This is a genomic window from Acetobacter fallax, assembly GCF_011516735.1.
GTDB lineage: Bacteria > Pseudomonadota > Alphaproteobacteria > Acetobacterales > Acetobacteraceae > Acetobacter > Acetobacter fallax.
In genome coordinates this window covers 56731-171801 of sequence record NZ_WOSX01000003.1, presented here as the reverse complement: position 1 = coordinate 171801, position 115071 = coordinate 56731, and the positions used below count along the sequence as shown (strand labels likewise).

The window sequence follows — 115071 nt, the reverse complement described above, 5'->3', positions numbered from 1 at the left end:
ACGATCGAACTCGCGGGCGATCCTCGCGAGAGCCCTCACCTGCCGTGATGCCAGCGTTCCGTAAGGCACTGCTACACGTAGCATATAGGCATGAAGCTGCAGATACAGTCCGTTCATCAGGCGCAAAGGTTTGAATTCGTCCTCGGTCAGTTCACCTGATACCCGGCGTGCGACCTGATCGCGAAATTGCTCAATTCGTTCACGCAAAAACGTACGATCAACCTGATCGTAAGAGTAAAGCCCGACCTGTCGGTCTGCCGGCATGACATCGTCCCGACCCATCGTATCAGCAGACATGGCGGTTCTCCCCGACGTCATGCATTGCCGCATGATCGCGCGGTGCGAATTCCGGATGGATGGATGGGCCGAATGCCCGGATACGTTCCCGTGCTGTCACGGGAACAATCTCCCCGACATCATTTTCACGCACCTGCACACCATAAACACCCAGCACACCCTGATTCTGCGCTTCTGGTTTTACAATGTTCAAAAGGTTTTCGACTTCACCATTAGGGATCTGTGTGGCGTCGGAAATCAGTTCACACCATGTTCCATCGGCTGCACGCCAGACGACAATTCCGTCAAGCAGCCGGTTTGCAGTGATGACACTCTGGCCATCGGCATCGCGTCTGTTGCTTCTGATGTCCACCACGTCGAAAAAAATCCTCTAAGCAGCTGTGTCGCCATCCAATTACGATCGTAGTCCCGTAATTACAACCCGAAACACTCAAATCACGTTTTGTGAATGTTAAATTGCAGATACCATTTCATGCTGCTGACCAGTTTCAGCTTCTTGCGCTGCCCGTGCCAGTTTCCCGTCACGAAAAAGTCGTGCTTCCTGGATATCAAGCTGCACTCCACAATCGTAAAAAGTCGACGCTGTCGGTTCAGGTTGCAAAATCTCGACAGTCCGGACGCCTAAATTAACGGACAGTCTGATAAGACCATATCGCACACCAATCTGCCGAACAGCCGCGCCATCTTCCCTCATAGCATGGAGACGCACCTCATGCGGCCGAATCATCGCTACTGCTGGTCCATCAGACAGACTCTGCACATCAAACGCCCCGACATGCGCCTGGTTTGGCACAAACTGTCCTGAGGAAATCTGTCCTTCAAAGCGCAGCGACTCTCCCAGAAATTCCATGACAAACGGCGTCGCAGGCTCTTCTTCCAGTGTCTGCGGATCAGCATCCTGAACGATCCTTCCATCCTGCATCACAACAACCCGATCGGCTACGTCCAGCGCCTCTTCCTGGTCGTGTGTCACCAGAATCGTTGTCAGCTTCAGCTGGTCATGCAGCGCCCGTATCCAGGCCCTCACGGTCCGTCGCACCACGGGATCGAGCGCACCAAATGGTTCGTCCAGCAGAAGGAGACCAGGCCTCGTCGCCAGAGCACGCGCAAGAGCCACCCGTTGTCGCTGACCACCGGAAAGGCGTTCAGGATAAGCTTGTCCGAGATCCGGCAACTGGATCAGGGTCAGCAGCTCTGCTACCCGCGCGGTGATGTCTGCCTTTGATGGTCGCTGCCCGCGCGGCAGCACATCAAGTCCGAAAGCAATGTTTTTTGCGACCGTCATGTGACGGAACAGCGCGTAATTCTGAAAGACGAACCCGACATTGCGCTCACGCGGCGCCAGACCCTCAACGGCGCGCCCGTCAATCACTACATGACCGGACTCCGGTGCATCCAGTCCGGCAACAGATCTCAACAACGTCGTCTTGCCTGCGCCCGACGGTCCGACCAGAGCAACAAAACCGCCATCCGGGACATCAAGTGATACACCATCGAGCAGGACTTTACTTTCGGGGCCGGGTGCGCGGCGTACCAGAGTTTCGATCCGTACGCTCATGCGTCATGCTCCCCGGTTGCAACATTATGTGCTCTGCTTTCGAACACTGACCGCAGACTGACAGTTGCCATGGCCATAATGGCCAGCAGGGTGGCCATACTGAAGGCCGCCACCGATTGATAGCCGTTGTAAAGAGTCTCAATATGCAGCGGCATCGTCTCGGTCAGTCCCGGGATATGCCCCGAGACCACCGATACAGCTCCAAATTCGCCCATGGCTCGTGCTGTGGTCAGCAGCACACCGGATAACAATGCCCATCGTGCTTCCGGCAGTGTGACGTGCCACAGAATCTGCCAGAATGAGGCGCCCAGCAGCATCGCCGCGTCTTCTGCATCGCGACCCTGCTGCTCCATGAGCGGTAGCAATGTACGCGTCACATAAGGAAATGTGACGAACAGGGTGGCCAGCAAAATGCCAGCGGGCGCAAACGCGATATGAATGTTCATCCGGTTCAGCGCTTCGCCCCACCAGCCCTGTGTACCGAACAGCAGCAGCCAGACCAGACCTGCTACGACCGGAGAAATACTGATTGGCAGTTCGATCAGCATCAGCAGAATGCCACGCATTGGAAAACGGTATTTCGCAATAAGCCACGCTGCCAGAACACCGAAAGTGCTGTTAATTGCAACTGATGCCACAGTCATCACCAGCGTGAGTCTGATTGCCGCCAGTGCGTCCGGGTCAGTCATGCTGGCAAATGCCGCGTAAGGTCCGTCCCGCAAGGCCTCAATGATCACCAGAACCGGCGGAAGAACCAGCATAATACCCACGATTATATAGGTTGTTATGATCAGAACCCAGCGCGATATGTTGAGATTTTTTTTGTTCAGAACGGGAGCGGTCATGCTGCAGCTCCCGTGATCAGACCACGCGCTACCCGCCGTCGCAGCCATGCCACTCCTGCGAGACACAATGAAGATACCACCAGCAGCACGAATGCGATTGATGTTGCTCCTGGATAGTCGAATTCCTGTAACCGCACGACGATGAGCAGCGGTGCGATTTCACTACGAAAGGGCTGATTGCCAGCAATAAAGATGACAGAACCGTACTCACCGATGCCGCGTGCGAAGGCAAGCCCGAACCCGGTTACGGTCGCAGGCAGCAGCGCCGGCAGCACAACGCGAGTTACAATCTGCCATGGACGTGCCCCCAGAAGACCCGCCGCCTCCTCCAGGTCTGGCGGCAGATCTCTCAGCACCGGTTCTACGCTACGGACGATGAATGGCAGCCCGACAAACATCAGTGCCACCACGATCCCGGTGGCTGTGTAAGCAATACTGATTCCCAGACGGGCGAGGGGGGCTCCAAGCCAGCCTTGAGGACCGTAAAGAGTCGCCAGTGTAATGCCGGTTACAGCTGTGGGAATGGCAAAAGGTAAATCGATCAGTGCATCTGCGACGCGCCGTCCGGGCAGCCGCGCTCGTACCAGCGTCCATGCCAGAATGACCCCCAGGGGGACATCGATCAATGCCGCCAGAAATGCCGAAACAAAACTGACCCGCAGTGCCGCAAACATTCGCGAATCCTGCAGAGCCGCCGTCATAGCCCCGATCCCTTCCTGCCAGGGACGCATGACCAGCGCCGTGAGGGGCAGAGCAACAATCAGGCCGACCCAGAGCAGGGTGGAAACCAGAGCGAAGCGAAAACCCGGCAGAGGATCGATTGCGCGGGCTCGTGTCGTGTTATGCGCGTGTTTCATCTTAGTTATCGGCACTATAAATCTGATCAAAAATGCCGCCCGCTGCGAAATGCGTCTTCTGCACGGATTTCCAGCCGCCGAGGCTCGAAATATCGAATGTTGCTACCGCCGGAAACCTCTCCGTGTTTTCAACGGCGACAGTGGGATCCACAGGCCGAAAGTAATGTGATGCTCCGATCTTCTGAGCCTGCCGCGAATAAAGAAAATTCAGGTAAGCCTGCGCGGCAGCTTCAGTGCCATGAATGTGAATGTTCCGGTCAACCAGCGCTACCGGGGGTTCAGCCAGGATAGTCAGTTTAGGTACCACCACATCGAAGTTATCTGGCCCGAGGTCTTTCGCCGCGAGCAGAGCTTCATTTTCCCAGGCGATCAGAACGTCTCCCATACCACGTTGCACAAAACTGTTTGTCGCCCCCCGGGCGCCGGCGTCGAGTACAGGAACGTGCGAAAACAGGGCTTTCAGATATAATCGAGCCGCAGTCTCGTTTCCTCCGGGTTGTCGCAGTGCCCACCCCCATGCTGCCAGATAGTTCCATCGTGCTCCCCCGGATGTTTTGGGGTTAGGTGTCACCACCTGAATTCCGGGTCGCACGAGGTCCGGCCAGTTCAGAATGGCTTTAGGATTTCCTTTCCGGACAAGGAACACGATCGTGCTCGTAAAGGGTGTGGAATTGTGAGGCAGTCGTTTTTGCCAGTCGGCCGCAAGCAGCCCGTGTTGTGCCAGCATATCGATGTCGCGTGCCAGTCCAAGTGTCACTACATCTGCCGGGGCCCCTTCCAGGACAGAGCGTGCCTGTGCACCCGAGCCACCATTGGAAGTCCGCACAATGATGGCGTCATGGCCCTGGACCCGTCCCCGGTCTTCGGAAAAGGCCGGATTAATTTCATGGTATAATTCCCGCGTAGGATCGTAGGAAACGTTCAGCAATCCTGATGCCGCCCTGGCACGCCGCTGATGCCCGAATGCCGCAAGTCCGGCACAAGCCAGCGTGCCGCCAAGCAGAACACGGCGGGAAACAGTTATCGGCGAATGCAAAGGCATGACCCGGAGTCCTGGCGCAGGATATCACAATTTATTATAGTGATAATAGAAAATCCACAATAAGGTGTGGAGGCAACTACAGCAAGTCTGACAAATCTGGGAAAATTATACAAAATATATTTGTAATATAATGTGCCTCGCTGCCAGACTGCGACCGGGGGGATCCTGACTTCAATGGTGAGGTGGTCCCGGAATTCGGGCAGGAGGTTAGCCTGGGGGCCTCTGACGAAGGACGATCCCGATGACAGGCAAACGGAAGCGATGTTCCCCTGATTTCAAGGCCGGCATGGCGCTTGAGGCCTTGCGTGAGGAACGACGACGGCACAACTGTCGGCGAAGCACGGCATTCACCAGACGATAGTAAGCGACGGGAAGGAAACGGCGCATACGACGGTGCCGCCCCTGGTCATCGGATCTGGTCCTGTCTCCTGCGTGACCTGACAGTCGATCGGGCCCCGGCAGATCTGGTGTACCGATATCACCGGTATTTCGATGCGCTACGGCTTTCTCTGCCTTGTGGCCGTCATGGATCGTTCTCACACAGAGTGCTGGCAGTGCTGGCCTGGCGGCTGTCCAGCGCCATGGACGTCGAATTTCGAATCGAAACGCTGGAGGGGGCACCGGGATGGCACACAAAGCCGAAGATTTTCAACGTGGATCGGGGAGGCCAGTTCACATCGGCCCGGTTTACACATGTGTTGCAGGACCACGAGATACGCCTCTTCATGGGCGGTCGCGGCCGTCGGATGAACAGCGTCTTCATCGAACGGCTATGGTGCCCCCTGAAATATGAGTGCGCCTGTCGGCATGCATTCGAACGGCTCGGAACTGCGAACGGGGTTGACCACATGGATCGGCTATTACAATGCAAGGAGGCTTCATTCGGCATTGAACGGCAGAACACCTGACAGGCGATGGCATTATGCCGGCACCGGTCACACTGGCGGCCTGAAACACATAATCTTCACCCTAAGCTTATTCAGGCTCAATGCCTGTCTGAACACAGGAAACCACCTCATTTTTTAAATATAGAAATATAATATACCTTTAAATTTTTCTGACATACATACGCCTCACAGCATATTGTTCTCCTATGCGCCTGACTCTCCATACTGATTATGCTCTGCGGAGCCTTGTCTATCTTGGCACTGTGCCGGATCGTTTGTGTTCGATCCGCGAGATTGCACACGCCTATGACATCTCGGAAAACCATCTCGTCAAAATCATTCATCGCCTTGGATTGGCAGGATTCGTGAAAACCACGCGGGGTCGTAAAGGGGGGCTTCGCCTTGCACGCGCTCCCGATCAGATACGTCTGGGGGATGTTGTTCGGTCCACTGAGGAGGATATGGCGCTGGTCAGTTGCATGCAGCTTTCGGATGAAACGCCCCTCTGCGCTCTGTGCCGGCTTATGCCAGATTGTCATCTCAAAGGAGTGCTGAACGAAGCGCTTGCGGCGTTCATGGCGGTTATGGATCAGCGCACACTGGCTGACGTTATTCAGGATTTTGAGCGGACAAAGCTTTCTGAAAATCTTATTGCACCGAAGCTCCGGCTGGATTAACCGGGCAGTTGCTGATTCTGGCACTGCGTTATCGAGGTAGCCCGAAGGCAGTTACGAAAATGAGCCTGCGCTGACATCGGCATCATACATCGCATGAAACCCCATCATCCACTGACAAGCGGTACGATTGGATGTACGGATCAGATCATTAAAGTCGTGATCGCTAAATCCACGCTATCAAAGCACAGGATCAAACATCCGGATCCCACATGAAAACCCACTCCAACAGGCCGTCAGAGACTATCCATAAGTGGAAAATGGCATGCTGCCGCATGATCGTTCTGTAGTGGTCGCAATTCCGGAGCCTCAGCTGAGCATCGGGCTTCTGCTTTCGGACATCGTGTATGAAACCGGCATCCCGAAGGTGGTGATATCGGGCTGGGTATATCACCTCTTAAAAGCGTAAGTGAGGTTCCATGGCGGATAACAGGCTCCGGTACAGCGGCGATCAGAGCCGCTGTGTAGGGGTGTGCCGGTTTATGCAATACAGCATCGGTTTCCCCCAGTTCGACAATCGCCCCAAGATACATCACAGCCACGCGTGTCGAAATCTGCCTCACCACCGCCAGATCATGGGCGATGAAGACATAAGTCAGCCCCAGCCGCTCCCGTAAATCCGTAAACAGATTAACAATCTGAGCCTGAACCGAGACGTCCAGCGCCGAGACAGGCTCATCCGCCACTACCAGCTGCGGCGATAATGCCAGAGCCCTGGCAATATTGATCCGCTGTCGCTGGCCGCCGGAAAATTCATGCGGATAACGGGCAAGAGCGGAAGCGGGCAGACTGACCAGTTCCATGAGTTCGGCCAGCCGCGCATCAATTGCCGCCCTGCTGCGTTTTTGACCGTTTTCATCAGGATGTACACGCAGGGGCTCCGCAATCAGATCCCCGATCCGTCGACGCGGATTCAGGGAAGCGTAAGAATCCTGAAATACCATTTGTATCTGTCGCCGTAGCGGCCGCATCGCACGTTCACCAAGTGACGAGATCTCCTGCCCGTCAAAAATGATCGCTCCCGAGGAAAGGTCCGTCAGACGTAGCAGACATCGTCCCAGTGTTGATTTGCCACAACCGGACTCACCAACAAGTCCGAGCACCTCTCCTGGCATCACCTCCAGCGAAACATTGTCCAGTGCCCGCAATGTCTGACCGCGTGGCAGCCTGTATTCCTTGCACAGATCTATAGCCCGTAGCAGCGGCGTACTCATGCTACGTCTGCCACAACACGAGGTGGCAACGGCCGACCTTCAACTGGCAGCACACAGGCGACATCCTGAGAGCCGTAAGAAATCAATGGTGGCAGCATGACGCAGCTTTCATGCGCGTAATGACAGCGTGGGGCGAACGCGCAACCGGACGGACGTTCGAGTGGGGCAGGGGGGGACCCCGCGATTGACGGTAGCCGCGCGGGACGTGGTCCGGTCAGCGGGGGAATGGAGTCCAGCAATGCCGCCGTATAAGGATGTGCCGGTTGCGCGAAAATTGCTTCGCCCGGACCACGTTCCGCCACCCGACCGGAATACAGGACCATGACATTGTCACATGTTTCCGCCACCACGCCCATGTCATGTGTGATCAGCAAAACAGACGATCCGTAATTATGTCGAAGATTGCGGAGAAGATCGAGAATTTGTGCCTGCACTGTTACATCCAGCGCTGTCGTTGGTTCGTCGGCAATCAGCATTACGGGATTGCAGGACAGTGCCATTGCAATCATCGCCCGCTGCCGCAGCCCGCCTGAAAGTTGATGAGGGTATCGGTTCGCTGTTCGCTCAGGATCCGGTACCCCCATGTCACCGAGTAATTGTACCGTGCGGGCACGTGCACCGGTTTTTGAAAGCGCTTCATGAGCACGGATCTGCTCGTCAATCTGCCATCCGATCGTGTAGACCGGGGTAAACGCTGTCATCGGATCCTGAAAGATCATCGCGATGTCACGTCCACGCAGATGACGAAAGGCTTTCTGCGGAAGGCCGACCAGTTCCTGTCCGCGAAATCGTGCGGACCCGGTGATTTTCACGTCCGGCGCGTCGATCAGTCCCATGATTGCCATGGCCGTTACACTCTTGCCTGATCCTGACTCTCCGACAATTCCCAGAATTTCACGGGAACCGACAGAGAATGAGACTTTCTCGACAATTGGAATGTAGCGTCCGCGGGACCGAAAACTGACAGAGAGGTCATGCACCTCCAGAAGTGGAGCCTCAGCGCGCATCACGGACCCTCGGATCAAGAAAGACATAGACCATATCAACAACTGCATTCGCGAGCACCACAAACACCGCCGAATACATCACACTTGCCATGATGAGCGGCAGGTCGAGATTTGACAGAGCCTGGTAGGTTAGCCGCCCTACACCCTGCAGCCCGAACACAACTTCCGTCAGTAAGGCGCCACCACCAATCAGTTGTGCAAAATCGAGCCCAAATAAAGAGACGAACGTGATCATGGAGGTCCGCAGTCCATGCACAAGCAGCACGCGCGCCGGGGACAGCCCTTTCGCGCGGGCCGTGCGCATAAAGTCTTCACCGGAAACCGCTATCAGATCTGCTCGCAGCACCCGGCCATAAATACCGATGAACAGCACGGCAAGAACAATCCAGGGAATAATCAGCGCCCGAAACCAGCCCAGCGGACTCTCTGAAAACGGAATATAACCAAGCCCGGGAACCCACGAAAACAGCCAGGTATCATGATATCGGGCCTGCGTGATCAGATTTGCAACCTGTCCGAGCCAGAAAACCGGAATGGAAATCCCGATCAGGCCAAGAATCATCAGTCCCCGATCGATCAATGTCCCCCGAAATGCGGCAGCAGTCGTGCCCATTACCACTGACATAACGACCCAGATCACAGCACCACCGGTTGCCAGAGAAAGCGTTACCGGGGCAGCCTGCACGATCTCCGGCACAACGAGTTCACCACGATCCACATAGGACGCCAGATCCCGTGTGATGAAGAGCTTTTTCATCATTGTTGCATACTGAACGGGTAAGGGACGATCGAAACCATATTCGTGCCGGACTCTCGCCATCGTTTCGGGAGACGCATTCTTCCCGGCAATACGCGATGTCGGGTCTGCGCCAGGTGTGGCAAAAAACACGAGAAACACCAGCACGGAAATGCCGAACAGGACGAACAGCGTCTGGCCGAGCCGTCTGAAAAGCGCAGCAATCATCACGTTCCCTTCCGGCTGGTTTCGCGCACGTCCAGTGCGTCCCGGAGGCCGTCGCCAAGGATATTAAGGGCCAGCACCACGATCACAATTGCAAGTCCGGGCGCTATAGCAACCATCGGCCGGGTGTAAATCAGTCCTTCACCATCCTGGATGATCGTGCCCCACGATGCAGCCGGGGCCTGGACACCAATGGAAAGAAAAGACAGGGCCGACTCAGCAAGAAGCGCGAGCGCCGTCAGTAACGGCGCCAGAACCACCAGCGTGGTCGAAACATTCGGCAGGATATCAAGCAGAAGGATCCGCCAGCGTGGTACACCCAGACTCTTTGCTGCCGTCACGAATTCCGCGTTTCGCAATGCCATGACCCGTCCGCGGATCGGTCGTGCCGCATATGGCACATAGACCAGAGCAATAATTACGACAGGAATCAGAAGATTATCACTTTCGATCGTAAATGGACCGATCTTCAGACCCTGACTGATGGTCACGATCGAGAGCGAAATCGCGAACAGATAGACCGGGACCGCCCACATGATATCCATCAGGCGAGAAAGGATAATATCGATGATACCGCCAAAAAAGCCGGCGAGAACACCCACCGTTGCCGCCATTGCGATACAAAGCAGTGCCGCCGAAAATGAGATCATCAGAGAATTACGTCCGCCATACAGCAGACGTGCCGCGACATCGCGACCCTGACTGTCCGCTCCGAGCAGATATGCCGAGGCATGCCAGGTCGGTCCCACCGGACTGAGTCCCAGATGAAGCGGATTGTCATTGGGTTGCATGATGTCGACATCATGACCATTCAGAGTGAGTGATCCGGCCACATTGGACGTGAATGGATCAGTATGCGCGATGTCCTGTGCATAAAAGGGCGCCATGACGCATGAGAATGCCATGAGAAGCAGGACCATCAGTGCTGTCATGGCGGAACGATTGCCGATAAGTACACGACCGGCGGCGCGCCAGGGACCAGCAGGTGCTGCAACCGGGGCGGGGAAGGGGACTGATTGTGCCACCATCAGCGTGACCCTCGTTCAGACAGGACCATTCTCACTCCAGGAAGATACAACATCGTAACAGAAAATCGACCATCCGAGACCATCATGCAGCGCAACAGATGCATCATTCAGGCTGGATATACAAAGACGGGGGAGCAATAGCCGAAACAGCGGGGACGTATTGCGTAGCACGGCATTTTTGTGCGGCCGTCGAAGCTTTGACGGAGTCTGTCATCTGCGCTGCCTAAAGCGTTGTTGAGTCGTTGAAAAGTCCGGCGATCTCTTTCTCCGGCTTTCGTGGATGCTTGTGCCAGCAACCTCAACGGAGCTGAAACTGAGAAAAAGCCACTTCGTAAATGGGTGTGACAAAATCACCATGGACGCGTGACGACAGCAGTGTGACCCAGCGAACCTGATCAAGTGGCACGGCCGGTGCCTGCGCCATAAGCGCACGTGATGCTTCTGCCCACAGCGCATTCCCTGCTTTTGGATCCGTTATGGACACAAGGGCCGCGTGATCCATCAGCGCATCAAGTTTATGGTCACAGAAACCGGAGATGTTGATCGAGTTATCTGAGTGTGGCGTGAATGTTGCACAGGAAAACAGGGCCTGCAGATAAGTCGACGCGGCGGGATAGTCCGCATTCCATCCTGTCAGCCCCACCTGGACCCGATGGTCACTGTTCTGGATATAGCTGAACTGAACGGCCTGCGTAATGACCCGTACGGAAACCACATATCCCATCTCCGCGAGTGTGCTTCGCAATTCGTTCGCCTGGGCCACATAGTTTGGCTGTGCGGGTGAAATTATGGTTACATGCTGTCCCTTCGTCCCGCTCTCTTCGACCAGCCGTCTTGCAAGAGCCATATCGGGCGCGCTCCAGGTCGGAGCCGGATTTTCCGGCGCTGCGCCTCGTGTATAGGCGCAGCCCGGTTCGAAACCCGGTGCTCCTGAGGGCAGCATCTGGCACGAAGGGATGGCAACCGTCGGGCCCCCGTTATGGATCACGAGTGCCTTGCGATTCACGGCATAATTAAAAGCACGCCGGACACGCAGGTCGTTGAATGGTGGAATATTCACATTCAGTGCTGCGTAATACAGATTCAGAAAATCAATGATCCGCACCTGACCCGCAAATCGTCCACCGATCTCTGCCAGTCGGTCCAGCGGAGCATTTTCTGCCATCCAGTCAAACTGACCGTTTTCAATGGCTGTGACTTCTGCTTCAGGGTCCAGCCCATATGCATAATGAATCGCGTCAGGATAGCCAGCCGGTTGCGCTTCATGATTCCATTCATGGAACCATGGATTCCGTCTGAGCTCCATTGCCGAATTCGGATCATAAGAGATGATATAATACGGTCCCGTCCCGGGGGGCGCAGAATTCCCGGTATCTTGGGCGGGTGTGTCTGCGGGAACGATTGCCGCGTGCAGAAAAGCCAGTCGGTCAAAAAACTCAGAGTCAGGATGTGTCAGATGAAAGATTACTGTCCCCGATCTGTCGTCAGCTTCCACACCACCAGTCAGTGTACAATGTTCCGGATCATGCAGGCATGCAGCGCCTCCAACGATATGGCTGTAATACGGGCCGGCCGTCGGGCTGTTGACTTTAAAAAGCCGCCGCATCGAAGCGACGACATCATCAGGCGTCAGTAATTTTCCATTTGAGAAGCGAATATCTGAACGCAGATGAAATCTGTAGGTCAGGCCACCATCTTCCGGAACAGGAAGTGAATCGGCGAGATCAGGAACTGCCTGGCGGTCGAGGCTGCCAGGCGTTTTTGCAAATGTGGTCAGTCCGTCATAGACAACAGCTTCAATCTGATAATTCGGATGCAGATAACTGATCTGCGGATCAAGCGTTCCTCCCGAACTCTGTGCTGTCAGACGCAGTGTGCCCCCCACATGAGGGCCTGCCGGAATCCCGGCCCGTGCCACAGCATCATCAGAGGCCGCCAGGACTGGTGTCAGAGTTATACTGAAAATGACACCTGCCAGTAACGCGGCCCGCAAAATCATATCAGTGGCGTGCCAGAAGAGGTTGCAGCCTCGCCTGCATCTCTGCTGCGCTCGCGGAAGAAGGCATCATCCCGGCATAGAGTCCATCAGGATTCATGATTACGATCTGTGGTGACGTCATATAGGCGTAATCCCACTCCTGATCAGGACGTTTCTCGATCGTAGCGTGGTATTCTTTTGTCACGGCGTTGAGTGTGGCAGGAGCACCGGTTCCGGCTATAATTTTTGCCGGAAATTTTAATGAATATTGCCTTAGCTGTTCGGACTGATCCCGTTGTGGATCAAGGCTGACAAAAACCGGCGCCACTCTGTGTCCCGCCGGGTCAACGACGCTGAGAGCCTGACTCAGTTGTGTCAGCATCTTCGTGCTGCTGTCATCAACAGAGTGAACTGCGCCAAACATGACCAGCATCCAGCGTCCGCGGAATGTCATGTCAGTCATTGTGCCATCAGACGAATCCATCAGACGGAAGCGCCCGCCGACTTCATTGCCTTCAGAGTTTACCATCGGCCCCATGGCGTCCGAGATCCGGTAGCCCACGTAAGTCATGACAGCAGCAACAAACACAGTTGTTCCGACGACCGTCACCACTTTCCGGTTCCAGCGTCTGACTTCCGTACGCATTTTCCCGGACCGGTTATCCTGCGCCATCAATGTGCCTCCGCCCAGTTGGCGCCGATGCCCGTTTCAACCACAAGCGGCACCACCAGAGATGCTGCTTCCTCCATAATCCGCTTTACCACCAGAGCCGTCTCCTCAGCCGCCTGCTTTTCTACTTCAAACAGCAATTCATCATGCACCTGCAACAGCATCACAGCGGGCAACCCTGCCTCCGCCAGAACACGCGGCAGCCGGACCATCGCCCGTTTGATGATATCCGCAGCACCACCCTGCAAAGGTGCGTTGATTGCCTGCCGCTCGGCATAGTTCCTTTGCGCAGCGTTCTTCGCTGTAATCCCGGGCACGTAGCAACGCCGGCCCAAAGGTGTCACCACATAGCCGTGCTCTTTGGCTTCGAGCCGGCGAGCATCCATATAATCCCGGATTCCAGGATAGCGTGCGAAATAGGCATCGATATAAGCCCTGGCCTCCCCCGCCGGAATTCCGAGTTGCTTGCCCAGCCCAAATGCCGAGATTCCATAAATGATCCCGAAATTGATCGCCTTGGCCCGGCGGCGCGTCAGCGGGTCCATTCCTTCCAGTGGCACTCCGAATACATCAGAAGCCGTCCGCGCGTGAATGTCCTGTCCCATCTCAAAAGCCTCACGCAGTGCCGACACATCAGCCACGCTTGCCAGAAGGCGCAACTCAATCTGTGAATAGTCAGCCGAAAGCAGAACCTTGCCTTCCGGTGCCACAAAACTCCGGCGGATCTGTGCCCCTTCTTCCGTGCGCACCGGAATATTCTGTAAATTAGGCTCGTTGGAAGATAGCCGCCCTGTCGTGGTAATCGCCATCTGGAACGAGGTATGGACTCGTCCGGTTGCCGGATCCATCTGTGCAACCAGAGCATCTGTGTAGGTGCTTTTCAGCTTCGCCAGTTGCCGCCAGGCAAGAATCCGCTCTGCCAGTTCAGTTCCCTGATCTGCCAGTTCCTGTAATACCGATGAATCTGTACTCCACGCTCCGGTTTTACCGCGCTTGCCTCCCTTCAGACCCATCTCGTCAAAAAGGATTTCACCCAGTTGCTTGGGGGAGCCAACATTGAAGCTCCGTCCGGCAAGATCGTGGATCTGCGCTTCAATGACTGTCATTCGTCCAGAGAAATTTTCAGACAGCCGTCGCAATTCAGTCGCGTCAACCTTGATCCCGACCTGCTCCATATTGGCCAGAACCGCGATAAGCGGACGCTCCATTTCCTCATAGAGTGCCAGGCATTCGTTGACCCGAAGCTGCGGTTGCAGCACCTGCCACAGACGGAGAGTCACATCCGCATCTTCGGCGGCATAGGCTGTAGCCCGGTCCAGAGAGACCTGCCGGAACGGTATCCGGTTTCGCCCCTTGCCCGTCACATCGTCATAGGTGATGGGGACATGGCCCAGATGCAGTTTCGACAACTCGTCCATGCCTTGTCCGTGCAGACCCGCCGACTGCGCGTAGGAAATCAGCATCGTGTCATCGATTGGCGTAATGGTCTCAAGTCCTGCATGACGGAAAACCAGCAGGTCGAACTTCGCGTTCTGAAACACTTTCAGCACGCATGAATCGGCGAATAGTGGCGTGAGCGCGGCGATGGCGGCCTTCACTTCGATCTGTGCCCCGACCTGAGCTTCCAGCGTTCCTTCATGCAGGAGTGGCACGTAACAGGCTCGTCCAGGCGCTACTGCCAGAGAGAGCCCCACCATTCGTGCCCGCAGAGGATCAAGACCATCCGTTTCCGTATCAACTGCACAGACTCCGGCCTGTTCCGCTGCTTCGATCCATGTTGCCAGCGTTGTCAGGTCGGTCACCGTTTCATAAGGGCCATATGGCGCCTTTTCCGGTTCTGCTGCTGATGCGGTGGGTGCGATGGCAGTCGCCGCCGCGCGCATCGAAGCCCGGGCCGTTGCCTGAGTCAGCGGCGAGCCATCGCCAAGTCCGAAGCGATGCCTTATCGAACGGAACCCCATCCGGTCCAGCCAGTCCCCCAGCACGACGACATCCGGGTCGTCCACGGCCAGTTCGGCGACCGGCACAGGAAGGGGAATATCGGTTTTTAATGTAACCAGCTTCAGGGAAATGCGTGCCGCTTCAGCGTGCTCAATCAGCGAATCCCGACGTTTAGATTTTTTCATCTCCGGAGCCGCGTTCAGAACAGCTTCCAGAGACCCAAATTCATTAACAAGCGCAGATGCGGTTTTCGGGCCAATTCCCGGAATTCCCGGCACATTATCCGTCGGGTCCCCCATCAGTGCCTGAACGTCGATCACTCTGTCTGGTCCGACCCCGAATTTTATCTCGACTTCAGCCGGCCCGATGGACCTTTGTCTGATCGGATCCATCATATCTACATGAGGGCCGAGCAGTTGCATCAGATCCTTGTCGGAAGAGACGATCGTGCACTGTCCGCCTGCTTGAGCTACCGATAGCGCATAGCTTGCGATAAGGTCATCGGCCTCGAAGCCTTCCAGTTCAATTCCCGGTACCCCAAACGCCGCTGTTGCTTCCCGGATCAGTCCAAACTGAGGAATCAGATCCTCAGGAATATCCGGTCGGTGAGCCTTGTATTGCGGGTAGATTTGATTGCGAAATGTTACCCGGCCTGCATCAAACACAACGGCGAGATGTGTTCCGACATGCTCCCGCATCAGCCGTGTCAGCATGTTGCAGAACCCGAACACCGCATTAACCGGAACCCCGTCCGGATTAGACATTGGTGGCAGAGCGTGAAACGCCCGGAAAATAAATCCGCTGCCATCCACCAGAACAAGGTGAGGCGCGCTCGCGTCGGCCATGAATGAGTCGCCTTAAAGCTGAAGCCCGGTCCGGCACCATCGCCCGATCCGATATGGATACCGGATAAAACGAAAAGCGAACGGCAAAAACCCCGAACCTGAAATTTGGGGCTGACGGGTGGACTGCACCCCACCCGTCACGAGCATCTCAGATAGCACAGAGCATGGAAAATTGCGCCCTGCAGGTCATTCTGATTTCGTGCGGCACATAATGTGGGCTCTGTCCGCAGGCAGCAGGACAATCGTTCCCGGTCTTCGTTCTTCCGCTCAGGGTGTTCTGCCGACCTCAGTGCGTCGTATCAGGCTCAGCATTCGGATCAAGCACGAACAGCCGCGAACAATAAGGACAAAATGTCTGATGCCCGCCGATCTTTAACCACACGCGCGGATGCCCAAGTGCGCCCAGCCCCCCGTCGCAGAAGATTTTGTGCGTTTGCACGATCACCGTTTCAACGTGACCCAGACGAGGTTTTGGGGTCGTGTTCATCGGCTGGATGAGCATGAGAAAAATCCTGATTCTGAACGCCCGGGCCTGTTGGCCCATAATGCCCGGGATGATACGCAGGAACGCCGTGAGTTCAAACCATCCCCACGCCATTGTGTCCGTCATCCGGATAACTTTCCGAAAATGGGATCACGCTAAGTGCTTCTGGTCTTTTCGGAAGACGCTTCGCCATCTGATCTCTCTGATAATTCCCCTTTTCCTCGCAGCGTGCGCCAGCGAATCTGTCATCCATGTTCCGGCGCGCTATATCGCGGATGCTCGTCTGGTCCCGCCAGACCGAACGCTTATTCTCTCTGACGGTGCACGAATTCCCTTCCGAATCTGGCGCGCAACCGCTCCGCAGCACGGCATTATTCTTGCTCTTCATGGTTTCAACGACAGTCGCGATGCCTGGGAGACGACGGCTCCCGCTCTTGCCGCACGAGGGTTCACGATATGGGCTCCGGATCAGCGGGGTTTTGGTGCAGCCCCAGACAGGGGTGGGTGGCCCGGCGTCGCGCGCATGGTGGCGGATACGGTCGAAGAGCTTACTTTTATCGCACGGCAGCACCCGGACACACGGCTCTATCTCATGGGGGAAAGTATGGGCGGTGCGATCGCAATGCTGACCATGTCCCGCTCTTCTGAACTCAGATCCGGTCTGCCGAAGATTGCCGGAACGATTCTCCTTGCGCCTGCAACCTGGAATCTCGGTGCCGGTGCTGACATCCCTGTGCGCCTTCTCGCCGCTATTGCTCCGAATGGTCGGGTAACAGGGCGTGAATTACCCGTGCATATCACCGCGAGCGATAATATCGCCGCTCTCCGTCGGCTCTATTTCGACCCTCTCACTTTGCACTCAACAAAGCTGATCGCTCTGCGTGGTCTTGTCGGTCTGATGTCAACGGCCGCTCACAGCGCACAAAATTTGCATGGACCGACACTCATTATCTACGGCGACCGTGACCAGCTTGTTCCGGCGGACGTCATGGCTCTGACCTGGCGCCGTTTCCCGAAGACCGTGCGGCGCGATGTCATTCCCGGTGGGCACCACCTCCTGCTGCGTGACAAAGCGCATGGTCGCGTTGTGAATGATATTCTTTCATGGTTCACCGATCCGGACATGCTCCTGCCTTCCGGTGGCGATCTTTCTGCTGCTACCTGGGCAAGTCTGCACGCGGCAAATCCTGCAACCAGTGGACCCACGAGCGCGGAACCCTTTTTCCTGCTGCCATCCCGGATGGATGCTCTCCCGGCTCAATGAGCAGGCTGTGCCGGTTTTTTCGCGTCCTGCCAAAACCACTCTTGGCAACCACACTCCGACTGCGGTAGGAACACTCACACTGGACCCGTAGCTCAGCTGGATAGAGCGTCGCCCTCCGAAGGCGAAGGTCGAAGGTTCGAATCCTTTCGGGTCCGCCATAATAGCAGAAAATGTAAGATTGTTCCGGGGTAAAATGGTAACCCCCGGCAGGTTTAGCCTTCGGGAAGCTCTGCTGTCACTATCGGGACAAGGTTAGCCAGCTTTATGTTCCCCGGTATTGTTTCAATGTGATCTGGCAGTCATTTGAGTCAGATGACTGTCTGAGGCGGTTCTGGCAGGTTGTAAGTTGCCTCTTCCGGGCAGGGAACGCCCAGGTGCCATCAGACAGCGGTATGAATCGCGGGTAGCCTTTCAGCACTTCATTTTTACATTGTAAGAATCACAGGATTGGTAAGCGCATATTATTTGTCCAGAGAATCGGGGCTGGCCCGGGAAGCGACAAGGAGCGAGCGCTGATTCACCCCGAGTATAGATAATACGGAGTATCTGCTGACGGAGTGCCATGTGTGATCTTGCGCTGAAAGGCTGGCAGGCACCGGAATGTGAAGCATTGCGGTTCAGGTAAATTCTAAGTGACACGATGACGAGAATGACTCGCTGTAGCCGTTCCGGCATGTCGGACACGCAGGGCCTGGCGTGGCTCCGGAATATTGGGCACAGGCTGGTTTGTGTGTGCTTTGATGAAACACAGGACGTCCCGGATTCAGAAATCTACGAGGATGTTTTACGGTGAGGACTGCTAAATCAGCTCTATACGCAATATTTGTGGATAGAAAGAGTGTTTTTTAGCGGATATATCGGACTTCTCGATTCTGAAAAAACAGAAATAAATACTGAGGGATACTTCCGTGTTCCGGTTCAGTTCAGTGCGCTGGGCGGAGGGCATGAAACGCGGTCAGAAGTCCCTGTTCTGTTCCCGGCTCCATCTGCGCCATGGTCGGACTGCTATGCGCTGGGCCTGTTTCAGAATGCCTCCGGTGATGACACTGCGGTTATTTACTGGCCGGTTGAATATTTCAGGGCTGCAGGAACGTCGGGTGCATATAGTGTGCCAGAGAACGATACATCGCTGCTTATTCACGATACGTCATCGCTCGTTGTACCAGAGCAAACTATCGGGATAACCAGATCCGGGTGTCTGATTGTATCAAACTTTATTATAAGTATTGATGATAATGGGATTGAAAGCGTTGTTTCGGCTGGAAGCAGCAGTGCGGTATTGCCATCGGATGTACTGACCTCCTCGTCAGATCTTACCGGAAATCCGGTTGAGGTTTCCGGGGTCAGGACAACTATCGGGGCGGCACTGGCGTCTGCCGCCTTGACCGGAACCGGGGGATCGGCTGGCTCGACCACGGTTCCCGTCACGATGACGGCAGCACCGGGCGCACTTTATGCGTTGGTCTTTCCCGCTTCCGGCTCATCGACATTTGACGTCACCCCCAACACTGCGCTGACACTCTCGATCTCCGGCGGCACGCCCGGTCAGGAACAGCGCGTGACGCTGATCATCCGGCAGGCGGCGACGGGATATGCGGTGGCACTGCCTGCCGCTCAGGTCGTCAGCAGTAGCGGTGTAGTCACTGCGGGCGTTATTTACGTTGGCGGGATGCCTGCTGTGGGAACGACATCCGGGCAGGCAACAATCATCACGTTTTATACTGATGATGGTGGAACAACTATCTTTGCAAAAAGTGGATTTTAAGACATGTCCGTTACACCAGTAACTTCCGTCATCAATGCTGCCAGTAAGTCAGCGCTTGCGCCTGGTGATATTGTCCAGCCGGTTCTCACCGTGACAGACCTCGCACTTTCAACGCCTGTTACGAAGCGGCCTGTCGGAGCGTTTGCGCCTGCGGTGAATAATGGCGGATCAAATGAGATTGTCGTCGATCCGCACACGGTCGTGCAGGAGTGGATCGGTTGTGGTTGCGCGATCACCGACAGTGTCGCGTATAATCTGCTCACGTATTTTCCAGCCAAAGCAGATCGTCTCAGGCTCTATGATATGATCTGGGGTTCTGGCGGGATGAATACTATCCGCACCGAAATCGGACCATGCGATTATCGCGCCACTAACTGGGCACCTTATATTGCAGATTCCGTGACTGATGACTGGACGTGCAGCACGTTTGCGATGCCGCACGACGAACAATACAAATTGCTTATCCTGCGCGAAATTTGCGAAGTAAATCCCAACGTTAAAATCATCGGGAGTGCCTGGACTCCACCGCTGATGTGCAAAGAGGCCTACTCAGGCCCGGGATCTGGTGGCACCGGTCCGAGCTGGAACGCTGGCCAGATCAATCCGACCACGCAGGTTTTTAACGCGTATGCACTTTACCTGTGTAAATTCGTGCAGGCATACGCGGCGCACGGTGTCCCTGTGTGGGCGCTCACAATGGGTAACGAAAACAACTTTGGTTCCGGTGCGTGGCCTTCAACATACTGGTCCGCTGCGAACCTTGCGACATTTGCACCCATTTTGAAAATGGCCCTTCTCGAAACCGGACTTGAGACGCTGGTCATGGGCGGGGACGTGTCGTGGGGCTATGCTGACGATCTGACCGGTGCGAACCGCTATGCCGAGACGCTGCAATCAGCGTCAGCATATGTTCAGGACTATGCCTTTCACAATTATGAGGGTAGCGTTTCTGATCAGCTCGGTCTTGTTGTCGGATATACAAATCAGCCCGTTCGTGCGCACATGACTGAATATTGCGCCGACTATCGGTTCACAGCGACATTCCGTGCCCAGATGATGATCCCGGAAATGTTCATCGGAAACGTCCGCGCATGGGGCTGTTCTCTGACGCTCTGGAACATGATTCTGGACGATATCGGCGGCCCGTGGCAGGCGTCTCTGACCGAAGGTAATAGTTTCCACGGCGTTCTTGACTTTAACCGCAGCACACTGGCTGTTACGGAAACGGCAGAATTTTACTATCTGAAGCACATTGCAACGAAATTCCCGCCCGGAACGAAGATTATCCGGAGCACGAATTCTGGTTACGGCATCAATTATGCTGGCATCCAGAATATCGCTGGCCTGACGCCGGATGGCACGATTGTGGTCGCACTATTCAACAATCAGGGCATTGCCGACACATGTGTCGTACGTGATGGCATAACCGGAACGGCTCGTCAGATCTCTCTGCAGCCCTATGATTTCTCCACCATCGAATGGTCTGCAGCAGACGTTGTAGCCATTCCGGGAACGCTTGCTGTTCCCGGCGCTTTCACGAATGTGGCAGCAATATCGAGTGGGGGCTTGCCTGTATTCTCGTGGGGGCTTCCCTCTACCGCGACGTGCGATATTGCCGGTATCCGTGTTACTGCCGGCATATCCGCTACCGACACGTCGATGTCGACTGTCCTGGCTGGAAACGTCACGAGTTTCACGCCACCTGGAACGTCGATCGGGCAGACGATTTATGCGACATTCACACCATTCAGCGTGGGGGGCGATGGACCTGCATCCGCACAGATTTCTGTGAAAGTCACGGCACCTCCTGCTGGTGTCCCGACCGTCTCTGTAGCTGCCACCGTTAATGGCGCAAACATCACCGTCACGCCGGCCCCAACCGGAACAACTGCAGCGTCTTTTGATATCTATGCCGGCGCCTCTGTGAGCACGATGGCTAAAATAGGCAATGTTGCCACAAATGGCTCGAGTGCTGTGATCTATGCTGCGACGGGGCTGACCGCCGGTTCGCTTTACTATGTCGCGGCAACCCCGATCGATGCCGATGGATCTTCCGGAACACAGTCTGAAACGGCGACGGTGACCCCGATCGCAGAGGCTGTCCCCGATGTGCCGACAATCGCGCTAACGCCGGGTGATGCGCAGGTAACAATACAGATCACTCCTCCTGCGAACAATGGCGGGTCCACAGTCACGTCCTTCACGATCTATTCCGGCACCAGCACAACAGCCTTGTCTAAGGTTGGAACGATGGCGGCGAACGGTGCCAGTGCCGTGACCTACGTTCAGTCACCCGAACCGAACGGGACAGCCGTTTACTTCACGGCCAGCGCGACCAATGCTGTCGGCGAAGGTGCTCAGTGCGCCGCAGAGAGCGCGACACCGGGGGCCTCGGCTACCGCACCGGGCGCACCGACAGTCGCTCTTGTCGCCGGCAATGCGCAGATCGTCGTTACGGTCACGTCGCCTGCGAACAATGGCGGGTCCCCGATTGCCGCTTATCCGATCATTGTGAATGACGCCAGCACACCGGTTACCACGCTGACGGCCGCTGGTTCTTACACGCTCACAGGACTAACCAACGGGACTGCTGTATCCGTGAAGGTCGGTGCGACAAATGGTGTTGGTACCACGTATTCGGCTGACCAGTCCGCGACACCGAGCCTCCCCGCTGACCCGGCTCATTATCTGTCCGTCGGAACGAATGACGGCGGTGCGTGGGTGCAGAAAAGCATCGACCTGACGAACGGCGTCATTGATGCTGAAATCTGGCTCGATCTGAAGGGGTATACGAAGGCAGCTATCCCGGCGTTCACGAAAAACACGTTCCTGTTCGGTGATTTCGATCCGAACAACACGAACAGTGCGGCCGCGAACTGCTCCTTTGGTCTCCTGCTTGGGACAGACGGCACGCCTGGGATCAACATTTACGACAAGACGGCCATTAAATTTAACCTGTTCGCTCTCACTGGCACGGCTGGCACGCCGGTCGCGCTCGCGACAGGAAGCATGGGGGGCATCCGATGCGTGCTCAACGCGTCAGGCGGCAGCTTCACAGCTTATGACGGGGCAGTCGTGGCAAACGCTACGGCTCAGTTTTTCCAGAGTACTGACGGCTTGACGTGGGAGGCTATTGGTAATGCTCAGGCTTACTCCGGCAGCGGCCTGCAAACATCTGCTTCCAGCGGATCGTATCCCGTTATTGCGGCTGGCATGATTGGCGGCAGGATTTTCAGAGCGTTTGCTCGGAACGGCAATGGATCGCCAGCTTACGGGCCTGATTTTACGACGGCAACGACAGGCGCCTCGACCGTCACGGATGCCGAAGGTGTGGTGTGGAATGTGGATTTCGGAAATGGTGCGAGCATCATTTGATCGACACAAAATCTCACCTTTCCGGGATGTGGATCGCTGATCCCGTCCTGGTATATCGGCACGGCAGACACGGTGGTATCATTTGCCATCGGGCAGCGCCCTGAAACCACGCCCTGAACTCTCTTGCTGACGCATAGATAGTGTCCCGTAAATAAGCCGTTTCCTCCCAGGGCGGCTTATTTTTATAAGTATTTAGTCACGGGTTTTGTTTGAACCGTGATGGTTCCTTTTCCCATTGTCGGCAAATGAATTCGTATGGAGTGAGACCGTGGCGGTCCTTGAAGCGCCAGGCAAAATTACAGGCTGAGACCATGTCAGCGAGGAGCTGCGGAGACGATCATGCGTTTCGTAACAGAAGTGTTTGACCGTCGCCTCTCTGAAAAAGCGAGTTTCGGCGTCCGGTCGAACGCAATGAAAACGTAGAGACGTTCCATTGCGGTGTGCACTTCAGCGATATCGATGTGAGAGAAACCAGATGGCGTTGTCTCGAAATCGAAAGCGCTTCATTATCAGATTCGATCATCTCCTGACGACGCGACAGATTCATCGTCTTGACGCACGTGACAAAAAATCGCGTTCGGCTACCACACCAGTTGACCGATCCTGATGTGGAACTTCTCTATTTCAGCTTCTGTGTGTCGCTGGCTTTCCTGCTGTTCCGTCTTGTCTGCAAAAACAGCTTCCGGATTGTCCGGAGCCTGTCGCCTCTATGCGCTCACCAGCGTGGGATGGACGCCATATTTCGACGCCAGATCCGCTGTCGTCTGCGTCTCCTTCAATGCAGCCAGCGCAACTCGGGCTTTGAACTCAGGGTTGCCTTCACTTTCATCGTAATCGTCTTCCAAACGGCTGAAAAACGAGCTTAACAACTTGTCCGGATTATGGGGACCATCTCAGTGGTGAAGTGGCGCCATTCTTCGAACAACCGCACGATGCCGGGAGCCGGGCCGGAGGTGGTGGCGGGGCACGGGGGGAGTGTTGCATGAAGCTCTGGTTCTGTGCCGGAGGGTGCCGAAACCTGCTGATGATGTTTTATGACATGTGCGGAACGATTGGTCATGGGGAGCCTGATCAGGGGCGGGTTGTGGTTTGCGGCCTGCTGACTTACCGGCTGGCGGCTCGTGTGTTAGGGTGCGTCCCCTATGCACTGGCTATGCTGTGCGGTCCTGTTTCGGGCTGTGCGGCCATGACATGACGGAAAAACCTTGACCGAGAATCCCGATCTGCCCGCCCCGCCTTCTGACCTCGTTCCGGTTGCGATCGAGGAGGAAATGCGGTCCTCCTATCTTGCGTATGCGATGTCCGTCATCGTTGCGCGTGCGCTGCCTGATGTGCGCGACGGACTGAAGCCGGTGCATCGCCGTATTCTTTATGCGATGCGCGAGAGCGGGTTCACGGCGGACAAGCCTTATCGCAAATCGGCCCGCGCGGTCGGTGATGTCATGGGTAAGTATCACCCGCATGGTGACTCGTCGATCTATGACGCGATGGTCCGCATGGCCCAGCACTGGTCGATGCGGGTCAAGCTGATCGACGGGCAGGGGAATTTCGGATCGGTCGACGGGGATAGCCCGGCGGCGATGCGCTACACCGAAGCGCGTCTGGCGAAGGCGTCTTCCTTCCTGCTGGACGACATTGACCGGGACACGGTCGATTTTCAGCCGAACTACGATGAGAGTGAGAGCGAGCCGAAAGTTCTGCCCGCGGCATTCCCGAATCTGCTGGTCAATGGCGCGACGGGCATTGCTGTTGGTATGGCGACCAACATCCCGACGCATAATCCGGGTGAGGTGATTGACGCCGCGCTGGCGATGATCCGGAATCCGGACATCAGGCTTGAAGAGCTGATGGAGATCATGCCGGGTCCGGATTTCCCGACGGGTGGTATTATTCTAGGGCGGACGGGCATTCGCAGTGCGTTCGCGACCGGGCGTGGTTCGGTGATCATCCGGGCGCGGGCGGAGATCGAAGAGGTTCGCAAGGATCGCAGGGCGATCATCATCACCGAGATTCCATATCAGGTAAACAAGGCGACGCTTCAGGAGAAGATCGCTGAACTGGTCCGTGACAAGACCAGCGATCGGCATATTGAAGGTATTTCTGACATTCGCGACGAGTCCGATCGTTCGGGCATGCGGGTGGTGATCGAACTCAAGCGCGACGCGACGCCGGAGGTGGTGCTGAACCAGCTCTACCGCTTTACGCAGCTTCAGACCTCGTTCGGCGTGAATATGCTGGCGCTGAATGGCGGTCAGCCGAAGCTGATGGGGCTGATGGAGGTTCTGTCGGCGTTTATTGCCTTCCGTGAGGAGGTGATTCTGCGGCGGGCGCGCTTCGATCTGGCGAAGGCCCGGGATCGCGGGCACATCCTGGTCGGTCTGGTGATTGCGGTTGCCAACATTGATGCGGTGATTGCACTGATCCGTGCGGCACCCGATGCGGCGACGGCGCGTGAGTCGCTAATGGCGGCGCAGTGGGATGCGGCTGATGTCGAGCCGTTGCTGGCGCTGATTCATGACGAGGGCAATGTCGTCATTGACGGCAGGGTGCGTCTGACGGAAGCGCAGGCGCGTGGCATTCTGGAACTGCGTCTGCAGCGCCTGACCGGTCTGGAGCGAGAGAAGATCCAGAGTGAGCTGTCCGAGGTTGCGGCGAAGATCAACGAGTTGCTGGAGATTATCCAGAGCCGGCCACGTCGTCTGGAAGTGATGTGCGACGAATTGCTGGCGGCACGGGCGGAGATTGCGTCGCCACGCATGACGGAGATTGCCGATTATGCGGGCGATCAGGACGATGAGAGTCTGATCGAGCCGGGGCTGATGGTGGTAACCATCACGCGGGACGGGTTCATCAAGCGGACGCCGCTGGAGGTGTTCCGGGCGCAGAATCGTGGCGGGCGCGGACGTACGGCGGCGGGACGTCGCGGGGACGATATCGTTGTCCGGTCGTTCAACGCGCACACGCATCAGTGGGTGCTTTTCTTCTCGTCGGGCGGCAAGGCGTATCGTGAGAAGGTCTGGCGTCTGCCGGAGGCGAGCCCGACGGCGAAGGGGCGTGCGCTGGTCAATCTGCTGCCGGATCTGGGCAGCGATTCGATCACAGCGGTTCTGCCGCTGCCTCAGGACGAGGATCTGTGGGAGGCGCTGCATCTGGTCTTTGCGACGGCCAGTGGTGGCGTGCGTCGGAACCGGCTGAGTGATTTCCGCAATATCCGGTCGTCCGGTCTGATTGCAATGAAGCTGGATGAGAATGACAGCCTGATAGGTGTGGCGACGTGTCGTGAGGGACAGGATGTGTTCCTGGCGACGCGGGGCGCGCGCTGCATTCGCTTCCAGATCACGGACGATATTCTGCGCGTGTTTGCCGGGCGTGATTCATCGGGTGTACGTGGCATTCGTCTGGCGGAGGGCGACCGGGTCATTAGCCTGTGTGTTCTGAACCATGTCGATGCGACGGTTGAGGAGCGGGCTCTTTATCTGCGGGCTGCAAACGCGAAACGTCGTGCTGAGAATGCGGCAGAGGATGGTGCTGAGGACGGCGGTTCTGATGCGGAAGAGATTGTTCTGCCTGAGGGGTCGGATCTGTCGCAGGAGCGGTTTGACGCGCTTGAGGCAGCGGAAGAGATTCTTCTGACGGTAAGCGATGCCGGGTTCGGGCGGCGGTCTTCGGCTTATGACTATCGTGTGACCGGACGTGGTGGTCAGGGCATCACCAATATGAACTTCTCAGCCAGTAAGCGGGGGTCTGCAGTGGTGGCGACGCTGCCGGTGCTGGCGGGGACGGATGTGATGCTGGTGACGGATGCCGGACGTTTGATTCGTGTTCCGGTCGATCAGGTGCGAGTCATGTCCCGGCAGGCGAGCGGCGTGACGCTGCTGCGTCTGGACGGAAAAGAGTCGGTCACCAGCGTCTTCCCTGTGCTGGAGGATGATTCGGCTGACGATGATGATGCCGGTCCCGCAGACGCAGATTCTGGTGGGGAAGCCGGTGCGGATAGTGGGAGTGATGATGCCTGAACGGACTCGCCGCATCGGGTTTTACCCCGGGACGTTTGATCCTGTGACCTTCGGGCATATGGACATTATCGAGCGGGCGGCGAGGCTGGTTGACAGGCTGGTGATCGGGGTGGCGGCGAATGCGGGCAAGAATCCGCTGCTGCCGGTCGAGGAGCGGGTTGCGTCGATCATGGAGGAGGTTCCGGGGCTTGTTGAGCGGACGGGCGCCGAAATTGAGGTGATCGCGTTTAATGAGCTTCTGGTTGAAGCGGTTCGCCGGCAGAAGGCGACGCTGATTTTCCGCGGTCTGCGGCTTCTGGTCGATTTCGATTATGAGGCGCAGATGCAGGGGGCGAACCGGAAGCTTGCGCCGGAGATAGAGACGGTTTTTCTGATGGCGTCCGAGCGGACGCAGTTTATTTCCTCGCACATGGTGAGGGAAATTGCCTCTTACGGCGGGGATATCAGCGAGTTTGCACCGGAGGGAGCGCGTCGGCGCGTTGTGGCGCGGCTGGCGAACTGAGCGATCCGGTTTTGTAATTCTGGCTGTGTGACTGTAAGGCTCCTTTCTGTGTCTGCTCGTCAGCTCTGTCCGGCGGGTGGGATGGCCGGTGCTGTTCTCCTGTCGTGAGTGCGGGCGCCGGATCACATAAAGTGATTGGATAATGACATGGCTGATACTGACAGAAACGATCTGCTGAATATGGATCTGGCGTCAGGACGTGTGGTGATTCGCCTGCGTCCGGATCTGGCGCCTCTGGCGGCTGAGCGTCTGCGGACGCTGTCTGCTGAGGGTTTTTATGACAATACGCCGTTTCACCGGGTCATCCCCGGTTTCATGGCGCAGGGTGGCGATCCGACGGGTTCGGGGACGGGTGGCAGCAAGCTTCCGGATCTGAAGGCTGAGTTCACGCGGGCTGCGAAATTTGAGCGTGGTACGATCGGCATGGCCCGGACGATGGATCCGAATAGCGCGAACAGCCAGTTTTTCATCATGTTCGAGCCATCTCCGCATCTTGACGGGCAGTACACTATCGTGGGCGACGTGACTGAGGGCATGGAGCTTGTCGACAAGATAAAGCGCGGCTCAGGCAGCGGCGGAACGGTCCAGGATCCGGACCGGATTGTGAAAATGCGTCCTGCTTCTGTTGAGGCCTGATCATTTTTTGTGACGGTGGCGGTTGACAGGTCCGGCTGCCACCTTTACCCGATGGCCCGCAGTGAGCCGGTAGCTCAGCTGGTAGAGCATTCGACTTTTAATCGAATGGTCGAGGGTTCGAGTCCCTCCCGGCTCACCAAATGATCCTGACGTAAACAGTTTCCGGTCAGGATTTTACTCCCCGATTTAGACAATTGTTAACCACCCTCGCTTAACCTCCGCTGTGTGCTTCAGAGGTGGTTTTCCTGCGGGATGCGCGGGAATGCCGACTGTGGGCCTGAGCGTCGATTCCCGGTTTGTGCCCGGTGACGACGTGTGCAGTTCGGAGTTTGGATGGCGGAAGAATCTGAAACGGACGGGGCGTCTGTGCCTTCTCCCGGGAAGAAAAAAAAGCTGGTGCCCATTGTGGGGGCGGTCGTGGCTGTGCTGGCTCTTGGCGGCGGTGGATGGTTCTACTGGCAGCACAGTGCGAAGGCGGTAAAACCGAAAACGGAGGCGGTTCAGCAGGAGCCGTTCCTGGTTGATATTCCAACGATTATTTCAAATCTCGACAGTGCATCGGGGCGTCCTGTCTTTGTGAAGATCACGGCTAAAATTCAGGCCGTCGGCGCTTATCCATCACAGGTTCAGGCTCATATTCCTGAGATTCAGGACATTTTTCAGACGTATCTGCATGAGAGCACGCAGGCAGACCTGAGCGGCAACGGCATTTACCGGTTGCGGGAGGCGCTGCTGGACCGCATTGCTGTGCAGCTGGCGCCAATTGAGGTAAGGGATCTTCTGTTTACAGAGTTTCTGATCCAATGAGCGGGGTACAGGGCGCGGTGGGCGGCGCGATTCCCCACCCGGCACCGACGGCTTCTCTGCGTGATCGTGATTACGGGCAGACTGTGGGGGATGCCGCGCTCTCTGATACGGATACCGTTGAGGATGAGCGTATTCTGGATCAGGCTGAAATTGATAGTATTCTGGGCAATGCGTTCACGCCTGGCGATCTTGAAGACAGCACGAGTGGTCTGGAGCGGATCATTGGTTCGGGGCTGGTGTCATATGAGCGCCTGCCGATGCTGGAGGTGGTGTTTGACCGCCTCATGCGCATTGTTTCGACGACCCTGCGTAATTTCACGAACGACAATGTTGATGTGTCGATCGATGGTATCAGCTCGATGCGGTTTGGTGACTATCTGAATTCAGCGCCGGCTTCCTGTATTTTCGCGGTGTTTAAGGCGGAAGAGTGGGAAAATTACGGTCTGATGGTCGTTGACTCGGCCCTGACCTACTCAATGGTGGATGTGCTTCTCGGCGGTGCTCGCAATCCGCGACCGATGAATGTCGAGGGGCGATTGCATACGACGATTGAGCGATCGCTGATCGAAAAGATGGTACGACTGGTTCTGGCTGATCTGAGTGTCGGATTTGATCCGATCTGTGCGGTGAATTTCAAATTCGAGCGTCTGGAGATCAGCTCCCGTTTCGCGGCTATTTGCCGTGCGTCCAATGCGGTGTTTCTTGCCCGGATGCGCGTCGAAATGGATGATCGCGGCGGTTATATCGATGTTTTGCTGCCTTATGCCACGCTTGAGCCTGTTCGCGATCTGCTGTTGCAGCAATTCATGGGCGAAAAGTTCGGCAGAGATTCGATCTGGGAGACCCATCTCGCGGAGAAGCTGCGGGACACGGATGTGCAGCTGGAGGCGGTGCTGGGTGAGCAGACGATGCTGCTTTCCGAGATTGTGGATCTGAAGCCGGGCTCGGTCATTGTTCTGGAGCATCAGCTTGAGCAGCCGGTCAGCCTGCGTTGCGGGGAGGTTTCGCTGTTCACAGGTAAGGTTGGACGAAAAAAGGAAAGCATAGCTGTCCGGATCGAGGAAGATCTTCTTGCTTTGCGTCAGCTTATTGACGCCCCCGAGGGATTGTACTCGTAAGGTGGAGATATTTTATGACTAATTTTGAATATGTTATGGAATTTATTCTTTGTATTCTTCTTCTTCTTGGAATTTTTTACAGTATTTATCTTGGTCGTGCACTGTCTGTTCTTCGTCGTGATCGGCGTGAGCTGGCTGATCTGGTATCGAAACTTGATGAAAGTGGGCGGCGGGCCGAAAATGGCGTGGAGAAACTACAGACGGCTGGTGATGTCAGCGGCAGGGCTCTGGGCCGCATGATTGATCAGTCCCGCATGTTGCAGGGCGAACTTGAGGCGCTGTCCGACCGTGCGGATTTGATTGCGGGACGTCTGGAGGGGCTGGTTCGCAAAAGCAGCCGACCAGTGATGGAGGAACACATCGCCTCCGAACTGAGCCGTCAGGGGGAGGGGGAGCTGGAAACTACGCCATTATCTGATCGTGTGACGGCTTCCGGCGTGGCTCATGTGCCGACATCGTCGTTGCCTGTCAGCCCGCAGCTCTCGGGAGTGCAGGGTTCGTCTTCGTCTGGTCCGTCCATGCGGCCATATGAACAGCGTGCCCGCCAGCGTACGGCGGCGGAGCAGGATCTGATCCGCGCCCTGCGGATGGGATGAGGATATGCCGAAAGTATCGTTTCCGCGTATTTTTCAGCTTTCCGCATGCCTGATGGGTGGATTGTTCTGTCTGAAAGTATATCTGCTGACGAGTTCGTTTTTGTTTGCGAATACGCCTGCCGGGGCAGCGGATCTCGCAGCTGGCGCTGCCGCGCTGTCCGGAAAAACGTCAGCCGGTGCCGGCAGCATTCCGCAGGCGCAGGTTGCGCCGCCTGCGGGTCCGGGGCTGAATAACGCGGATGGGAAGGTTGTGAACCCATGCTCCGGCTTATTGACCTGTGTGGGGCAGGTCAGTAAGCCGGAGCTGGATATTGATCGCCGTGCCGACGACGCGCGCCAGGCGCTCCGTAATGACCTTGCTGGCCGGACGCATGAGCTTGATGAGGAATCCCGCAGGCTCGACGATATGAAGCGTACGATTGAAGCCTCGCAGGTCGCGCTGGACGTGCGGATGCAGAAATATTCGCAGGAACAATTGACGATGACGGCTGCGTCGAAGCAGCAGAAGCAACTTAGTGACGCGGATATCGACCGGCTGGTGAAAATTTACGAAGCTATGGCGCCGCGTGATGCGGCTTCTATTTTCAATGTTCTGGATTTTCAGGTTCTGGTGCCGGTGATGACGAAAATGAATCCGCGGAAGGCATCGGCCATTCTGGCGGGGATGTCACCGGATCGCGCGATGATGGCGACCCAGCTTCTTGCTGGTATCCCCCGAAAGGTGGGGGTGGTGCGTGTGGGCTCGAACGGTTAAATCCATTTATCTTTATAAGATATTACTTTCAGAGGCCATCTTGGTTAGGGTTTACGGTGGTGCAGGACAAGGACAGAGTGTGCGGACGAAACTTCCTTTGACATTGTGGGTTGCGACATGTCTTGGCGGTTTGCCTGTTTCTGTCGTCGCTGGCTACGCTCAGCCCGTTTCCGGCAATGCTGAGGTTCCGGCTGTAGCTGGTGCGGCGGGAACAGGTGCTGACACTGTGCAGAGTCGCTATCATCGACGACCGCATGTTACGAAAAAACACGTTTCTGTCAGGAAAGATAAAATATCTGCCAGAGCGGTGCCTTCCGGTGGTTCGTCCGCAAGTCCTGCTGCCGGTCTGGCTGGTGTGGCGACAGGTGCATTGCCTCCCGGCTGGCAACAGAACACGATTGGCATGCCATCGGAGAGTGCAGTAAAGCAAGGTTCCGGGACGTTATCTGCACCGTCTTTGACCGCGTCCCATACAGCGGATTCCCGTGCTCTGGCGCCAAAGGAGGTATCTGCAGGAAGTCCGGCAACGGCGAATACATTCTGGGCGCAGGGAACTGCGGCACCATCGTCCGGCGCGGCAGCAGCAGACCATGCTGTCGGGCAGGTTACTAAAATATTTCTGCCACTTGGTGATCAGGCTGGCATAGCTGCCTTCTGGTCCCGGAATGATTTTATTATCGTTTCTGATCATATGACGCAGATGGATGCGAGTGCACTGAGAGATACGGGGCCCTTTTCATCCGCTGCTGTGCGGACGGTGGGGAACACGACAATTGTGACCTTTCACTTTGATGAGCAGCGCCCGCTTGCACTGAACAGACAGCCTGGCGGTTGGGTTCTGGCACTGTCGCCCGATAACGCCGGGACGGCGCAGATGCGGGTCGTGCCTGAGCAGAAGGATGGCGGTATTCTTTACCCGATGCCACAGGCGGGGCGTATCGTAGAGCTTTCCGATCCATCCTCCGGGGCACGACTTCTTGTCGCGACGTCGTCGGCAGAGGTTGCGGGGCCGCGGCTGCCGCACAGGCATGTGGGGTACGAAATCCGGCCGTCCGTGCAGGGGCTGGTTTTCGCTGTGGAGTCCGATCAGATCGAGGTTCGCAATGGCGATGGCGGCCTTTTTATTGATGCCGTGGGTGAGAGTGCGATTCCCGTTGCTCCTGCGGCGTCCGGGCAGATTGTTGATGACAGGATCGACTGGTCCTGGCTGGGACTGAGATCGCTCCCTCCGGCGGCATTGCGTGAGGATTATCGCAGGCACTGGACGCAGGCTGCGATGTTGCCTCCTGAGGGTCGTAATGAAGCGCGCCTTGCCGCGGCCCGTTCGGCTTTTGCTCTGGGCGATGCGCATAATGCACGGGCGATTCTGGCGACGGCGATTCAGGATGATCCTGAGCTTGCTACACTTCCGAATGTTGCTTTTCTGCAGGCCGCATCTGAGCTTCTGGCGGATAATGTGGCCGGTGCGTCGATGCTTGAGAGTGCCGATACCGGGGTGGACGGGGCGCTGTGGCGCGGGCTTTATATGGAGCGGGCCGGGAAAAATCCTGTGAAGGCCTCTGCTCTTCTGGCGGAGGGTTATCCGCGCCTTGCGGACTATCCCCTGACACTACGTGACAGGTTGCAGCCGGAAGTCGCGGCGTTTATCGCGCAGTACGGATCGGAACAGGACCTGTCCGTTTTGTCGCCTTTGCCGGATGGACCGGCTTATGGCGTGGCAAGGGCTTTCATGCCGCTTCGTGCAGGTGACCGGGTGAAGGCGCTGGCGGCATTTCAGGCGCTGGCGAAGCAGAAGGATCCGGTTCTTTCCGAAGCGGGCAATGAACAGGCGATTACGTTGCGTCTGGCTGCTGGTCAACGGCGGCCGGCAGAAGCAGCGCAGGCTTATGGGCGGCTGTTGCTGGCCGGGCGTCTGGCCGGACGCGAGCCTGAGGTACGTCGGGCGCTTGTTTCTGCGTGGGTGCAGGCAGGGGAATGGGAAAAAGCACTTACAGCCGCAGATGAAGAGATGCGGGTTTTCCCGGACCGTCGTGAGGATATGATGTCTCAGGTACAGGATATTCTGCTGCACCTGGCGGAAATACCTGAGGGGTCTGGTGCGCATCCGACGGATGCCATTGATGCGGTTGCTCTGATTGAGAGTCATGTTGACCAGATCCCGGACGGTGCGACGAAGGGGCGGATACTGGCTGGCCTTGGAGCGAAGTTGTGGGGGCTGGGACTGCCAGGACGAGCCGCTGTTGCGTTTGAGCGTGCGTTGCCGCTTGCAACGACCGATGTGCAGAGGGCGGCCTGGGGTGCCCAGTTGGCGCAGGCTGATATTCAGGCTCAGCGGTTGGGGCAGGCACGTCGGGCGCTGGATGAGACGGCGGTTTCAGGCGCCGGTGAAGATGTTGCATCGCGTCGACGGGTGATCGCGGCGAGCCTGCTGGCTCGCGAAGGGAACAGAGATCAGGCTTTGCAGATGCTGGCACAGGATGAGACGGAGGCGTCGCTTGATCTGCGTGGCCGTCTGCTTGAAGAAGAAAGAAAATGGCCGGATGCGGTGCTTGTCGTCGGGCGACTGGCGACGAAAAACATTCCGGAGCAGGGGGGGCTGTCTGACGCGCAGCAGGATCTGACTGTGCGGCTGGCAACAGATGCGGCACGCGCGAATGACTGGGAGACGCTGGATCGACTGCGTGAATGGATCGGGCGGCGCCGTTTGTCTGTGGAGCGCCAGCGTATTTTTGAGCTGCTTGTGACATCTCCTGAGGCTGATATCAGTAAGCGCGCCAGCGGACAGTGACGCTGGTTGTCGGGAAAGGTTTTGGTGATCTCATAATCCGTTGTTTGGGGGGCTGGTAAGGTTTGTTGATGCTGTTTCGAGGCCTCATGAGGCGAGAAAAAAGCCGGGTTTTGTGAAGAATTGATGATCCCGAGAGTGCATCAGGCATTCCGAAGTGGTCAGGGCAAGAAAAGTCTTGCACCCCGGGATACGAGGCCCTATCAAGCGCTCTCCTGGCCCAAGGGGGCGTTTTCGCCCAACAGGCTGTCTACTGGTTTGGGGGTACGTCAATGAACGCACTTGCTCAACTGGGGATGGTCTCGGAATTCCCGAGCAATAACCAGATTTCTCCCGTTTCCTCTTCTGAGGAAGATCGGAAAGATTACTTTGTCGAACGGGACGGCGAAAAGTTCGCTGGAACGCATCTTCTCGTTGATTTGTGGGAAGCATCCAATCTGGATGATCCTGCGAAGATCGACGCGACGCTTTGCGAGGCAGCAATTGCTGCCGGTGCCACGATTCTTCATAGTCATTTCCACCACTTTACACCGAATGGTGGTGTGTCGGGTGTTGTGGTTCTTGCTGAGAGCCATATTTCCATCCACACATGGCCTGAGCGGTCTTTCGCGGCGGTTGACATTTTTATGTGTGGCGCCTGCGATCCGAACCTCTCCATTCCTGTGATGCAGCGCCTGTTTCAGGCCGGTCGCATTCTGGTTGACGAGCAGCGTCGCGGAAAAGTTTCTTCCTGAACTGGAAATTCTGTCAGGTATGATGGCTGTTTCCGGCCGGGTGATGGTGTCACCCGGCCGGAGGCTTTTCTGCGACTCAGGGTATGACGGCGGGCCGAAGCGATCCGGTTCCGGGCTCTGAATGTGTTATTTTCCTGAAATCTTCACATGACCGGCCGGATTTATCTGGTCATGGTCTGCTCCTCTGACGCTGTGTTGCTTCCTGGTCGGTATGATGCGGCGGACTTCTTTTCCGGAGAGATGAATTATGACCGATACCTGGCTGAACGAGGGGCTGTATGACAGCTGGGGGCAGCGGTTCCGTGTTCGTAAGGAACTTGCTCATACGAAAAGTCCTTTTCAGGATATTGTGATCTTTGAAAGCGACTCTCATGGTCGCGTGCTTATGCTTGATGGCGTGGTGCAGATCACGGAAGCGGACGAATTCGTTTATCAGGAGATGCTGACTCATGTTCCGCTGTTCACTCATGCGGCGCCGAAGAATGTTCTGATCATTGGTGCCGGTGACGGTGGTGTTCTGCGGCGCGTGCTTGAGCATAAGAGTGTCGAGCAGGCCGTGATGGTGGAAATCGATGGCGATGTCATCGAACTGTCAAAAAAGCATTTACCTGGTATTGCTGGCGATGCGTGGACCGATCCCCGTGCGGATGTGATTGTTGGCGATGGCATTGAGTATGTTGCTCATGCGGCGGATCAGTCGTTTGACGTGATTATTGTCGACAGCACGGACCCGATCGGGGTTGGCGAGGTGCTGTTTACGGACTCTTTTTATCAGCATTGCGCGCGTATTCTTGGTCCGGACGGGCTTATTGTGAATCAGTGTGGCGTGCCGTTCATGCAGGCGGATGAATTGCATGAGACAAGTTTGCGGCGTGCTAAGTTCTTCCCGCGTGTGTCGGCGTATGTTGCGGCGGTGCCGACTTATGTGGGTGGTTTCATGACGCTGGGGATTGCCTGCAAGGGCGGTGATCCGACAAAGCAGGATGTGGCGATGGTTCGTGCGCGGGCCGAGCATGCTGGTATTCTGAGTGCGACTCAATACTGGACGCCGGAGATCCATGTCGGGTCGTTTAATCTGCCGCCTTATATTGCGAAGCACCTGCCTGAAAAAAGCTGACGCGACGCGGCTTCGGGCAGTCTGCTTTGCGTTTTCTGGCCAGATCGCCCGTGCAGGTCTGGCTTTTTTGTTTTACATTAGGCTTTTGAGATAGCCTCTTTGACCCATCCGGATCATTTTCAGAGTGTTGCCCTGAGCCTTGATGCTGTCATCCACAGGTCAATATTCACAGCTTCCGGTATAACAGGTTTGCAAAGCTGTGCCTTTGCCGGTCGGCAGGGCGCGGGAGCGGGATCCCGCGAAAGATTTGTTTGACAGCGGAATGACGGGGTGCAAAATCAAAGCCGTCACAGCGGGAGAGTCTGGTCGTAAGATCAGCGCCGAAGGAGCAACCGCCCCGGAATCTCTCAGGCCAACGGACCCTGTGACACTGGTTTCTGGAGAGTGACGCATCAGGCGTCCGCCGACGGGATAGCGATCTCAGGCAAACGGACAGAAGGGGCACGGAACTGATCCTGGCGAGGCCGGGTTGGGGAGTGTGCCGATGTTTGTTTTTCTTATGATTTCTTCAGTCGGAGCGGTGGCATGAGTGATAATCTTCTCCGGACGCCGCTTTTCTCTTTGCATGAAGAGCTTGGTGCCAGGATGGTGCCTTTTGCCGGTTATGCGATGCCGTTGCAGTATCCTGCGGGCATCATGGCTGAGCATTTACAGACGCGCGTGCATGCGGGGCTTTTTGACGTGTCTCATATGGGGCAGGTCGCGGTGCGTCCCGTTGATGGGGAGATGACGCGGGCGGCGCTGGCGCTGGAGCGGATAGTGCCTGTTGATGTGGTCGGGCTGAAGCCGGGTCGCCAGCGTTATGCATTCTTTACGAATGATCAGGGCGGGATTCTGGATGACCTGATGATCGCCAATATGGGCGACTGGTTTCTGGTCATCGTGAATGCGGCGTGCAGGGCGCAGGATATTGCGCTGATGATCGCGGGGCTGAAGCCGGATTGTTCGGTGGAATGGCTTGAAGACAGGGCGTTGCTGGCGTTGCAGGGACCGGAGGCAGAGACGGTGCTGGCGCGGTTTATGCCGAACGTGACCGCCATGAAATTCATGGATGCGCGGCAGAGCACGTTTGACGGTGTACCGGTGTTCATTTCGCGGTCCGGATATACCGGCGAAGACGGGTTTGAGATCAGCGTTCCGTCGGCACAGGCGGAACAGGTGGCTCGGGCGCTGCTGGAGCAGCCGGACGTGATGCCGGTCGGGCTGGGAGCACGGGACAGTCTGCGGCTTGAGGGCGGGATGTGCCTGTATGGCTCGGATCTGGACGAAACGACGACGCCTGTTGAGGGTGCGCTGGAATGGGCTGTGCAGAAAGTGCGGCGCAGAGGCGGCGCGCGTGAGGGTGGTTTTCCGGGCAGCGATGTCGTGCTGGCGCAATTTGAGAATGGTGCGTCGCGGCGGCGGGTTGGCCTGGTGCCGGAAGGGCGTGCGCCGGTTCGGCATGGGGCACCGCTGTTTGCGCAGTCTGAAGGTGGCACGCAGATTGGTGTGGTAACGTCCGGCGCGTTTGGTCCGCAGGCGAAGGCGCCGGTTTCGATGGGATATGTTGAAACGGCTTATGCGCCGGTAGGGACTAAGATTTTTGCGGAACTGCGAGGGAAGCGGGTGCCAGTAACTGTGGCGGTAATGCCGTTTGTGCAGGCGCGTTTTAAACGCTGATCGGGATGGCGTTCAGCGCCCCGGCGCGCGGGTGCGGACGATATGGTTTTTCGGGTGGATGGCCTGCGGGTCCGGAACGGGAAGAGAAAAATGACGCTTTATTTTACGAAAGAGCATGAGTGGTTGCGTGTCGAGGGTGATGTTGCAACGGTCGGGATCACGAAGCACGCGGCGGAAGAACTGGGTGAGATTGTGTTCTTTGAGCTGAACACATCCGCGCCGGAAGTGACGCAAGGGGATTCGGTGGCTGTTGTTGAATCGGTGAAGGCGGCATCTGACGTTTATGCGCCGGTCAGTGGTGTTGTGACGGAAGGGAATCCGAATCTCGCGAATAATCCTGAGCTGATCAGCAATGATCCTGAGGGAGAGGGCTGGATGTTGAAAATGAAGCTGACGGATACGGCACAACTTGGCGAGCTGATGGATGATGCCGCTTATCACGCGCTGATTTCCTGATCTGTTTTCCAGTTGCTTTCGGTTCTGAAACTTCTTTGTCTCTACGGGGAAAGATCGTGACTGCCCAGACACACTGGTCCGGCCTGCAGACTCCTGCTCAGGCTTTTTCTTCCCGCCATATTGGTCCGCGTGAGGCGGAGATTGTCGCCATGCTGGAGGCGCTTGGGCTTGAGAGCGAGGGGGCGCTGCTGGATGAGACGGTGCCGTCTTCAATCCGTTCGGAGACACCGGTGGGGATTGGACCTGGCTGGTCCGAGGTTGAGGTTCTGGCGCGGCTGAAGGCGATGGCAGACCGGAATAAGGTCATGACCTCGCTGATCGGGCAGGGCTATTACGGCACGATTCTGCCGGGAGTGATTCAGCGCAATGTTCTGGAAAACCCTGCGTGGTACACGGCTTATACACCGTATCAGCCGGAAATCAGTCAGGGCCGGCTTGAGGCGCTGCTGAATTTTCAGACACTGGTGACTGAGTTGACGGGGCTGGATATCGCCAATGCGTCGCTTCTGGATGAGGCAACGGCGGCGGCTGAAGCGATGGCGCTGGCGAAGCGGGCGTCGAAAAGCCGGTCGGATGTGTTTTTTGTGGATACGGACACGCACCCGCAGACGCTGGCGGTGCTGAGAACGCGGGCCGAGCCGGTTGGGATTGAGATTGTTGTTGGTGATCCGGCGAAGGATCTCGATGCAGCATCGGTGTTTGGTGCGCTGTTTTCTTATCCGGGCAGTTCGGGGGAGATCCGTGATCCGCGGGCGGCGATTGAGGCGTTGCATGTGGCAGGAGCGATTGCGGTGATGGCGGCCGATCCGCTGGCGCTTGTGGTGCTGGCGTCACCGGGGTCGCTCGGTGCGGATATTGCCATTGGCTCCATGCAGCGTTTTGGCGTGCCGATGGGTTTTGGCGGTCCACATGCGGCTTATATGGCGGTGCGGGATGCGTATAAGCGGAGTATGCCGGGGCGTCTGGTGGGTGTGTCAGTGGACAGTGCCGGGCAGCCAGCTTACCGGCTGGCGTTGCAGACGCGCGAGCAGCACATTCGTCGGGAGAAGGCGACGTCGAATATCTGCACAGCGCAGGTTCTGCTGGCAGTCATTGCCAGCATGTATGCGGTGTATCACGGTCCGGAAGGGCTGACGGCGATCGCGGCAAGAGTAGCCGGGCTGACAGCAGCGCTGGGGTCCGGGCTTCGGAAGCTGGGCGTGACGGTAGTGTCGGACTGTGTGTTCGATACGATAACTGTTCAGGTTTCGGCTGATGTGGCCGCGCATGTGCATGCGCGGGGCGTGGCGGCGGGAATGAATTTCCGTCAGCTCGGCGCGGGTGCGATTGGAATCAGTCTGGATGAGACGACGACGCCTGCTGTGGTTGAAGCGGTGTGGCGGTGTTTTGATCCGGCCTGTTCGTCTGAGGAACTGGCAGCGCTTGTGAAGGGTGAGGCCGGACTTGCCGCAGTGGTTCCGGCGGGACTGCATCGTGAGGGTGCTTTTCTGAAACAGGATGTGTTCAGCGCGCATCGTTCCGAGACGGATATGCTTCGGTATCTGCGGCGCCTGTCTGACAAAGATCTGGCGCTGGACCGGTCGATGATTCCGCTTGGTTCCTGCACGATGAAGCTGAATGCGACCGTGGAGATGGTGCCGATCACCTGGGCGGGGTTCTGCGATCTGCATCCGTTTGCGCCGGCAGATCAGACGGAAGGATATGCGGAGCTGTTCCGCGATCTGGAATCCTGGCTGTGTGCGATCAGCGGTTATGACGCGGTGTCATTGCAGCCCAATTCAGGCGCACAGGGTGAGTATGCGGGATTGCTGGCCATTCGCGGATATCAGCGGGCACGGGGGCAAGGGCAACGTGATGTGTGTCTGATTCCGGCTTCGGCGCACGGGACGAACCCGGCTTCGGCACAGATGGTCGGGATGAAGGTTGTCGTTGTACGCTGCGATGCGAGCGGTAACGTGGATATTGACGACCTGAAGGCGAAGATTGCTGTGCATGCGGACACGCTGGCGGCGATCATGATCACCTATCCATCGACCCATGGTGTGTTTGAGGAGGCAGTTCGCGAGATCTGTTCGCTGGTGCATGAGGCGGGTGGGCAGGTTTATCTGGACGGTGCGAACATGAACGCGCAGGTCGGGATTTCGCGTCCGGGGAAGTATGGCGCGGATGTGAGTCACTTCAATCTGCACAAGACGTTCTGCATTCCACATGGCGGTGGCGGACCGGGCATGGGGCCGATCGGCGTGCGTGGTCATCTGGCGCCGTTCCTGCCAGGGCGGCCGGAGCAGGGTGGGGTGGCTGCGGTTTCAGCAGCGCCATTTGGGTCGGCGTCGATTCTGCCGATTTCCTGGGCTTATATCCGCCTGATGGGTGATGAGGGGCTGGCGCGGGCGACCACGATGGCGATCCTCAACTCGAACTACATTGTCTCGCGTCTGGAGGGGGCGTATCCGATCCTTTATCGTGGCGGAAAGGGACGTGTAGCACATGAGTGCATCGTCGATCTGCGGCCGATTAAGGATGCGACGGGTGTGACGGTGGATGACATCGCCAAGCGCCTGGTGGATTTCGGGTTCCATGCGCCGACGGTGAGTTTTCCTGTAGCGGGCACGTTCATGATTGAGCCGACCGAGTCCGAAGGAAAACGGGAACTGGACCGGTTCTGTGATGCGATGCTGGCGATTCGTGAGGAAATCCGGCAGATCGAGAGTGGGACAGTGACGGCGGAGGCCTCGGCGCTGCGTCATGCGCCGCATACGGCGCGGGATCTGGCTGTGGCGGAGTGGGAGCGGTCTTATCCGCGTGCGGAGGGATGTTTCCCGCCGGGTGTGGCGCCGGATGTGAAATACTGGCCGCCGGTGGGCCGGATTGATAACGCTTACGGGGACCGGAATCTGGTATGTTCCTGCCCGGAAACTGCATCTTACGCGTGACGTTAGGGAGACGAGGCAGGCCGCATGCAGCCGGTCTCTGTTACCGGATGGGCGGTTAGCCGGTTTCCCGGCGGACCTTGGCAGGATGTGTGGATTATGGCGAAAGCGCCTTCTGCTCTTGAAAGCAGGATGGGGAGTCATGAGACTCTCGGGCAGCGCATCCGGGCGCTGCGTCAGTATGAAGGGATGACGCAGGCAGAGCTGGCGCAGGCTGTAGGACTTTCGCGCAGTGCGATTGCGCACTGGGAGACGGATCGTGATGGCCGGGTGCGGGAATATTTGCCGCGGTTGTCTGAGCTGTTCAATGTTCCTGTTGAGGTGTTTCTCAACGGGATGGCGTCTCAGGACACGGCAGTTGAGCTGACGATTGATGAGATCGATCTGCTGAAGCTGTATCGTAGTCTGGACGTGGGTGAGCGGCTCTCGGTGCAGCGGTCGATTGTGCGGTTGCAGGCGCGACGGAAAAAAGGGTGATTTTGTAGAAAATCACGAATGGTCATGATGCCGGTCAGTCGCGCTTTCTGGCTTCACGATGGATATCCAGCCAGGAATGGCGACTGAGGATGAAATCCACGACGCGCGCCTTATGGGCCAGTTCTTCGGTAACGTTGTTGGTCATTGAATTCTCATGGATACGATATTCGGCGACGATCTCGGGCAGATGTGTGCCTTTCAGCCCCATTTCCGTGAAACTGCACCAGAGATCGTAATCCTCCCAGCCCATGGCATCACGCTTTACATAATAGCCGCCGACGGCTGACCAGGCCCATTTCGCGACAAAGGCCATAGCGTCGATCATATTTGCGTTTTGCAACCGAAGCGGACGGAACGGGAAATCGCCCATGAGTCCGGGAGCGGATTTTCCATCGAATGTGCGGATCAATGGATAAGCATATGCAGTGAGGCTGTCACAAGCGCTCAGAAGAGCCTCGCAGGCGTTTGGCAGGAGTCGATTATCGGCATCCAGTGACAGATAATAAGGTGTTTCGCTGGCCGAGACGGCGATATTGCGCGCCCCTCCGAGTCCTGTATTCCGCTTCGGTGCGAGAACGAGAAGTCGGTTAAAGCGGTCAGTGTGTTGGCGGGCCCAGTCAACAATGATGTCTGGCGAGTCATCGGTCGAGGCATCATCGACTACGACGAGATCGAGTGTCTTCATTGTCTGGGCGCGGACGGATTCGAGGGCTTCGACGATCAGCCCGGCGTAGTTGTGGGATGTGATGACGACCGTGACATCAGCTGACGCAAGAAGTGCGTCGTGCTCGAACAGGACGGTACTGTCGGGTACCTCCGGGACATTGCGAGCGAGGAAGCCGCCGCGTGCAAGAATCGTCTCGGTGGCGCGGGCGGTGGCAGCTTCGTTGCCAAACGACATGATGATCGCGTCGAACAGCATGGCCTGGCGTTCCGGTCCGAAATTCCAGAGGACGTGACTGGCGGCGTTACGTGCGATTCGAGTGCGGAGATCCGGGCTTTCAATGAGGCGGGTGAGGGCGGTTCTCCACTCATCCTGTGTTTCAGCGAGAAAACCTGTCACACCGTTTATGATGCAGGCGCGGAATGGTGATGTGGGCGAAACGACCGAAGGGACGCTGGTCAGTGCCGGTTCGAAAAACTTGATTTCGCTTTTCGCCTCGCAGAATGGGTTTCCGACTTCAAGGGGCGCGATATTGATATCAAAGCGGGCGTATTCATCTGGCAGGGCGTCGAGAGGCACCAGATCCCGCCATTCGATCTGGTCTGCGAACGGGGCGAGCGATGGAAATTCTTCCATCAGCAAGACGGAGCGCTGGTTGTCTGATTCGCGGAACAGAACCAGTCGCAGACTGGTGTAGGTTTGCATGAGTTCAGCGAGAACGTCTGCCACGACTGCGAAATCGCGCTGGTGGGTTCGGGTGCCGGATGCATAACCGATGCGAATGAGGCCGTGGGTTCCTTCGGCCTTGCGGATTCGGGCAGCGAGGCGGCTACGGCGCAGGGTTGCGGCGTCAAAAATATTGGGCAGCGTAAAGGCTACCGGGCTCAGACGACGCAGATGGGTGGTGAGTTCCGCTGTTGTGCCGAATGAGGCGTCCGCACGGTCGAGAGTGGCCTGCATTTTCGTGAAGGTGTTGTGGATTCCGGCTTCTGTGTTGCCGCCGGCTGTGCGGATGCCATCGATAATGGAGATGCTGGCCAGCATAGGGAGGAAAACAAGATCATCGACGTCGAAGATGACAATGCCCCCTTTTTCCCGGGTCAGGCGAATGATGGTTGCAACATGGCCAGAAAATTCGACGCGCCAGAGGATAATGATATCGGCCCAGAAAACATCTTCCGGACTGATGATACCGCAGGGGCGGACACGCGTATTATGGCCTGCGGCGGTGCAGGCAGCGGCATTGCGTGTACAGCGGTAAAGCGAGCCCGGTGTTGTGGGCTCGCCGCTGACGAACAGGACGTTGCGCAGGATAGCGCTATCCGGTGTGGTCAGAGGATGTGGCGGCCAGGAAATGGCCTCTGTGGTGACGGGCAGCGGCAACGCGTCCGGCGCCTGAATATCGTTGTTGACGCAAAGAGCCGGAGGTTCGGGCGGGGGCGGGAGATGCAGCATCTCGGGTGCTCCCGGAGTTTTGGGAACTGAGGGAACGAAGTGCTGTCGTCTCACGGCCCGGGCAAGGCGACGGGGAAGAGAGGGGCGTGTTTCAAGCAGGTGTCGGAGCGCGTCGAGACCTTCTTCGTGCCCGGCCAGTTTTGTCTTCAGACGTGCGATTTCTGCGTTTTTTGTATTGATGTGTTCAGTGAACTGCCCGGTCCAGTTTTTTATGGCACTGATATAAGAGCGTACCTCGGCAAGTTGCTGCTGAGCAGTATCACGCGCGGCTACGGCGCTCTGATGTTGCTGTTCTGCCCGGGCGGCGCGTAGGGATTCGTGGCTGATCAGGGACTGTTCCGCTGTAAGTCGGGCATCCGCTTCTTCTTTCTGTGCCGCGAGTGCAAATCTGGTTTCTGAGAGAACAAGACGCGCCTGCCGTTCGGCAGTTTTCTGTTCTTCGCGCCGGATATGATCGACCTGAATCCGGGCGTTGTTGCTCCAGTGCGTTCCAAAAAAGGAGAATCGGGTATGAAGTCGGGCCTGGGCTGTCGGGTCCAGCTTCTCCATATCTGTACCCATGAGGGGAGCGAGTGGGTCGGGAACGTGGCCCGGAGCGATCAGACCCAGGCCCGCGCCATGGGGAAACAGGTAATGCGGTGAAGAAGCGGTGAGCGTGTTCCACACCCCACCGCCGGCTTCGGTCTCCGTGCCGTGGAGGGCAAAGATCACGTCGGGGGCAAGCTTTGGCCCGAGGTTGTCGAGAGTTGCGAGCCAGTCCCGGGGCCGTGTGGAGGTCAGATCGCAGTGAACGAATCCAATAGGGCCGCATGTCGGTGACAGGCTGTTTCGTTGTCCTGTTGTCAGTTTCCGGATGCGCGTGCCAAGGTCCCGGGCTGTTACAATCTGTTCAGCGTAAGTCGTCACTGATGGTGAAGAATCGATGAATACGGCGTCTGAGGAGCGTAGTGCAGTAAGAAGCACAGACAGCAATGGCAGGTGCATGTACTGGCACAGATCAGTATCAATAATAGCCGGAGGCGCGAATAGTGGACCGAGACGAGCGTCGGCAAGAAGAAAGAAAATATGATCCGCAGCAATGGTCGCAGGCATTCGGTTATCCAGATGGTATCGATCGTTAAGTCGATTTTAAGGTACAGAGTAAATGCTTATGTCCGGGTAAAGGGAGGCCGATAAGAGGTTACCGGAAGGCAGGAGTGGTCACAAGAAGATGGAAAACAGCCTCTTATGTCATAGGTTTGTAACGTTTTTTTTTCGATCAGGTCCCAGCTTTTTAGTTGCCTGACTGTTATCCTTTATCTACAATGATAGTGAACTGAATGCTGCCTGCGTGGTTTCTGGAAACTGAATCGCAAGTGGGCGCAGAGAAGGAACTGAAGAATGGCATTAATTACCGTTCAGGGTGCGTCTGCAGGAGCGTCTGTTAACGTAACAGTTGATGGCGCTGCGACAGGGGACCTCGGAACTCTGCTGACAAAGTTCAGCAGCACTCTTGCTGGTGAAGTCGATGCGGGGACGATTGACGGGCGTGATCTGACGACCGGCACGACGAACTTTGCCTCGAATAACTCCGGCTACGGCGTTATTACGGCTGGTGGCTCTTATCAGGTTTCCGGGAATGTCGGTGCGATCGTCTTTGGCGGTTCGCCAACGGCTGGTCTGGTGCCGAGCTCTCATGTGATGATCAATGCGAGCGGCGTGACCTCCTCGTTTGTAAGCGTTGAAGGTGGCACGACCGGTGGCGTTCAGTTTCAGGCCGGAACTGGTGCTGGTGCATTCGTTGTGGCAACTGGTGACAATTCCTTTGTCGGCGATCTGCTTTCGGGCTCCGGCAACTGGAACATCACGACCGGCAGCGGAAATGATACGATTATTGCTGGTTCCGGGCAGAACACAATCAGTGCCGGGACGGGTAATAACCTGATCGAGATTTCGACTGGCACGAATTATGTGCATTCGAACGGCAACGACACGATCATCGGCGGTGATTGCAACGCAGGTCAGCATGTTACACTGGCTGGTGGTAGCTCGTTTGTTTCTCTGGGTCAGTCTGCGTTCGTTAATGACGCATCTGCGACGGGTAATAACCAGATCACGGTTGGCGGCAGTTCGACAGTTATTGGTGGCGATAGCGACAAAATCTCGCTCAATGGCGGCGCTTCGTCCGTTTATGGTGGTTCGTCCGATACCATTTCCGCCAGTGGCGATGCTGTAGTTTCCAGCTCCGATAATGCAACAGTAAGTGTTGACGGATCACTGACCTTTATCGGTGGCACGGGCAACTCGACCATTACAGCAGCTCAGAGCACAATCTTTGGTGCTGGCGGTCTGAATGCGGTGATCAGTGGCAGCGGCGAAAATCTTTTCGTTGCGGGTTCGGGTAGTGAGACGCTGAACGGCGCCAGCTCGGCGGCCGGTGTTCACGTGTTCGGTAATAACGTCGGAACGTCAGGCTCACAGACGTTTATCGGTGGTACAGCTTCCGATACGCTGGTGGCTGGCGTTGGTGATGCGACCATGACCGGTGGTTCGGGCGCTGCGAACACCTTCGCGTTTCGTGACGGGATTGCCGGAGCGAACTACACCATCACTGACTTCGGTTCGGCAGCGGGCAACTTCGTTGGCCTTCTGGGTTATTCGCAGAGTGATCTTACTAAGGCGCTGGCCAGCCAGACGACGACGGATGGCAGCACCACGATCAAGCTGTCTGACAACAGCCAGATCACATTCCAGAACGTTGCAAGTCTTAATGCTTCCGATTTCCAGATCTGGTAAGAATCAGGATCTTCAAGAGAAAACCGGGCCATCTGGCCCGGTTTTTTTTTGCTCTTCGGGCTGGTTCGCGTGGTTTGCACTACATGTTAATTGCTGTGCACAGAAGAGCCACGGTAAAGAGAGTGGTAGCAGAAAACTGAAGGCCTGACAGTGACCGACAATATTTCACGTGATGAGCTGGAAGCGCGTCTTGAGGAAGCGGAGTCTTTGTTGGCGGGTTACCGCTCAAGTGCTGTCATTCACAGTATGCGTGCTGATGGACTTGCGACTGAAGCGGCTCATAACCGACATATGCTTCTGGGATGGAACAGCTCCCGGACGGCTCGTCTCAGTCGTGTCATCAGAACCGGGTGGCTCCTGTGTCAGGGGATGACCCCATCCGGGCAGTCGCTTCGGAAGGTCACCCGTCGCGCAGCGGAGGTGGCTGAGACTGAAGGTGTTGGCGTTCTGTACCGCCGGGTGAAGTCACGGGTATGGGCACGCCTGGAACATCGGCTGGCAATCAGGAAGGCAGTTGTTCCCACGAAAAATACGAGTCCCGCAGAGACCGGCGATGTCGACGCGCCTTATATGGTGAATGTGCCCTCAGCCAGGCTGCGGGATCTTCGGCCCCGGATTCTGATCGTTGCCGAACTGACTTTACCACAATGCGCCAAATACCGGGTCTGGCAGCGGAAGGAAGAGCTTGAGCTCCTGAACTGGCAGGTTGACGTGACGGACTGGCGTGACGTGGAGGCATCCCTCACGGCATTGCAGACCTGCACCGAGGTCATTTTCTACCGGGTGCCAGCTTTCCCGTCGGTCAAAAGCCTTTTCCGGGAGGTCAGGCGCCTTGGCCTGCTATCTCACTGGGAGGTCGATGATCTGATCTTTGATGCAGCTGAGTATCGACAGAATGGCAATCTGGCCACCTTATCCGACAGTGAACAGCGCGAGCTTTTGTTTGGTGTCGGGCTTTTTCTGGACAGTCTGCAAAGCTGCGGGCGGGGAATTGCTTCAACGCGGGCCCTGGGTGAGGCCATGAGGCGCGCGGGGATCGAGGATGTTCATGTCATTGAGAATGCACTGGACAGGCAGACGATTGCCCTGGCGGATGCATTGCGGATCGAGCGGTCGCCTGATGACGTCAGGGAATCGTTCCTGATTGTTTATGGTTCTGGAACACGGACGCATGATGCTGATTTCCGGTGCTGCGCCGATGGCCTGGTGGCGGCGATGGAGGCTGAGCCACGATTGAGTCTTCAGGTCATCGGGGAGCTGACGCTGCCGGATGAATTCAGACGATTTGGTAGTCGTGTGCAGCAGCTTCAGGGACGGGATTATCCGGCTTACATGGCTTTGCTTGCCCGGGCTGATCTGACGATCGCGCCGCTTGAGCCTACGCTGTTCAACGATGCCAAAAGCAACATCAAGTTTCTTGAAGCCGCTGTGCTTGACGTGCCGGCGGTGTGTTCACCCCGTGATGCGTTCACGCATGTTGTTCGAAATGGTGAAAACGGATTGCTGGCTGAAGGGACGGATGCATGGCGGGATGCTGTGCTGGATTTGTGTCGTGATCCGGCGTTGCGGGCGCGTCTTGGTCGTCAGGCGCGGGAAGATGTTCTGAAGCGTTATCGTCCGGAAGACGTGGCGCGAGAGCAGGTTGCGCTCTGTTTTCCTGAGCCTGTTGCGGACTTGCCGGAAGAGCGGCCATTGCGGGTGATGAGTGCGAATATTTATTTCGCGCCACGGTCATTCGGGGGGGCGACCCTCATTGCTGAGGAAATGGTACGGCAGCTTTCTGGTCGGGGCATGGATCTGGCGGTGTTCACGTCTGCTCCTTTTCTGGATGGGCGTCATGCGTCTTCCATTCGTTATGAGGAGGACGGTGCACCTGTTGTTGCGACGCCGCTGTCAATTCATATCGATCGGGTAGCTGGTCTCGATAATCCGAGATGCAGCGCGCAGTTTTCTGCCTGGCTGGATGCGTTTCGTCCGGATGTGGTACATTTTCATTCGGTACAGGGACTGGGGCTGGGGCTGACTCAGCTTTGCCTTGAGCGCCGTATTCCGTATGTGATTACGCTTCACGATGCCTGGTGGCTGTGTGAGCGGCAGTTCATGGTGCGGCAGGATGGTCGGTATTGTTTTCAGCGTCATATTGACCTGAAGGTCTGCGCGATGTGTGTGCCCGAAGCACGACACCTGGGATTGCGGGCTGATATGATGAATGCGTCACTAAAATCGGCGACGCTTCTGCTGACGCCGAGTCAGTCGCACCGGGCGCTATATATGGAAAATGGCATTGCGGCCGACCGGATCAAAGTCAACCGGAACGGATTTGCATGGCCAAAGACGAAGCGGACGCCTCGCAAATCGGGGATGCCGCTGCGTTTTGGGTATGTCGGCGGCGCTGAGGCGGTAAAAGGCTACCCGCTGATCCGTAAGGCATTTGAGGCGCTTGATCAGGGAGACTGGGAGCTTGTTCTGATTGATAACAAGCTCAATCTCGGTTTCTCTTCGATTCATGCCGATGACTGGAAAGTTCAGGGTAGCGTTAAGGTGCTTCCTGCTTACAGCCAGGATACGATGGATGCGTTTTACGAGCAGATTGATGTACTTTTGTTTCCGTCTCAGTGGATGGAGAGTTACGGGCTGACGGTTCGGGAGGCTCTGGCGCGGGATGTCTGGGTGATTTCGACATCACCGGGTGGGCAGGCTGAAGATATTGTTGATGGCGTGAACGGGACACTGATTCCGCTCGACGGGCGGCCTGAATCGTTGCGATCGGCTGTAGAGGGAGTTCTGGCCCAGAAAGAGCGGTTTGATGATTACAACAATCCGCTGAAATCGGGTTTACCGACTTTTGAAGGGCAGGCTGTGGAATTGATGACATTTCTGGAGTCTGTTGTTCGTCCGAAAATGTGAGTTCTCCTGAGCAGGTTTTAAACAGGAGGAATATTGGCAAAGCTCTGTTCCGGTATCTGTTTACGCAGGGTTAGAATTTCGTCGAATAAACTCGGTACATGCTTGATTTTACCGATATTGCCGAAAATCCGCTTCTTGTGCGTCTGATACTCGAACGCCGGTTGCAGGAAGCGGGTAGTCCTGCCGAGCAGGCTGTGCAGCATTATCTGTTGTGGGAAGTCTGCCAGGTTTGCGGTGATGAGCCTGCGGCGTTGCGCCATCTGGATGCTGCCATGGTTCTGGACCCGGTTCAGCGTTCGGCAAAAGGAACGTCGGAGCGGTTGCGGCGGCTGGTTGTTCTGAATGCGCCCGGGTCGTTTCAGGCGAATGCACCGGTTGCGATGCTTTTTGATGATCACACGGAGATTGATACGGTCTGGGTCTCAGGCCATGCGTCTGCCCGGGATATGCTGGTCAGGACAGTCAGGGAGTTGTGTCCTGATGTCGTGTTCATCGCGATTGCTGAAGATGAGCGCCAGAAGGTGGCTATCGCGCAGGCAGAGGATGTTGCGGCGGCGAGCGGTGTGCCGGTGCTCAACGGTGGTGGCTGTATTAGCCGTGTTGCCCGTTCGGGCGCGCCAAAGCTTCTGGCGGGTATCCCAGGCGTTCTGACTCCGGCCTGTGTGGTTGCGCGAGAGCCGTTTGCGGACATTCCGTCCTTTCCGGTGCTGATCCGGCCTGTTACGTCGCATGCGGGACTGGGATTGCGCCGTATTTCGGACCGGGCAGAGCTTGAGGGCTATGTGAAAGCAGCAGGTGCGGATGGCACATATTATGTAACCCGGTTTGTGGATTACGTCAGTGATGACGGTTTGTACAGAAAGTATCGGATCGTCTTTGTTGATGGGGTTGCGTATCCTGTCCATCTTGCGATTCATGATGACTGGGCCATCTGGTATTATAATGCGAAGATGGAGGATTATCCGGAACGACGCGCTGAAGAAGCGCGGTTCATGCAGGATATGGCGGGTTATTTTCCTGAATCTGTGGGGCTGGCGTTATCTGGCGTGGCCAGAGCTGTGGGGCTTGATTATTTTGGACTCGATTTCGGTATTCTGGCCGATGGCACTCTGGTTGTATTTGAAATAGAGACGGGCATGATTGTGCATGACCGTGATCCGGCAGATATTTTTCCTTATAAGTCAGCCTGCATTAAGAGAATCAGAAAAGCTTTTGAGGTGATGGCTGACCGTCGGGTTGCTGCAGCACGCCGGACGGAAGCGCTCTCTTCTTCCTGCCTGTGAACTGGTCGATGAGATTATAAAGGAGCCGGCCTTTCAGATTGGATGGAGTGGTTTTTATCCGGGGCGGATTGGTTCTGAGGTAATCATCGATCCATTCCGGTTTGAAACCGGAGGATGGTCTTACGAGCTGCTTCCAGTCTGACGTTGTTTTCAGGTGGAATGGATTGTCTCTGAGAAGTTCAGTTTTGATAAAAGGGACTGTTCCTGTTCCGGCGAGCTGACGCCAGTGAGAATGCATGGGATTGGTTGCCAGGAATGCGCCGGTTCTGGCTTTTCTGTCGCTCCAGAGGGCCTTGGTGGCGAGTCCACCGGCGCGGCAGGCGATGGCCAGGCCGAGCTCCGCGTGCCAGATCAGTTCTTCGCGCGTCATATCAGTAAAGTTCTGGTGGAGAGTTCGCTGGACCGGTGGGGTGGAAATACTGTTGTGTTCGAAACAGACAAACCAGGATTGCAGGTGTGGCGTGATGGCGCGGGTTTGTACCATGCCCCAGACATCCGCGCCTGAGGACTGCATTCTCCGGAAAATTGGTTTCAGGGGTGTCAGGGGGCCAAAGACGCTGTCATTGGCGAGAAGAACACGGCTGGCGGTGCCGATGCAGCCGTTCAGAAGAAGATGTTGCCACGAAGCGAAATCATGCCCGATATTAGGGCGTGGCCAGAGAATAATACCAATGTCATGACAAAGCTGTTCTGTTTCGTCGCTGATCTGTTCCGCACCCGAGAGAGCAACATGCACGCTGAAGCCACAGGAGGTCAGTTCGGACAAATAATAAACGGTATGAGGAGGGAGGCGGCCGTCCGGGGTATAGGCGGCAAAGAGGCAGACCTGTTCAGGCATGAATTTATCGCACCACTTTCTGAGGGGAAGTCTGTGGGTTGTTGCGGGAAAGAAGCGTGTCCGTTTTACCTCATGTTGAGATTTTTTCGCATATATTCATCAGAAGCGAGTTTGCAGAGTAACTTTTTTCTGGTTTCATTTAGTATGTCACGTTAAAAGCCGCGCGATTGGTCAAGTCGCTTTAGACTGTATGAAGGTTTGGGGTGGCTGGTCCCGATGTGTCTTAAGAAAGAATGGGTGGGTTTATGAGTAAAGCTTTTATTGCCGCGGTAATTCAGGATTCGATCAACTGCACAGGTGTCGCTGCGAACAAGGCTGCGGCTGACCTTATGGATGCAATCGTTAAGGAAATGAAGAAAGAAGGTGGCTTCACCCTGCCGTCTTTCGGCACATTCACCGTCAAGAAGACGAAGGCTCGCAAGGCTTTGAATCCGCGGACAGGTGATCCGGTCAAGGTAAAAGCTGGCAAGACAGTTCGTTTCAAGGCGAGTCCGAACCTGAAGAAAGCTGTCTGAGGCGATTTTTCTGAAGCTGGCGGCAGGAACTTTTGTTCCTGCTGTGCTGGCTGGGGTGGGAGGGATCGAACCTCCGCATGGCGGAATCAAAATCCGCTGCCTTACCGCTTGGCTACACCCCAAAATGCAGTCGCCTGCGTCGCTGTGACTTTGTAGTGCGACCCGAACGATGCGTAAAGATGCGTCGTTTGTTTACTCCACAAAACTTGTATCGAGCCCATCGTTTTCTGGCAGGTTGTCTGTAACAGGCTCTTCTGTGGGAAGGGCGGGCGGATTTGCTGCGGGGAAGAGACCCATACGCTCTGCCCGGTCGAGGCCCTGCTCCAGGGCGGCCATGGTGGTCCCCAGATCCTCGCTGTCGTCTTTCTCCCAGGCGCGCAGCGTATGCGTCCACAGTGCGGTGACGCCCTGTATGCGGAGGGCGCCCTGGAGGCCGCTGGTTTCGATCCCTGCGGCACCGGCAATCCAGCTCATGCTATCCATTGTGGCGACACCAAGCACGATGGCGAGAGCGGGATCGAAGGGTAGCCCGCGGAGCACGGCGAGGACGCCTTCGCGATATTGCTGGAAGACATCGAAGCGCCGCATCAGCAGATCGAAGAGGGCTTCGCGCGGCGTTGAGAGGCTGCCATCATCGACAAGCGCGGAGCGGTCGGCGAGGCGACCGAGCAGTAGCAGAACTGAAGTTTTGAACGGATAACGCGTGCGTACTTCGCCGATATCAAGCCCCGCGTTGCGCGCTATCTCTGGCATGGAGATATGTCTCCATCCTTTGCTGGCTGCAAGCGACATTGCTGAAGCGAGCAGGGTTGTATCAAACTGGTCGTCGTCTTCCATTTGCAATGGGCTCATGGTCTGGAGAGTGGGGACCGGACTGGCGGCGAAAAAATCAGGCGGCAAGTTCACGTGCGCGGCGGGCGGCAGCGGCTACGGCCTCCGGGATTGATGAAGGCCAGTTGTCCGGCGCGTTGAGAATACTGATGGCTTCGGCGGTCGTGCCTCCCGGGCTGGTTACGTTCCGGCGCAGTTGTGCGGCATCTTCGGGCATCTGATCAAGAAGTTCTCCGGCGCCGGTGATGGTCTTCCGGGCCAGAAGACGTGCGATATCCTGCGGAAGACCTTGCTCGATGGCGGCTTGCTCAAGGAACTCGGCGAGCAGGAAAACATAGGCCGGCCCACTGCCGGAGATGGCAGTGAGGGCATTGATCTGGTCTTCTTCGTCCAGCCATACTGTCGCGCCGACAGCGCCGAGAAGGGTGTCACACAGTGCTTTCTGCTCAGCGCTGACGCCGGTACCGGCGAACAGGCCGGTCATACCGCGACCGACTGCCGAAGGCGTGTTGGGCATTGTCCGGACGATGGCCGGGGATAATCCGGCTGGTGAATCAGCGAAAGTGCTTGCCAGGGACTGCGTGGTGCAGCCGGCCATCACGGAGATGATAACCGGGCTGTTGGCGAGAAGATCAGGGCGCTTTGCTGTAAGTTCCGCGATCGTCCCGATCGCTTTCTGCGGCTTTACGGCCAAAACGATGGCGTCCGGCGAGAATTTGTTCGGGATGTCATCAATCGACCGGGCGAGGGAGTGTGGTGTGGCCACGGTTTCCCTGTGCCGGTCGATGATGACGGACGGCGCGAGGCCGTTTTTCTCCCAGGCCCGGAAAAGGGCTCCCCCCATCTGGCCGCATCCGATCAGAAGAAGGGGAGGCAGGTGAGACACCATCAGGCCTCGCCGACGCAGTCGAGCATGGCGGCGTCGATGGCTTCCTGCGGGGCCTTACCGCCCCAGAGGACGAACTGGAAGGCTGGATAGAAGCGTTCGCACTCACTGATGGCGATGTCGATCATGTCTTCAAGGCTCTCCATGGAAGCGCCAGGGGCGCCGCGCAGGAGAATTGCGTGGCGGAACATGGGCATGCCGCATTCCAGATCGATCGAGAAATGTCCGATCCAGAGGCGTTCATTGGCCAGAGCGATAAGTTCGAAGAGGGCTTTACGTTGCTGTTCGGGAACCTTGAGGTCGAAAGCGCAGGTGAAATGCATGGCGGAAAGTTCGGCCGACCAGGAGAAAAACAGGCCGTAATCGCACCATTTACCGGGGGCTTCTGCTGCCATCTCCGCGGAATTGCGGCGTTCGAACGCCCATTCGTAGCTGCAGACGATCTGTTCCATCAGATCGAGCGGGTTGGAGTGGGGAGTGGAGGTGGTCATCGTCAGAGCAGGCATACTGGCCTCCCAAGCCATAAAACCGGTCCGCTGCTGCGGGCGGATGGTTTTGTCTGCGAATCAGGTGAAGGGACGGGCTGTCCGACTCGTCACACCGTTGAGCCTATGAACCCTCGCCGCGACCGGCAAGGAGCCGTGGCAGTCTTTTTCGAAACACGCTCCCGTCAGGCCGCGTTGTCTGGTGTGCCGGTCAGTTCGGGTTTGCGTCGTTGTCGCCGCTCCAGCCACTGGGCTGATCGGAATAACCGGAACCGACAGCGTTGCCGGGTGCAGTATGCGTGTCCGGAGTGTGCACTGATCGTTTTTCAAGCTCATCCATGCGTTTTTCGAGAGCGGCGATGCGCTGGTCTGCGTCTTCGCCGGCCATGCGGGCGTTTGCGGCCAGCTCCCGGACGACTTCGAATTCTTCGCGGCGGACAACCTGAAGCTGACCGAGAACTTCATCGACACGGGAGCGCACGAGAGCGTTGATCTCTTCTCTCATCCCTGTGAGGGCGGAAATGGCTCCGCCGGCGACACCGGCGAGATCGTCAAAGAGACGCGGTCGGTCTGTCATCCCGGTCCTCCTGGGTCTCATGAACCGCAAATGCGGCGGCTCTTCTCTTCACCATGACTTATAAGCATTGAGGGCAGATTAATCCAATCCGTGCTGGTCCTCTTTAGCTGCGTTTCTCGCTGATGCGGCATTTCTGTCTGATATGGTCCGGTGTGCGATGGTTTTCCGGTGCGGTTCCTGTCTGGTATCGTGCGGCATCCTGACTATAAGGCTCGTCTCATGATTATTGTTACCGGCGGGGCCGGCTTCATCGGTTCGTGTCTTGTGGCCGCTCTGAGTGTGCGCGGGCTGGACGTGGTTATCGTCGACTGGCTGGGCGACAATGGGAAATGGCTGAATCTCCGTCACCACCCGCCTGTGCGGATTGTCAGTCCGGACAAACTGGACGCGCTGCTCGACGGCGCATCGGATGTTGAGGCCGTGTTTCATATGGGGGCGGTCAGTTCGACCACGGCGCGGGATGGCGATCTGGTCTGGGCGACGAATGTGGTGTTGTCGGAGGCGTTATGGGACTGGTGCGCGCGGCAGGGTGTGCGGTTCATTTATGCGTCTTCCGCGGCGACTTATGGCGCGGCTGACCGGCCGGAGCTGTTTTCAGACGATCCGAAGCGGCTGAAGTCGCTGAAACCGCTGAATTTGTATGGCTGGTCAAAACATGTGTTCGATCTGCATGTACAGGCGCGGCTGGAGCGCGGAGGTGCGCGACCGCCGCAATGGGCAGGGTTGAAATTTTTCAATGTTTATGGCCCGAATGAGTATCATAAGGGCAACATGCTTTCGGTCGTGAAGGTCAAATACGACGAAGTGAAGGCGGGTGCTCCTGCGCGGCTGTTTCGTTCCGACAGGCCGGAGGTCGCCGACGGTGAGCAGGCGCGTGATTTCATCTGGGTTGGCGATGTGGTGAAGGTGCTGCTCTGGTTCTTTGACACGCCTCAGGTGGACGGGTTGTTCAACTGCGGGACAGGGGCTGCGCGGAGCTATCGTCATCTGGCGCAGGCGGTGTGCAAGGCGGCTGGTGTGCCGGAGCGGATTGAGTTTATCGACATGCCTGAGAGTCTGCGCGGGCAGTATCAGTCCTTTACGCGGGCAGATATGTCGCGGCTGCGGACGGCCGGATATCGGGAGCCGTTTGTGACTCTCGAAGATGGCATCGGGCTTTATGTCCGGGATTATCTGAGTAAAAGCGATCCTTATCTCTGAGGTGGACCCGCATTAAGGCTGACACGCAGGGAGACCGGACGGAAGCCCGAAGCTCCGCCTCTCCTCCGCCAAAGGTCACGGATTTTGGAATCCGGTTTGTTTGCCTGCCGGTCAGGGTGAAGGGAGTTACGCTCCCTCCCGGTCCAGGACAGCCTGGGGTTCTTCCTGGCGGTCAGCCTTTGTGCCGGCCGGTATGAGAGGTCTTCTTTCGGTGATTTGCCCGGTGTGCCGTCGGGACCATGTTTTTTCTGAATTTACAGTCTGGTTTTCAGGATACGTCATTTATGCTGCCTGTTCTCATTTTTCCGCAGTTCGACCCCGTGCTGATCCATCTGGGGCCGCTCGCGATCCGCTGGTATGCGCTGGCTTATATCGCCGGGATCATTCTTGGCGCGCAGCTTCTCAAGCGGATTGTGATGTGGGCTCCACGCGCGGCGACGGTGCGGCAGGCAGATGATTTTCTGACCTGGGTGACACTGGGCGTCGTGCTCGGTGGGCGGCTTGGTTATGTACTGTTCTATCAGCCGTCGTTTTTTCTGACGCATCCACTGGCTATTCCGCAGGTGTGGAAAGGCGGGATGTCGTTCCATGGCGGCGCGACCGGTGTGATTATTGCGCTGTTTCTGTTCGCACGGCGTTATGGACTTAGTTTTCTGGCGTTTTCTGACCGGGTGACAGTGTGTGTGCCGATCGGGTTATGCTTCGGGCGGATTGCGAATTTTATCAATGGTGAGTTGTGGGGGCGGGCGGTCAGTCCTGACCTGCCCTGGGCGATGATTTTTCCGGATTCGGACGGTGTGCCACGTCATCCTTCGGAAATTTATGAGGCGCTGATGGAAGGGCTGCTGCTGTTTCTCGTGTTGCTGTTTGCAGCACGGCAGGAAAATCTGCGGGCACGTCCAGGGTTTCTGGCGGGGTTGTTTCTGGCCGGGTATGGCTGCGCGCGGATTTTTTGTGAATTCTTTCGGGAGCCAGATGCGTTTCTGGGATATTTTTCATTTGGTGTGACGATGGGGCAGGTTCTGAGTATTCCGATGATTCTGGCTGGTGTCGGGCTGATGGTGCATGCGTTCCGATCGCCGGAATATGCCGGCGTGCCGGATGATGGAACCGTGTCACCCGGAGAGGCACCCTGACTGGCAGGATGCCTGCATCGGCGGAAGCGTCCATGCCGCAACGCGGGGCGCCTGAGCGGCTGGACGCGTTCATGGCGCGGGCGAATGCGGCTTATTACGCCGGGCGCGATCCGTTCGCAGATTTTGTGACTGCGCCTGAGATTTCACAGATTTTTGGTGAACTGCTCGGGGCCTGGTGTGCTGTGGTCGGGCAGGGAATACTCGCGGGATGTACGGGTGGCGCCGGATTGATGCTCGTCGAGGCGGGACCGGGACGCGGGACGCTGATGGTGGACATGGTGCGGGTGCTCGTCCGGGTGGCGCCACATCTTTTCGCCACTCTGTCTGTGCATCTTATTGAGACTTCGCCGCGTCTGCGGGCAGCACAGAAAGCGGCACTGAGTCAATCCGGCGTTTCAGTAACCTGGCATGACGGGCTGGAAAGTGTGCCACGTGGACCAATGATTTTGGTGGCCAATGAGTTTCTCGATGCTTTGCCGATCCGACAGTTTGTCGGTGAGGAGACGGAGTGGCGGGAACGGTTTGTACAGGACGGGGTGTTTGCGCTGTCGGATCGTGTTGAGCCGTCGGAACTTGCCGGGCGGGTGGCGGAGCCTGGTGAGGTTGTGGAGATTTGTCCGGTGGCGTGTGCGTTTGTGCGCGAGGTGGCGGCGCGGCTGTGTGCTGAGCCGGGAGTGGCGTTATTTATTGATTACGGGACGGCCGTGACGGCTTCGGGAGAGACATTGCAGGCATTGCGGGATGGTCGGCCTGTGTCGCCGCTGGTGGAAGCGGGGACGGCGGATCTGACGGCGCATGTCGACTTTGAAGCGATCGCGCATGTGGCGATGGATGCCGGGGCTCTGTGTTTCGGGCCGGTGGAACAGGGCGAGCTTCTGGTGACGCTCGGGGCTGTGGAGCGGGCGCGGGCACTTTGTGCAGCAGTGCCGGATCAGGCTAACACGGTGCGGACGGCGCTTGACCGGCTGATTGCGCCGGAGCGGATGGGGCGCCTGTTCAAGGCTCTGGCGGTGATGTCGCCGGCGGGTATCGCGCCGGGCCTTGTGGCGCCGCCGGGGTTTCCGGACGGGGTGCCCTATGGACAAAAGGAGACGAGGTGATGACGGCAGGCGGTCCTGATCGGGATGCGGTGGTGCGGGCTGCGGATCTTTCTTTTGTGCGGCATGGATTTTTCACACGGCTGGGTGGGGTCTCGGAAGGGCCTTATGCCAGCCTGAACTGTTCGATGCGGTCCGGGGATGATCCGACTGCTCTGGCTGAGAACCGGCGGCGCGTGGCGGTGACGTTCGGGCTGGAGACGGATCGTCTGCTCGGCGTGACGCAGGTGCACGGGCCGGACGTTGTGACGGTGACGGAACCGTGGAAGCCGGGCGAAGGTTCCCCGGCCGATGCGATGGTGACGACGCGGGAAGATGTGGCACTTGGGGTGATCACAGCGGATTGCGGGCCGGTGCTGTTTGCTTCGCGGGACGGGCGGGTTGTCGGGGCGGCGCATGCTGGCTGGCGTGGTGCTGTTGGTGGTGTGCTTGAGGCGACGCTGACTGCCATGGAGGCTCTGGGTGCCACGCCCGATGATGTTGTGGTGGTTGTCGGGCCGTGTATTGCGCGGGCGAGTTATGAGGTTGGCAGTGATATGCGGGCTGCGGCGCTGGCGGCTGACCCTGAGGCCGGGGCCTGGTTCTCTTCCGGTGTGCGGGAACAACATTTTCAGTTCGATCTGGCGGGATATTGCGTGGGGCGGTTGCTTCGTGCCGGTGCTGGCCGGGCGGTTTCTGTCGGTCTTGACACATTGGCTGATGAACAGCGCTTTTTCAGTTACCGGCGCCGGACCCTTGCGGGAGGTGGGCGGATCGGCCACCAGATTTCGGTGATTGCGGCGGGATATGGAGCGGAACTTCGTTTATGAGGTGGTCACTGACTTCTTTTATTTCGGTTTCTTCTCTTTTGTTGTTGTCCGGCTGCCTGGATGTGCCGCATCCGTTCCGTGATCCGGGCAGGGAAGCGAGGACACTGGCGGGTAATCCTCCGCCGTCTCGGCTGGATGTTCCTGTTCCTGATGAGAAAGCGCTGGGAGCGGGTGGTTCGGCATTGTGGGCGAGTGACATTGTTGAGGCGCTGCTTCAGCAGTCTGTTCCGGCGATTAAGCAGCCTGTGCGCCCTGGCGACTGGTGGCTGAAACTGCACACGGAGCGTCGCGGGGATCTGATTGTTCCGCTTTATACCGTGATGACGCCGAAGGGGGCGGTGCGGGCGACGCAGGAAGGGCCGGGTATTCTGGTTGCGGCGTGGAACGCGCTGAATGCGGACGGACTGCGTGAGGCCTCGGCCTATGGTGCCGGGCAGGTTGTGAATGTTCTGAATGGTATTCAGGCCGAGCAGATGGAAGAGGATCCGCATAGTCTGAAGCATCGGGGTGCGCGGATCTGGTTTCGGGGTGTGACGGGAGCGCCGGGAGATGGGAATACGTCTCTGGCACAGGCTTTTGTGGTGTCGTTTCATGAGATGAAGGACACGATTCAGACGTCGCAGCAGGATTCGGATTTCGCCGTTACAGGTGTTGTGAAGCTGAAAGCCGGGCCGGCGGGATCGCGGAACAATCCGCAGCAGAATATCGAGATCAACTGGCGCGTGACGGACAAGGCGGACAAGGAAGTCGGCATTGCGACGCAGTTGCACGACATTCCGGCACATTCGCTTGACGGGATGTGGGGTGATGTGGCGATTGCGGCCTCGCAGGAGGCTGCGGGTGCGGTTGAGGAAATGATCACGCGCTACACTATTCGCGATGTGAAACCGTTGCCGGACGCGAAGGGTGTGCCTGCTTCCGGCGCAGTAAAGGCGGGGGCGACAGGTGGACGGGGATAACGCTCATGGGGGTGTCAGAAGATTTATTCTGGCATCGTGTGGTTTCTGAATAAAGCAGCCTCAGAGAGGCTGCGCCCTTTTGTGGGTTTCAGGGTAGAGCACTGAGAGCTCTTTTGGAAAATCGTAATCTGACGCCAAATCAGCCTCACTGAGCGCGCGCATAGCATCAGAAAATAGCGGATTTCCGCCATTCCCGGCATTTTCCAAAAAGGCTCTGAGGCTGAAGCGGGCATCCGGCTTTACTGTCCTGATCCTGTGCCGTGTTGATTCAGCAACAGGTGGAAATTTCGTGTTGTCATGCCTTGCAATTCTTTGTGTCACATTATCTATAGCCGAAGGAATATAGATAATGTGAGTGTGATGTGAGGGACTGGTTCAGTCGGCAGATGCTTTTGAGTCGTCGTTTGTTTTGCATTTCCGGTCTGGTGACCTGTGTGGTCGGATCGGGTCTGGCGCGGGCGGATGAGACGGCTGATAAACGGATTGTGCGGGACATGACCGGTGCGTCGGTTGCGGTGCCTGCGCATCCGCAACGGATTGCTGATCTCTGGTTTGCGCATAACGAAGTTCTGGCGATGCTCGGTGCGGCTGACCGGATTGTGGTGACGGTTGACCGTCCGGCGAACCAGCCCTGGCTGTTTCGGCTGAATCCACAACTGTCGAAAGCGCGTGCTGTCATGCCGGGCACTGCCAGTGCGGAAGCATTACTGGCGGATAGTGTTGATCTTGTCTTTGTTTCGGCGGGGCTGACGCGGGCCGGTTCGCTCCGGGAAGCCGGGTTTCCTGTTCTGGACATGACATTTCAGGATGTGGGTGGCCTGCTCCGGTCCGTGGCGCTGACGGCAGATGTGCTGAACGATTCGGTCGCGCGGGATCGGGCTGCGTCGTATAAAGCCAGACTTGAGGCGGATCTGGAATATTTCCAGAAAAGTCTTTCATCAGTCAGTGAGGATAAGAAACCTCGTGTTCTGCATGTGATGAGCCTGTCTCCGCTTCTGGTGGATGGCGGCGAAACGATTATCGATCAGTGGATTCGTTATGCTGGCGGGCGGAATGCGGCGGGTAGTCTGCACGGCGTGAAAAGGCCGGTCACGATGGAGCAGATTCAGGTCTGGGATCCGGACGTGATCATTATTCAGGGTGGTGTGGCTGTCCCGAATCAGGGGAATGCACCGGCCGGATGGGATGCGTTGCGGGCTGTGCGGGAAGAGCGAGTGTTTGCGAATCCTGTTGGTGTATTCCCGTGGGATCGTTATGGCTCGGAGTTTTTATTGCAGTTGCGTTGGGCCGGGGCGCTGCTGCAGCCCGATCTCTTCGGCGGTTACGATCTGAAGGGCGGGATGAAGGTTTTTTACCAGACTTATTTCGGTCGCGATGTTTCTGATGATGAAATCGGTCGGATGCTGGCCGGGCAACCGCCAGGGTAGGGTGGTTACCGCTGGTTAAAACCGGATGGCATGGGGAAGCTGGCTCGGTTATCGTCTGAACCTGAATCACCTGCTTCCGGCTGCACCCTGATTCGTAGCGGCCCAGGCTGCATAGAGAATAAACGCCAGAGCGAGAAGCGCAGGAATAAGAAGTGCGGCGATGGGGACGCCGACCAGGATTGCCGCTACGATGAGCAGCGCCAGACTGGTCCACAGAAGCGGTGCCGGATGTCTGTCTGGCACGGCGATCAGCGACAGGAGAAATCCTGAGGCGACGAGTACTGTCGGAATATAGCAATGAAGCAGGGCGCGGTTGTGCCTGGCCTGATCAGAGGCGTGGCCAACGCTGGCGACAGCCGTACCGATAGACTCGCCGGTCGTCATCCAGACAGCGAGATCAAACAGCAGACGGAACGGCAGAAACAGTGCTTCCAACGTGCTTCTCAGCAGGCCGAGAAAGCCGACGATAAGATCCGGAACGAGCAGTGCGGCGATCGTGCAGGCGCAGGATAGCGCCATGACGACACGGGGGACGCCGGTGTGCCGGGAGAGGGGCTCTCTGTCGGGACGTATCAGTCTTTCCACCATTTGACGGGCTGTGGTTCGCCGGCTGATGTGCTTACGGCTCTTGCCGTGGTGTCTTCGCGGGTCTTTGTGCCTGGTGCTTTTACCTGCTGCCGCAGAGATTTTATTTCCTGCTGAACAGTCTGATTATTTGCACGTTCGGCGGCCAGTTCAGTGTTGCGGTCCGCCAGTTCCATATCACGGGTTGCCAGCGTTTGCTTCAGTTCGGTGAGAAGCATTTCCGCGTGACCGAGGCGTGTTTCCAGCGAACGCTGTGCGACTTCGAGGTCATGAGCGTGGCGTTCGGCATCGGCGCGGGCGCGTCTTTCGGCTTCCAGGGCTCTGTTGTTCTGCGGAACATTGGCTTCGATGGTGCCGGACTGTGCCGTGCGCTGCTGTGAGCGGGAAAAATTATGATGCTCAACGGGAATGTCACCGTCCCGCACGAAGCGGCGCTTGCGGACCTGATTTGTGTCCTGCGGGCTGCGGAGTGTGAGGCGTGAGGAGTCATCCGAGGTCCGACCGGACTGTACAGGACGGCTGACGGGCTTGCCTGCTTTATGGGAGCCCATGCGGTTCAGGGCACGAAGAGCAGCCTCTTCTGCGCCTGATTCCAGAAGGTCTTCCTGGGAGTCTGTGGCGAGGGGATGTTTTGTTTTCAGAAATCCGGTATTCACGACGATTCTTTCAAAAATATTACTCAACGTCCGCTTTTTACTGGAATGAAAGCACACTGGAACGGGACGTTATCCTGACTAACGCCAGCACATCGGCTGACAGAGTTTCCGGGCAGGACCTGGATTTCAGGGGCCGGTCAGCATCAGGATTTCGCGCTATCATTCGGATGGTGCCTTGTTCAATAGCACGGTGATCAGCGTAGTTCAAGAATGGTCATGAAAATAGACCACCGGAACGGGATTATATTGAGAGGAAACGAAAGACGCTTTTCCTGTCAAAGTGTTTCGTAATGTTGTTTACCGGAAAAATGGTTTCCCCGGCTCCCACACAATGTCCTCACGACCATTATCATTCAGATGACGACTGAGCACGAAGAAATAATCTGACAATCTGTTAAGTATTGGTGTCAGGGCAGGATTGATGGTGGTTTCTTCTGAAAGGGTGACAACGCTGCGTTCCGTGCGGCGAATGGTGGTGCGTGCAAGGTGAGCCCAGGCGGCGGGGAGACTGCCACCGGGAAGAACAAAGCTGGTCAGCGGTAGCTGGCTGGCCCGCAGGCGTTCCACTTCCTCTTCAATGACTGTTGTGAGGCTGATGTCGAGGCGCTTTGCGTGTTTGCTGCCTTCGGGCTGGCAGAGATCTCCGCCCATATCAAAGAGAAGGTTCTGAATACTGGCGAGGCGACTGGCGAGGTCTGCATCTGTGCCGGCGACGTGGGCTCGGAGGAGGCCGATGATGGCGTTGGCTTCATCGAGCATGCCGATGGCATCGACATGACGGGAGGCTTTACTGATGCGGCTGCCGTCCCCGAGCGATGTTTGTCCTTTGTCGCCGCCACGTGTCACGACACGGTCTATTCTGACAACCATTCCGGTGGTCTCCGTCTGATGAAAAAGCGGGAACAGGTTGCTGACCAGGTGCGGGCTGCTGCTGCCAGATGGCGATAATCTGTATGCGGACAGGCGGTCAACAGGTTCGGGCTACGTTTTGCCGGTGGGCTGGTCTGTCTCTGCTGGGGGAGGGAGGGGGGGGGATGATCCGGCCAGATCGCGGGATCTGACCGGGAAATCTTTATTTCATAGTATGTGCCAGGTGTTCAGCTGTTCTTATACTCCGGTGTAATCTGTTCCGGATGGTGTTTCCTGATGATGCACTGCTTTAGTGCTTATGGGTGTGCTTATAACCGTGATGGCCGGGCTTCTGCAGCGCTTCTGCCGCGGTCAGATGTTTCTGCACGGCTGTGCCGGTGTCTTCAGCGTAGGACTTCAGGTCAGTATCCGAGGTGGAGTCTTCGTCGGTCATGACCGTGAGGGCGGCTTTATGGCCCTGGATCATTTTGCCGATATAGGCATGATCGAACTTGCCGCCTTTCAGAGCCGTCATTGTGGTAATGGCTTTCTGGTCATCCGCATCCGGCTCGGTCGGCAGGGTTACGCCGTGGCTTGTGACGATGCCGGAGAGGCGTTCCTGCGCGGCGGTGTGATCGGTAACCAGTGTTTCCGCGTAGGATTTTACGTCGGCGCTTTTAGCATTGGTCGCAGCGACTTTGCCGAGTGCGACTTCGACGAGGTTAATCTCGGAAGCCTTCTGGATGAACGTGCTGTCTGTATCGCTCAGAGCGGCCGGTGGTGGCGGGGGCGGAGGGGGCGGTGTGGTGCCTGCACAGGCGGCGAGCGTAGCGAGCGCCGCAAGAGTGGCAATCTTATTGACTGTTTTCATGAACCATACTCCGGTTCCGGATTCTTCCGGTGGGAAACTCCTCGGCAGTAGCTGGGCGCTCGTTTGCCGGTTCCCGTAATGCGGTTAACACGGCGGTTATTCCCTGCACAATCGGGGTATTATCACTTTGAAGCGGGCTATTTGACGCGGAGTCGCGGCGTCTGTGTCGGGAACGGTTCGTTCGTCGTGATTATAATGACGATTTAACAGGCTGACGGGATGTGCGGCGCGGTTCTGGCGATGCATTCTCAGAGCGAGTTGCTGGCTGTAGTGAGTTTGTGTCGCGGCATCGTATAACATGACGAACTCTTATGATCGCCATTTTCATGGTGCCCGCAATGTGCCGTGCTGATGCGCGTTATCGGCGGCGCGTTGTGGTGTGACCGGGGATCAATCCGGTCACTGTTCCACATTCAGTGTCCTGCGTTGTCCTGGGGCAATCAGGATTTGCGTTTATGCCTGCGTGAGTGGGTGACGGCATGATGGCCCGGGTTCTCGAGAGCTTCTGCCGCCGTCAGGTGCTTCTGCACAGTCGCGCTGTTGTCTTCAGCATAAGACTTCAGGTCGATATCTGTGGAGGTGGACGCTTCTGAGGTCATTACCGGCAGAGCAGCCTTATGATTTGCGACCATCCTGCTGAGATAGGCCTGATCGAAGGCGCTGTTTTTCAGGGCGGCCATCGTAGTGATGATTTTCTGATCATCGGCGTTCGGGGCGGTTGCCAGAGTTACGCCGTGGGATGATGCGATGGCGGAGAGGCGGTTCTCGGCTGCCGTATGATCTGAAACCTGTGCTGCCGCATAGGATTTCACGCCGGCGTTTTCGGCACTGGTCGCGGCGGCTTTACCGAGGGCGACCTCGACGAGGTTAATTTCCGATGCATTCTGTACGAAGGTGGCGTCTGAGGTGCTGAGGGCTGATGGCGGTGGTGGCGCGGGCGGTGCGACCGGTCCGGTGATGGCCGAGCAGGCGCCAAGCATCGTGAGCGCTGCAAGAATGGTGATTTTACTGACTGTGTTCATGAATTTCGCTCCGCTTCCGGATTTTTCCGTCGGTGTAACATGACCCGGCAGAAATGTGGATGCGCGTTTGCCGGTTCCTGGCGATGCGGTTAACACGGCGATTGTTGCCTATACAAATTGCGTGGCTATGAGTCGGGGCACTATGTGGCCGGTCTTTGTGGCGTGTTTGCCGGTTCTGAAGAGCGTGGCGGATCGGTCTCCGGAGTTTGAGGTGTGATGGCAGACGGGATGGCACGGCTGTGGCGATGTGTTGCGGCCTTTATGGGTGCGACCGGTGTGGCGATGGGCGCGGTTGCCGCGCATCTTCCGGCTGAGCGGTTTGGGCTTCCGGACGGACGGACAATCGTGCAGAGCGCGGTTCAGATGCAGATGTGGCACACGCTGGCGCTTCTGGCGCTGGGGCTTGGGTGTTTGCGCCCGTCGCGCCTCACGGTGCTGGCCGGATGCGGGTTTGTACTGGGGATGCTTATTTTCTGTGGCGCGCTCTATGTCACGGCTTTTTGGGGACGCCACCTGGGTTCGGTTGCGCCCACGGGTGGATCGATTTTGATTCTGTCCTGGTGTTTGCTGGGGGTTTCGTTTCTTCGTCATGGCTGAAATGGGTATTGGCAGCGTTTATGTGGCCCCGCCGGGTTTTGAGGGTGTGTTGCAGGCGGAACTCGAGCGGCTGGGTTCGCCACCGGAGGAGTGGCTCGGACCTCTGGCGTTGTGCGGTGGGCCGCCGGTGAAAAGTGTGTGGGCGCTGGATGTCTGGACGGCGCCGGAGATTCACACCATTGCGTCGATTGGCGAGGCGGCAAAGCTGCTGAAGAGCCGGCAGCGGAACTGGTCGCTGGTGCCTGCAGGGCACTTCAGGCGGGCGTCTCTGATAGAGGAGCGTTTGCCGCCGGTGAAAGCCGCGCCACTGGTGTTTCCGCAGGTGGCCCCGACGAGTCCGCTGGGGGCCTGGACATTGCTGGCGCCGGACCGGATTCTGTTCTCGCAGACGAAGACCAGCCCGTTTCCGATGGGGGAGCCTCGTTTCGTGGAAGACCGGGAGGGACCGCCTTCGCGGGCTTATCTGAAGTTGTGGGAAGCGTGTACGCGGCTCGGTCAGTGGCCGGTTCCGGGGGAGACCTGTCTGGATCTGGGGGCGACGCCGGGCGGGTGGACGTGGGCGATTGCAAAGCTCGGGGCGTCTGTGACGGCAATAGACAGGGCACCGCTGGCACCGTCCGTGCAGGCGATGCCGGGAGTTTCATTCCGCCAGGGGAGTGCGTTCGGACTGGAGCCGCGCGATGAGGCTTCGGTGGACTGGCTGTTTTCGGATGTGATTGCCTATCCCGGGCGATTGCTGACACTGGCGAAGCGGTGGATTGAAGCGGAGCGTGCGAAGCGCATTGTGATGAGTGTGAAGTTTCAGGGGACGACTGATTTTGAGGTGATGGAAGCGTTTGCAGCCATTCCGGGCGGGTCGCTGGCGCATCTGTTTCATAACAAGCATGAGATGACGTTTTTCTGGGAAGCGCCCTGATCTGGGGGCGTTGAGGGCCGCCGGAGAGACTTCGGGGGCGCAGGATGTTGTGCTGGCCGGTGTGACGGCACACATTGGATGCAGAGAATGATTCGACCATTGGAGAAGACTGCCATGCGCTACCGCGTTGCCGTAATGTTTGCGCTTTCTTTGTCGCTGCCGGGAGTGTTGATGATGTCTGCTCCGAACGCGGCCTGTGCCCGTGCGATTACTGAAGTTCCGCAGATTGGGGAGGCATCGGTTACGCCGGTTGCTGCGCCGTATGACGCGCCGGAGAAAGCACCGGCGGCCGTGGCTGCTGCTTTTGAGAAAGCAAAGGCGGAAAAGAAATCAGTTCTGCTGGATTTCGGTGGGAACTGGTGCCCGGATTGCCGGATTCTGGCCGGGATTTTTGCCTTGCCGGCTGTGGATACCTGGCTGAAGCAGAATTTTGAGGTAGTGAGCGTGAATGTTTCACGCTTCAAAACCAATATGGACATTGCTCAGAAATACGGTGTGACGGTGACCTCGGTGCCGACGGTGCTGATTGTGACACCGGAGGGTAAGGCGCTGAATACGGACGGGTCGAAGGATCTGGGGAATGCGCGCCGGATGTCGTCTCAGGCAGTCGTAAATCTGATTGCGGGCTGGGCGGCCCGGGACTGAGCGTTTCCGGGCGCGGCTTCACAGATGCGGGGGCAGGCGGACAAAGAAGGCCGGATTCTGTCTGAATCCGGCAGGGGTTTTGCATCCCGTTTGATGGATCGGGATCTATGAACGCAGGTTTGTTTCATCACCGGAGGCCGTGACCCTTCCCGCGGGACAGGTATCTGACTCTCTGCCATCCCGGAACAAACCGGCTTCGATTTCAGGCGTTTATCGAACAATGCGGAATGTCGCGTGACAGGCGCTGAAGTTCGTTCCGCTGTATGGCTGATAGCCCTAATTTGGCGGGCTGGCGCATCCACGACGTCAGACCAGGGCTGGTCTGCACATTTTTCCGGACAGTGTTCTGGTTTCGGGCGCTGAGAAATGCGGCAGCCCTTCCGTGTCGTAACGCAAGGGGAGCAATGATGCCTGATATGAGTTGCCTGTTCCTGACAGGATGCCTGAGGGCCAGTGGCGACGGGTTGCGTCGTTGTCTCGCGGGTCAGGGCGTGCGTCTGATTCTGTGCCCATGAGTGCTGCGACAGAAGGGTCTCTTTCCGGAGGCAGGATTGCGAACCGAAATGGCGGCGAGGAGAGCGACGGTCGTGATACGATCGCCCTTGATGGCATCAGTTTTTTGCTGGCCGATGTACAGGACAATCTGGGTGCTTTTCTGACGTCGCTTCTCGCAGCTTATGGCTGGGTGGCGTCTGATATTGGCACGATGATTGCGGCGGGTGGCGCGGGTGCGGTGACGGCGCGTCTGGCTGGTGGCTGGGTGCTGGACCGGATTTCCTCCCGCAGGGCGCTGCTGGCGGCATGTTGCGTGGTGACGGCAGTCTCGATCACGGTTGCGGCCGTGTTTCCGGGGTTCTGGCAGATTGCGTGTGTGCATTTCCTGGCCGGAGGGGCGGGGGCGCTGTTTTCGCCATTACTGGCGGCCATCAGCCGTGCGACGGCGGGTGACGATGGCTATATGGTCCGGATGGGACGCAACGAGGCGTTCAACCACTCCGGAAACGCGGTGATTGCCTGTATTATGAGCATTGCTGGCGGGGTAATCGGGCCGATTGCGCCATTATGGGCGATCAGCGGTCTGGCGGCGGCCAGTCTGTTGCTGGTGGGGCTGATGACGTCGCGGGCGGATGCGCCGGATGCGAGGCACGAGCCTTCAGTACGGGGCGTGCCGGCGGGAGCGCAAGCGCATCATCCGCTTGCTGATCCGCGGCTGCTGATTTTTCTGGCCTGTTATCTGATGTTCAATGTGGCAAATGGCGCGACGGTCCCGCTGATGATCGAGCGTCAGGTTGCTTTTCATTTTGGCAGTTCGTCCTCCATGACTGCGCTGTGCATTATCGTTGCGCAGGCGACCATGGTGCCTGTGGCTTATGTGGTGGGACGGAGTGCGAAGCGCTGGTCTCGCCGGTTGCCGCTTCTTCTGGCTCTTGCTTTGCAGCCGTTGCGTGATCTTCTGATTATGTGGAGTGCCCGCTGGCCGGCGATGTGTGTTGCTGAAATTCTGGACGGCCTGTCCTCGGGCGTTATCCTGGTTTTGTTCTATGCGGTGCTGGCTGATCTCGCATCGGGTGGAGGACGATGCAATCTGCTGATCGGGACGGGGCTGGCGGTCGGAACGATCGGCGCGCTTTTATCGAATTTCTGCGGAGGGCTGCTGGCGGCCCGTTATGGTTTCAATACGGCGTTTCTGGCGCTGGCGGGGAGTGGTGTTCTGGCGTTTGGGTTGTTTCTGTTTGCGATGCCTGAGACACATGATGTGCCGGGGCGTGTGGTCCGCTCCTGACGGCTACTCAGTTCAGGCCGGATGTCTGTGGGTACGGCCTGTGGGGTTCATACAAAAAAGGCCCGGTTTCCTTTTGGGAAACCGGGCCTTTTTTCTGTTGTAAAGCGGCCTCAGGCGGCTTTCAGCTGGGCTTCGGCGAACTCGTAGTTGGCGAGTTTGTCGAGATAGTTGGTGATGTAGTCAGGGCGACGGTTGCGGAAGTCGAGGTAGTAGGAGTGCTCCCACACATCGAGGCCGAGCAGTGCCTTGCCCTGACCTTCGGCCAGCGGGTTGGAGCCGTTGGCAGTCTTGGTGACAGCGAGCTTGCCGGACGGTGCGAGGACGAGCCAGGCCCAGCCGGAACCAAACTGGGTGGTCGCTGCCTTTTTGAACTCTTCCTTGAATTTTTCGACGCTGCCGAGATCTTCCTTAATCTTCGTCTCAAGCGAGGTTGGGATCGCGCCGCCGGTCGGGGACAGGTTGTTCCAGAACAGAATGTGGTTCCAGTGCTGGCCCGCGTTGTTGAAGACGGGAGCCAGAGCTGCGTCGCCCTTCACTGCGAGAATGATCTCGTCGAGCGACTTGCCCTGCAGTTCCGGCTTCGCCTCGACGAAACCGTTAAGGGCCGTCACATAGGCCTGATGATGCTTGTCGTGATGAAGCTCCAGGGTCTCCTGGCACATGTTTTTGTTTGCAAGTGCATTATAGGAGAAGGGAAGGGCTGGCAGTTCGAAAGCCATGACGTGCTCCTTGGTTGGCGATCACGAAGAGAGGGCGGATAAGCGCCGCCCGCAAGAGCTATGTGCCGCTCCGTGGACCGTCAAGGGAAGAGACGGTGACGAGGGGAGGCAAAGCTGCATGAAGGAGTCAACGCGGTGAGCACGGAAGAGGATGCATTCGCGGTTGCACGGGAGGCGTGCGCGGAAATTGCACGTCTGCGTGACCCTGATCGTCATTTCTGCGCGATGTTTCTGCCGCCGAAGGTGCGGGCGTGTGCTTTTGTGCTGATCGCCTTCAATTACGAATTATCGCGAGCGACGGTGCTGCCGGTCTCCGGTTCGTTAACGGGGCCAATGGCCGGTCTGATCCGGCTGCAATGGTGGCGGGACGTGATTGCGGAGCCTGCGCGGGGCATTCAGGCGCGTCACGATGTTGCTGTGGCGGTGGCGGGGCTGCTCAGGCAGGAGCGAGTCGCGGCGGAGGCTCTGCTGTCACTGGTGGATGCACGGGAAACGGAGCTGTACCGGGTTCCCGATCAGGCTGCGTGGCGGCAGATGATGCTGGGCGGATCGGGTATGGTGCAGCGGATGGTGGCGGGGCTGCTCGGTGAGGCGGATGAGGCTGTGCTGGCTACGGTTGCGCGGTCGGGTGCCGCATTCGCAGTCGGGGCGTTGCTGCGTCATTTGCCCGGGGTGCTTCGGAGCGGCCGGATGCCGTTGCCGGTTGAGGTGCTGAGGGCGGTCGGGTTGGAATCGGATGCTGAGCCGGGAGATCTGTTTGGGCCGGGTCGGCTTGAGTCTGTCAGTTCCTGGCTGCGTCAGGAAGGACTGGCATTGTTGCCCGGGCGGCTGGAGAGCCAGTCGCGGACCTCACGTCTGGCGATGTTGCCCGGGGTGCTGGCTGCGCGGGATTTGCGCCGCGGGACGGCTGTAGCGGGAGAGGTCAGTCGCGGGATCGGGGACAGGCTGGCAGTGGCGATCGCCGGGTTGCGGAGGCGGTAGCGGTCTCGTTACCTGGAAAATGTCCAGGAGCGCGGTGGCGCGTTCGACGAACCGGATCAGCCTGGGGTGCGTGGCTATCGGGGATGGATGGACTGGTTCCGGGCGGGAGAAAGCCTTCGGTCTGACGGCTAGTCCAGCCCGAGGACGCCGTCGACGGGCCAGTTCCAATGGTAGAGGGTGAGATCGCTCATTGTTTCGCCGACGGCGACACGCTGGTTGCCGTGGCTGTCGTGGATCGGGCCGGCGAAGGGAGACCACCCGGTCAGGATGCGGGCGCGCACGGCGTCGGCCTGGCGGCGGACGTTTTCGGGCACGCGGGCGCCCCATGCGTCGCGGTCGGTGCCGGCACCGAGAGGGAGGAAGGCAGGGGTGGGGGTCCAGCGGCCTTCCAGGCGGGCGCGGACCTGTTCGACGTAATAGGGTCTGAAATCGTACACGATTGAGCTGAGATAGGCGTCCGGTCCGGCGGCGCGTTCGTCGTTATTGGACATGATGGCCCAGAGGCCCCGGGCCTGGGCGAGTCTCAGATAAGCGGGCTCGTCCATGATGCCGCTCAGGATGTCGCAGCCGCTGTCGGCGAGGGCTGTGGCAGCACCCAGCGCGCCCTGCGGATCGAACCAGGAGTTGATAGAGACGACGCGGACAGTGGCATCCGGTCTGACGGACCGGGCTCCGAGGAGGAGGGCGTTGGCACTGGCGTAGACGGAGGGCAGAGGGAAGGAGGCGATGTAGCCGATCTGGCCGGTTCGGGTGAGCAGCCCCGCGGCGACGCCGATGACGTAGCAGGCGTACCATTGTGAGACGTAGTACCAGCTCACGTTGCGGGAGATCAGATTGCTGTCGCATTGCACGAAAGCGACTTCGGGCGCCAGACGGGCGACATCCATGAGAAAGTCGCCATAATCGGCACTGGAGAGAACCATGTTCGCACCTTCGGCGACGAACTGACGGAAGATCCGTGTGGCGTCGGCTGAGTAGGGCACGCTTTCCACCCAGACTGTGCGCAGGCGGGGAAAGGCGGTGCGGACGCTGGCGACGGCTTCGTTGTGGATGGTGCTCCAGCCGCCGTCCGATACCGGGCCGACATGGGCGATGGCGAGGAGGGCGTCTTCCTCGCGGATGGCGGGGAGCAGGGGCGGCGTGGCCCATGGGGCAGCCAGCCGGGTGAGAGGCGGGTCGGGAGGCAGTCCGGCTTTCGAGGGCGTGGTGCCGGTGCAGACGGAAGCGGGAAGCAGGGAGGCAGCGAGACCCAGCAGGGTTCGCCGGGGGATGACGGGTCCGGGGGGCGACTGTGTCTGTCCGGGCATCAGGGTGTGTCGAGGAAGGGAAGAATCACATCGAGCAGGGTGTCGGGCGCGACGACATGAGGGGCGTGGCCGGTGTCCACGGACCGGACGGCAGTGCCAGGGACGAGTTCGCACATGAGGCGCTGCAGGGGGAGGGTGACGGAGCGGTCCTGTGTCGCCTGGACGTAAAGGCGCGGGACGCGGCCGTATCGCTCCGGGGTCAGACGGGCAGTGAGGGCGCGGCCCTGTTCACCCTGTGCTGTGAAGCGGCGGGCGGCGGGGACGGCGAGTGCAGGAGGGCAGTCCTGCAGGAAGAAGGCGATGGCGGCTTCCGGCGGCACGACGGAGATTTCACCCTTTACGGGCCAGTCGAGCCAGGGGGTGATGCCGGCGACTGTGGGATCCTGGGGGAGGATGCGGTCCACGACTTCGGCGAACCCCATTCCGGAGGGCAGCATCATTCCGGCGATGTAGATGATGCGGCGGACGCGATCAGGGTAGCGCTCCGCGAGGGCGGAGGCGACGACGCCGCCTCCGGAGTGGGCGATGAGGGTGAAGGGGCAGTCGAGGCTGGCGACGAGAGTATCCAGATGGTCGAGATAGGTGGCCATCGAGGCGGTACCGGGCGGCGCGCCGTCGGCGCCATTGCCGGGGAGGTCGACGGGGATGGGTTCGTACCGGTTTCCGCTGCGTTGTGACAGGGCGGCGAGGAAGCCGTCCCAGACCCATGAGCCCTGCCAGGCGCCGTGGATCAGGATCAGGGGTTCGGGCGCGCTCATTGGCCGTAGGTTCGCTGATACATTTCGCGGAGGTGGTCCTGGACTGTGACAGAGGGGTAACGGGGGGTTTCGCCGGGCGCCAGGCAACCCGGCAGGCATGAGATGACGTAATCGGGGTTGCCGCTGTGGAAGAACGGCACGGAGTAACGGTCCGTACCGGAGGTGTTCACCACGCGGTGCAGGGTGGAGCGGTAGCGGTCATTGGTCCAGCGGGCGATCATGTCACCGAGATTGACGATGAAACTGCCGAGAATGGGGGTGGCGTGGATCCAGGTATCGTCGGGACCACGGACCTGGAGACCACCGCTTGCGTCCTGGAGCAGAAGAGTGAGGCCGCCGAAATCCGTATGGGCTCCGCAGCCTTTTTCTCCCGGTTGCGGGTCGGAAGGCTGAGGCGGGTAATGCAGGAGGCGGAGCGTGGCCTGGGGATTCTGGCAGAAGCGAGTGAAGAAGGTTTCTTCCAGACCGAGGGAAAGGGCGATGCCGCGCATCAGTCTTTCGGCGAGGATATTCAGGGCGGCGAAGTAGGCCATCATGGTCGGGCGGAAGCCTGCGCTGTTCCGGGGCCACTGGTTGGGGCCCTGGTTGAAGCGAAGTTCTGCGGCGTTCGCGGGCTGTTCTTCGCCGATGTAGAAGCCTTCCTTGAGGTCCGGCGGGGTTCCGGCTTCGAGCGTCTGGTTGCGCAGAGGTTCGTAGCCCCGGTTGCAGGGCGAACGGGCCTTGTCGAGGGCGGCTTTGTCGGTGGGGGAGCGGGCGAAGAAGGCTTTGCTTTCGGCGAGGACAGCGTCGATCAGCGCCGGTGGGATGCCATGGTCCACGCAGTAGAAAAATCCTGTGCTGGCGCAGGCGGTGCGCAGGGCGTCGCCGACGGCCTGTCTTTGTACAGGGTCTGAGGAGCAGAGCCCTGCAACCGGGATGACCGGGAGGGAGTCCGGGCTGACCTGTCGCGCCTCAGGATGCATCTGTTTTTCTCGTCTGGTTGCTGCGTTGGGAGCCTGGTGTCCGGATGGAGCATAAGTAGAGGATGGTTTCTTTTGAAGTCACCAGGCGAAATGATTATCCGGACGTATCAGATCGGCAGTTCGCGGTTATCCGCGATGGCTTCCATGACGATGTGGGAGGTGACGGTATCGAGGTCGATTTTTTCGATCAGGTTCCGGTAGACCCTATCGAAATCCTGCATGTCACGGGCGACGACTTTCAGCAGATAATCGTATTCTCCGGCGATGCGGTGGAAATCTGTGACGTTCGGGATGGCGAGGACGAGGTTGCGAAAACGGGTGAGCCAGTTGTGGTCATGATGGCGGGTCCGGACCATGACAAAGGCAGTGAAGCCAAGACCGAGATCGGTTGGATTGAGGCGGAGGGTGTGCTGGCCGAGGAGACCACTTTCCTTCAGGGCATTGAGGCGTTTCCAGCAGGCGTTTTGCGACAGGCCGACAGCATCAGCGAGAGCGCGCTGCGAGAGGGAGGCATCGCGCTGCAGGGTACGGAGTATTGCGCGATCAATATGATCGATATTTCTCATAATGAGCGATCATATGACACAAATATTACATTATGAAGGAAAAAACAGAGGAAGAGTTTTGAGTGCTGGCAGGTGATGATCTGTCCGTCACATGTCGGGGTGAGGGTGGATCAGAATGGTTTCGGATCAGGCGTCTTTTGCAGCATTTTCGGAGTCTTTGCTGGGGGATGACCGGCTGGCGCGGCTTGCAGCGGGGGTGATCGGGGAAGGAGCGTCCGTTCCCGGGCCATTTGGGCCGAAGACGCTGGTTTATGCGGATTACGTGGCGTCGGGGCGAGCTGTGCGGCAGGTCGAGAACTTCGTGATGGAGCATGTGCTGCCATATTATGCGAATACGCACACGGAGGCGTCGTTTTGCGGCCGGTATTCCGGGCGGACGCGTGAGGCCGGGCGGCGGATCATTGCCGGGCTGTGCGGTGCGACTGACGATTACGCGACGATTTTTGCCGGCTCGGGCGCAACTGCAGGGCTGAACCGGCTGGTTGAGTTGCTGGGTGTCGGGGAGGCAGCGCGGAAGGCTGCTGCGGGACTTTGCGAGCGGCCACTGGTGCTGATCGGGCCTTATGAGCATCACTCGAACATTCTGCCCTGGCGTGAGAGCGGTGCTGAGGTGATCGGGATTCCGGAGGTGGCTGAAGGTGGCCCGGATCTGGTGGTTCTGGAGCGGGTTCTGGCGGAAGCCGGTAATGACCGGGTGAAGGTCGGGGCGTTCTCAGCAGCGTCCAATGTAAGTGGGATTGTGACGGATCCTGATCCGGTCAGTGCTTTGCTGCGGCGGCATGGGGCTGCGGTGGTATGGGATTATGCCGGCGCCGGGCCGTATTTGCCGATCGACATGCGTGTCGGGACGACGTGTCAGAAAGATGCTGTGGTCGTGTCGCCTCATAAGTTTATAGGCGGCCCGGGGGCATCGGGGGTTCTGATTGTACGAAAGGGCGCGGTGGGGATGTCGCGACCGGTTTGTCCTGGCGGCGGGACAGTGCGGTTTGTGTCGCCCTGGGGGCATGAATACAGCGGCGATCTGGTATCACGGGAAGAGGCGGGGACGCCGAATGTCGTGGGGGATATCCGGGCAGCACTGGTGTTTCTGGTGAAGGATGCGATTGGCCAGGAGGAGATGGACCGGCGGCATGCGGAATTGCGCCGTCGGGCTCTGGAACGGTGGTCGGGAAATCCGGATATTGAGGTTCTGGGGAATGTTACGGCGAAGCATGCTCTGCCCGTTTTTTCTTTCCGGGTGAGAGATTCCGTGAAGGGCGGCTGGATTCATCAGCAGCTTTTCACGCGAATGCTGTCGGACTGTTATGGGATTCAGGCGCGGGGCGGATGCGCGTGTGCCGGGCCATACGCTCATCGTCTGCTGGGGATAGGGGAAGCGGAGTCTGCCCGATTGCTGGAGGCGATTCTGGCGGGTGAGGAAATTCTCAAGCCGGGCTGGGTGCGGCTCAATCTGAGCGTGTTGCTGAGTGATGAGAAGGCAGACCGGATTATCGGTGCGGTGGATAATCTCGCGCGCGCTCCGTATCCGAGGGTGTCACACTATCTGTGCGATGAGGCGACGGCGAGGTTCAGGGCGGCGTAAGGGTTTTTCGCGTTTAAACGGATCAAAGGGTCAGGATTTTTTGTGGGTTTCCGGACAAAAGCCAGAGGTAATCAGTCAAAAGTCAGAGAGTGCGCCCGCACCCGGAACGGGGCGCGGACCCCTTCACTCAGATCTATTTCCGCTTGCCGGCGTCGTTTGCGACAATTTTTTCCATGATGCCAATCAGGGCAGAGTAATCCTCGTTCGGATACTGGCGTCGGCCGAGGGAAAGCATCTGGGTTGTCGCGGCGATGGTTGGCACGGGCACGGCTTCGCGGGCAGCGGCATCGAGCAGCAGACGCATATCCTTTTGCATCAGGCGACCAGGGAATTGTGGGGCGAAATTACCGTTTTTCGCGGCTTTCAGCTTGCGTTTGTGATGCGGGGAGATCACGGCAACCTGATCAAGCGCGTCAAACAGCATGGTACGATCGAGGCCTGCGGCAAGGCCGTATGCGACGGTTTCGGCCAGGGCGGTGAGGCCGGCACCCATAATGCCGTTAATGACGAGTTTCAGACGGGCGCCGCTTCCCGCCGGGCCGGCATGGATAGTGATTTTGCCGATAGCATCGAAGATCGGCTGTGCCTTTGCTACATCATCTGTGGCACCGCCCACAAGGATGACCAGAGTGCCTGCTTCTGCTTCGGGGGTGCTGCCGGAGACGGGGGCGTCAAGCACGGTGATGCCAGCTTTTTCTCCGGCGGCCGCGAGTTCTGCTGTGGCTTCCGGTGAGACCGAGGAGGTGTTGATGAGCATTGCGCCGGACTTCATGCCGGCGAGGGTGCCGTTTTCACCATACATGGACGCGGCGAGAGCTTCGTCATCTGGGACGCAGACGATGACGGTTTCGGTCTGTTGCGCGAGATGTCGCGGGGAATCGATCATTCTGACCGAGGGGGCGGAGCTTTTGCCTGTGGGGGTATAGGCGGTCACGGCGTAACCGGCTTTCGTCAGGTGAGCGCCCATCCGGCTTGCCATAGCGCCGAAGCCGATAAATCCAATTTTCGGGGCGTTTTCCGCTGAAAGCTGGGACATATGTATTCTCCTTTACCGCCGCTTCCACCGGCACGCATCGCAGGCCGGGGAAACTGGCTTATGAAACAAAGCCCGGAGGCATGTCTGTGGAAACAGGACAGATTTCCGGACTGTCGTAATGTCAGTCTAACGCATCTGAGTGTGGTTCCGTTCTGAGAAACTGGTGAGCCGGTGTTGCGACTGGGTGCAGTGTGTTTTCTTATGAGGTGAGGATATGGGGGCGGTGATGAGGAGTAGCGCAGCGAAGATTAGAGGCTGTTTCAAAAGCCCCTCTGCCGGTGATCCGACGCGCGTTTTCTGCGCTCCGCTGCTCACGGCCCGCACGGTTGCTCCGCTTCCGTACTCAAAAACACATGCCGGTCATGCCTCTCAGGGGTGCTCTCGCTCAGCAGTGAGGTTTTTGAAACAGCCTCCGATACCAGAGGGTCTGGCCTTTGACCTGTGTGAGACTGGCTGGTGCAGGGCTGGCCGGTGCGGGACTGGCAGGGCTCTGGCTCTGCCCTGGAGCCCTGCAAAGGCTCGCCTTTGCAAACCGTTTTATGATCAGCAAACCGGGGTGCAGGGGTCTGCGGTCCCTGCCGGGTCCGGACTGAGCCCGAATACTCTCATCCACAGGTCAATCTTCACAACCTCTGGTATTAGATTTTGCGGGTGGAATGGATGGGTATGACGCCCTCCGGGCGTTCACCGATGCGCCCACGTCCGCTGCGTTTCGGTTCTCCGCTCCTGCGGGAGATTATGCTTTACTGTCTTTTGCTGATTCCGCTGGCGTCAGAACTGTGGATGTTCAGGTCGGGCGAACTCGGCGATGACCCGGTGGCACAGGCGGAAAGCGATCTGGGCCTCTGGGCGTTTCGTTTTTTGCTCGTAACGCTCGCGATCACGCCTTTACGTCGTTATGGCGGGATCAACCTGGTGCGGTGGCGCCGTGTGACCGGGTTGCTGGCTTTTACGTATGCTCTTTTTCATGTCGGGATTTTTGCCGTCATAGACAAGAAGCTTGCGATGTCTGTCATTCTTCATGACGTGCTCACGAATTATTTTATTCCTTTTGGAGTCGTGGCTTTTCTTATTCTGACTGTGCTGGCGGCGACATCTCAGCGAGCGTCGATACGTGCGCTTGGATGGAAATGGCGTGTATTACACAGGGGAATTTACATCGCGGCATTGCTTGTCGCGGTTCATTACCTGCTGTCTTTCGACAGTGTGAAAATCGAGCCGGTGATTTACGCGGTTCTGACTCTTGTTCTGCTCGCGACACGATTTGATCGCCGGACTTAAACGAGGAGGGGTATGCGTTTGCAGTCTCTGTCGATTCCAGGTCAGACTTGGCGTTAATTGAGTTCCGCGATGATCTCGCCAATCAGTTTCCGAAAGGCCTCCGGTGTGACAAGGCCGTTTTCGATGTTATGGCGCGACGGGTGATAGGTGTCGGCGATGCGCAGACCATCGGGCATGCTGGTGATTCTGCCATGATGAAACCCTGTGCGTGAGAAGGGCACGCCGCAGGCCGCAATGGTGGCATTATGGGCCAGGACGCCGAGCGCGAGAACGACGCGCAGATTTGGCATGGTCTGCACTTCGGACTTGAGAAACTGGTTACAGGCGATGATTTCCGAGGGCTGCGGGAGATGCCCTGGCGCGCCGCAGCGTGTGGCGCAGACGATCCGGTAACGGGTGGGTTCCGGGAGATTATGGGTGGCCAGGCCGTGGGGTGTTTCGGCGAGGCCTGCGGCATACAGGGACTCATACAGAAACGTTGCTGCGTGTTCATCCACGAAGGGGCGGCTCGCAGCGTGGACACGACTGCCGCCGGGACCAGGACTCACGATCAGCAACGGCGCACCGCGCGATCCAAGCGACGGTACGGGAGTATACCATCCTTCGGGGTCGGCAACGCGCCCTGTTTCACGGTGAGTGGCCAGGCGTGGACAGAGCGCGCAGTCCGCAGCCGGCTCGCGGGCGCGGGGAGCGTCGATGATCGGGGTGTAGCCGGAATTCATGTCGTCTGTTTCCGGCTGTGGCAGCTGATACCCCTCTCCGCCCGGGACGGGATATGTTGCAGTGGGTGCGTATTAACGGAGAGGCTGGCCGGCATGGTCAGGTGTAGGACTCATCGTCGGGTTCGCTGAACTGGTCAGCCGGGTGGCGAACCGGGGCTGTCGGCCGGGGCCGGGGTTCAGCCTGACGCCGGGTGAATTCTTCGGCGATATCTGCCAGCTCGACAAACTGATCGGCCTGGCGACGGAGGTCATCACCGATCAGGGGTGGGGATGAGCGCATGGATGAGACGACCGAAACCCGCACACCCTGTCGCTGAACCGCCTCGACAACGCGACGAAAATCGGAGTCGCCGGTGAACAGGATGGCGTGATCGATGCGCGGAGCGGCTTCCATCATGTCTACCGCGACCTCGATATCCATGTTTCCTTTGACGCGCCGACGACCGTTCTGGTCTGTATATTCCCGGGCTGTCTTCGTGACGAGGAAGTAACCGTTGTAGGACAGCCAGTCGGTCAGCGGCTTGATGGGAGAATATTCTTCGGTATCGAGGATGGCTGCGTAGTAGTAGGCACGCAGAAGGTGGCATTTTTTTGAGAAAAAATCGAGCATCTTGCGATAATCGACATCAAAATTGAGGCCGCGGGATGCTGAATAAAGACTTGATCCGTCAATAAAAAGGCATGTCCGTTCCGAGTTGTGGGTAATCATATATGTGCTTCTTCCTTGAATGACGTGGAGTTTATCTGGGGACGGGTTAAGTTTTGGTTATTGGTGAATGAGGGTTGCCGGCTGAGCGCAGGGTCATCATTGAGATGCGTATGGAAAAGAAACCGGTGTCCGTTCTGATTGCTCTTGGTGCCAATCTCGCCTGCGCTGATCCTGTGTCCGGGGAAACGGCATCTCCCGCAGCGACCTGTGAGGCGGCGGTCGCTGCATTGCGTGCCCTGCCCGGTCTGATCGTGGAGACGGTCTCCCCGTGGTACGAGAGTGAGGCGATTCCTCCCTCCGGACAGCCTCCCTACATAAATGGTGTTGTGCTCGGCAAGAGCGAACTCGGGCCGGAAGCGCTGCTGGAGGCGCTGCATGGGATCGAAACGTGCTTCGGGCGGGTGCGGAGCGTGGCGAATGCCGCACGGACTCTTGATCTCGACCTGATCGATATGGACGGCATGGTGAGGACTGAAAGGGCGCCGTTGCTGCCGCATCCCCGGGCTCATGAGCGTGCCTTTGTGCTGCTTCCGCTGCGGGATGTGAGCGCGGGCTGGGTGCATCCGGTTCTGAGGCAATCGGTAGAGACGCTGATCGGGGCGCTTGGGCCGCAGGATATCAGGTTATTGCGGGCTGAGTCCTGAACCAGCCAGAGTCAGCTTATGACGGGTATGGAAACTCTCTCTTCCCCTGAGCGGTCCGGGATGGTAAGACTTGTCTTTAACAAAATTTCCGGAGGCATGCCCTATGGCGCGCGTCACAGTCGAAGATTGCGTCGACAAGGTATCCAACCGATTTGAACTGGTTCTTCTGGCTTCTCAGCGGGCACGGAATCTGTCGCGTGGCGAAGAAATGACGATCGACCGCGATAACGACAAGAATCCGGTTGTCGCGCTCCGTGAGATTGCTGAACAGACCGTTCCGCTGGACTCGTTGCGCAACGATCTGATCCGGTCGCTGGCACGTGCGCCGGAGCCGGAGCCGGCTGATGAAGAAGTGCTGGATCTTATCCCGACCGAGCAGAATATTTTTGGGCTGCAGGAGAGTTCGGCGGAGGAGGAGGTTACTGACCTCTCTCCGGAAGAAATGAAGGCTGCTTTCGAGGCTGAAATGAGCGGTCGCAAGCGCTGATTTTTTAATTACCATCCTGGCTCATGAGCCAGGATGGTAATGTTTTTATTGCTGCCCGGAGAGCTGACACAATCCGTGATTCTGCGTCTGACCGTTCTGCTGTTCCTGTCCGCTCCGATCGGGGTGCGGGCGTGAGCGGTGAAGCAGGTAACGCAATGCAGGGAGCGGTGGCTGGCGGCCACGGGCTCTCCCCGTCGATGCAGGACGGTCCGGTTCCTTCCGTGTCGCCCGACAAACTCATTCATCGAATTCTCCAGTACAATCCTGATGCTGATGTCGCGCTGATCCGGCGTGCTTTCGATGTGGCCTGTGAGGCGCATGAAGGGCAGTTGCGGGACGCGGGTGATCCTTACATTACTCACCCGCTGGCTGTGGCGATGATACTCGCCGGCTTTCATCTCGATGTTCCTTCAATCGCAACAGCACTGCTTCACGATACAATTGAAGATACCGGCGTTACGGCTGACACCCTGCGGGAGCAGTTCGGGCCTACGGTTGCGGAACTGGTGGATGGTGTCACCAAGCTGACGCGACTGGAATTGCAGTCGGACCGGACGAAGCAGGCGGAGAATTTCCGCAAGCTTGTGCTGGCGATGTCGCGCGATATTCGGGTGCTGATCGTCAAGCTGGCGGATCGGCTGCACAACATGCGGACGTTGCATTTCGTGCAGCGCGAGGACCGCAGGCGGCGTATCGCGCGCGAGACGATGGATATCTATGCCCCGCTGGCCGGGCGCATTGGTATGGATCGCGTCAAGACCGAGCTTCAGAATCTGGCGTTTGCCCAGCTGGAGCCGGAGGCGGATGCGACGATCCGGGCACGTCTGAATTATCTGCGCGGACAGGGCGCGGATGTCATTGATGAGGTGAAGATCGAGCTGGCGCGGCTGTGTCATGAGACAGGCATTACACATGTGGAGGTCTCAGGGCGCGAGAAATCGCCTTACTCGATCTGGGAGAAGATGCAGCGCCGGAACGTGGCGTTCGAACAGCTTTCCGACATCATGGCGTTTCGTATCCTCGTTGATAGCCGGGAAGAATGTTACGCGGCGCTGGGCGCAATCCATGCGGCGTTTCCGATGATAGCCGGGCGGTTTAAGGACTATATCTCGACCCCGAAGGCCAACGGTTATCAGAGCCTGCATACGGGTGTGACGCTGAGGCATCCGCGCAATCAGAAGATTGAGGTGCAGATCCGCACGGAAGACATGCACGACATCGCCGAGAACGGCGTTGCGGCACACTGGGCGTATAAGCAGCTTCCACAGACGACGGCGGAGGGCGCGGCGCGGACGATGAAGCGGCCACGCTGGGTGCAGGATCTGCTGGAGATTCTTGAGGATTCTGCTGCCCCGGATGAGTTTCTCGAAAATACCAAGCTGGAACTCTATCAGGATCAGGTTTTCTGCTTCACGCCGAAAGGGCAACTGATACCGCTGCCGCGTGGGGCCACACCGGTCGATTTTGCCTATGCGGTGCATAGTCAGGTCGGGGATGCCTGTGTTGGCGCGAAGGTGAACGGGCGGCTGGTTCCGCTGCGTTACGAACTGCAGAACGGTGACCAGGTCGAGATCATGACCGCGCGGGGCGGGACGCCGTCCCCCTCCTGGGAGCGGTTTGTCGTCACGGGCAAGGCGCGGGCGCGCATCCGGCGCTATGTAGCGGCGCAGCAGCGTCAGGTTTCGCTGGATTCCGGCAAGGTGGCGCTGGCGAAAGCGTTCCGTCAGGAAGGCGTGGACGGATCGGAGAAGGTGCTTGAAACTCTTCTCAAGGATCTGAAGCAGGCTTCTGTCGAGGATTTATACGTCGCTGTTGCGGCAGGCAATATCGGGCCTCGCGATGTGGTGCACGCGGCTTATCCTGAGCTGAGACGGACGTCGCGCGGTCCCCGGATGATTCCCGGTTTTGCAGCGCGGCCACCAGGGTTGCGTCCCAAAAGCGGGGGGGGCACGACGCCGCTGGTCGGGCTGGGTGCGGGGATTGCGGTTCATTTTGCCGGTTGTTGCCATCCCCTGCCAGGTGACCGGATCGTTGGTGTTGTGGCCAACGGCAAGGGCGTGACGGTTCATACGGCGAATTGTCAGACGCTGGAGGCTTTTGCCGCGACGCCGGAGCGCTTTCTGGATGTGGACTGGGATTACAGTGCGATTGGCAAGGGTGGTCCGGTTTCGGAGCCATTTGTCGGGCGGGTGACGGTCATTGCGGCGAATGAGCCGGGGACCCTGGCGGCGATCACGAATACTGTGTCACGACAGGACGGAGCGATCGTCAATCTCAAGATTGTCAACAGACAACTCGATTTTATGGAAATCCTCGTTGATGTTGAAGTGCGCGATCTGAGGCATTTGTCGAGTGTGATTGGTGGATTGCGATCATGCGAGGGGATTTCGCAGGTTGAACGGGCACGGTCCTGACGCGGGTGTCTGTTGCTCCGGGTGTCCGGGTATGGCGGGTCGTTTTATATGATTATTGGCGTTGGCATGGATCTCACCGATATGCGGCGGATCGATCGGGCGATCGGGCGATTTGGCGACCGGTTTTTGCAGCGTGTGTTCACGGATGCGGAGCGGGGGCGAGCGGAGCGGCGCAGCGGGCATGCGCGGATTGGTACGTATGCGAAGCGATGGGCAGCGAAGGAGGCCTGTGCGAAGGCGCTCGGGACCGGATTTGCCGCCGGAGTTTTTCACAGCACGATCGGGGTCGGGAATTTACCGTCCGGTCAGCCCACACTGACTCTTACCGGTGGGGCAGCGACGCGACTCGCGGCACTGACGCCGGCGGGGATGGTGGTGCGGGTGCATCTGACGATGACCGATGATGTGCCTTATGCTCTGGCGCAGGTGATGATTGAAGCTGTTCCGGATGAACTGGTTGCCGGAATACATTGATCCTGGTCCGGGGGCTTTGGTCCCTGTCAGGTTTGGGCAGAGTTCCGGGATATCCCGTCAGTTCAGGGATGCAGCGTGTGTTCGGCGGTCGATCCGCGCTGGTTTCCGTGCTTGACAGGGAACGGAGGGGGCGGCTTGATCCGCCGGCGTTCCGGGCAGGCCGGGGCGGGAATGCGCTGGCGGTGGAGCGGAATGTTTCACGGAGCCTTCTGCCGCAACAGTGAAAGATGATGACTGGCATGGAGAAGACGGACGATATGGCGTCGACACCGCAGGACGGAAAGCAGTCGGGTAAAGACGCTCTGATCGAGACGGTTCGTTCTCTGGCTACGGTTGTTCTGGTTGTCGTCGCTGTGAGGACGTTTCTGTGGGAACCGTTCAACATTCCGTCCGGCTCGATGATTCCGACATTGCAGGTCGGAGATTATCTCTGGGTCTCGAAATACAGCTACGGTTATTCCCGGTTTTCTCTGCCGCTGTCTCCCAATCTCTTTGAGGGGCGGATTCCTGATCGCGTGCCACATCGGGGAGATGTGGCTGTGTTCCGGTTTACCAAGGACACGTCGATTGACTATGTGAAGCGCATTATCGGGCTTCCCGGCGACCATATTCAGGTAAGGATGGGGCAGCTTTATCTTAACGGGACGGCTGTTCCCTGCTCGCCGCGTGGCGACTATGCGGCGGTGGATGAGCGGCGGACCCGAATGGAGGGAGCTTTGTGTCATGAGACGCTGCCGGGCAGTGCTGGTGCGGCACCGGTGGAGCATGATGTTTTGCGGCTGACCAATGAGGGGATGCAGAACGACACGCCGGACTATGTAGTGCCGCCGGGATACTTCTTCGCGATGGGCGATAACCGCGATGACAGCGCGGATAGTCGTTTTATGGGCGATGGGAAGGAAGATCTTGGTTTTGTCCCGATGGAGAATCTCGTCGGACATGCCGGAATGATATTCTTTTCCGTGGATGCGGCTTATCCGATCTGGCAGTTCTGGGAATGGCCGATGGAAATCCGGTGGTCACGGCTTTTCATGCTGATTCACTGACAGGAGCAGCATCCGGATTTCTGTCCCGAGCAGTTGTCCGGAAGTGTGTGTCTGAATCAATCGATGTGCCCGGGGCATAGCGTCGTGATGCGCGCATCATGTGACGTGACGGAAAAAAGGGGGGCGTGGTGGACGAGAAGGTGGTGGACCGGCTTCAGGAGCGGATAGGGTATCGCTTTGCGGATGCTGCTCTGCTTCGGATGGCCCTGACTCACCGTTCTGCGGCTCACCAGCGCTCGGTCGGGAGAAGCGGACGGCGTGTGGTGAAGGGGGCGGGCTCGAACGAGCGGCTCGAATTCATTGGCGACCGTGTGCTTGGGCTGCTGATGGCGGAGTGGTTGCTGGAGCGCTATCCGGGCGAGCAGGAGGGAGCTCTGGGGTCGCGTCATGCGCATCTGGTGTCGCGCACGGCGCTGGCGGAAGTGGCGCATGCGCTTGATCTGTCTGAGGCGCTGGATGTTGCATTGCATGAGGAGCGCATTGGCATTCGTGAAACGGCGAATGTTCTGTCTGATGCGCTGGAGGCGATTCTCGGGGCGCTTTATCTGGATGGCGGCCTTGATGCGGCGCGGGTGCTGGTGCGGCGGTACTGGTCCGGTGCGATAACGGCACAGGCTCAGCCACCGAAGGACCCGAAGACAGCGCTTCAGGAGTGGGTGCTGGCACGGGGGCTTTCGCTCCCCGTTTATGCGATTGTGAGCGCGGACGGACCGTCTCATGCGCCGCGATTTGTTGTGGCGGTGCATGCAGCTGGTGCGTGTGGCGAAGGTGAAGCGGGAAATAAACGGGCGGCTGAGAGTGCGGCCGCAGCCAGTCTGCTGGTGCAGTTTGGTGAGGCGCCGGGAACAGGAATAAAATGACTCAGGAAACACGGTGCGGTTTTGCGGCGCTGGTCGGGGCGCCGAATGCGGGGAAATCCACCCTGCTGAACCGCATGGCGGGTGCGAAGCTGTCGATTGTCAGTCCCAAGGCTCAGACGACGCGGTTTCGCGTGCTTGGTATTCTGATGCGGGGCACGACGCAGATTCTTCTGGTGGATACGCCGGGTATTTTTCAGCCGCGGCGTAAGCTGGACCGGGCGATGGTAGCGGCGGCCTGGGCGGGGTCAGACGATGCTGATGTGACGCTTCTGCTGGTTGATTCGAAAGCGGGGCTGAATGATGGCGTACGGGCGGTCATTGAGCGGCTTACGGCAGTGAAGCGTCGGGTGTGGCTGATTCTGAACAAGACTGATCTGGTAATGGCCCAGTCTCTGCTGCCGCTGACGGCCGAGATTTCGAAGCTGATAGAGATTGAGCATGTTTTCATGATCAGCGCGCGGTCCGGTAACGGTGTGAACGACCTGCTGGATCGTCTGGCGGCGAATTTACCTGTCGGGCCGTATCTCTATCCGGAGGATGACCTGACAGATCTGCCGGACCGGTTGCTGGCGGCGGAACTGGTGCGTGAACAGGTCTTTCTGCAGACGCACGAAGAAGTGCCTTATGCCGCAACGGCAGAGACGGAGAGTTTTGCCGAGCGGCCGGATGGTTCGGTTCGGATTGATGTGACGATTTACGTTGCGAGAGCGAGCCATAAAGCGATTTTGATTGGTGAACGCGGACAGCGTATTCGGGAGATCGGGCAGAAAGCGCGGGTGCAGCTTTCGGGACTGCTGGACAGACCCTGTCACCTGTTTCTGAACGTGAAGGAACGGTCGGGCTGGGATGAAGAGCGGGCGCGGTTACGGGCGATCGGGCTTGATGACAACGTCTGAACGGGTGTGCCTGATGAAGGATGTGAGTCGGACGCAGGGCGAAAAGCCTGGTTCCGAGCCTTGTGGCGCGGGGCTGTGAACGATATGACGTGCATCGGAGCCCGCGTGCCGGATCTGATCGGGTTTGTGTCGCGGGTATGTCCCGGTTGTCCGCGCATTGAGGTCCAATGAATACCATCAACGACACATCTGTCGCCCCGCGCCGTGCGCTCCTCAAGATTTCAGGCGAAGCGCTGATGGGCTCCGGCCAGTTCGGCGTTGACGCTCAGACCGTCGACCGGATCGCGGCTGATGTCGCAAATGTTTCCCGTGGGGGGACCGAGGTTTGCCTTGTGGTGGGCGGCGGTAACATCTTTCGCGGACTGACTGCGGCGGCGCGCGGCATGGACCGGGCGCAGGGTGATTATGCCGGCATGCTGGCGACGGTGATCAATGCTCTCATGGTGCAGAATGCGCTGGAGCGCGAAGGTGTCCCGACGCGTGTGATGTCGGCGATTCATATGTCGTCGATCGCCGAGCCTTACATTCGCAGGCGGGCTGTCCGGCACATGGAAAAGGGCCGTGTGGTCATTTTCGCGGCGGGCACGGGTAATCCGTTCTTCACGACCGATACGGCGGCGGCGCTGCGGGCGGCTGAGATGGATTGCGATCTGCTGCTGAAAGGCACGCAGGTTGATGGGGTGTATAGTGCTGATCCCCGCAAGGATGAGACGGCGACGCGCTATGACACGCTGACTTATCTGGAAGTATTGTCCCGTGACCTGAATGTCATGGATGCGGCAGCGATCAGTCTCGCGCGTGAGAATCGACTGCCGATCGTGGTCTTTAACATTCACGAGGCCGGCGCTTTTGAGCGTGTGATCCAGGGTAAGGGAAAATTCACCCGGATTGAAGAAGCGGGTTGATGCAGCGCATGGACATGCACTGAGAGATTTTGTTTTTGCCGGGGGTGGGGAATCCACTTCCCTGGCTTGTTGTAGGAGAGCCATCGTGGCTGAACTGAGCACCCTTACAGAGGATCTGACGCGCCGAATGGATGGTGCGCTTGAGAGCCTGCGTCGTGATCTGGCCGGCCTTCGGTCCGGGCGGGCAAACGCGGCACTTCTGGAGCCGGTCCGGGTCGAGGCTTATGGCGGTGAGGTGCCACTGTCTCAGGTGGCAACGATCGCCGCGCCCGAGGCGCGGATGCTGACGGTGCAGGTCTGGGATCGCTCGCTGGCAGGTCTTGTGGAGAAGGCGATTCGTGATTCCGGACTGGGACTGAATCCGGCGGGTGAGGGGCAGACGATCCGCGTGCCAATTCCGCAACTGACGGAAGAGCGGCGTAACGAACTGGCTAAAGCAGCAGGACGGTATGCCGAGGGCGCAAAGATCGCTGTTCGTGGTGTGCGTCGTGACGGTATGGATCAGACGAAGACACTCGAAAAAAAGAGCGAGATCGGTCAGGATGAGGTGAAGTCCTGGTCGGATGTGATCCAGAAGCTGACTGATCAGTATGTGAAGAAAGTCGAAGAAATCCTTGCGGACAAGGAACGCGAGATTAAGCAGGTCTGAGACAAATCATGCCACCCCTTGTGGGAGTCGCCCGGACGGGTGCGCTCCCGACCGGAACATCGTCGTGTGGTCCGATTCCTGCACACGTCGCGATCATCATGGACGGAAATGGTCGCTGGGCAGCGTCACGCGGGTTGCCGCGTGCGGCTGGTCATAAGGCCGGTGCTGAAGCTGTGACACGGTGCCTGCGGGCCGCGCGGGCCAACGGGGTGGACTATCTCACGCTGTATGCGTTCTCTTCGGAAAACTGGCGGCGTGAGCCGAGCGAGGTAGCGGATCTCACCGGGCTTCTGAAATTCTATCTGCGACATAAGGTATCGGAACTTCACCAGGAACAAGTGAAGATCCGGTTTGTTGGTGAGGTCGGGCGTTTCGGGGCTGATCTGTGTGCCGAGATGGCGCGGGCCGAGGCGCTGACAGCCGGCAATACGGGACTGACATTGTTGCTGGCGCTTTCTTATGGCGGTCGGAGCGATATTGTGCAGGCAGCACAGGCTCTGGCGCGGGCGGCGCAGCGCGGTGAGCTTGATCCGGGTCTTATTGACGAGACGATGGTGTCGCGGCACCTGTTGACGGCAGGTGTTCCGGATCCGGATGTGATTGTGCGAACGAGCGGTGAGCACCGTTTGTCCAACTTTCTGCTCTGGCAGAGTGCTTACGCCGAACTGGTGTTTCTTGAAACGCTCTGGCCTGATTTTGACGGCGACTGCTTCGCGCGCGTTCTCGATATTTATGGTCGCCGTGAACGTCGTTTTGGCGCCCGTCCGGCGTGATTTCATCGCCTGCACCGCAGATACCAGACCGCCGTGGCGCAAACTGGCAGGATCTCAGGCCTCGTCTCATTTCAGCCGCCGTCCTGATCGTCGTGGCTGGTGCCGCGATCGGGGCGGGTGGGCTGTTCTACGGTGTGCTGGTCATTGCCGCGATGTGCGGTATGGCGTCTGAAGTGGCTACGCTGTTCCGCACATCAGTGCGGAGCTGGCGTGGCGTGCTCTATGTCGCATGGATGGGCTGTGCCGGACTCGCGGCGTTTTACGGACACTGGAGCGCGGTCCCGGCTTTCGTGATGAGTGCGTTTATTTTTGGACCGCCGCTATGGGCAGGCAGCGCCGTGATCATCGCCGCGGGTGCGGCTCTCCTCTGGCTGCGGCTCTGCACGCCACCGGGTGCCTGGTCGGTTCTGTTTGCCATTGCGGTGGTCGTGTGCAGTGATTCCACGGCTTATGTGGTTGGGCGCGTAGCGGGCGGTCCGAAGCTGGCGCCGCGCATTTCTCCTGGTAAAACACGTTCCGGTGCGATGGGTGGTCTGGCGGGCGCGCTGATTGCCGGCGTTGTTGTGGCCTCTTTGTGGGGCGCAGATTCGGTGGTTCTGATGCGCAGCGCGGTCTGGGCGGTACTGCTCGGTGTTCTGGCTCAGGCGGGAGATCTGGCGGAAAGTGCTGTGAAGCGGGCGCGGGGTGTGAAGGATTCCGGCACGTTGCTCCCAGGTCATGGCGGGTTGCTTGACCGGTTTGATGCGCTGCTGGCGGTGGCACCTCTGGCGGCGATGCTGTCGCTTGCGGCGCGGCCAGGGCAAGGCTTCTGGTCTGTTGGACCGGGTGATGTGTGGGCGGCTTTGCTGCGGCTCACGGGACAATGAGGTGCGTGGCGTCTCTGGCGCGGGATGTGGATTCGTTTCTGAGACTGAATCCGGTTAAGATGGAACTACGATGAAAACGGTTACTGTTCTTGGCTGCACAGGCAGCATCGGGTGTTCGACGGTCGATCTGCTGCATCAGGCGGGTGAGGGCGTTGCAGTTAAGGCTCTGGTTGGTGGACGGAATGTCGCACTTCTGGCTGAGCAGGCCAGGGCGTTGCGGGCTGAGCAGGCCGTTATTGCTGATGAACAGGCTCTGCCTGAGCTGAAGGCTCTGCTGGCAGGGACGGGGACTGTTGTGAGTGCAGGACGGACGGCCGTAATCGAGGCTGCCGGAGTGCCGGCGGACTGGACGATGGCGGCTATCACGGGCGCGGCAGGACTGGAGCCGACACTGGCTGCGGTGCGTAACGGGCGTACAGTGGCGCTGGCCAACAAAGAAGCGCTGGTCTGCGCGGGTGACGTGATGCTGCGTGCGGTGAAGGAAGCGAGGGCTACCCTGTTGCCTGTGGATTCCGAGCATAACGCCATTTTCCAGGCGATGGCGGACCGACAGACGGATCAGGTTGAGAAAATTATTCTGACAGCATCCGGTGGTCCGTTTCGTACGGCGACGATCGGGGTCATGGAAGCGGCAACACCGGCGCAGGCGCTGAAGCATCCGACATGGTCGATGGGTGCCAAGATCAGCATTGATTCGGCAACGATGTTTAATAAGGGCCTTGAGGTGATCGAGGCGGCGCGGATCTTCGGTCTGCCGGAGGACAGGATTGATGTTCTGGTGCATCCGCAGTCGGTGGTGCATGGAATGGTGCAGTATACGGATGGCAGTCTGATTGCGCAGCTTGGGTCGGCTGATATGCGGATTCCGATTGCACATTGCCTGGCCTGGCCGAAGCGGATGGCGACGACATCCCCGCGGCTTGATCTGGCTGCGTTCGGGACGCTCGTGTTTGAGGCTCCGGATCCGGTGCGGTTCCCGGCTCTGCGCCTGGCGCGTCAGGCACTGCGCGAAGGCGGTGCGGCTTCGACAATTCTTTCTGCGGCGAATGAGATTGCAGTTGAGGCTTTTCTTGGGGGGCGGATCGGCTTTCTCGATATTCCGCGCCTGGTTGAAACGGTGATGAATCAGCTTGGTGCGCCGGCGATCAATGATCTTCAGGCTGTTCTGCACTGGGACAGCGAGGCACGCGGCGCTGCGCAGGGTTACATTGCGAAGCTGGCGGCCTGAGCTGAGGTTGCCAGGAGTTTCCCGGAGGCAGGAGAGCGGTCTCCGTTGAAATTAACACGCTGTGACATAATCTGTGGCTGGATAGACGATTGCTGCGTGGCGGCTGAACCTGGCAGGCACGAAGGAGTAGGGTGATGCATGATCTGATCCGGACGGTTGTCTCGTTCGTTGTTGTGCTTGGTGTTCTCGTTTTCATTCATGAGCTGGGGCATTATCTTGCGGCGCGCTGGCGCGGAGTGAAGGTCGAGACCTTTTCGATCGGATTCGGGCCGCCATTGCTGAAATGGCAGGATCGCGCCGGGACGGAGTGGCGGGTGGGGCCAATTCCTCTTGGGGGATTCGTCAAGCCGCACGGTTTCGAGGGGCCGGACGAGGCCACACCTGAGCAAAAGGCGGCCTGGGAGCCCGGGCGGACGTTCCATGACAAGCCTGTTCTGTCGCGCGCGATTATCATCATGGCCGGTCCGGTCTTTAATTTTCTGCTGGCTTTTGTGCTGTTCACCATTCTCTTCGCGACATGCGGTCAGCCGCAGGTGAAGAATGAGGTGGGCTCTGTCGCGGCAGGGAGTCCGGCTGCGACAGCAGGGCTGAAGCCAGGAGATGTCATCACGGCGATTGGCACGCAGCAGACGCCATCCGCGCTGTCTGTGCAGCAGGCTATTTTGGGAGAGCCGAATCAGGCGACCGTGCTGCACGTGAAGCGGGGCGGAGAGGATGTCGCGCTTCCGGCGACGATCGGCGTTGTGCCTGGTGGGGATGCCGCGAAGCCAGCAGGTCAGCTTGGTGTTACGTTTGCGACGGTTGCCGGCAAGCCGGTTTCGCTGCCAATGGCTGTTGTGGACGGCGGGAAAGCGACATGGTCCACGACGGTGCAGACAGTTGACGGGTTGTGGCAGATCATCACGGGTCGGCACACGGCCCGGGATCTTGGGGGACCGCTCCGCATCGCCCAGTTATCCGGGCAGGTGGCGCAGTATGGCATTGTCAGTTTGCTGTCCTTCATGGCGCTGCTCTCGGTGAATCTGGGACTGATCAATCTTTTCCCGGTGCCGATTCTCGATGGTGGCCGACTGGTTTTCTATCTGGCAGAAGCGATCCGGGGCCGTCCGGTGCCGAAGAAAATTCAGGAGCTGGGCTTTCAGGCCGGCTTTGCTCTGATTGCCGGTCTTTTCCTGTTTTCGACCTTCAATGACCTTTCGAGTTTCGGTCTGTTCAGATGGGTCGCTTCTCTGGCAGGCTAGGAAGGAAAAAATTAGCTGCCTGTCAGGGAAAAAAGGGACGTTCACTCCTTGCGGGGGGGCAGGGATTTCGGATAGTTCCCGGAGTGTCCGGATGCTGCCGCCTGTGCTGTATCATGGATTTGACTGTTGAGCGTCGGTTTTGCGGAAAGGTCCATCCGGACAAGGCGGCGTGTCGTTCCGGAAAATTCAGCCCGGAGCAGGCAAATGCATAGTGGTTTTGGGAGCATTGCTCCCGGTCGGAAAGGGTGCTGGGGTTGAAGAGTAAACGTACGGCTCTGCTTGCATCGGTGTGCATGCTGCCAGTTCTGCTTGCCAGCAAGGCTTCGGCCCAGTTTGACCCGAAGAGGCACAGCCATTCTGTCGAACGAAATATTGCGTCTGAGGACTGGGGCCCCAAAGGTCAGCGCATCAGCGCGATCGAGGTTCACGGTAATGACCGTATCGAAGCCAGCACTGTTCTGTCCTATATGGTGGTGCGCACCGGGGATCCGTTCAATCAGGACGATCTCGACCGGTCACTGAAGACGCTTTATGCCACCGGACTTTTTAAGGATGTCACCCTGCACCGTTCCGGTGACGTGCTGCAGGTTCAGGTCGTGGAGAATCCGATCGTCAATCGCATTGTCTTTGAGGGCAATCACGCGGCGAAGGATGAAGATCTGCGTAAGGTGATCTCGTTGCGACCGCGTGCAGTGTTCTCCTCGGAGACCACAATGGCGGACAGGCAGAAGATTCTTGAGGTTTATGCGCAGAAGGCCCGTTATGGTGCCGATGTCACGCCGCAGATTATCAGGCTGGCGCATAACCGCGTTGATGTGGTTTTCCAGATTACGGAAGGTCCGCAGACGCTGATCAAGAAAATTTCTTTTGTCGGGAATAAATTCTTCAGCGAAGCACAGCTGGCGAGTGTTGTTTCGTCGAAAGAAACGGCCTGGTATCGGTTTTTCTCGTCATCGGACGAATATAATCCGGAACGTCTGCGCTATGATGCCGAGCTCCTGCGTCGGTTCTATCTCGCAAATGGTTTTGTCGACTTCGAGATGATCAACGCCACAGGTGAGATGTCGCCGGATCGTAAGTCTTTCTACGTGACGTTTACGATCAAGGAAGGTCCGCGTTATCGCCTTGGTAAGCTCGATATCCGCTCCAGCCTGCGGCATGTGCCTGCCCTGTCGCTGCGTAAATATATCGAGCTGTTCCCGAATCAGTGGTACGATGGAAACGCTGTCCAGCATAATGCGACCGATATGGAGGAGACGCTCCAGGCAGAGGGGCATCCGTTCGCGGTTGTGCGGCCATCGATTGCGCGTAATCCTGAGAAGCATGTCGTCAATCTGCTGTTCGATGTGAGTGAAGGCCCGCGCATGTATGTCGAGCGGCTGGACATCAACGGCAATACGATCACGCAGGATGGCGTGATCCGCCGTCAGCTTCCGATGACGGAAGGCGATCCGTACACGCCGATGTACAAGAAATACGCCAAGCAGGCTTTGCAGGATCTTGGTTACTTCAAATCTGTTTCGATTGATCAGAGCCAGGGATCAGCGCCGGATAAGGTAAACGTTTCGGCGAACGTTGTTGAAAAGCCCACCGGTGAGTTCTCGCTGGGCGGCGGTTATTCGACGGACGTTGGTATCATCGGTAATATGGGTCTGAAGCAACACAATCTGCTCGGAACCGGTGTTGATGCCGGCCTTTCGGGTACGATGGCGTATTATGAACGTCAGGCCGATCTCTCGATTACTGACCCGTTCTTCCTGAACCGGAACCTGGTGGCTGGTGCGGATATTTTCTACATCAATAACCGTTACCAGACGTATCAGAACTACTCGGAAGGTCGTTACGGTATCACGCTCAGGATGGGGTATTCCTATACCAATCATCTGTCGCAGTCCTGGAACTATACTCTGACCCGGCGTCATATTGGTGGGTCATGGAGTGAGACCTCGTGGTATATTCTTGACCAGGCGGGGACGTCGACGCTGTCGCAGATTGGCACGACACTGATGTATGACACGCGCGATCGCCGGATGTTGCCACATAAGGGCTACGTAATCCGGGCTGGCGGTGACTTCGCGGGTGCCGGTGGCGATGAGAAATATGTCCGCGGCAAGTTTGATGCGGCGTATTATCTGCCGCTGGATGACCTGATGGGTAATCACGACTGGACTGTCGAGTTTAAGGCCGGTACGGGCTATCTGGCTGACTGGGGCAACGGACGCCACGATGTCATCGATAACTTTTACCTTGGTGGCTCCAATCTGCGTGGCTTCCTTGATGGTGGCGCGGGTCCGCGAAGTGTTGGTCAGACTTCGCAGACTTATTTCCCGGGGCAGGCTATCCACTCGCAGGAAGATCTTCTCGGTGGCCGGTTTATTTATACCGGTTCTGCGACCGTTAATTTCCCGATGCCATTTGCATCGGGAATGGGGATTCGCGGCCGTGGTTTTGTTGATACAGGCAGTCTGGCCGGCGTGCGTGTGAAGCATCTTTATACGAATCCGGCGACTGACGGTTATAAATACACGGCTATTTCAGGCGATACACTGACCCCGCGCGTCAGCGCCGGTGCCGGTTTCTCGTGGCAGAGTCCGTTTGGCCTGCTGAATATTGACTGTGGTATTCCGATCATTCGCAGTCGCAATGACCGGACGCAGCTTCTGCGGTTTGGCTTTGGCCAGCAATTCTGAGGTGACAATGTTTCGCTTTTCCCGGAGTGCGGTAATGACCGCCTCCATCCTGTTCGCGGGAAGTGGTCTCGCGTCTTCCTTGGCGCATGCTCAGACCGCAGGTGGTGGCTCAGGGTGGTTTGTGCCGAAAACCACTCAGGCCCCGGTCCATGCGCCGGTCCGTGCCGCCCGCCCGATGGCGCCTGCGCCGGAGCAGATGTCCGATGGTGACGAGGGTGAAAATTCCTCACGTCCGCCACCTGTTTTGCCGCAGCCGCCGATTCCGCCTTCGCCTGAGTTGCCTAAGGCAGCCCCGCCACCAGCCGTGGTGATGGGGATCATCAGTGTTGCCGATGTCATGCGTCAGTCGATGGCCGGACAGCAGGTTGAGCGTGAGCTTGGCGGTCGTCGTGATTCGCTTGCCCGTGATGCGCAGCGTGCCCAGGGCGGCTGGCGCGATGAGCAGCAGAAGTTGCAGGCTTCTGCGAAGAATATGACGGCGGAACAGATTCAGTCGCAGGAACGCAGTCTGCAGTCCAGGGTCATGACGGCTCAGCGTCAGTTCCGTGATCGTAACCGCATCATTCAGGAAGCGGCGCAGGTTGCGCTGGGTCAGATTGAACGTGAACTGGTGCAGGTCATTCAGCATGTTGCGTCCAGTCACGGCATGAACCTGGTTCTTCACAGTGAGCAGGTTGCTCTGCATGTGGATGGACAGGACATCACGAATGAAGTGGCAAAGCAGCTGAACGTCGTCCTGCCGAAGGTTTACATTCCGGCGGCGAACGAAGACCCGGAAGTGCTGGCGAAATCTGGCAAGATGCCGACAGCGGCTGCGCCGGCTGAGACTTCTGCTCCGGCGGATGCACACTGACGGAGTAAGCAGATCAATGGCACGCGGACAGGGACCGGCAACGCAGGCCGAACGGACGAGTACCGTGGCGGATACGCGGTTTTTTACCCGCCAGGGACCATTCTCGGGTGAGCAGATGGCGAAGGAAGCTGGCGGAGAGTTTATTCCCGCCAGGGACGGACATGCGGATGGCAGGACGTATGTCGGTATTGGTCCGTTGCAGTCTGCCGGTGTTGCTGAAGTCAGTTTCCTTGATAACCGACGTTACGCGTCATTGCTTGACGGGACGAAGGCGGGGCTGGTGATTCTTGCTCCTGCCTTCGCAAAACAGGTGCCGGCGGGTTGTGCGGCTATCGTGTCTTCGACACCTTATCTGGCATGGTCGCGGGTCGCACGGATGTTTCATCCTGCCAGGAACTCACGACCCGGAATCCATGCAATGGCGATTGTCGGTGCCAGCAGCATGGTGGATCCATCCTGCGAGGTCGGACCATTCGCTGTTATTGGAGATGGTGTCGAGATCGGTGCCGGGACGATTATCGGGTCTCATGTCGTCATTGGAGATGGAGTGTGCATCGGTGAGGACTGCCGGATCGGGGCGCATGCTGTGATCTCTCATGCGACGCTCGGAGACCGCGTGACGCTCTTTCCAGGCGCGAAAATCGGGCAGGATGGATTTGGATTTGCAGTCGGGCCGGCCGGGTTCGAGACGGTGCCGCAACTGGGGCGGGTGGTTCTCGAACATGACGTCGAGATCGGCGCCAATTCAACGATTGATCGCGGATCTGTGCAGGATACAGTGATCGGTGCAGGATCGCGCCTCGACAATCTTGTCCAGATTGGCCACAACACCCGGCTTGGGAAATGTTGTATCGTAGTGTCTCAGGCGGGCATCTCGGGGTCAACGGAACTTGGTGATTACGTGACAGTGGCCGCGCAGGCTGGTCTGATCGGGCATATTAAGATTGGCTCGAAGGCCCGTATCGGTGCGCAGTGCGGTGTGATGTCGGATGTGGAGGCCGGAGCTGACGTGATTGGCAGCCCTGCCATGCCATTCCGCGAGTTCTTCCGTAATGTCGCCACGCTGCGTCGGCTTTCGAAGAAGCCGGAAAGCGGTGGCACCCGCGCCGGTCATGCCGGCGCGGAAGAGAATTGATGGAGCTTCGCGCGCCGCGCGCAACTGGGATGGTTTGAGAGCAGTGGATCAGGAACGTGAAACGCAGAGTCCGACGGCTGAGCGGACGCATATCGATGCCGTAGACATCATGCGCATCATGGAAGCGATCCCTCATCGCTATCCATTTCTGCTGATCGACCGGATGGTTGATGTTGAGCTGGGCCAGTCCGCGGTCGGGGTCAAGAACGTCTCCGTCAACGAGCCTTTTTTTCAGGGGCATTTTCCGGCCCGCCCTGTAATGCCCGGTGTGCTGATTATCGAAGCCATGGCCCAGACAGCGGCGACGCTGGTTGTGCTGACGCTTGGTCCGGCCTTTGAAGGCAAGCTGGTCTATTTCATGACGATCGAGAATGCGAAGTTCCGGCGTCCGGTCAGCCCGGGTGACCAGTTGCGGATTCATGTTGTGAAAGAGCGCCAGCGTGCGAATGTCTGGAAATTTCGTGGTGTGGCACGTATCGATGATGTGTCCGTTGCGGAAGCGACGTTCAGCGCAATGATTATGGACTGACTGCTGCAGTCCGTTTTGCGCGTTTTCGCCGGAGCGGTAACATGATGGCGTATGTGGCGCCTGTGCTGGTGGCCGGTGCTCCGGTTGCGAAGAGCCGCGAATTGCTGCAAGGCACGTGGTAAGAGAATTGAGACGGCAATGGAGGCTGTTCTGGGCGAGGCGATAAAGGCGGCAGAATACGGTGTGACCCGGAGTTCGCAACAGGCTTCTGAAGGTGTGCATCCGACGGCGATCGTCTCACCTGGTGCGAAGCTTGGTGTCGGCGTGAAGATTGGCCCTTGGTGTTGCATCGGGCCGGACGTGGTGATTGGCGATGGTGTGGAGATGATCTCCAGCGTGATCGTGGATGGCCACACCACGCTGGGCGAAGGGTCTCGTTATTTTCCGTTTACCACAGTGGGGCTGGCGCCTCAGGATCTCAAATATCGTGGTGAGCCGACGCGTTGTGAGATCGGTGCGCGGACGGTGGTTCGTGAGCATGTCACCATTCATCGCGGGACGGCGACCGGGACCGGTCTGACACATGTAGGTGCTGACTGCCTGATTATGGCCAACGCCCATGTGGCTCATGACTGTACGCTCGGTGACCGGGTTATCATTGTGAATAATGTGGTAATGGGCGGGCACGTCTCCATCGCTGATGATGCGAGGATTATGGGCGCGGCGGCGATCCATCAGTTTGTACGTATCGGCCGCGCGGCGCTGGTAGGTGGTGTGGCCGGGGTCGAGGCCGATGTCATTCCTTATGGCAGCGTGCTGGGTAACCGGGCGCGGCTTGTCGGATTGCATTGGATCTGGTTGCGCCGGAATGGTGTCTCTTCGCCGGAAATGCATCGGATGCGTCAGGCATTCCGGACCTTGTACCCGCGCAATGGCGAGGGCGGGGTCTTCTCTCAGCGTATTGCTCTCGTGCGTGAAGAGTTCAGTAGCGATCCGAAGATTGCGGAGATTCTTGCATTTATTGAGGCGCCGAGCCGTCGGGGTCTTGTCCGGGTCGCGACGAGTGATTTTTCCACAAGTGAGACCGAGGCTGGCTGATATGGCTCCCGTGCGAGGGCTTGCCTGCGCATGAACGGGCAGCCATCCGGGGGGCGGGATTGCGTTGGAATACTGGCTGGTGGCGGGCCGCTGCCGGGTCAGGTCGCTCAGGCAGTTGCCGCTGAAGGTCGTGGCGTTTTTATTGTTGCCTTTCAGGATTTTGCCGAGCCTGATGTGGTGGGGTCGTGGCCGCATGCTTATGTGCGACTGGCGGCTGCGGGCACAATTCTCTCCGAATTGCGGCGGCATGGATGCCGCGACATTGTGCTGATCGGGCCGGTGCGGCGGCCGTCCCTTCGGGATCTCAGGCCAGATGCGGAAGGAGCGCGGATTCTCGCAAGACTGGGGCGGGCGCTGTTCGCGGGTGATGACGGGCTGCTGGGGGCTCTGGTCCGGGTTCTCAGCGAGGAAGGGTTCACCGTCCGTGGCGCACATGAGTTTCTGCGCCATGCGGTTGGTCGCGCCGGTCCGCTTGGTTGTATTGTTCCTGATGACATGGCACGCGACGATATGGGCAGAGGGCTGGATGTGGTCCGGACGCTGGGACATCTTGATATCGGTCAGGGCTGTGTGGTGCAGAATGGTGTAGTGCTTGCTGTCGAGGCGATAGAAGGCACGGACGCGATGCTGGAGCGGGCCGGGCGTTGTCGCCAGCCTGGACCGGGTGGTGTTCTGGTGAAGCTGTGCAAGCCAAGGCAGGAGCGGCGGGCGGATATGCCGACAATCGGACCACGGACGATTGAGAATGCAGCCCGGGCAAAGCTGGCGGGAATCGCGTTTGAGGCTGGCGGGACGCTTTTTACTGATCTGCCTGCCTGTATTAAGGCGGCGGATCGGGCAGGGTTATTTCTGTCCGGTATTGAGGTCGCTGGGGCTGGCTGACACATCCGGCAAGATGAAACCAGGTCTTGTCTTCGTCGTATTGCTGTGATGCTGCGATAATTTACTGAACAGGAGATCTGTTGATGGCGAGTTTTCTGCACACAATGCTGCGGACAAAGAATCTTGATGCGAGCATCGCATTTTATAAAATCCTTGGAATGCATGAGCTGCGCCGGCGAGAAGTTCCTGACGGGAAATATACGCTCGTTTTCCTTGGGTATGCCAGTAATGCCGAGGGGCAGGCTGAACTTGAGCTGACTTATAACTGGGGTGATGATTCCGGTTACGATGTGGGGACCGGGTTCGGGCATCTGGCTGTTGGCGTGCCGGACGTGGCGGCTGTTGTGGAAAAAGTGCGGGCTGCTGGCGGTAAGGTGACGCGGGAAGCAGGGCCGGTAAAGTTCGGAACGACAGTGATCGCGTTCGTGGAAGATCCTGACGGTTATAAGACTGAGTTGATTGAGCGTGTCTGACCCGGCCGAATCGGGATTCGGGGAGTGAAATCAGGTTCTGGCGGTCCTGAGCCGGTCTGTTGCAAGGTCGAGTGCTGTCAGAATCTGTTCCGCCCGGTTTCGCACTGTCTCATCCTGATATGTGGAAAGCTGATCGGCACAAAGCACGGCTGGTGAAATGATTCCACGCAGGTCGTGCCGGAGCTTCGGAGAGATCTCCGGAACAAAGTCCGGTGTGGCAGGTGCCGTCTGAGACGAGTCGGCGTGCGTGCGCATTGCGGCGGCTGTGATGGAAGCAGCGATTGCAGCGCCGGCGAAGCTTAGGATGAGGCTGGCAGTGGGTGGAAGCGCGACCAGGTGGCTGATCAGCGTGCAGGCGAGGAAAATGACAAATACCGCGATAGCGGGAAGATAGCGGTGCACTGTCCGTCTCCTGTCCGGTGCGACGTCTGAGCCCGCAAAAATGGAGTGCGGCGTTGACGCGGAATGGGCAGATGACTATAAGCCCGCGTTCTAAGCAAGGTGCCGGGCGGTGTCCGGTGTCTGCTGCGAAGTTAATCTGAGTTAAAACCGAGGAGTGCAGCCGTGAAGCGCACGTATCAACCCTCCAAGCTGGTTCGTAAGCATCGTCACGGTTTTCGTGCACGTATGGCGACCGTTGGTGGTCGCAAGGTGATCGCGAACCGTCGTTCCAAGGGTCGTAAGCGTCTGTCCGCCTGAATCGCCCGAACGGTTCAGTCTGACAGAAGCGGGTCGGGAAAAGGGAGCGATCATGTTCCGGCACTCGACCCGGCTGAAGAAGCGCTCACAGTTTCTTGCTGTTGCCGCGCGTGCCCGTAAGGCGCCCGCGCCCGGCCTGGTTTTGCAGGCGCTTCGTCGCGATGATGAAGCCGCCGCCCGGGTCGGATTTACCGTTACAAAAAAAGTTGGCAATTCAGTTGTTCGGAATCGGGCTCGGCGCCGTCTCCGTGAGGCTTTGCGCGTGGTCGAGCGGGATACGTCCCTTGCAGGGGTCGATTTGGTTCTGATCGGTCGCGACGGAACCGGGCGGCGGCGCTTCACCGATCTTGTTGAAGATTTGCGACGGACCTTGCGCAAGACCGGAGCCGTGTCGTGAGCGACGACGAATCCGGGCGCGGAGCAGGCAGCCGGATTGCTTCGGGCGTGCTCATCGGAGGCATGCGTCTGTGGCAGATCGTGCTGAGCCCTGTTACGGGGCCGAATTGCCGGTTTCACCCTTCCTGTAGCTGCTATGGCATTGACGCAGTGAGAAAGCATGGTGCCATGCGTGGCGGCTGGCTGACGGTAAAGCGGATTCTACGATGCAATCCGTGGTCGGTGGGAGGCTATGATCCGGTTCCGCTATGCGGCGAAACCGCGAAAAGTCACGTTCGGGATGAAGGAACGGCTGGAAATCGGGCGTAACTTCGCTATGAGAGACCCCGATTGAGATGGACTGCCGCATTGCCGTCGCGGTGTTACCCTTTGTAAGAGAGGCCAGCCGGTCGGTATGGATATCAAACGCGTCATATTAGCGACCATTCTGTCGGCGCTGGTCCTGTTGGGTTTCGATTACTTTATGCCGGAGAGCAAAACTCCGGCAGCCATCCAGGGAAAACCCGGCGCTCAGCAGACTGCGTCGTCCGTAACGCCTCCGCAGCAGGCTCTGGCGCCTCCTGCCGGCTCGGTGGCGGGGAATGGCGACAGCACCGCTCCGGTGCGTCTGCCGATCGATGCCGTGGATGTAAGCGGGTCCGTCAATCTGCGGGGCGCTCGTCTCGATGACCTGGTTCTTCGTACTTATCATGAGACGGTAAAGCCTGACAGTCCGCTGGTGCGTGTGCTGGAAGAGCAGGGCGGGAAAGAGCCGAATTATATTGAGTTTGGCTGGTATGGTGCGCCCGGGCAGAATATTCGCCTGCCGGATGCTCATTCGCTCTGGAAGACGACGGCTCCGAAGCTGGATTCCAGCGCGCCGGTGACGCTGAACTGGGACAATGGTTCGGGTGTGACGTTTGAGCTCGTGCTGTCGGTGGACCGGGATTACATGTTTTCGGTCACGCAGCGGGTTCATAATACGACGGGCGAGGCAATTTCTCTGGTGCCTTATTCGCGTGTTGTGCGTGGATACACGCCGGTCGAGACGGGTGGCGTGCTGGTTCATGAGGGACCTGTTTCCGTGATTGACGGTCGTCTGGCGGAGGATTCTTACAAGTCGCTTCGCACGGGTTCGACGGCACCGAATTATGTGTCCTGGACGAAATCCGCGAAGGGCGGCTGGGCTGGTATCACCGACAAATACTGGCTGGCCGCGGTTATTCCCGATCAGACGGCGGACGTTACCGGCACTTACGGGTTCGATACACCAGATGGCGCTTATCAGGTTGGCTTTACTCGTCAGCAACCGCTTGTCGTTGCGCCGAATGGCACTGGCGAGATGGTCGGACACGTCTTTGCGGGCGCTAAGGAAGTCCGGCTGCTGGAGCGCTATCAGAGTGAACTGAATATTCCGGATTTCTGGAAAGCGGTGGATTTTGGCTGGTTCGCGTTTCTGACGCGTCCGGTCTTCTTCGTACTGGACTGGCTGTATCAGCATCTTGGCAGTTTTGCTCTGGCCCTGCTGGCGTTTACTCTGATTGTTAAAACGCTGTTCTTCCCACTGGCTTCCAAGGGCTTCCGTGCGGCAGCAGCGATGCGCGAAGTTGCGCCGAAGATTCAGGCTATTCGCGAGCGCTACAAAGACAATCCGGTTGAGATGAACCAGAAGGTCATGGCGCTTTATCGTGAGGAAGGTGTGAGTCCGGCGAGTGGTTGTCTGCCGTTGCTGATCCAGGCGCCGGTCTTCTGGTGTCTGTATAAGGATCTGTATGTCACGATCGAGATGCGCCATGCGCCGTTCGTGGGCTGGATTCACGATCTGTCGGCACCTGATCCGACCAATATTTTCAATCTGTTCGGGTTGGTCCCATTTGATCCGACGCATCTGTCGACGATGCTCTGGCTTGGTGCGTGGCCGATTTGCTATGGCCTGACCATCTTTCTGATGCAGCGGAGCAATCCTGCTGCCACGGATCCGATGCAGAAGCAGATTTTCATGATGATGCCAGTCATCTTCACGCTGTTCATGGCGCGGCAGCCGGTGGGTCTGGTGATTTACTATTGCTGGAATAACCTGCTGACGATTGCGCAGCAGTTCGTGATCAAGCGTGTGCATGCGAATGAGAAGAAGAAGCCGAAAACGACCATTTTGCCGCCTGTGAAACGGAAAGGCTGAACAGATGGCCGGGAGCGATGCACGTCCGGAGGGCTTCGACAGATCACTGGAACTGTCTCCGGAGCAGATCGAAGCTGGCCGGCTGTTATTTGCCGGTCCATGCGATTTCTTTCATGGTGCGCAGCAGCTTGAACAGCTTCCGGCTCCGGACGAACCGGAAGTCGCGTTTGCTGGTCGTTCGAATGTGGGGAAATCCAGTCTCCTCAATGCGGTGACGGGACGGAAGGCTCTGGCGCGAGCATCATCGGAGCCGGGACGGACGAAGCAGCTTAACTTCTTCAATCTCGCGGAAAGGCTGGTTCTGGTCGATATGCCGGGCTACGGCTTCGCGAAAGCGGCAAAAGCGGTGAAGGAAGACTGGCAGGAGATGATGTTCTCCTATCTGCGTGGCCGCCCGAACCTGCGCCGGGTCATTCTCCTGCTGGATTCACGGATAGAGACCAAAGCTTCAGACCAGGAGGTGATGGACCTTTTCGACCGGGCGGCGATCAATTTTCAGGTCGTACTGACCAAGTGCGACAGCGTGAAGCCGCGTGCGGAAGAGGCGCGGTATCACAGTGTGGTGGAAGAGATCGGGCGGCATCCGGCGGCGCATCCTGTTGTGATTGCGACCAGTAGCCAGACAGGTCGTGGCATTCCGGAACTGCGTGCGGAACTGGCTGGATTTGCACAGCCATAAACGCTGTTCGATGCTACACGCGATATACCGGCAATGAGACCGGGCGGAATTCCTGAACAGGTGAGGTGATATGACGGACGACGGGCTTCCTCCGGTAGCTGATCCGATGCAGCAGGCTGCGACTCTTGCCGGTGCGTTACCGTATCTGCGTCGTTATGCAGGCGATACGATCGTCGTGAAATATGGCGGCCATGCGATGGGTAACGCGGAACTCGCGAAAGGTTTTGGCAGCGACATCGGGTTGCTGAAACTGGTCGGGATCAATCCGATTGTCGTTCACGGTGGCGGTCCGCAGATCAACAGCATGCTGGAGAGGCTCCAGGTCCGGTCGCATTTCGTGGATGGATTGCGGGTGACCGATGAGTCCGCGATCGACATTATCGAGATGGTGCTGTGCGGCTCTGTAAATAAACAGGTCGCAGGACTGATCAATCGGGCCGGGGCTCTGGCCGTGGGTATTTCCGGTAAGGATGGCGGGCTGATCAAGGCACGTAAGCTTGTGCGGAAAGTCAGGGATCCGGCAAGCGGCATTGAGCAGACGCTGGATCTTGGCTTTGTGGGTGAGCCTGACCGGGTTGATCCGCAGGTTCTCTATGCACTTTCCGGTTCGGGACTGATCCCGGTGATTGCGCCGATTGCCGCCGGGTATGCCGGCGAAACGTATAACGTCAACGCGGACACGATTGCCGGTGCTGTGGCAGGTGCGGTGCATGCGACACGACTGCTGATGCTGACAGATGTTCCCGGTGTGCTGGATGCAAATGGCAAGCTGATTCCGGAGTTGACGGCTGAACAGGCACGGAAAGGAATTGAGTCGGGCATGATTTCCGGTGGGATGATCCCGAAGGTTGAGACATGCCTGCGAGCAGTCCAGGCGGGCGCTAAGGCGGCTGTCATTGTGGACGGGCGTGTACCCCATGCCTGCTTGCTGGAACTGTTCACGGAAGCTGGTTCCGGAACGATGATCCGGCGTGACGAGAGTGCTGACTGAAGTTTCGGTCAGAATAGCGGCCCGGTTACGACCAGGTGGACAGGGATGGCCCGGAGCTTTGAGTGGCTCCGGGCCATTTTGATTCCGGCAGCGTGAAGAGTTGAGCAGAAATCGTGTGGGGTAGGAGAGAGGGGACGCAGCTCATCGACACGGAGGCGGATATGTCATGTTACAGGCTGTGAAGATTGAGCTGTGGACGAAGGCATCCGGTCCGAGCCTGGACCCCGTGGCAGACGTCGCAGCCCTGCACAGGCTTGCACATGTCGTGACGGGCGGGCTTTGATTGTATCTGAGTAATTGCTGACTGGTTTCCGGACTGATAGCTAGGAAATCCCGGTAGTCCGATATGTTCAAAATAAAATGGGTTTCTGGCGGTTGCTGAATTTTGCAGCCCGGGCATGGCCGCGCAGGGCGAAAACAAGACACAAAAAAAAGCCACGGACGAGAGATCCGTGGCTTTTTTGTTTCCCTTCCCGAGGCGGGAAGGGAGGTCGTGAAAGGTGTCTTACTGAGCCGCGTCGACGCCCGTATGCGTGGCAGGAGCGAATGTCCAGCCTGCGCCGTAAGGCTGCGGAACAGAGAAACCCCATGTGGAGGTCGTGCTTGAACTCGCATCCCATGCCTGAGCATTGATGGACGTGCCCGAAGTCCGCAGCTTCTCGATATCGCCGGCAGAGATATTCGAGGAGGCCTTGTTGCCCCATGACGACCGGATGAAGTTCACTACATCCGCGATCTGCTGATCGTTCAGGATATGCTGATAGGCCGGCATGGCGACGGTGGAAGGTGCCCAGTTTGTGAGAGGCAGAACGCCACCCGCAACGATGATATGGGCCACCGACGTCGGATCATTCGAAACAACAACCGGATTGCCGGCCACTGGCGGGAACATACGGGCGACACCGCCGCCGTCGTTCCGGTGACAGATTGCGCACTGCTGAACGTAGATGTCAGCACCAGCTGTACCGGCGGTATTGCCGGAATCAAGCATCTTCGCTGTAGATGCGTCGTATGTGTAATCGCCTTTCGCGGCCGGAACCGGTGGCAGGCTCTTCAGATACTTCGCCATGGCGCGGAGATCGTCATCCGTGAAGTACTGTGTGCTCCATGCTACAACGTCCGCCATGCCACCGAACACGGCAGAGTGGTCGATACGTCCCGACTTCAGGAACTGGACGAGATCGTCTTCTGACCAGCGACCAAGTCCAACGACCGGATCGTTGCGCAGGCTCGGAGCGATCCAGTTGTCGATCGGAGCACCACCGGCGAGGAAGTCTGCGCCGCCTGCGCCGTCATACGCTTTTTCCTGCATCGTGATGCCACGAGGCGTGTGACACGCACCGCAATGGCCCGGGCCTGTCACGATATATTCGCCACGGGCGACGACCGGATCGGTTCCCGGTGCAGGCGTGAAGCCTTTAGGTGCCGGAGCGAACATTTTGGCCCAGAAGCCAAGCGGCCAGCGCATGGAAAGCGGCCAGCTGATGTCTGTCGGCCGGTTTGTCTGTACCTCAGGCTTCACGCCGTGCATGAAGTAAGCATACAGCGCCTTGATATCGTCGTCCGTCATCCGGGCGAAGGACGGATAAGGCATGGCCGGATACAGAGGCGATCCGTCCTTACGCACGCCACGACGAATTGCGTCGTCGAACTCTTTCAGCGTGTAAGTGCCGATGCCATGTGTCGGATCAGGCGTGATGTTGGTTGAGTAGATCTTTCCAATGGGCGTCTTGATCTCAAGACCGCCCGCATAGACCTTTCCATGCAATCCCGTGTGACAGGCCACACAGTCGCCAAGACGCGCGATATACGCACCTTTGGCCACCAGATCACTGTCTGCATCCTGAGCCAGACCCGGGGTCGCGCTGAGCGACGTCCCCGTCAGAAGTCCGACTACGGCTGCGCCGATCGCAGCCTTAAGTCCCTTGATCATTGTTTCACCACCGCGTCGCTTTTGTTCAGATGACGTCATTACCTGGGACAAGCCACTTACTGAGTAATGCCGAGAGTCGGGCTGTCCGGAACATTCTTATCGTTCCTCCGGGCATCGACTTCGCGCTGATAGGTTTCATTGGCACGCTTGATGATGAACTGCCGGATAGACTCAATTTCATCAGGCTTCATGGAAGTATCGAAGCGGTCCATGCCATAAGCGGTCAGAGCACCGCGACCCACGACATTGTAGAACGCGTCCTGATGCCGGATAGCACCCGACCACCGCAGATCAGGCAGCACGCCGCCGCTTTCCGCGCCGTCGCCGTGACAGGTCTGGCAGTAGGTCTCGTATTCGAAGTAGCCTTTGTCGACGACCTTCGTATCGTACTGCGCAGGTGGCTTCACGGGCAGGAAGCCAATCTCATTCATCGGCGGAAGGCTGGCCTTACCATCAAGTGAGAAGGCTGCGATGTAAGAATGATTGACGGTCCAGCCGGAAGCGCGGGACATGCCGCCTGCCGAAATCGGGAAAATACCACCCCAGCCGACTTCAACCGCGACAAACTGCTTGCCGTTGACTGTATAGGTTACTGGCGGAGCAATGACGCCGCTCTTCATATTGAAGTTGAACAGATCATTGCCGTTGGTCGCATCGTAGGCGTGGAATTCTCCGGTCGCCAGTCCCTGGAACAGTAGATCGCCACCAGTGGCAAGGATACCGCCATTCCACGGACCTTTATGATCGACCTTCCAGACCGCTTTCATGTTGACCGGATCCCAGGCGACAAGCCAGCCTTTCAGGTCCTTCAGGTAAGCGGTGCGGGCTTCCGGTGTGTCCGGCAGACCGACTTTAACCATGTCGAGACCGAGATTCCATGAATCCGGATGCGCCTTGAAGCCGCCCGCCTGATTCTTGTAAACAAAGGGGATCTGGTGGACAGGAAGATACACGAGCCCGGTTTTGGGACTGTAGGCCATGGACATGAAGTTATGGGCGCCGAGTGCGCCGGGAATGCCGTACCATTCCTTGCCGTTAAGCGTCCAGAGCGCTTCCGGATTGTAGATCGGGCGACCTGTCTTCGGGTCCAGGCCGTAGGCCCAGTTCTCATAGGTGTAGTTGTTGCCCTTGATGAACTGCCCGGTTTTCGCGTCAAGCATGTAGAAGAAACCGTTCTTCGGTGCGTGAACGACAACGTGACGGGTTTCACCGTTGATCGGCAGATCAAGCGTCATGATCTGCTGGACCGAGGTGTAATCCCACTGATCCATCGACGTTGCCTGGAAGTGCCAGACATACTCGCCGGTTTCCGGTTTCACGGCGACAATGCTGCCAAGGAACAGATTGTTCCCTTTGCCGTCTGAACGATATTTGTAGTTCCATGGCGAACCGTTGCCGACGCCGATGTAAATCAGGTCAGTGACAGGATCGTAAATGAGAGAATCCCATACTGTGCCGCCGCCGCCCTGCTGGGTCCAGGCGCCTGTCGGGCTCCATGTTTTATAAGCCTTGTTCATCAGAATGCTGTCAGAGGCAGCGTGATCCGGCTCATTCTTGTTGTTCGGCACTGTAAAGAAGCGCCAGTCCAGCTTACCGGTTTCGGCATCAAAGGCAGAGATAAACCCTCGCGCACCAAACTCGGAGCCGCCGTTGCCGATAATGACGCGGCCCTTGGCAACACGGGGTGCGATATCGATCGTATAAGAGCGCTGTTTACCGAGGGCAGCTTCCTGCGGAATCGTATTGACGCTCCAGATCTGCTTACCGGTTTTTGCGTCCAGTGCGATCAGGCGACCATCAAAAGTGCCGACATAGACTTTGCCGTTCCAGTAAGCAACGCCGCGGTTGGCCGTGTCGCAGCAGCCTTTATCGGCAATGTTGCCAGGAACTTTCGGGTCGAACGCCCAGAGCAGCGCACCGGTATCAGCCTTCAGAGCCCGGACTTTGGACCAGTTGGTAGACGCGTACATAACCCCGTCCACGATCAGAGGGGTACCCTCCTGACCGCGGTTGGTGTCCAGTTCGTTGATCCAGGCCAGTTTCAGCTGGCCGACATTTTCGCGGTTGATCTTATCGAGCGGGCTGTAACGCTGTTCGGAATAGGTTCGGCCATAAGTGAGCCAGTTTTCGGGATGATCGTCCGCGTGGATGATCTGTTCACCAGTGTCACCGGAAGCGCCGGCGGCGCGGGCCGAGCCAGCGGGCTGGCCCAGGGCTGCAGCAAGGAAGGTTCCTGCCGCGAGAATGCCAAGCAGGGAAGTCCTCTTGGCGGATGCGGGGCGGATCATGTCTTACGTCCTCGACAAATCACTGATTGCAGCTTCAATCGGCAAATCAATGCGGAATTACCGTTGCGGGTCAGTCAGCCCACATGAACTGATCATGTCAATCGTGTCATGTGGGGACGGCCTATGCGTCAGCCGTAGGGGCTTTTCAGAACAGGTAAGCAGCTTTCGCCTGTGACGATGCCTGTCATGGACAGTCTGTGGTGTGTTCCCCGCCTCTGTCAGCAAGATGGGCTGCGGAGAGGAATTTGGCGTATGTCCCGCTCTCTACTGCCATGTCCGCATGAATACACAGCGAATTCGATCATGGTCGCACGGTCTGTTTCATGTTGTTTCGTGCTGTTCGACCATGACTGACCTCATATCTGGTCTCGGGGCTGTTTCTGAGCGTTATGGGAGGGGTTTCCTCACAGAAAGGTGATCACGGACGGTGCCTGCCGGGGTGAACCCGGCGCCGATCCGACGCTTGAAAGGGAGTCGGTATGTGAGGCGGATGACTCACCTTTAATTATGATGCGGCGCGGAAACGGGTTAGAAATCCTGGACTTGAATTGCTTGTCTGCTATGCGCATATCAGTAAGCATGCCGGTTTTGCCGGGAAAGTAAGAGGAAGAATCATGTCATTCAGCGACTTCCGTTCGTCGCCTTCTGCCACTGGTGTACCGTCAGCCGAGGTGGACGCTGGCCTTCGGACATACATGCTCCGCGTCTATAACTGGATGGCATCCGGCCTTCTGCTTACAGCGTTGGTTGCGTATGTCATCGCCAATACATCCGTCGGGGCGCTCTTCTTTCATATGACGGAACGCGGTGTTGCACCGACAGGGCTTGGCTGGCTGGCTATGATTGCCCCGCTTGGCTTTGTCATGGTGATGTCTTTCGGGGTTAACCGTCTGTCGCGCTCTGCGGTGCAGGGTCTGTTCTGGTTGTTTTGCGGCGTCATGGGCGCGAGCATGGCGAGTATCCTGCTGCTTTATACAGGTGTCTCGGTTGCGCGCGTGTTTCTTGTGACGGCAATTACCTTCGGTGCGACATCTCTGTGGGCTTACACGACCGGTGCAAACCTGATGCGTTTTCAGTCTTTTTTGATGATGGGGCTGATTGGGCTTGTGATTGCGGGCGTGGTGAACATTTTCCTCCACAGTCCGGCACTGTACTTTGTTTATAGTGTGGTCGGTGTGGTGTTGTTCACGGGGCTGACCGCATTTGATACGCAACGCATCCGTGCAACGTATCCGCAGTTTGCTTATTATGAAGGTCCGGATCAGGCAGCTAAGCGCTCCGTTTACGACGCACTTAGCCTCTATCTGAATTTCATCAACCTGTTTCAGTTCCTTCTTCAGTTCATGGGTACGCGTAACAATAATAACTAAGTGTCTGTGTCACGCTAAACAGGAGTCGGCTCATCCGACTCTGAAGCCCGGCCCCTGAAAAGGGTCGGGTTTTTTTATGTCCGGTCGGGAACCGGATGATGTGCTTTGTCTGGATTTACGCGTGCCGCCATCGCGCGGAGTGCATGGCAAAGCTAAAAAATAAGACTTATGCATTAAGAAGATGGCTGATTATAATCTGCGCGTGATCTTCCGCAGGAAACAAAAAGCCCATGATTACGAGCACGAACGCGTGTTGGCCGATGTTTTTGAAATAAATTGAAATATACCGTGAACACTTGTCCGCAGCTTCCGGTCAGGCGGATAAGGGGAGATCGGGTGATCAAGCTTTGTTTCACGGATTGTGGTAACAAGCTTGTGGGATTATTGAATCGCCGTAATGCAGCGCGATTGCCTGGCCGGATGGGCATGTGTCCGAAAGGCGAGATGAGCGTGCTGTGAGAGCGGGGCCTGTTTTTGCGAGGCTTTAGAGTATGTCAGAACCGAGGGACGTACGATGAGAACTAAGTACCTGAAGGGGGTGGCCAGACTGGCCGGCCTTGCTTCGGTGCTTCCACTGGCGGGATGTCAGCTTGACACCCTTGATCCTAAAGGGCCGGTGGGAGACCAAATCAGACACCTGATCGTTGAATCAACGGTCGCCATGCTCATTGTGGTTGTCCCGACAATCATTTTGGTGTGTTATTTTGCCTGGAAGTACCGGGCCTCCAACACGGAAGCCGAATATCTTCCGAAGTGGAGCCACTCGAACAAGATCGAAGTTGCGATCTGGGGTATCCCGACGCTCATCATCCTGTTCCTGGCGGTGATCACTTATCAGACGTGTCATTCTCTGGATCCGTATCGTCCGCTTGACGAGGAAGCTCAGACAAAGCCGCTTAACGTCGAAGTGGTGGCGCTGGACTGGAAATGGCTCTTCATCTACCCGGATGAAGGTATTGCGACTGTCAATCAGCTTGCAATTCCGGTGAACCAGCCCGTTCACTTCGTGATCACGTCCGATGCGGTGATGAATTCGTTCTTTATTCCGCGTCTTGGTTCGATGATTTACGCGATGGCCGGCATGCAGACGCAGCTTCATCTGATGGCTACCGAACCTGGTGATTATCTTGGTGAATCAGCGAACTACAGTGGTCGTGGTTTCTCGGATATGAAGTTCCGCACGCTTGCGATGCCTAAGGATCAGTATGATGCCTGGGTTGAGAAAGTGCGTTCCTCTTCTGATCAGCTTGATGGTCAGACATATGCCAGGCTTGCCGCTCCGAGCGAAGCTGAGCCGGTTAAATACTTCTCGCATGTTGAAGGCAATCTCTTCGATACGATCGTCGCGAAGTACAATAACGGCATGGTCATGGACAAAAGCACGGGCAAGATGATCCAGGTTCAGTCCGCAATGTCCGACATGAACATGAAGGAGTAGGATCAAATGCTAGGGAGATTATCATTCGCGGATATTCCGGTGGATGTGCCGATCCTTGTCGGTACATTCCTCGGGGTCGCGATTATTGGTATCACGGTCCTCGGCCTGATCACCTATTACGGTAAATGGGGCTATCTCTGGAAAGAGTGGTTCACGTCTGTCGATCATAAACGTCTGGCGATCATGTATGTCGTCGTCGGGCTGCTCGCACTTGCACGCGGCTTTGCTGACGCGATCATGATGCGTACCCAGCTTGCGCTGGCCTATGCGGGCAATCCCGGTTACCTGCCGCCGCATCACTACGATCAGATCTTCTCCGCCCACGGAACGATCATGATCTTCTTCATGGCTATGGTGATCATGACGGCGCTGTTCAACCTCATTGTGCCGCTTCAGATCGGTGCACGTGACGTTGCCTTCCCGTTCCTGAACAACCTGAGCTTCTGGATGACGACGGTCGCGTTCGCGCTGATCAACCTCTCCCTGTTCGTCGGTGAGTTCTCGCAGTGCGGCTGGCTGGCCTATCCGCCACTGTCTGAAACTCAGTTCAGCCCTGGTGTTGGTGTGGATTACTACATCTGGGCAGTGCAGCTCTCCGGTGTGGGCACCCTGCTGACGGGTGTGAACTTCTTCGTCACGATCGTTAAGATGCGCGCTCCTGGCATGACCTGGATGAAGCTGCCCGTCTTCTGCTGGACAGCTCTTTGCGCCTGCGTTCTCATCATGGTGGCCTTCCCGGTTCTGACCGTTGCAGTGGCGCTTCTTGGTCTTGACCGCTACTTTGGCATGCACTTCTTCACCAATGATGGTGGTGGCAACCAGATGCTCTACCTGGACCTGATCTGGGCCTGGGGTCATCCGGAAGTCTACATCCTCATCATTCCGGCGTTTGGTGTGTTCTCGGAAGTCGTCCCGACATTCTCCGAGAAGCCGCTCTTTGGTTACGCCACGATGGTCTACGCAACCTGCGCGATCATGGTGCTTTCGTTCCTCGTCTGGGTGCACCACTTCTTCACGATGGGTGCGGGTGCTGACGTCAATGCCTTCTTCGGCATCATGACAATGGTCATCTCAATTCCGACGGGTGTTAAGCTCTTCAACTGGATGTTCACGATGTACAAGGGGCGTGTGGAGTTTCACGCTACGATGTACTGGGCAATCGGCTTCATGATCACCTTCTCGATCGGCGGCATGACCGGCGTGATGATGGCGATCCCGGCCGCTGACTTCGTCCTTCATAACAGCCTGTTCCTTATTGCTCACTTCCATAACGTTATCATTGGCGGTGTTTACTTCGGTTATGTGTGTGGCATGAACTTCTGGGCTCCAAAGGCTCTGGGTTTCAAGTTCAATGAAGCATGGGGCAAGCGCGCTTTCTGGTGCTGGTTTGTTGGCTTCTACGTCGCCTTCATGCCGCTTTATGTTCTTGGCTTCGACGGTATGACCCGTCGTATGAACCACTATGACAACCCGGCCTGGTATCCGTGGATGCTGGTTGCCGAAGTCGGCGCTGTCCTGATCTTCTTCGGTATCGCCTGTCAGCTCATTCAGATCTATGTGTCGATCCGTGACCGTAATCTGGCTGAGAATGTGGACGTTACCGGTGATCCGTGGAACGCGCGTTCACTCGAGTGGTCGACTTCGTCGCCTCCGCCGCCATACAACTTCGCGATCATCCCGCACATTCATGAACTCGATGCGTTCATGCATGACAAGGAAAATGGCATCGACACACGTCATGCGGGTGGGCCTTATGAGCCGATCCATATGCCGAAGAACACGGCTGCCGGGTTCTTCATCGGTGCCTTCAGCTTTGTGCTCGGATTTGCCGCGATCTGGTACATCTGGTGGCTCGCCGCGATTGCCCTGGTGGGAGTTTTCGCGACCGTGATCGCACGCAGTGCGAACCACGACGTCGATTACTACATCCCTGCAGAAGAGGTTGCGCGGATCGAGAATGAGCACTCCCGCAAACTTATGGCACAGGCGGCTGAGTAATGGCGCACGACACAACATTCGCTGACGCGCACTCGGAGCACGAACACCACGAGTTACCCACGGTGTTCGGGTTCTGGGTTTACCTGATGACGGACTGCATCATCTTCGGATCGCTGTTCGCCGTCTTTGCAGTCCTCCATAACCAGTTCAATGGTGGACCGACCGGTAAGGAGTTGTTTGAGCTTTCAGGGCTCGCGATGGAAACAGCGCTCCTCCTGATCTCGAGCATCACCTATGGTTTCGGCATGATCGCTGCCCACAAGGGTGAGATCAAATCAGTCATGATGTGGCTGGCCGTGACCTTCCTGCTGGGTCTTGGGTTCGTATTCCTCGAACTCAAGGAATTCGCTCATATGATCGCTGAGGGCGCAGGCCCTGACCGCAGCGCGTTTCTCTCAGCGTTCTTCACGCTGGTGTCCACGCACGGTCTGCATGTCAGCTGCGGTCTGATCTGGATCGTGACGCTGATTGTCCAGCTCGCTGGCACAACCGCGATTTCTGAGCGCATGATGAACAAGCTCACAATGCTGAGCCTGTTCTGGCATTTCCTCGACATCGTGTGGATCTGCGTGTTCACCTATGTCTATCTGGCGAGCATGATCTGATGAGTAATGACCATTCAGCCCATTCTGAGTCAGGACACGGCGGTGCAGGTGCCTATGCTATTGGCTTTGTTCTCGCTGTAATTCTGACGGCTGCGTCCTTCATGATCGTGATGGGACATAGCCTCTCTCCTTCGGGGACGCTTATGGCGATCTCCGTGCTGGCAGCGATCCAGGTGGTTGTTCACCTGATCTTCTTCCTGCACATGAACACGACGGCTGAGGCGAAGTGGAACAATAACGTGTTCTTCTTCACCCTCATGTTTGTTGCGATCTTTATTATAGGTACGATGTTCATCATGACGAACACGGCCGAACATATGATGTCGCGCTGATACGTTTCAGTTAGGCTGTTCAGGCAGCCTTTCCGAACGGAAAAGCCCCGGTCAGGACAATGTCCTTGCCGGGGCTTTTTTTGTGCTGTTCGCTGAACGGAGTAAAATTGCGCAACCTGAGCCGCGTAGGGCTTTGAGTTCCCGTAGCATCTGGACGCTGTAATACCGGAGGGTGATCTGTGTGTAACCCGGCGAGGCTCTGGCCTACCCCCGGAAAGGCTCGCTGTTTTTATCAGGAACAAACGGGGGTGCAGGGGCCTGTTGGTCCCTGTCGGACGGGATTCGGGCCGAGCCCGGGATGCCGTCATCCACAGGTCAGCCTTCACAGTCACTGGTATAAGACCCTGTCAAAGAGCCCCGGACTTTGCTCTTTGAATTTCTGCTGAAAAACAAAACGACCTGCAAAGACCTGTTACCGTTGCCGGATTTCA

104 protein-coding genes, 3 tRNA genes, 2 pseudogenes and 1 riboswitch (1 of these 110 only partly in view) are annotated in these 115071 nt (G+C 57.8%); of the genes and pseudogenes, 71 read left to right on the top strand and 38 right to left on the bottom strand.

Going from position 1 to position 115071, the window contains the following annotated elements; all coding sequences use genetic code 11:
• The 6 genes from GOB85_RS03595 to GOB85_RS03570 all read right to left on the bottom strand — a co-directional run.
• Positions 1–297 carry the 5' end (the start) of a nitrite/sulfite reductase gene (locus GOB85_RS03595; protein ID WP_173576236.1) on the bottom strand. Its footprint begins 1413 nt before the window's first position, so only the first 297 of its 1710 coding nucleotides appear in the window; the start codon lies at positions 295–297; the stop codon falls past the left edge of the window.
• On the bottom strand, positions 287–652 hold the full coding sequence (locus GOB85_RS03590; protein WP_408737021.1) for a DUF2849 domain-containing protein: 366 nt from the start codon (positions 650–652) through the stop codon (positions 287–289). Before GOB85_RS03590 ends, GOB85_RS03595 begins: the two co-directional genes overlap by 11 nt.
• A 96-nt stretch (positions 653–748) precedes the next feature.
• On the bottom strand, positions 749–1855 hold the full coding sequence (locus tag GOB85_RS03585; RefSeq protein WP_173576235.1) for a sulfate/molybdate ABC transporter ATP-binding protein: 1107 nt from the start codon (positions 1853–1855) through the stop codon (positions 749–751).
• Positions 1852–2700 carry a sulfate ABC transporter permease gene (locus tag GOB85_RS03580; RefSeq protein ID WP_173576234.1) on the bottom strand — a complete coding sequence of 283 codons (849 nt, stop codon included), beginning with the start codon at positions 2698–2700 and terminating at the stop codon, positions 1852–1854. The genes GOB85_RS03585 and GOB85_RS03580 overlap by 4 nt, the downstream gene beginning before the upstream one ends.
• Positions 2697–3557, bottom strand: coding sequence for a sulfate ABC transporter permease subunit CysT (gene cysT, locus GOB85_RS03575; protein ID WP_173576233.1), 861 nt, complete (start codon positions 3555–3557; stop codon positions 2697–2699). The genes GOB85_RS03580 and cysT overlap by 4 nt, the downstream gene beginning before the upstream one ends.
• 1 nt (position 3558) lies before the next feature.
• The gene (locus GOB85_RS03570) at positions 3559–4599 is read right to left on the bottom strand and encodes a sulfate ABC transporter substrate-binding protein (RefSeq protein ID WP_173576232.1); all 1041 of its coding nucleotides are present in this window, start codon (positions 4597–4599) and stop codon (positions 3559–3561) included.
• A gap of 401 nt (positions 4600–5000) precedes the next feature.
• Between GOB85_RS03570 and GOB85_RS03565 the strand changes: the two are divergent.
• Positions 5001–5625 (top strand): annotated as a pseudogene (locus GOB85_RS03565) (integrase core domain-containing protein); the annotation flags it as partial.
• 67 nt (positions 5626–5692) lie between these two features.
• The gene (locus GOB85_RS03560; protein WP_173576231.1) at positions 5693–6163 is read left to right on the top strand and encodes an RrF2 family transcriptional regulator; all 471 of its coding nucleotides are present in this window, start codon (positions 5693–5695) and stop codon (positions 6161–6163) included.
• A 233-nt stretch (positions 6164–6396) separates the two neighbouring features.
• On the opposite strand, the gene GOB85_RS03555 is transcribed toward GOB85_RS03560, so the two are convergent.
• The 8 genes from GOB85_RS03555 to GOB85_RS03520 form a co-directional block, all read right to left on the bottom strand.
• Positions 6397–7374, bottom strand: a complete 978-nt coding sequence (locus tag GOB85_RS03555; protein WP_173576230.1) for an ABC transporter ATP-binding protein — start codon at positions 7372–7374, stop codon at positions 6397–6399.
• On the bottom strand, positions 7371–8381 hold the full coding sequence (locus GOB85_RS03550) for an ABC transporter ATP-binding protein (protein ID WP_173576229.1): 1011 nt from the start codon (positions 8379–8381) through the stop codon (positions 7371–7373). Before GOB85_RS03550 ends, GOB85_RS03555 begins: the two co-directional genes overlap by 4 nt.
• Positions 8371–9345 carry an ABC transporter permease gene (locus tag GOB85_RS03545; protein ID WP_173576228.1) on the bottom strand — a complete coding sequence of 325 codons (975 nt, stop codon included), beginning with the start codon at positions 9343–9345 and terminating at the stop codon, positions 8371–8373. Before GOB85_RS03545 ends, GOB85_RS03550 begins: the two co-directional genes overlap by 11 nt.
• The gene (locus GOB85_RS03540) at positions 9345–10370 is read right to left on the bottom strand and encodes an ABC transporter permease (protein WP_173576227.1); all 1026 of its coding nucleotides are present in this window, start codon (positions 10368–10370) and stop codon (positions 9345–9347) included. The genes GOB85_RS03545 and GOB85_RS03540 overlap by 1 nt, the downstream gene beginning before the upstream one ends.
• Positions 10371–10668: 298 nt before the next feature.
• Positions 10669–12369 carry an ABC transporter substrate-binding protein gene (locus tag GOB85_RS03535; protein WP_173576226.1) on the bottom strand — a complete coding sequence of 567 codons (1701 nt, stop codon included), beginning with the start codon at positions 12367–12369 and terminating at the stop codon, positions 10669–10671.
• Position 12370: 1 nt separating this feature from the next.
• Complete coding sequence (locus GOB85_RS03530; RefSeq protein ID WP_242011258.1) at positions 12371–13021, bottom strand: SCO family protein; 651 nt, start codon at positions 13019–13021, stop codon at positions 12371–12373.
• Entirely contained in the window at positions 13021–15804 is a 2784-nt protein-coding gene (gene polA, locus GOB85_RS03525) for a DNA polymerase I (protein WP_173576225.1), read from the bottom strand. The genes GOB85_RS03530 and polA overlap by 1 nt, the downstream gene beginning before the upstream one ends.
• Before the next feature lie 286 nt (positions 15805–16090).
• Complete coding sequence (locus GOB85_RS03520) at positions 16091–16306, bottom strand: zinc-finger domain-containing protein (RefSeq protein ID WP_173576224.1); 216 nt, start codon at positions 16304–16306, stop codon at positions 16091–16093.
• A 70-nt stretch (positions 16307–16376) separates the two neighbouring features.
• Here GOB85_RS03520 and GOB85_RS03515 point away from each other — a divergent pair, with 70 nt between their 5' ends.
• From GOB85_RS03515 to GOB85_RS03500, 4 genes are all read left to right on the top strand, one after another.
• Positions 16377–17552: an alpha/beta hydrolase gene (locus tag GOB85_RS03515; RefSeq protein WP_338421640.1), complete on the top strand. Its 1176-nt coding sequence runs from the start codon at positions 16377–16379 to the stop codon at positions 17550–17552.
• An 81-nt stretch (positions 17553–17633) separates the two neighbouring features.
• A tRNA-Arg gene (locus GOB85_RS03510) sits at positions 17634–17710 on the top strand.
• Positions 17711–18831: 1121 nt separating this feature from the next.
• Entirely contained in the window at positions 18832–19317 is a 486-nt protein-coding gene (locus GOB85_RS03505; protein ID WP_173576222.1) for a hypothetical protein, read from the top strand.
• Positions 19318–19320: 3 nt separating this feature from the next.
• Positions 19321–22692 carry a hypothetical protein gene (locus tag GOB85_RS03500; protein WP_173576221.1) on the top strand — a complete coding sequence of 1124 codons (3372 nt, stop codon included), beginning with the start codon at positions 19321–19323 and terminating at the stop codon, positions 22690–22692.
• Between the two features lie 196 nt (positions 22693–22888).
• Here the strand turns inward: GOB85_RS03500 and GOB85_RS03495 are convergent.
• Positions 22889–23079 (bottom strand): annotated as a pseudogene (locus tag GOB85_RS03495) (IS481 family transposase); the annotation flags it as partial.
• Positions 23080–23674: 595 nt separating this feature from the next.
• Between GOB85_RS03495 and GOB85_RS03490 the strand changes: the two are divergent.
• The 16 genes from GOB85_RS03490 to GOB85_RS03415 all read left to right on the top strand — a co-directional run bounded on the left by GOB85_RS03490 (position 23675) and on the right by GOB85_RS03415 (position 41279).
• Complete coding sequence (locus GOB85_RS03490; RefSeq protein WP_173576220.1) at positions 23675–23887, top strand: hypothetical protein; 213 nt, start codon at positions 23675–23677, stop codon at positions 23885–23887.
• Between the two features lie 10 nt (positions 23888–23897).
• The gene (gene gyrA / locus GOB85_RS03485) at positions 23898–26708 is read left to right on the top strand and encodes a DNA gyrase subunit A (RefSeq protein WP_173576219.1); all 2811 of its coding nucleotides are present in this window, start codon (positions 23898–23900) and stop codon (positions 26706–26708) included.
• A complete protein-coding gene (coaD, locus tag GOB85_RS03480) occupies positions 26701–27210 on the top strand; it encodes a pantetheine-phosphate adenylyltransferase (RefSeq protein WP_173576264.1) in 510 nt (169 codons plus the stop codon). Before gyrA ends, coaD begins: the two co-directional genes overlap by 8 nt.
• A 147-nt stretch (positions 27211–27357) precedes the next feature.
• Positions 27358–27846 (top strand): peptidylprolyl isomerase, encoded by a 489-nt coding sequence (locus tag GOB85_RS03475; RefSeq protein ID WP_173576218.1) that lies wholly within the window; start codon positions 27358–27360, stop codon positions 27844–27846.
• A gap of 63 nt (positions 27847–27909) precedes the next feature.
• A tRNA-Lys gene (locus GOB85_RS03470) sits at positions 27910–27985 on the top strand.
• A 194-nt stretch (positions 27986–28179) separates the two neighbouring features.
• Complete coding sequence (locus GOB85_RS03465) at positions 28180–28653, top strand: flagellar basal body-associated FliL family protein (protein ID WP_173576217.1); 474 nt, start codon at positions 28180–28182, stop codon at positions 28651–28653.
• Positions 28650–29771 (top strand): flagellar motor switch protein FliM, encoded by a 1122-nt coding sequence (gene fliM, locus GOB85_RS03460; protein WP_173576216.1) that lies wholly within the window; start codon positions 28650–28652, stop codon positions 29769–29771. Before GOB85_RS03465 ends, fliM begins: the two co-directional genes overlap by 4 nt.
• Positions 29772–29785: 14 nt before the next feature.
• Positions 29786–30367: a DUF6468 domain-containing protein gene (locus tag GOB85_RS03455; protein ID WP_173576215.1), complete on the top strand. Its 582-nt coding sequence runs from the start codon at positions 29786–29788 to the stop codon at positions 30365–30367.
• A 4-nt stretch (positions 30368–30371) separates the two neighbouring features.
• The gene (locus GOB85_RS03450; RefSeq protein ID WP_173576214.1) at positions 30372–31121 is read left to right on the top strand and encodes a MotE family protein; all 750 of its coding nucleotides are present in this window, start codon (positions 30372–30374) and stop codon (positions 31119–31121) included.
• A gap of 79 nt (positions 31122–31200) precedes the next feature.
• Positions 31201–33909 (top strand): tetratricopeptide repeat protein, encoded by a 2709-nt coding sequence (locus tag GOB85_RS03445; RefSeq protein WP_338421639.1) that lies wholly within the window; start codon positions 31201–31203, stop codon positions 33907–33909.
• Between the two features lie 269 nt (positions 33910–34178).
• The gene (gene speD, locus GOB85_RS03440; RefSeq protein ID WP_173576213.1) at positions 34179–34640 is read left to right on the top strand and encodes an adenosylmethionine decarboxylase; all 462 of its coding nucleotides are present in this window, start codon (positions 34179–34181) and stop codon (positions 34638–34640) included.
• A 247-nt stretch (positions 34641–34887) separates the two neighbouring features.
• A complete protein-coding gene (speE, locus tag GOB85_RS03435) occupies positions 34888–35757 on the top strand; it encodes a polyamine aminopropyltransferase (RefSeq protein WP_173576212.1) in 870 nt (289 codons plus the stop codon).
• Positions 35758–36039: 282 nt separating this feature from the next.
• Positions 36040–36130, top strand: a riboswitch (glycine riboswitch).
• A 152-nt stretch (positions 36131–36282) separates the two neighbouring features.
• On the top strand, positions 36283–37416 hold the full coding sequence (gene gcvT, locus GOB85_RS03430; RefSeq protein ID WP_173576211.1) for a glycine cleavage system aminomethyltransferase GcvT: 1134 nt from the start codon (positions 36283–36285) through the stop codon (positions 37414–37416).
• A gap of 90 nt (positions 37417–37506) precedes the next feature.
• Positions 37507–37872 (top strand): glycine cleavage system protein GcvH, encoded by a 366-nt coding sequence (gene gcvH / locus GOB85_RS03425; protein WP_173576210.1) that lies wholly within the window; start codon positions 37507–37509, stop codon positions 37870–37872.
• Between the two features lie 56 nt (positions 37873–37928).
• On the top strand, positions 37929–40805 hold the full coding sequence (gene gcvP, locus GOB85_RS03420; RefSeq protein WP_408737020.1) for an aminomethyl-transferring glycine dehydrogenase: 2877 nt from the start codon (positions 37929–37931) through the stop codon (positions 40803–40805).
• A 96-nt stretch (positions 40806–40901) separates the two neighbouring features.
• Positions 40902–41279 (top strand): helix-turn-helix transcriptional regulator, encoded by a 378-nt coding sequence (locus tag GOB85_RS03415; RefSeq protein WP_242011257.1) that lies wholly within the window; start codon positions 40902–40904, stop codon positions 41277–41279.
• Between the two features lie 34 nt (positions 41280–41313).
• Here the strand turns inward: GOB85_RS03415 and GOB85_RS03410 are convergent, their stop codons facing one another.
• Positions 41314–44490, bottom strand: a complete 3177-nt coding sequence (locus tag GOB85_RS03410) for a glycosyltransferase (protein WP_173576209.1) — start codon at positions 44488–44490, stop codon at positions 41314–41316.
• Positions 44491–44778: 288 nt separating this feature from the next.
• On the opposite strand from GOB85_RS03410, the gene GOB85_RS03405 reads away from it, so the two are divergent.
• From GOB85_RS03405 to GOB85_RS03395, 3 genes are all read left to right on the top strand, one after another.
• Positions 44779–46173: a beta strand repeat-containing protein gene (locus GOB85_RS03405; RefSeq protein WP_173576208.1), complete on the top strand. Its 1395-nt coding sequence runs from the start codon at positions 44779–44781 to the stop codon at positions 46171–46173.
• Between the two features lie 246 nt (positions 46174–46419).
• Positions 46420–49080, top strand: coding sequence for a glycosyltransferase (locus GOB85_RS03400; RefSeq protein ID WP_173576260.1), 2661 nt, complete (start codon positions 46420–46422; stop codon positions 49078–49080).
• A gap of 98 nt (positions 49081–49178) precedes the next feature.
• Entirely contained in the window at positions 49179–50363 is a 1185-nt protein-coding gene (locus GOB85_RS03395) for an ATP-grasp domain-containing protein (RefSeq protein ID WP_173576207.1), read from the top strand.
• Here the strand turns inward: GOB85_RS03395 and GOB85_RS03390 are convergent.
• Positions 50281–51201 carry a rhamnan synthesis F family protein gene (locus GOB85_RS03390; protein ID WP_173576206.1) on the bottom strand — a complete coding sequence of 307 codons (921 nt, stop codon included), beginning with the start codon at positions 51199–51201 and terminating at the stop codon, positions 50281–50283. The genes GOB85_RS03395 and GOB85_RS03390 overlap by 83 nt on opposite strands.
• Before the next feature lie 245 nt (positions 51202–51446).
• On the opposite strand from GOB85_RS03390, the gene GOB85_RS03385 reads away from it, so the two are divergent.
• Complete coding sequence (locus GOB85_RS03385) at positions 51447–51716, top strand: HU family DNA-binding protein (protein ID WP_173576205.1); 270 nt, start codon at positions 51447–51449, stop codon at positions 51714–51716.
• Between the two features lie 47 nt (positions 51717–51763).
• On the opposite strand, the gene GOB85_RS03380 is transcribed toward GOB85_RS03385, so the two are convergent.
• The 5 genes from GOB85_RS03380 to GOB85_RS03360 all read right to left on the bottom strand — a co-directional run bounded on the left by GOB85_RS03380 (position 51764) and on the right by GOB85_RS03360 (position 54495).
• Positions 51764–51838: transfer RNA gene (locus GOB85_RS03380), tRNA-Gln, on the bottom strand.
• A gap of 70 nt (positions 51839–51908) precedes the next feature.
• On the bottom strand, positions 51909–52553 hold the full coding sequence (locus GOB85_RS03375; protein WP_173576204.1) for a TetR/AcrR family transcriptional regulator: 645 nt from the start codon (positions 52551–52553) through the stop codon (positions 51909–51911).
• A gap of 52 nt (positions 52554–52605) precedes the next feature.
• Positions 52606–53436, bottom strand: coding sequence for a pyrroline-5-carboxylate reductase (gene proC / locus GOB85_RS03370; RefSeq protein ID WP_173576203.1), 831 nt, complete (start codon positions 53434–53436; stop codon positions 52606–52608).
• Positions 53436–53939 (bottom strand): type III secretion system chaperone family protein, encoded by a 504-nt coding sequence (locus GOB85_RS03365; protein ID WP_173576202.1) that lies wholly within the window; start codon positions 53937–53939, stop codon positions 53436–53438. Before GOB85_RS03365 ends, proC begins: the two co-directional genes overlap by 1 nt.
• A 190-nt stretch (positions 53940–54129) precedes the next feature.
• Positions 54130–54495 (bottom strand): accessory factor UbiK family protein, encoded by a 366-nt coding sequence (locus GOB85_RS03360; protein WP_173576201.1) that lies wholly within the window; start codon positions 54493–54495, stop codon positions 54130–54132.
• A 219-nt stretch (positions 54496–54714) separates the two neighbouring features.
• Here GOB85_RS03360 and rfaD point away from each other — a divergent pair, with 219 nt between their 5' ends.
• The 6 genes from rfaD (at position 54715) to GOB85_RS03330 (ending at position 61123) form a co-directional block, all read left to right on the top strand.
• Positions 54715–55695 (top strand): ADP-glyceromanno-heptose 6-epimerase, encoded by a 981-nt coding sequence (gene rfaD / locus GOB85_RS03355; protein ID WP_173576200.1) that lies wholly within the window; start codon positions 54715–54717, stop codon positions 55693–55695.
• A gap of 284 nt (positions 55696–55979) precedes the next feature.
• Positions 55980–56831 (top strand): prolipoprotein diacylglyceryl transferase, encoded by an 852-nt coding sequence (gene lgt / locus GOB85_RS03350; RefSeq protein ID WP_173576199.1) that lies wholly within the window; start codon positions 55980–55982, stop codon positions 56829–56831.
• An 8-nt stretch (positions 56832–56839) separates the two neighbouring features.
• Complete coding sequence (locus GOB85_RS03345; RefSeq protein WP_242011256.1) at positions 56840–57931, top strand: class I SAM-dependent methyltransferase; 1092 nt, start codon at positions 56840–56842, stop codon at positions 57929–57931.
• A complete protein-coding gene (gene pgeF, locus GOB85_RS03340; RefSeq protein ID WP_173576198.1) occupies positions 57931–58737 on the top strand; it encodes a peptidoglycan editing factor PgeF in 807 nt (268 codons plus the stop codon). The genes GOB85_RS03345 and pgeF overlap by 1 nt, the downstream gene beginning before the upstream one ends.
• Positions 58734–59696: a hypothetical protein gene (locus GOB85_RS03335; protein WP_173576197.1), complete on the top strand. Its 963-nt coding sequence runs from the start codon at positions 58734–58736 to the stop codon at positions 59694–59696. The genes pgeF and GOB85_RS03335 overlap by 4 nt, the downstream gene beginning before the upstream one ends.
• 392 nt (positions 59697–60088) lie before the next feature.
• Positions 60089–61123, top strand: coding sequence for an ABC transporter substrate-binding protein (locus tag GOB85_RS03330; RefSeq protein ID WP_242011255.1), 1035 nt, complete (start codon positions 60089–60091; stop codon positions 61121–61123).
• A 66-nt stretch (positions 61124–61189) separates the two neighbouring features.
• Here GOB85_RS03330 and GOB85_RS03325 read toward each other — a convergent pair whose 3' ends face one another.
• The 5 genes from GOB85_RS03325 to GOB85_RS03305 form a co-directional block, all read right to left on the bottom strand.
• A complete protein-coding gene (locus GOB85_RS03325; protein ID WP_173576196.1) occupies positions 61190–61711 on the bottom strand; it encodes a hypothetical protein in 522 nt (173 codons plus the stop codon).
• The gene (locus GOB85_RS03320) at positions 61696–62364 is read right to left on the bottom strand and encodes a hypothetical protein (protein ID WP_173576195.1); all 669 of its coding nucleotides are present in this window, start codon (positions 62362–62364) and stop codon (positions 61696–61698) included. Before GOB85_RS03320 ends, GOB85_RS03325 begins: the two co-directional genes overlap by 16 nt.
• Positions 62365–62661: 297 nt before the next feature.
• Positions 62662–63234, bottom strand: a complete 573-nt coding sequence (locus tag GOB85_RS03315) for a cob(I)yrinic acid a,c-diamide adenosyltransferase (protein WP_173576194.1) — start codon at positions 63232–63234, stop codon at positions 62662–62664.
• Positions 63235–63523: 289 nt separating this feature from the next.
• On the bottom strand, positions 63524–64084 hold the full coding sequence (locus tag GOB85_RS03310) for a DUF4142 domain-containing protein (protein ID WP_173576193.1): 561 nt from the start codon (positions 64082–64084) through the stop codon (positions 63524–63526).
• A 440-nt stretch (positions 64085–64524) separates the two neighbouring features.
• Positions 64525–65106 carry a DUF4142 domain-containing protein gene (locus tag GOB85_RS03305; protein ID WP_173576192.1) on the bottom strand — a complete coding sequence of 194 codons (582 nt, stop codon included), beginning with the start codon at positions 65104–65106 and terminating at the stop codon, positions 64525–64527.
• Positions 65107–65322: 216 nt separating this feature from the next.
• Here GOB85_RS03305 and GOB85_RS03300 point away from each other — a divergent pair, with 216 nt between their 5' ends.
• The 4 genes from GOB85_RS03300 to GOB85_RS03285 all read left to right on the top strand — a co-directional run bounded on the left by GOB85_RS03300 (position 65323) and on the right by GOB85_RS03285 (position 69047).
• Positions 65323–65703, top strand: coding sequence for a DUF423 domain-containing protein (locus tag GOB85_RS03300; RefSeq protein WP_242011254.1), 381 nt, complete (start codon positions 65323–65325; stop codon positions 65701–65703).
• Positions 65696–66619 (top strand): SAM-dependent methyltransferase, encoded by a 924-nt coding sequence (locus tag GOB85_RS03295; protein WP_173576191.1) that lies wholly within the window; start codon positions 65696–65698, stop codon positions 66617–66619. The genes GOB85_RS03300 and GOB85_RS03295 overlap by 8 nt, the downstream gene beginning before the upstream one ends.
• Positions 66620–66706: 87 nt before the next feature.
• A complete protein-coding gene (locus GOB85_RS03290; protein WP_242011253.1) occupies positions 66707–67264 on the top strand; it encodes a thioredoxin family protein in 558 nt (185 codons plus the stop codon).
• A gap of 511 nt (positions 67265–67775) precedes the next feature.
• The gene (locus tag GOB85_RS03285) at positions 67776–69047 is read left to right on the top strand and encodes an MFS transporter (RefSeq protein WP_173576190.1); all 1272 of its coding nucleotides are present in this window, start codon (positions 67776–67778) and stop codon (positions 69045–69047) included.
• 110 nt (positions 69048–69157) lie between these two features.
• Here GOB85_RS03285 and GOB85_RS03280 read toward each other — a convergent pair whose 3' ends face one another.
• Entirely contained in the window at positions 69158–69766 is a 609-nt protein-coding gene (locus tag GOB85_RS03280; protein WP_173576189.1) for a superoxide dismutase, read from the bottom strand.
• A 135-nt stretch (positions 69767–69901) separates the two neighbouring features.
• Here GOB85_RS03280 and GOB85_RS03275 point away from each other — a divergent pair, with 135 nt between their 5' ends.
• On the top strand, positions 69902–70747 hold the full coding sequence (locus GOB85_RS03275; RefSeq protein ID WP_338421638.1) for a squalene/phytoene synthase family protein: 846 nt from the start codon (positions 69902–69904) through the stop codon (positions 70745–70747).
• A gap of 128 nt (positions 70748–70875) precedes the next feature.
• On the opposite strand, the gene GOB85_RS03270 is transcribed toward GOB85_RS03275, so the two are convergent.
• The 4 genes from GOB85_RS03270 to GOB85_RS03255 form a co-directional block, all read right to left on the bottom strand.
• The gene (locus GOB85_RS03270) at positions 70876–72054 is read right to left on the bottom strand and encodes a BMP family ABC transporter substrate-binding protein (RefSeq protein ID WP_173576188.1); all 1179 of its coding nucleotides are present in this window, start codon (positions 72052–72054) and stop codon (positions 70876–70878) included.
• Entirely contained in the window at positions 72054–72812 is a 759-nt protein-coding gene (locus tag GOB85_RS03265) for an alpha/beta fold hydrolase (protein ID WP_173576187.1), read from the bottom strand. Before GOB85_RS03265 ends, GOB85_RS03270 begins: the two co-directional genes overlap by 1 nt.
• Entirely contained in the window at positions 72809–73774 is a 966-nt protein-coding gene (locus GOB85_RS03260) for an isopenicillin N synthase family dioxygenase (protein ID WP_173576186.1), read from the bottom strand. The genes GOB85_RS03265 and GOB85_RS03260 overlap by 4 nt, the downstream gene beginning before the upstream one ends.
• Before the next feature lie 107 nt (positions 73775–73881).
• Positions 73882–74343, bottom strand: a complete 462-nt coding sequence (locus GOB85_RS03255; protein WP_173576254.1) for an Lrp/AsnC ligand binding domain-containing protein — start codon at positions 74341–74343, stop codon at positions 73882–73884.
• 112 nt (positions 74344–74455) lie between these two features.
• On the opposite strand from GOB85_RS03255, the gene GOB85_RS03250 reads away from it, so the two are divergent.
• The gene (locus tag GOB85_RS03250) at positions 74456–75922 is read left to right on the top strand and encodes an aminotransferase class V-fold PLP-dependent enzyme (protein ID WP_173576185.1); all 1467 of its coding nucleotides are present in this window, start codon (positions 74456–74458) and stop codon (positions 75920–75922) included.
• A 133-nt stretch (positions 75923–76055) separates the two neighbouring features.
• On the opposite strand, the gene GOB85_RS03245 is transcribed toward GOB85_RS03250, so the two are convergent.
• Positions 76056–76958: an NAD(P)-dependent oxidoreductase gene (locus tag GOB85_RS03245; protein WP_173576184.1), complete on the bottom strand. Its 903-nt coding sequence runs from the start codon at positions 76956–76958 to the stop codon at positions 76056–76058.
• Positions 76959–77648: 690 nt separating this feature from the next.
• On the opposite strand from GOB85_RS03245, the gene GOB85_RS03240 reads away from it, so the two are divergent.
• Complete coding sequence (locus GOB85_RS03240; RefSeq protein WP_173576183.1) at positions 77649–78239, top strand: protein-methionine-sulfoxide reductase heme-binding subunit MsrQ; 591 nt, start codon at positions 77649–77651, stop codon at positions 78237–78239.
• 53 nt (positions 78240–78292) lie between these two features.
• On the opposite strand, the gene GOB85_RS03235 is transcribed toward GOB85_RS03240, so the two are convergent.
• On the bottom strand, positions 78293–78961 hold the full coding sequence (locus GOB85_RS03235) for a uracil-DNA glycosylase family protein (protein ID WP_173576182.1): 669 nt from the start codon (positions 78959–78961) through the stop codon (positions 78293–78295).
• 97 nt (positions 78962–79058) lie between these two features.
• Positions 79059–79670, bottom strand: coding sequence for a LabA-like NYN domain-containing protein (locus tag GOB85_RS03230; RefSeq protein ID WP_173576181.1), 612 nt, complete (start codon positions 79668–79670; stop codon positions 79059–79061).
• Between the two features lie 110 nt (positions 79671–79780).
• Here GOB85_RS03230 and folK point away from each other — a divergent pair, with 110 nt between their 5' ends.
• From folK to gloA, 21 genes are all read left to right on the top strand, one after another.
• Complete coding sequence (gene folK / locus GOB85_RS03225) at positions 79781–80314, top strand: 2-amino-4-hydroxy-6-hydroxymethyldihydropteridine diphosphokinase (RefSeq protein WP_173576180.1); 534 nt, start codon at positions 79781–79783, stop codon at positions 80312–80314.
• Positions 80315–80417: 103 nt separating this feature from the next.
• On the top strand, positions 80418–80801 hold the full coding sequence (gene rpoZ, locus GOB85_RS03220; RefSeq protein ID WP_173576179.1) for a DNA-directed RNA polymerase subunit omega: 384 nt from the start codon (positions 80418–80420) through the stop codon (positions 80799–80801).
• Positions 80802–80998: 197 nt separating this feature from the next.
• Positions 80999–83215 (top strand): RelA/SpoT family protein, encoded by a 2217-nt coding sequence (locus GOB85_RS03215; protein WP_242011268.1) that lies wholly within the window; start codon positions 80999–81001, stop codon positions 83213–83215.
• Positions 83216–83263: 48 nt separating this feature from the next.
• On the top strand, positions 83264–83689 hold the full coding sequence (gene acpS, locus GOB85_RS03210) for a holo-ACP synthase (protein ID WP_173576178.1): 426 nt from the start codon (positions 83264–83266) through the stop codon (positions 83687–83689).
• Positions 83690–83757: 68 nt separating this feature from the next.
• Complete coding sequence (locus tag GOB85_RS03205; protein WP_173576177.1) at positions 83758–83913, top strand: hypothetical protein; 156 nt, start codon at positions 83758–83760, stop codon at positions 83911–83913.
• 15 nt (positions 83914–83928) lie between these two features.
• Positions 83929–84735: a signal peptidase I gene (gene lepB / locus GOB85_RS03200; protein WP_173576176.1), complete on the top strand. Its 807-nt coding sequence runs from the start codon at positions 83929–83931 to the stop codon at positions 84733–84735.
• A gap of 125 nt (positions 84736–84860) precedes the next feature.
• Entirely contained in the window at positions 84861–85595 is a 735-nt protein-coding gene (rnc, locus tag GOB85_RS03195) for a ribonuclease III (RefSeq protein WP_408737018.1), read from the top strand.
• Positions 85592–86491, top strand: a complete 900-nt coding sequence (gene era, locus GOB85_RS03190) for a GTPase Era (protein ID WP_173576175.1) — start codon at positions 85592–85594, stop codon at positions 86489–86491. Before rnc ends, era begins: the two co-directional genes overlap by 4 nt.
• Before the next feature lie 167 nt (positions 86492–86658).
• Positions 86659–87396, top strand: coding sequence for a UMP kinase (pyrH, locus tag GOB85_RS03185; RefSeq protein WP_173576174.1), 738 nt, complete (start codon positions 86659–86661; stop codon positions 87394–87396).
• 127 nt (positions 87397–87523) lie between these two features.
• Positions 87524–88045 carry a ribosome recycling factor gene (frr, locus tag GOB85_RS03180; RefSeq protein ID WP_194298660.1) on the top strand — a complete coding sequence of 174 codons (522 nt, stop codon included), beginning with the start codon at positions 87524–87526 and terminating at the stop codon, positions 88043–88045.
• A gap of 98 nt (positions 88046–88143) precedes the next feature.
• On the top strand, positions 88144–88818 hold the full coding sequence (gene uppS, locus GOB85_RS03175) for a polyprenyl diphosphate synthase (protein WP_242011266.1): 675 nt from the start codon (positions 88144–88146) through the stop codon (positions 88816–88818).
• On the top strand, positions 88815–89684 hold the full coding sequence (locus tag GOB85_RS03170) for a phosphatidate cytidylyltransferase (protein ID WP_338421636.1): 870 nt from the start codon (positions 88815–88817) through the stop codon (positions 89682–89684). The genes uppS and GOB85_RS03170 overlap by 4 nt, the downstream gene beginning before the upstream one ends.
• A 70-nt stretch (positions 89685–89754) precedes the next feature.
• Positions 89755–90912 (top strand): 1-deoxy-D-xylulose-5-phosphate reductoisomerase, encoded by a 1158-nt coding sequence (gene dxr / locus GOB85_RS03165; RefSeq protein WP_173576172.1) that lies wholly within the window; start codon positions 89755–89757, stop codon positions 90910–90912.
• Between the two features lie 134 nt (positions 90913–91046).
• Positions 91047–92153 carry an RIP metalloprotease RseP gene (gene rseP, locus GOB85_RS03160; protein WP_173576171.1) on the top strand — a complete coding sequence of 369 codons (1107 nt, stop codon included), beginning with the start codon at positions 91047–91049 and terminating at the stop codon, positions 92151–92153.
• Between the two features lie 245 nt (positions 92154–92398).
• Positions 92399–94843 (top strand): outer membrane protein assembly factor BamA, encoded by a 2445-nt coding sequence (gene bamA / locus GOB85_RS03155; RefSeq protein ID WP_408737017.1) that lies wholly within the window; start codon positions 92399–92401, stop codon positions 94841–94843.
• A 7-nt stretch (positions 94844–94850) separates the two neighbouring features.
• Entirely contained in the window at positions 94851–95696 is an 846-nt protein-coding gene (locus GOB85_RS03150; protein WP_173576170.1) for an OmpH family outer membrane protein, read from the top strand.
• Positions 95697–95712: 16 nt separating this feature from the next.
• On the top strand, positions 95713–96831 hold the full coding sequence (gene lpxD / locus GOB85_RS03145) for a UDP-3-O-(3-hydroxymyristoyl)glucosamine N-acyltransferase (protein WP_173576169.1): 1119 nt from the start codon (positions 95713–95715) through the stop codon (positions 96829–96831).
• 109 nt (positions 96832–96940) lie between these two features.
• Complete coding sequence (gene fabZ / locus GOB85_RS03140; protein WP_242011265.1) at positions 96941–97360, top strand: 3-hydroxyacyl-ACP dehydratase FabZ; 420 nt, start codon at positions 96941–96943, stop codon at positions 97358–97360.
• A gap of 138 nt (positions 97361–97498) precedes the next feature.
• The gene (gene lpxA, locus GOB85_RS03135; protein WP_173576247.1) at positions 97499–98398 is read left to right on the top strand and encodes an acyl-ACP--UDP-N-acetylglucosamine O-acyltransferase; all 900 of its coding nucleotides are present in this window, start codon (positions 97499–97501) and stop codon (positions 98396–98398) included.
• Positions 98399–98428: 30 nt separating this feature from the next.
• Complete coding sequence (locus GOB85_RS03130; RefSeq protein WP_173576168.1) at positions 98429–99280, top strand: LpxI family protein; 852 nt, start codon at positions 98429–98431, stop codon at positions 99278–99280.
• A gap of 83 nt (positions 99281–99363) precedes the next feature.
• Positions 99364–99753, top strand: a complete 390-nt coding sequence (gene gloA, locus GOB85_RS03125; protein WP_173576167.1) for a lactoylglutathione lyase — start codon at positions 99364–99366, stop codon at positions 99751–99753.
• 30 nt (positions 99754–99783) lie between these two features.
• Here gloA and GOB85_RS03120 read toward each other — a convergent pair whose 3' ends face one another.
• The gene (locus tag GOB85_RS03120; RefSeq protein ID WP_173576166.1) at positions 99784–100155 is read right to left on the bottom strand and encodes a hypothetical protein; all 372 of its coding nucleotides are present in this window, start codon (positions 100153–100155) and stop codon (positions 99784–99786) included.
• A gap of 162 nt (positions 100156–100317) precedes the next feature.
• Here GOB85_RS03120 and rpmH point away from each other — a divergent pair, with 162 nt between their 5' ends.
• From rpmH to argB, 6 genes are all read left to right on the top strand, one after another.
• The gene (rpmH, locus tag GOB85_RS03115) at positions 100318–100452 is read left to right on the top strand and encodes a 50S ribosomal protein L34 (protein WP_146885014.1); all 135 of its coding nucleotides are present in this window, start codon (positions 100318–100320) and stop codon (positions 100450–100452) included.
• 52 nt (positions 100453–100504) lie between these two features.
• Positions 100505–100849 (top strand): ribonuclease P protein component, encoded by a 345-nt coding sequence (rnpA, locus tag GOB85_RS03110; RefSeq protein WP_173576165.1) that lies wholly within the window; start codon positions 100505–100507, stop codon positions 100847–100849.
• Positions 100846–101157 carry a membrane protein insertion efficiency factor YidD gene (yidD, locus tag GOB85_RS03105; protein WP_338421635.1) on the top strand — a complete coding sequence of 104 codons (312 nt, stop codon included), beginning with the start codon at positions 100846–100848 and terminating at the stop codon, positions 101155–101157. Before rnpA ends, yidD begins: the two co-directional genes overlap by 4 nt.
• An 85-nt stretch (positions 101158–101242) precedes the next feature.
• A complete protein-coding gene (gene yidC / locus GOB85_RS03100) occupies positions 101243–103006 on the top strand; it encodes a membrane protein insertase YidC (protein WP_173576164.1) in 1764 nt (587 codons plus the stop codon).
• 4 nt (positions 103007–103010) lie between these two features.
• Entirely contained in the window at positions 103011–103685 is a 675-nt protein-coding gene (yihA, locus tag GOB85_RS03095) for a ribosome biogenesis GTP-binding protein YihA/YsxC (RefSeq protein WP_173576163.1), read from the top strand.
• Positions 103686–103755: 70 nt separating this feature from the next.
• A complete protein-coding gene (gene argB / locus GOB85_RS03090; protein ID WP_173576162.1) occupies positions 103756–104676 on the top strand; it encodes an acetylglutamate kinase in 921 nt (306 codons plus the stop codon).
• A 505-nt stretch (positions 104677–105181) separates the two neighbouring features.
• On the opposite strand, the gene GOB85_RS03085 is transcribed toward argB, so the two are convergent.
• Together GOB85_RS03085 and GOB85_RS03080 are read right to left on the bottom strand one after the other, a co-directional pair.
• The gene (locus GOB85_RS03085; protein WP_173576161.1) at positions 105182–106609 is read right to left on the bottom strand and encodes a cytochrome c; all 1428 of its coding nucleotides are present in this window, start codon (positions 106607–106609) and stop codon (positions 105182–105184) included.
• Between the two features lie 56 nt (positions 106610–106665).
• Positions 106666–108897: a PQQ-dependent dehydrogenase, methanol/ethanol family gene (locus GOB85_RS03080; RefSeq protein WP_173576160.1), complete on the bottom strand. Its 2232-nt coding sequence runs from the start codon at positions 108895–108897 to the stop codon at positions 106666–106668.
• 614 nt (positions 108898–109511) lie between these two features.
• Here GOB85_RS03080 and GOB85_RS03075 point away from each other — a divergent pair.
• The 5 genes from GOB85_RS03075 (at position 109512) to cyoD (ending at position 114640) form a co-directional block, all read left to right on the top strand.
• On the top strand, positions 109512–110267 hold the full coding sequence (locus tag GOB85_RS03075) for a Bax inhibitor-1/YccA family protein (protein ID WP_173576159.1): 756 nt from the start codon (positions 109512–109514) through the stop codon (positions 110265–110267).
• A gap of 514 nt (positions 110268–110781) precedes the next feature.
• On the top strand, positions 110782–111705 hold the full coding sequence (cyoA, locus tag GOB85_RS03070; RefSeq protein WP_173576158.1) for a ubiquinol oxidase subunit II: 924 nt from the start codon (positions 110782–110784) through the stop codon (positions 111703–111705).
• 6 nt (positions 111706–111711) lie between these two features.
• Positions 111712–113703 (top strand): cytochrome o ubiquinol oxidase subunit I, encoded by a 1992-nt coding sequence (cyoB, locus tag GOB85_RS03065; RefSeq protein ID WP_173576157.1) that lies wholly within the window; start codon positions 111712–111714, stop codon positions 113701–113703.
• Positions 113703–114308, top strand: a complete 606-nt coding sequence (cyoC, locus tag GOB85_RS03060) for a cytochrome o ubiquinol oxidase subunit III (protein ID WP_173576156.1) — start codon at positions 113703–113705, stop codon at positions 114306–114308. Before cyoB ends, cyoC begins: the two co-directional genes overlap by 1 nt.
• Positions 114308–114640 (top strand): cytochrome o ubiquinol oxidase subunit IV, encoded by a 333-nt coding sequence (cyoD, locus tag GOB85_RS03055; protein ID WP_173576155.1) that lies wholly within the window; start codon positions 114308–114310, stop codon positions 114638–114640. The genes cyoC and cyoD overlap by 1 nt, the downstream gene beginning before the upstream one ends.
• Positions 114641–115071: the final 431 nt, after the last annotated feature.

Excerpts from the sequence above, each read along its gene's own strand:
- GOB85_RS03585 (WP_173576235.1), bottom strand. The coding sequence starts at position 1,855 with ATGAGCGTACGGATCGAAACTCTGGTACGCCGCGCACCCGGCCCCGAA.
- GOB85_RS03580 (WP_173576234.1), bottom strand. The coding sequence starts at position 2,700 with ATGACCGCTCCCGTTCTGAACAAAAAAAATCTCAACATATCGCGCTGG.
- cysT (WP_173576233.1), bottom strand. The coding sequence starts at position 3,557 with ATGAAACACGCGCATAACACGACACGAGCCCGCGCAATCGATCCTCTG.
- GOB85_RS03570 (WP_173576232.1), bottom strand. The coding sequence starts at position 4,599 with ATGCCTTTGCATTCGCCGATAACTGTTTCCCGCCGTGTTCTGCTTGGC.
- GOB85_RS03560 (WP_173576231.1), top strand. The coding sequence starts at position 5,693 with ATGCGCCTGACTCTCCATACTGATTATGCTCTGCGGAGCCTTGTCTAT.
- GOB85_RS03555 (WP_173576230.1), bottom strand. The coding sequence starts at position 7,374 with ATGAGTACGCCGCTGCTACGGGCTATAGATCTGTGCAAGGAATACAGG.
- GOB85_RS03550 (WP_173576229.1), bottom strand. The coding sequence starts at position 8,381 with ATGCGCGCTGAGGCTCCACTTCTGGAGGTGCATGACCTCTCTGTCAGT.
- GOB85_RS03545 (WP_173576228.1), bottom strand. The coding sequence starts at position 9,345 with ATGATTGCTGCGCTTTTCAGACGGCTCGGCCAGACGCTGTTCGTCCTG.
- GOB85_RS03540 (WP_173576227.1), bottom strand. The coding sequence starts at position 10,370 with ATGGTGGCACAATCAGTCCCCTTCCCCGCCCCGGTTGCAGCACCTGCT.
- GOB85_RS03535 (WP_173576226.1), bottom strand. The coding sequence starts at position 12,369 with ATGATTTTGCGGGCCGCGTTACTGGCAGGTGTCATTTTCAGTATAACT.
- GOB85_RS03530 (WP_242011258.1), bottom strand. The coding sequence starts at position 13,021 with ATGGCGCAGGATAACCGGTCCGGGAAAATGCGTACGGAAGTCAGACGC.
- polA (WP_173576225.1), bottom strand. The coding sequence starts at position 15,804 with ATGGCCGACGCGAGCGCGCCTCACCTTGTTCTGGTGGATGGCAGCGGA.
- GOB85_RS03520 (WP_173576224.1), bottom strand. The coding sequence starts at position 16,306 with ATGCTCATCCAGCCGATGAACACGACCCCAAAACCTCGTCTGGGTCAC.
- GOB85_RS03500 (WP_173576221.1), top strand. The coding sequence starts at position 19,321 with ATGTCCGTTACACCAGTAACTTCCGTCATCAATGCTGCCAGTAAGTCA.
- GOB85_RS03490 (WP_173576220.1), top strand. The coding sequence starts at position 23,675 with ATGAAGCTCTGGTTCTGTGCCGGAGGGTGCCGAAACCTGCTGATGATG.
- coaD (WP_173576264.1), top strand. The coding sequence starts at position 26,701 with ATGCCTGAACGGACTCGCCGCATCGGGTTTTACCCCGGGACGTTTGAT.
- GOB85_RS03475 (WP_173576218.1), top strand. The coding sequence starts at position 27,358 with ATGGCTGATACTGACAGAAACGATCTGCTGAATATGGATCTGGCGTCA.
- GOB85_RS03465 (WP_173576217.1), top strand. The coding sequence starts at position 28,180 with ATGGCGGAAGAATCTGAAACGGACGGGGCGTCTGTGCCTTCTCCCGGG.
- fliM (WP_173576216.1), top strand. The coding sequence starts at position 28,650 with ATGAGCGGGGTACAGGGCGCGGTGGGCGGCGCGATTCCCCACCCGGCA.
- GOB85_RS03455 (WP_173576215.1), top strand. The coding sequence starts at position 29,786 with ATGACTAATTTTGAATATGTTATGGAATTTATTCTTTGTATTCTTCTT.
- GOB85_RS03450 (WP_173576214.1), top strand. The coding sequence starts at position 30,372 with ATGCCGAAAGTATCGTTTCCGCGTATTTTTCAGCTTTCCGCATGCCTG.
- speD (WP_173576213.1), top strand. The coding sequence starts at position 34,179 with ATGAACGCACTTGCTCAACTGGGGATGGTCTCGGAATTCCCGAGCAAT.
- speE (WP_173576212.1), top strand. The coding sequence starts at position 34,888 with ATGACCGATACCTGGCTGAACGAGGGGCTGTATGACAGCTGGGGGCAG.
- gcvT (WP_173576211.1), top strand. The coding sequence starts at position 36,283 with ATGAGTGATAATCTTCTCCGGACGCCGCTTTTCTCTTTGCATGAAGAG.
- gcvH (WP_173576210.1), top strand. The coding sequence starts at position 37,507 with ATGACGCTTTATTTTACGAAAGAGCATGAGTGGTTGCGTGTCGAGGGT.
- GOB85_RS03415 (WP_242011257.1), top strand. The coding sequence starts at position 40,902 with ATGGCGAAAGCGCCTTCTGCTCTTGAAAGCAGGATGGGGAGTCATGAG.
- GOB85_RS03410 (WP_173576209.1), bottom strand. The coding sequence starts at position 44,490 with ATGCCTGCGACCATTGCTGCGGATCATATTTTCTTTCTTCTTGCCGAC.
- GOB85_RS03405 (WP_173576208.1), top strand. The coding sequence starts at position 44,779 with ATGGCATTAATTACCGTTCAGGGTGCGTCTGCAGGAGCGTCTGTTAAC.
- GOB85_RS03400 (WP_173576260.1), top strand. The coding sequence starts at position 46,420 with ATGCGTGCTGATGGACTTGCGACTGAAGCGGCTCATAACCGACATATG.
- GOB85_RS03395 (WP_173576207.1), top strand. The coding sequence starts at position 49,179 with ATGCTTGATTTTACCGATATTGCCGAAAATCCGCTTCTTGTGCGTCTG.
- GOB85_RS03390 (WP_173576206.1), bottom strand. The coding sequence starts at position 51,201 with ATGCCTGAACAGGTCTGCCTCTTTGCCGCCTATACCCCGGACGGCCGC.
- GOB85_RS03385 (WP_173576205.1), top strand. The coding sequence starts at position 51,447 with ATGAGTAAAGCTTTTATTGCCGCGGTAATTCAGGATTCGATCAACTGC.
- GOB85_RS03375 (WP_173576204.1), bottom strand. The coding sequence starts at position 52,553 with ATGGAAGACGACGACCAGTTTGATACAACCCTGCTCGCTTCAGCAATG.
- proC (WP_173576203.1), bottom strand. The coding sequence starts at position 53,436 with ATGGTGTCTCACCTGCCTCCCCTTCTTCTGATCGGATGCGGCCAGATG.
- GOB85_RS03365 (WP_173576202.1), bottom strand. The coding sequence starts at position 53,939 with ATGCCTGCTCTGACGATGACCACCTCCACTCCCCACTCCAACCCGCTC.
- GOB85_RS03360 (WP_173576201.1), bottom strand. The coding sequence starts at position 54,495 with ATGACAGACCGACCGCGTCTCTTTGACGATCTCGCCGGTGTCGCCGGC.
- rfaD (WP_173576200.1), top strand. The coding sequence starts at position 54,715 with ATGATTATTGTTACCGGCGGGGCCGGCTTCATCGGTTCGTGTCTTGTG.
- lgt (WP_173576199.1), top strand. The coding sequence starts at position 55,980 with ATGCTGCCTGTTCTCATTTTTCCGCAGTTCGACCCCGTGCTGATCCAT.
- GOB85_RS03345 (WP_242011256.1), top strand. The coding sequence starts at position 56,840 with ATGCCTGCATCGGCGGAAGCGTCCATGCCGCAACGCGGGGCGCCTGAG.
- pgeF (WP_173576198.1), top strand. The coding sequence starts at position 57,931 with ATGACGGCAGGCGGTCCTGATCGGGATGCGGTGGTGCGGGCTGCGGAT.
- GOB85_RS03335 (WP_173576197.1), top strand. The coding sequence starts at position 58,734 with ATGAGGTGGTCACTGACTTCTTTTATTTCGGTTTCTTCTCTTTTGTTG.
- GOB85_RS03325 (WP_173576196.1), bottom strand. The coding sequence starts at position 61,711 with ATGGTGGAAAGACTGATACGTCCCGACAGAGAGCCCCTCTCCCGGCAC.
- GOB85_RS03315 (WP_173576194.1), bottom strand. The coding sequence starts at position 63,234 with ATGGTTGTCAGAATAGACCGTGTCGTGACACGTGGCGGCGACAAAGGA.
- GOB85_RS03310 (WP_173576193.1), bottom strand. The coding sequence starts at position 64,084 with ATGAAAACAGTCAATAAGATTGCCACTCTTGCGGCGCTCGCTACGCTC.
- GOB85_RS03305 (WP_173576192.1), bottom strand. The coding sequence starts at position 65,106 with ATGAACACAGTCAGTAAAATCACCATTCTTGCAGCGCTCACGATGCTT.
- GOB85_RS03300 (WP_242011254.1), top strand. The coding sequence starts at position 65,323 with ATGGCAGACGGGATGGCACGGCTGTGGCGATGTGTTGCGGCCTTTATG.
- GOB85_RS03295 (WP_173576191.1), top strand. The coding sequence starts at position 65,696 with ATGGCTGAAATGGGTATTGGCAGCGTTTATGTGGCCCCGCCGGGTTTT.
- GOB85_RS03290 (WP_242011253.1), top strand. The coding sequence starts at position 66,707 with ATGATTCGACCATTGGAGAAGACTGCCATGCGCTACCGCGTTGCCGTA.
- GOB85_RS03285 (WP_173576190.1), top strand. The coding sequence starts at position 67,776 with ATGAGTGCTGCGACAGAAGGGTCTCTTTCCGGAGGCAGGATTGCGAAC.
- GOB85_RS03280 (WP_173576189.1), bottom strand. The coding sequence starts at position 69,766 with ATGGCTTTCGAACTGCCAGCCCTTCCCTTCTCCTATAATGCACTTGCA.
- GOB85_RS03270 (WP_173576188.1), bottom strand. The coding sequence starts at position 72,054 with ATGCCCGGACAGACACAGTCGCCCCCCGGACCCGTCATCCCCCGGCGA.
- GOB85_RS03265 (WP_173576187.1), bottom strand. The coding sequence starts at position 72,812 with ATGAGCGCGCCCGAACCCCTGATCCTGATCCACGGCGCCTGGCAGGGC.
- GOB85_RS03260 (WP_173576186.1), bottom strand. The coding sequence starts at position 73,774 with ATGCATCCTGAGGCGCGACAGGTCAGCCCGGACTCCCTCCCGGTCATC.
- GOB85_RS03250 (WP_173576185.1), top strand. The coding sequence starts at position 74,456 with ATGGTTTCGGATCAGGCGTCTTTTGCAGCATTTTCGGAGTCTTTGCTG.
- GOB85_RS03245 (WP_173576184.1), bottom strand. The coding sequence starts at position 76,958 with ATGTCCCAGCTTTCAGCGGAAAACGCCCCGAAAATTGGATTTATCGGC.
- GOB85_RS03240 (WP_173576183.1), top strand. The coding sequence starts at position 77,649 with ATGCGCCCACGTCCGCTGCGTTTCGGTTCTCCGCTCCTGCGGGAGATT.
- GOB85_RS03235 (WP_173576182.1), bottom strand. The coding sequence starts at position 78,961 with ATGAATTCCGGCTACACCCCGATCATCGACGCTCCCCGCGCCCGCGAG.
- GOB85_RS03230 (WP_173576181.1), bottom strand. The coding sequence starts at position 79,670 with ATGATTACCCACAACTCGGAACGGACATGCCTTTTTATTGACGGATCA.
- folK (WP_173576180.1), top strand. The coding sequence starts at position 79,781 with ATGGAAAAGAAACCGGTGTCCGTTCTGATTGCTCTTGGTGCCAATCTC.
- rpoZ (WP_173576179.1), top strand. The coding sequence starts at position 80,418 with ATGGCGCGCGTCACAGTCGAAGATTGCGTCGACAAGGTATCCAACCGA.
- GOB85_RS03215 (WP_242011268.1), top strand. The coding sequence starts at position 80,999 with ATGCAGGACGGTCCGGTTCCTTCCGTGTCGCCCGACAAACTCATTCAT.
- acpS (WP_173576178.1), top strand. The coding sequence starts at position 83,264 with ATGATTATTGGCGTTGGCATGGATCTCACCGATATGCGGCGGATCGAT.
- GOB85_RS03205 (WP_173576177.1), top strand. The coding sequence starts at position 83,758 with ATGCAGCGTGTGTTCGGCGGTCGATCCGCGCTGGTTTCCGTGCTTGAC.
- lepB (WP_173576176.1), top strand. The coding sequence starts at position 83,929 with ATGGAGAAGACGGACGATATGGCGTCGACACCGCAGGACGGAAAGCAG.
- era (WP_173576175.1), top strand. The coding sequence starts at position 85,592 with ATGACTCAGGAAACACGGTGCGGTTTTGCGGCGCTGGTCGGGGCGCCG.
- pyrH (WP_173576174.1), top strand. The coding sequence starts at position 86,659 with ATGAATACCATCAACGACACATCTGTCGCCCCGCGCCGTGCGCTCCTC.
- frr (WP_194298660.1), top strand. The coding sequence starts at position 87,524 with ATGGATGGTGCGCTTGAGAGCCTGCGTCGTGATCTGGCCGGCCTTCGG.
- uppS (WP_242011266.1), top strand. The coding sequence starts at position 88,144 with ATGGACGGAAATGGTCGCTGGGCAGCGTCACGCGGGTTGCCGCGTGCG.
- dxr (WP_173576172.1), top strand. The coding sequence starts at position 89,755 with ATGAAAACGGTTACTGTTCTTGGCTGCACAGGCAGCATCGGGTGTTCG.
- rseP (WP_173576171.1), top strand. The coding sequence starts at position 91,047 with ATGCATGATCTGATCCGGACGGTTGTCTCGTTCGTTGTTGTGCTTGGT.
- GOB85_RS03150 (WP_173576170.1), top strand. The coding sequence starts at position 94,851 with ATGTTTCGCTTTTCCCGGAGTGCGGTAATGACCGCCTCCATCCTGTTC.
- lpxD (WP_173576169.1), top strand. The coding sequence starts at position 95,713 with ATGGCACGCGGACAGGGACCGGCAACGCAGGCCGAACGGACGAGTACC.
- fabZ (WP_242011265.1), top strand. The coding sequence starts at position 96,941 with ATGCGCATCATGGAAGCGATCCCTCATCGCTATCCATTTCTGCTGATC.
- lpxA (WP_173576247.1), top strand. The coding sequence starts at position 97,499 with ATGGAGGCTGTTCTGGGCGAGGCGATAAAGGCGGCAGAATACGGTGTG.
- GOB85_RS03130 (WP_173576168.1), top strand. The coding sequence starts at position 98,429 with ATGAACGGGCAGCCATCCGGGGGGCGGGATTGCGTTGGAATACTGGCT.
- gloA (WP_173576167.1), top strand. The coding sequence starts at position 99,364 with ATGGCGAGTTTTCTGCACACAATGCTGCGGACAAAGAATCTTGATGCG.
- rnpA (WP_173576165.1), top strand. The coding sequence starts at position 100,505 with ATGTTCCGGCACTCGACCCGGCTGAAGAAGCGCTCACAGTTTCTTGCT.
- yidC (WP_173576164.1), top strand. The coding sequence starts at position 101,243 with ATGGATATCAAACGCGTCATATTAGCGACCATTCTGTCGGCGCTGGTC.
- yihA (WP_173576163.1), top strand. The coding sequence starts at position 103,011 with ATGGCCGGGAGCGATGCACGTCCGGAGGGCTTCGACAGATCACTGGAA.
- argB (WP_173576162.1), top strand. The coding sequence starts at position 103,756 with ATGACGGACGACGGGCTTCCTCCGGTAGCTGATCCGATGCAGCAGGCT.
- GOB85_RS03085 (WP_173576161.1), bottom strand. The coding sequence starts at position 106,609 with ATGATCAAGGGACTTAAGGCTGCGATCGGCGCAGCCGTAGTCGGACTT.
- GOB85_RS03080 (WP_173576160.1), bottom strand. The coding sequence starts at position 108,897 with ATGATCCGCCCCGCATCCGCCAAGAGGACTTCCCTGCTTGGCATTCTC.
- GOB85_RS03075 (WP_173576159.1), top strand. The coding sequence starts at position 109,512 with ATGTCATTCAGCGACTTCCGTTCGTCGCCTTCTGCCACTGGTGTACCG.
- cyoA (WP_173576158.1), top strand. The coding sequence starts at position 110,782 with ATGAGAACTAAGTACCTGAAGGGGGTGGCCAGACTGGCCGGCCTTGCT.
- cyoB (WP_173576157.1), top strand. The coding sequence starts at position 111,712 with ATGCTAGGGAGATTATCATTCGCGGATATTCCGGTGGATGTGCCGATC.
- cyoC (WP_173576156.1), top strand. The coding sequence starts at position 113,703 with ATGGCGCACGACACAACATTCGCTGACGCGCACTCGGAGCACGAACAC.
- cyoD (WP_173576155.1), top strand. The coding sequence starts at position 114,308 with ATGAGTAATGACCATTCAGCCCATTCTGAGTCAGGACACGGCGGTGCA.